Annotated in this window: 87 protein-coding genes and 2 pseudogenes (1 of these 89 only partly in view); 41 read left to right on the top strand and 48 right to left on the bottom strand. The window is 39.5% G+C overall.

Annotation, left to right across the window (positions count from 1 at the left end; genetic code table 11):
• Positions 1-246: 246 nt before the first annotated feature.
• Positions 247-1,533 carry an IS1380 family transposase gene (locus DYI03_RS03530; RefSeq protein WP_115367883.1) on the bottom strand — a complete coding sequence of 429 codons (1,287 nt, stop codon included), beginning with the start codon at positions 1,531-1,533 and terminating at the stop codon, positions 247-249.
• A 312-nt stretch (positions 1,534-1,845) separates the two neighbouring features.
• Here DYI03_RS03530 and DYI03_RS13930 point away from each other — a divergent pair, with 312 nt between their 5' ends.
• From DYI03_RS13930 to DYI03_RS03505, 5 genes are all read left to right on the top strand, one after another.
• A complete protein-coding gene (locus DYI03_RS13930; protein ID WP_394366016.1) occupies positions 1,846-2,835 on the top strand; it encodes an RHS repeat-associated core domain-containing protein in 990 nt (329 codons plus the stop codon).
• A 6-nt stretch (positions 2,836-2,841) separates the two neighbouring features.
• The gene (locus DYI03_RS03520; RefSeq protein WP_025064918.1) at positions 2,842-3,249 is read left to right on the top strand and encodes a hypothetical protein; all 408 of its coding nucleotides are present in this window, start codon (positions 2,842-2,844) and stop codon (positions 3,247-3,249) included.
• A 399-nt stretch (positions 3,250-3,648) separates the two neighbouring features.
• On the top strand, positions 3,649-5,178 hold the full coding sequence (locus DYI03_RS03515; RefSeq protein WP_115367858.1) for an IS5 family transposase: 1,530 nt from the start codon (positions 3,649-3,651) through the stop codon (positions 5,176-5,178).
• Positions 5,179-5,276: 98 nt separating this feature from the next.
• Complete coding sequence (locus DYI03_RS03510) at positions 5,277-5,690, top strand: hypothetical protein (protein ID WP_025064667.1); 414 nt, start codon at positions 5,277-5,279, stop codon at positions 5,688-5,690.
• Positions 5,691-5,705: 15 nt separating this feature from the next.
• Positions 5,706-6,122, top strand: a complete 417-nt coding sequence (locus tag DYI03_RS03505) for a hypothetical protein (RefSeq protein WP_021669450.1) — start codon at positions 5,706-5,708, stop codon at positions 6,120-6,122.
• 103 nt (positions 6,123-6,225) lie between these two features.
• On the opposite strand, the gene DYI03_RS03500 is transcribed toward DYI03_RS03505, so the two are convergent.
• Positions 6,226-6,411 carry a hypothetical protein gene (locus tag DYI03_RS03500; protein ID WP_021669451.1) on the bottom strand — a complete coding sequence of 62 codons (186 nt, stop codon included), beginning with the start codon at positions 6,409-6,411 and terminating at the stop codon, positions 6,226-6,228.
• A gap of 59 nt (positions 6,412-6,470) precedes the next feature.
• Positions 6,471-7,652: a phosphoribosylaminoimidazolecarboxamide formyltransferase gene (locus DYI03_RS03495; RefSeq protein WP_021669452.1), complete on the bottom strand. Its 1,182-nt coding sequence runs from the start codon at positions 7,650-7,652 to the stop codon at positions 6,471-6,473.
• Between the two features lie 200 nt (positions 7,653-7,852).
• Between DYI03_RS03495 and DYI03_RS03490 the strand changes: the two genes are divergently transcribed.
• Entirely contained in the window at positions 7,853-8,959 is a 1,107-nt protein-coding gene (locus DYI03_RS03490) for a type I restriction endonuclease subunit R, EcoR124 family (protein ID WP_021669454.1), read from the top strand.
• Positions 8,960-9,011: 52 nt separating this feature from the next.
• Positions 9,012-9,368 carry a hypothetical protein gene (locus DYI03_RS03485; protein WP_025064664.1) on the top strand — a complete coding sequence of 119 codons (357 nt, stop codon included), beginning with the start codon at positions 9,012-9,014 and terminating at the stop codon, positions 9,366-9,368.
• A gap of 200 nt (positions 9,369-9,568) precedes the next feature.
• Here the strand turns inward: DYI03_RS03485 and purN are convergent, their stop codons facing one another.
• From purN to DYI03_RS03465, 4 genes are read right to left on the bottom strand one after another with little or no spacing between them, the layout of a single operon-like run.
• Positions 9,569-10,150 carry a phosphoribosylglycinamide formyltransferase gene (purN, locus tag DYI03_RS03480; RefSeq protein ID WP_021669457.1) on the bottom strand — a complete coding sequence of 194 codons (582 nt, stop codon included), beginning with the start codon at positions 10,148-10,150 and terminating at the stop codon, positions 9,569-9,571.
• Positions 10,151-10,179: 29 nt separating this feature from the next.
• Entirely contained in the window at positions 10,180-10,596 is a 417-nt protein-coding gene (locus tag DYI03_RS03475) for an RNA-binding S4 domain-containing protein (protein ID WP_004358534.1), read from the bottom strand.
• Positions 10,596-11,168, bottom strand: coding sequence for an aminoacyl-tRNA hydrolase (gene pth, locus DYI03_RS03470; RefSeq protein ID WP_036870311.1), 573 nt, complete (start codon positions 11,166-11,168; stop codon positions 10,596-10,598). Before pth ends, DYI03_RS03475 begins: the two co-directional genes overlap by 1 nt.
• Before the next feature lie 12 nt (positions 11,169-11,180).
• Positions 11,181-11,783 (bottom strand): 50S ribosomal protein L25/general stress protein Ctc, encoded by a 603-nt coding sequence (locus DYI03_RS03465; RefSeq protein WP_021669459.1) that lies wholly within the window; start codon positions 11,781-11,783, stop codon positions 11,181-11,183.
• A 265-nt stretch (positions 11,784-12,048) separates the two neighbouring features.
• Between DYI03_RS03465 and nusB the strand changes: the two genes are divergently transcribed.
• Genes nusB through DYI03_RS03440 form a run of 5 tightly spaced genes read left to right on the top strand, consistent with a single transcriptional unit; the run spans position 12,049 to position 15,535 of the window.
• Positions 12,049-13,116 (top strand): transcription antitermination factor NusB, encoded by a 1,068-nt coding sequence (gene nusB, locus DYI03_RS03460; RefSeq protein WP_021669460.1) that lies wholly within the window; start codon positions 12,049-12,051, stop codon positions 13,114-13,116.
• A gap of 14 nt (positions 13,117-13,130) precedes the next feature.
• On the top strand, positions 13,131-13,463 hold the full coding sequence (gene yajC / locus DYI03_RS03455; RefSeq protein ID WP_004358494.1) for a preprotein translocase subunit YajC: 333 nt from the start codon (positions 13,131-13,133) through the stop codon (positions 13,461-13,463).
• A 31-nt stretch (positions 13,464-13,494) separates the two neighbouring features.
• A complete protein-coding gene (locus DYI03_RS03450; protein ID WP_021669461.1) occupies positions 13,495-14,502 on the top strand; it encodes a CdaR family protein in 1,008 nt (335 codons plus the stop codon).
• Positions 14,499-15,059, top strand: coding sequence for a dephospho-CoA kinase (gene coaE / locus DYI03_RS03445; RefSeq protein WP_021669462.1), 561 nt, complete (start codon positions 14,499-14,501; stop codon positions 15,057-15,059). Before DYI03_RS03450 ends, coaE begins: the two co-directional genes overlap by 4 nt.
• A 29-nt stretch (positions 15,060-15,088) precedes the next feature.
• Complete coding sequence (locus DYI03_RS03440; protein ID WP_004358536.1) at positions 15,089-15,535, top strand: DUF5606 family protein; 447 nt, start codon at positions 15,089-15,091, stop codon at positions 15,533-15,535.
• A 350-nt stretch (positions 15,536-15,885) separates the two neighbouring features.
• On the opposite strand, the gene DYI03_RS03435 is transcribed toward DYI03_RS03440, so the two are convergent.
• The 7 genes from DYI03_RS03435 to DYI03_RS03405 all read right to left on the bottom strand — a co-directional run bounded on the left by DYI03_RS03435 (position 15,886) and on the right by DYI03_RS03405 (position 28,215).
• On the bottom strand, positions 15,886-18,321 hold the full coding sequence (locus DYI03_RS03435) for a C10 family peptidase (RefSeq protein WP_051549782.1): 2,436 nt from the start codon (positions 18,319-18,321) through the stop codon (positions 15,886-15,888).
• Positions 18,322-18,966: 645 nt separating this feature from the next.
• Positions 18,967-19,959: a leucine-rich repeat domain-containing protein gene (locus DYI03_RS03430; protein WP_021670201.1), complete on the bottom strand. Its 993-nt coding sequence runs from the start codon at positions 19,957-19,959 to the stop codon at positions 18,967-18,969.
• A gap of 92 nt (positions 19,960-20,051) precedes the next feature.
• Positions 20,052-21,158, bottom strand: coding sequence for a DUF4876 domain-containing protein (locus tag DYI03_RS03425; RefSeq protein WP_021670202.1), 1,107 nt, complete (start codon positions 21,156-21,158; stop codon positions 20,052-20,054).
• A gap of 58 nt (positions 21,159-21,216) precedes the next feature.
• On the bottom strand, positions 21,217-22,605 hold the full coding sequence (locus tag DYI03_RS03420; protein WP_021670203.1) for a hypothetical protein: 1,389 nt from the start codon (positions 22,603-22,605) through the stop codon (positions 21,217-21,219).
• Between the two features lie 57 nt (positions 22,606-22,662).
• On the bottom strand, positions 22,663-24,120 hold the full coding sequence (locus tag DYI03_RS03415; protein WP_036870571.1) for a hypothetical protein: 1,458 nt from the start codon (positions 24,118-24,120) through the stop codon (positions 22,663-22,665).
• A 164-nt stretch (positions 24,121-24,284) separates the two neighbouring features.
• Complete coding sequence (locus DYI03_RS03410; protein ID WP_021670205.1) at positions 24,285-25,730, bottom strand: hypothetical protein; 1,446 nt, start codon at positions 25,728-25,730, stop codon at positions 24,285-24,287.
• A 64-nt stretch (positions 25,731-25,794) separates the two neighbouring features.
• A complete protein-coding gene (locus DYI03_RS03405) occupies positions 25,795-28,215 on the bottom strand; it encodes a TonB-dependent receptor (RefSeq protein ID WP_004358511.1) in 2,421 nt (806 codons plus the stop codon).
• A gap of 761 nt (positions 28,216-28,976) precedes the next feature.
• Between DYI03_RS03405 and DYI03_RS03400 the strand changes: the two genes are divergently transcribed.
• Positions 28,977-29,384 carry an Hsp20/alpha crystallin family protein gene (locus DYI03_RS03400; protein ID WP_004358506.1) on the top strand — a complete coding sequence of 136 codons (408 nt, stop codon included), beginning with the start codon at positions 28,977-28,979 and terminating at the stop codon, positions 29,382-29,384.
• 184 nt (positions 29,385-29,568) lie between these two features.
• On the opposite strand, the gene queF is transcribed toward DYI03_RS03400, so the two are convergent.
• Both queF and DYI03_RS03385 read right to left on the bottom strand, forming a co-directional pair.
• A complete protein-coding gene (queF, locus tag DYI03_RS03390) occupies positions 29,569-30,024 on the bottom strand; it encodes a preQ(1) synthase (RefSeq protein WP_004358533.1) in 456 nt (151 codons plus the stop codon).
• Positions 30,025-30,097: 73 nt separating this feature from the next.
• On the bottom strand, positions 30,098-30,790 hold the full coding sequence (locus DYI03_RS03385; RefSeq protein WP_004358529.1) for a queuosine precursor transporter: 693 nt from the start codon (positions 30,788-30,790) through the stop codon (positions 30,098-30,100).
• Positions 30,791-30,970: 180 nt separating this feature from the next.
• Between DYI03_RS03385 and DYI03_RS03380 the strand changes: the two genes are divergently transcribed.
• Positions 30,971-31,810, top strand: coding sequence for a TlpA family protein disulfide reductase (locus tag DYI03_RS03380; protein ID WP_004358498.1), 840 nt, complete (start codon positions 30,971-30,973; stop codon positions 31,808-31,810).
• 245 nt (positions 31,811-32,055) lie between these two features.
• Here the strand turns inward: DYI03_RS03380 and DYI03_RS03375 are convergent, their stop codons facing one another.
• The 5 genes from DYI03_RS03375 to lysS form a co-directional block, all read right to left on the bottom strand.
• Positions 32,056-32,505 carry a hypothetical protein gene (locus DYI03_RS03375; protein ID WP_021670209.1) on the bottom strand — a complete coding sequence of 150 codons (450 nt, stop codon included), beginning with the start codon at positions 32,503-32,505 and terminating at the stop codon, positions 32,056-32,058.
• 738 nt (positions 32,506-33,243) lie between these two features.
• Entirely contained in the window at positions 33,244-33,975 is a 732-nt protein-coding gene (locus tag DYI03_RS03370; RefSeq protein WP_021670211.1) for an HAD family hydrolase, read from the bottom strand.
• Positions 33,976-34,033: 58 nt separating this feature from the next.
• Positions 34,034-35,380 carry a glucose-6-phosphate isomerase gene (locus DYI03_RS03365; RefSeq protein WP_021670212.1) on the bottom strand — a complete coding sequence of 449 codons (1,347 nt, stop codon included), beginning with the start codon at positions 35,378-35,380 and terminating at the stop codon, positions 34,034-34,036.
• Positions 35,381-35,386: 6 nt separating this feature from the next.
• Positions 35,387-36,382: an NAD(P)H-dependent glycerol-3-phosphate dehydrogenase gene (locus DYI03_RS03360; protein ID WP_004358525.1), complete on the bottom strand. Its 996-nt coding sequence runs from the start codon at positions 36,380-36,382 to the stop codon at positions 35,387-35,389.
• A gap of 40 nt (positions 36,383-36,422) precedes the next feature.
• Complete coding sequence (gene lysS / locus DYI03_RS03355) at positions 36,423-38,153, bottom strand: lysine--tRNA ligase (protein WP_004358518.1); 1,731 nt, start codon at positions 38,151-38,153, stop codon at positions 36,423-36,425.
• A gap of 931 nt (positions 38,154-39,084) precedes the next feature.
• Here lysS and DYI03_RS03350 point away from each other — a divergent pair.
• The 8 genes from DYI03_RS03350 to DYI03_RS13640 all read left to right on the top strand — a co-directional run bounded on the left by DYI03_RS03350 (position 39,085) and on the right by DYI03_RS13640 (position 47,821).
• Entirely contained in the window at positions 39,085-40,824 is a 1,740-nt protein-coding gene (locus DYI03_RS03350) for a M6 family metalloprotease domain-containing protein (RefSeq protein ID WP_021670213.1), read from the top strand.
• Positions 40,825-41,030: 206 nt separating this feature from the next.
• Positions 41,031-41,450 (top strand): PaaI family thioesterase, encoded by a 420-nt coding sequence (locus DYI03_RS03345; RefSeq protein ID WP_021670214.1) that lies wholly within the window; start codon positions 41,031-41,033, stop codon positions 41,448-41,450.
• 18 nt (positions 41,451-41,468) lie between these two features.
• Complete coding sequence (locus DYI03_RS03340; protein WP_021670215.1) at positions 41,469-42,485, top strand: isochorismate synthase; 1,017 nt, start codon at positions 41,469-41,471, stop codon at positions 42,483-42,485.
• Positions 42,486-42,501: 16 nt separating this feature from the next.
• The gene (menD, locus tag DYI03_RS03335; RefSeq protein WP_025064520.1) at positions 42,502-44,175 is read left to right on the top strand and encodes a 2-succinyl-5-enolpyruvyl-6-hydroxy-3-cyclohexene-1-carboxylic-acid synthase; all 1,674 of its coding nucleotides are present in this window, start codon (positions 42,502-42,504) and stop codon (positions 44,173-44,175) included.
• Positions 44,176-44,186: 11 nt separating this feature from the next.
• On the top strand, positions 44,187-45,014 hold the full coding sequence (gene menB, locus DYI03_RS03330; protein ID WP_021670217.1) for a 1,4-dihydroxy-2-naphthoyl-CoA synthase: 828 nt from the start codon (positions 44,187-44,189) through the stop codon (positions 45,012-45,014).
• Positions 45,015-45,129: 115 nt separating this feature from the next.
• Positions 45,130-46,191 (top strand): o-succinylbenzoate synthase, encoded by a 1,062-nt coding sequence (locus DYI03_RS03325; RefSeq protein WP_025064521.1) that lies wholly within the window; start codon positions 45,130-45,132, stop codon positions 46,189-46,191.
• Between the two features lie 25 nt (positions 46,192-46,216).
• The gene (locus tag DYI03_RS03320; protein ID WP_021670219.1) at positions 46,217-47,224 is read left to right on the top strand and encodes an AMP-binding protein; all 1,008 of its coding nucleotides are present in this window, start codon (positions 46,217-46,219) and stop codon (positions 47,222-47,224) included.
• A 321-nt stretch (positions 47,225-47,545) separates the two neighbouring features.
• The gene (locus DYI03_RS13640; RefSeq protein WP_004357010.1) at positions 47,546-47,821 is read left to right on the top strand and encodes a hypothetical protein; all 276 of its coding nucleotides are present in this window, start codon (positions 47,546-47,548) and stop codon (positions 47,819-47,821) included.
• Positions 47,822-48,001: 180 nt separating this feature from the next.
• On the opposite strand, the gene aroB is transcribed toward DYI03_RS13640, so the two are convergent.
• Entirely contained in the window at positions 48,002-49,048 is a 1,047-nt protein-coding gene (gene aroB, locus DYI03_RS03310) for a 3-dehydroquinate synthase (protein ID WP_021670220.1), read from the bottom strand.
• A 135-nt stretch (positions 49,049-49,183) separates the two neighbouring features.
• Here aroB and DYI03_RS03305 point away from each other — a divergent pair, with 135 nt between their 5' ends.
• Positions 49,184-49,555 (top strand): DMT family protein, encoded by a 372-nt coding sequence (locus DYI03_RS03305; protein ID WP_021670221.1) that lies wholly within the window; start codon positions 49,184-49,186, stop codon positions 49,553-49,555.
• A 302-nt stretch (positions 49,556-49,857) separates the two neighbouring features.
• Here the strand turns inward: DYI03_RS03305 and DYI03_RS03300 are convergent, their stop codons facing one another.
• The 3 genes from DYI03_RS03300 to DYI03_RS03290 all read right to left on the bottom strand — a co-directional run bounded on the left by DYI03_RS03300 (position 49,858) and on the right by DYI03_RS03290 (position 52,838).
• Complete coding sequence (locus DYI03_RS03300; protein ID WP_004357020.1) at positions 49,858-51,021, bottom strand: M20 aminoacylase family protein; 1,164 nt, start codon at positions 51,019-51,021, stop codon at positions 49,858-49,860.
• 155 nt (positions 51,022-51,176) lie between these two features.
• Positions 51,177-52,013, bottom strand: a complete 837-nt coding sequence (locus DYI03_RS03295) for a bifunctional metallophosphatase/5'-nucleotidase (protein ID WP_021670222.1) — start codon at positions 52,011-52,013, stop codon at positions 51,177-51,179.
• Positions 52,014-52,034: 21 nt separating this feature from the next.
• Entirely contained in the window at positions 52,035-52,838 is an 804-nt protein-coding gene (locus DYI03_RS03290) for a 5'-nucleotidase C-terminal domain-containing protein (protein WP_004357024.1), read from the bottom strand.
• 392 nt (positions 52,839-53,230) lie between these two features.
• On the opposite strand from DYI03_RS03290, the gene rplS reads away from it, so the two are divergent.
• Positions 53,231-53,599 carry a 50S ribosomal protein L19 gene (gene rplS / locus DYI03_RS03285; protein ID WP_025064522.1) on the top strand — a complete coding sequence of 123 codons (369 nt, stop codon included), beginning with the start codon at positions 53,231-53,233 and terminating at the stop codon, positions 53,597-53,599.
• Between the two features lie 311 nt (positions 53,600-53,910).
• Here rplS and DYI03_RS03280 read toward each other — a convergent pair whose 3' ends face one another.
• Positions 53,911-54,204 carry a hypothetical protein gene (locus DYI03_RS03280; RefSeq protein WP_021670226.1) on the bottom strand — a complete coding sequence of 98 codons (294 nt, stop codon included), beginning with the start codon at positions 54,202-54,204 and terminating at the stop codon, positions 53,911-53,913.
• Positions 54,205-54,710: 506 nt separating this feature from the next.
• Between DYI03_RS03280 and DYI03_RS03270 the strand changes: the two genes are divergently transcribed.
• The 5 genes from DYI03_RS03270 (at position 54,711) to DYI03_RS03250 (ending at position 61,251) form a co-directional block, all read left to right on the top strand.
• Positions 54,711-56,438 (top strand): GH25 family lysozyme, encoded by a 1,728-nt coding sequence (locus DYI03_RS03270; RefSeq protein ID WP_021670229.1) that lies wholly within the window; start codon positions 54,711-54,713, stop codon positions 56,436-56,438.
• A gap of 13 nt (positions 56,439-56,451) precedes the next feature.
• Complete coding sequence (locus tag DYI03_RS03265; protein WP_021670230.1) at positions 56,452-57,561, top strand: peptidase associated/transthyretin-like domain-containing protein; 1,110 nt, start codon at positions 56,452-56,454, stop codon at positions 57,559-57,561.
• A 130-nt stretch (positions 57,562-57,691) separates the two neighbouring features.
• On the top strand, positions 57,692-58,618 hold the full coding sequence (locus DYI03_RS03260) for a YitT family protein (protein WP_021670231.1): 927 nt from the start codon (positions 57,692-57,694) through the stop codon (positions 58,616-58,618).
• Between the two features lie 9 nt (positions 58,619-58,627).
• Positions 58,628-59,758, top strand: coding sequence for a tRNA 2-thiouridine(34) synthase MnmA (gene mnmA / locus DYI03_RS03255; RefSeq protein WP_021670232.1), 1,131 nt, complete (start codon positions 58,628-58,630; stop codon positions 59,756-59,758).
• A gap of 320 nt (positions 59,759-60,078) precedes the next feature.
• Positions 60,079-61,251 carry a metallophosphoesterase gene (locus DYI03_RS03250; RefSeq protein WP_021670234.1) on the top strand — a complete coding sequence of 391 codons (1,173 nt, stop codon included), beginning with the start codon at positions 60,079-60,081 and terminating at the stop codon, positions 61,249-61,251.
• A 250-nt stretch (positions 61,252-61,501) separates the two neighbouring features.
• On the opposite strand, the gene DYI03_RS03245 is transcribed toward DYI03_RS03250, so the two are convergent.
• From DYI03_RS03245 to DYI03_RS03235, 3 genes are all read right to left on the bottom strand, one after another.
• On the bottom strand, positions 61,502-62,401 hold the full coding sequence (locus DYI03_RS03245) for a diaminopimelate dehydrogenase (protein ID WP_004357022.1): 900 nt from the start codon (positions 62,399-62,401) through the stop codon (positions 61,502-61,504).
• A gap of 267 nt (positions 62,402-62,668) precedes the next feature.
• Complete coding sequence (locus DYI03_RS03240; RefSeq protein WP_021670236.1) at positions 62,669-63,694, bottom strand: porin; 1,026 nt, start codon at positions 63,692-63,694, stop codon at positions 62,669-62,671.
• Between the two features lie 110 nt (positions 63,695-63,804).
• On the bottom strand, positions 63,805-64,785 hold the full coding sequence (locus DYI03_RS03235) for a YitT family protein (RefSeq protein ID WP_021670237.1): 981 nt from the start codon (positions 64,783-64,785) through the stop codon (positions 63,805-63,807).
• Between the two features lie 715 nt (positions 64,786-65,500).
• Between DYI03_RS03235 and DYI03_RS03230 the strand changes: the two genes are divergently transcribed.
• Together DYI03_RS03230 and DYI03_RS03225 are read left to right on the top strand one after the other, a co-directional pair.
• Complete coding sequence (locus DYI03_RS03230; RefSeq protein WP_021670239.1) at positions 65,501-66,367, top strand: aldose 1-epimerase family protein; 867 nt, start codon at positions 65,501-65,503, stop codon at positions 66,365-66,367.
• A 291-nt stretch (positions 66,368-66,658) separates the two neighbouring features.
• Positions 66,659-68,062 carry a C1 family peptidase gene (locus DYI03_RS03225; RefSeq protein ID WP_021670240.1) on the top strand — a complete coding sequence of 468 codons (1,404 nt, stop codon included), beginning with the start codon at positions 66,659-66,661 and terminating at the stop codon, positions 68,060-68,062.
• A gap of 155 nt (positions 68,063-68,217) precedes the next feature.
• Here DYI03_RS03225 and porT read toward each other — a convergent pair whose 3' ends face one another.
• Complete coding sequence (porT, locus tag DYI03_RS03220) at positions 68,218-68,964, bottom strand: type IX secretion/gliding motility protein PorT/SprT (RefSeq protein ID WP_025064524.1); 747 nt, start codon at positions 68,962-68,964, stop codon at positions 68,218-68,220.
• Between the two features lie 230 nt (positions 68,965-69,194).
• Between porT and DYI03_RS03215 the strand changes: the two genes are divergently transcribed.
• The gene (locus tag DYI03_RS03215; protein ID WP_004357052.1) at positions 69,195-69,362 is read left to right on the top strand and encodes a DUF362 domain-containing protein; all 168 of its coding nucleotides are present in this window, start codon (positions 69,195-69,197) and stop codon (positions 69,360-69,362) included.
• A gap of 473 nt (positions 69,363-69,835) precedes the next feature.
• Here DYI03_RS03215 and DYI03_RS03210 read toward each other — a convergent pair whose 3' ends face one another.
• Both DYI03_RS03210 and DYI03_RS03205 read right to left on the bottom strand, forming a co-directional pair.
• Positions 69,836-72,748: an outer membrane beta-barrel protein gene (locus DYI03_RS03210; protein ID WP_021669093.1), complete on the bottom strand. Its 2,913-nt coding sequence runs from the start codon at positions 72,746-72,748 to the stop codon at positions 69,836-69,838.
• 378 nt (positions 72,749-73,126) lie between these two features.
• Complete coding sequence (locus tag DYI03_RS03205) at positions 73,127-76,093, bottom strand: leucine-rich repeat domain-containing protein (protein ID WP_021669091.1); 2,967 nt, start codon at positions 76,091-76,093, stop codon at positions 73,127-73,129.
• Positions 76,094-76,401: 308 nt separating this feature from the next.
• On the opposite strand from DYI03_RS03205, the gene DYI03_RS03200 reads away from it, so the two are divergent.
• The gene (locus DYI03_RS03200; RefSeq protein WP_004358550.1) at positions 76,402-76,782 is read left to right on the top strand and encodes a lipocalin family protein; all 381 of its coding nucleotides are present in this window, start codon (positions 76,402-76,404) and stop codon (positions 76,780-76,782) included.
• Between the two features lie 65 nt (positions 76,783-76,847).
• On the opposite strand, the gene DYI03_RS03195 is transcribed toward DYI03_RS03200, so the two are convergent.
• The 9 genes from DYI03_RS03195 to ruvA all read right to left on the bottom strand — a co-directional run bounded on the left by DYI03_RS03195 (position 76,848) and on the right by ruvA (position 94,782).
• Entirely contained in the window at positions 76,848-78,014 is a 1,167-nt protein-coding gene (locus DYI03_RS03195) for a mechanosensitive ion channel family protein (protein ID WP_021669087.1), read from the bottom strand.
• Between the two features lie 28 nt (positions 78,015-78,042).
• The gene (gene dacB, locus DYI03_RS03190; RefSeq protein WP_021669086.1) at positions 78,043-79,356 is read right to left on the bottom strand and encodes a D-alanyl-D-alanine carboxypeptidase/D-alanyl-D-alanine endopeptidase; all 1,314 of its coding nucleotides are present in this window, start codon (positions 79,354-79,356) and stop codon (positions 78,043-78,045) included.
• The gene (locus DYI03_RS03185; protein ID WP_004358547.1) at positions 79,353-79,739 is read right to left on the bottom strand and encodes a PH domain-containing protein; all 387 of its coding nucleotides are present in this window, start codon (positions 79,737-79,739) and stop codon (positions 79,353-79,355) included. Before DYI03_RS03185 ends, dacB begins: the two co-directional genes overlap by 4 nt.
• Before the next feature lie 99 nt (positions 79,740-79,838).
• The gene (gene cls, locus DYI03_RS03180; protein ID WP_021669085.1) at positions 79,839-81,260 is read right to left on the bottom strand and encodes a cardiolipin synthase; all 1,422 of its coding nucleotides are present in this window, start codon (positions 81,258-81,260) and stop codon (positions 79,839-79,841) included.
• Positions 81,257-82,951, bottom strand: a complete 1,695-nt coding sequence (locus DYI03_RS03175) for a hypothetical protein (protein WP_021669084.1) — start codon at positions 82,949-82,951, stop codon at positions 81,257-81,259. Before DYI03_RS03175 ends, cls begins: the two co-directional genes overlap by 4 nt.
• Positions 82,948-84,879, bottom strand: a complete 1,932-nt coding sequence (gene dnaG / locus DYI03_RS03170; RefSeq protein ID WP_021669083.1) for a DNA primase — start codon at positions 84,877-84,879, stop codon at positions 82,948-82,950. Before dnaG ends, DYI03_RS03175 begins: the two co-directional genes overlap by 4 nt.
• A gap of 1,164 nt (positions 84,880-86,043) precedes the next feature.
• A complete protein-coding gene (locus tag DYI03_RS03165) occupies positions 86,044-86,427 on the bottom strand; it encodes a YccF domain-containing protein (protein WP_004358539.1) in 384 nt (127 codons plus the stop codon).
• Between the two features lie 63 nt (positions 86,428-86,490).
• Entirely contained in the window at positions 86,491-94,101 is a 7,611-nt protein-coding gene (sov, locus tag DYI03_RS03160) for a T9SS outer membrane translocon Sov/SprA (protein ID WP_021669687.1), read from the bottom strand.
• Positions 94,102-94,164: 63 nt separating this feature from the next.
• Positions 94,165-94,782: a Holliday junction branch migration protein RuvA gene (gene ruvA, locus DYI03_RS03155; RefSeq protein WP_021669686.1), complete on the bottom strand. Its 618-nt coding sequence runs from the start codon at positions 94,780-94,782 to the stop codon at positions 94,165-94,167.
• A gap of 858 nt (positions 94,783-95,640) precedes the next feature.
• On the opposite strand from ruvA, the gene DYI03_RS03140 reads away from it, so the two are divergent.
• The 7 genes from DYI03_RS03140 (at position 95,641) to DYI03_RS03105 (ending at position 105,251) form a co-directional block, all read left to right on the top strand.
• Positions 95,641-96,261 (top strand): DUF6621 family protein, encoded by a 621-nt coding sequence (locus tag DYI03_RS03140; RefSeq protein WP_021669683.1) that lies wholly within the window; start codon positions 95,641-95,643, stop codon positions 96,259-96,261.
• An 11-nt stretch (positions 96,262-96,272) separates the two neighbouring features.
• Positions 96,273-97,511 carry a saccharopine dehydrogenase family protein gene (locus DYI03_RS03135; protein ID WP_004358562.1) on the top strand — a complete coding sequence of 413 codons (1,239 nt, stop codon included), beginning with the start codon at positions 96,273-96,275 and terminating at the stop codon, positions 97,509-97,511.
• A gap of 34 nt (positions 97,512-97,545) precedes the next feature.
• A complete protein-coding gene (locus DYI03_RS03130; protein ID WP_021669682.1) occupies positions 97,546-97,875 on the top strand; it encodes a TfoX/Sxy family protein in 330 nt (109 codons plus the stop codon).
• A 224-nt stretch (positions 97,876-98,099) separates the two neighbouring features.
• On the top strand, positions 98,100-99,128 hold the full coding sequence (recA, locus tag DYI03_RS03120; protein ID WP_021669681.1) for a recombinase RecA: 1,029 nt from the start codon (positions 98,100-98,102) through the stop codon (positions 99,126-99,128).
• Between the two features lie 168 nt (positions 99,129-99,296).
• Positions 99,297-103,310 (top strand): DEAD/DEAH box helicase, encoded by a 4,014-nt coding sequence (locus DYI03_RS03115; RefSeq protein WP_021669680.1) that lies wholly within the window; start codon positions 99,297-99,299, stop codon positions 103,308-103,310.
• A 22-nt stretch (positions 103,311-103,332) separates the two neighbouring features.
• Entirely contained in the window at positions 103,333-103,878 is a 546-nt protein-coding gene (locus DYI03_RS03110; protein ID WP_021669679.1) for a hypothetical protein, read from the top strand.
• 20 nt (positions 103,879-103,898) lie between these two features.
• A complete protein-coding gene (locus tag DYI03_RS03105) occupies positions 103,899-105,251 on the top strand; it encodes a DUF2130 domain-containing protein (RefSeq protein ID WP_021669678.1) in 1,353 nt (450 codons plus the stop codon).
• Between the two features lie 94 nt (positions 105,252-105,345).
• On the opposite strand, the gene DYI03_RS03100 is transcribed toward DYI03_RS03105, so the two are convergent.
• The 5 genes and pseudogenes from DYI03_RS03100 to DYI03_RS03075 form a co-directional block, all read right to left on the bottom strand.
• Positions 105,346-106,050, bottom strand: a complete 705-nt coding sequence (locus DYI03_RS03100; protein WP_021669677.1) for a septal ring lytic transglycosylase RlpA family protein — start codon at positions 106,048-106,050, stop codon at positions 105,346-105,348.
• An 81-nt stretch (positions 106,051-106,131) separates the two neighbouring features.
• On the bottom strand, positions 106,132-107,475 hold the full coding sequence (gene gdhA / locus DYI03_RS03095) for an NADP-specific glutamate dehydrogenase (protein WP_004358195.1): 1,344 nt from the start codon (positions 107,473-107,475) through the stop codon (positions 106,132-106,134).
• Between the two features lie 922 nt (positions 107,476-108,397).
• Positions 108,398-109,210 (bottom strand): annotated as a pseudogene (locus tag DYI03_RS03085) (IS1380 family transposase); the annotation flags it as partial.
• Between the two features lie 22 nt (positions 109,211-109,232).
• A complete protein-coding gene (locus DYI03_RS03080) occupies positions 109,233-110,630 on the bottom strand; it encodes an IS5 family transposase (protein ID WP_025064898.1) in 1,398 nt (465 codons plus the stop codon).
• Positions 110,631-110,746: 116 nt separating this feature from the next.
• A pseudogene (locus tag DYI03_RS03075) lies at positions 110,747-111,223 on the bottom strand (IS1380 family transposase); the annotation flags it as partial.
• 167 nt (positions 111,224-111,390) lie between these two features.
• Between DYI03_RS03075 and DYI03_RS03070 the strand changes: the two are divergent.
• Positions 111,391-113,196 (top strand): MutS-related protein, encoded by a 1,806-nt coding sequence (locus tag DYI03_RS03070; protein WP_021669193.1) that lies wholly within the window; start codon positions 111,391-111,393, stop codon positions 113,194-113,196.
• Positions 113,197-113,492: 296 nt separating this feature from the next.
• Here the strand turns inward: DYI03_RS03070 and DYI03_RS03065 are convergent, their stop codons facing one another.
• Positions 113,493-115,217, bottom strand: coding sequence for an acyl-CoA dehydrogenase family protein (locus tag DYI03_RS03065; RefSeq protein ID WP_021669192.1), 1,725 nt, complete (start codon positions 115,215-115,217; stop codon positions 113,493-113,495).
• Between the two features lie 18 nt (positions 115,218-115,235).
• Positions 115,236-115,343: the final stretch of an electron transfer flavoprotein subunit alpha/FixB family protein gene (locus DYI03_RS03060; protein WP_004358203.1), read on the bottom strand. It continues 915 nt past the right edge of the window; 108 of the gene's 1,023 nt are visible here — the last part of the coding sequence; its start codon lies off the right edge, out of view; the stop codon is at positions 115,236-115,238.

Raw genomic sequence — 115,343 nt, 5'->3', positions numbered from 1 at the left:
TACTTATTGTTTTACAAAGTAAATAATCATCCACCTATCATTGAATTATTTTTAGTAATTACGATCCCATTTTATCCTCAAATCCGCAACTTAACTTTTCAACGTCCTTCTTGCGTGTACACATCCTCTCATTACTGAATTTGCAGATAATTAGAACTGAAATCCCCCACTTCAGCCTACAACATCCCCTTACCCCACAATGCGACTTGAGGCAATACGCAGTATCATACCCATAAATTGTAGGCGTTATCCAAAATCTGTCTGGAACACATCCGCGTAAGCATTGTTACAAGTATAGATATTCAGCACATACTGCCTTGATGTCCTGATCCACTTTGCTGGTACAGAGACAAACCTGAAGACAAGCGCTTTTATGCGGCTTGTTGTATTGAGTCCGAACCTCTTTACATCAAGTCTTTGGATAATGGCCTTGTAGAAGTTACGGATAAGTGCTGTAAGAAGAAGGAACACGGTGTTCTCTGCCATGAAGGATTTGGGCAATCGGTCCCATCCGAAACCATTGTTCATATCATCGAAGATACGTTCCTTTCCCCCTCGAAGGTTATAGAACTCGACAATCTCTCTTACGGAAGATACATAGTCGTTAGTCAGGATACAACGGTATGTGTATTCTCCTTCCCAGAGATCCAATACACCATCCAACCGTTTCTGTCTTTGAATCACAAGTCGGTATGCTTTACCCTTCCACTTTTCAATAAGGATAGAGTTCAATTCGAACTCAATGCCATTGATTTCCTCAGTTTTCCAACCTCTGAGAGCAAAGATTTCATTGTAGAGCGAACTGCAGCGGTTTGCGCGGATATAGAAGGATTTGCAGTGTTCCTCTACTTCTTCTACGATTTCCTCGGAACATGATCCACAGTCAGCTCTGAAACGATTGATAGTAAGGCCGTTCTGTTCAAATCTCTCAAAGAACCTCTTCAGCGTGTCCTTCTGATGAAAACGAACATTTGTGTTGCCATCGCTATTCTCAATGCCAACGATTAAGTCGCCAATAACCGCCACGCCAGGGCGATAACCAGGGAACTTCTTGTATGTAGGCTTTGCATCATACTTCTCTGTCTCTATGAACTGATGGTCGAAATCAACATCATACATCTCGTCCTCTTTCAGTTGGCCAGATGCAAACATACAATTGAGCAGTAAAGTATTGAGAGTGTCAGCCGTGTTGAAATCGTAGGTCTTGCCCATATCTGATGTGTATGAAATGTTTTCTTGCGTCAGCTCCTTTATCGCTCTGAGGATAGTATCAGAGCTACAAGTTCGAAGTGTCGGATGAAGCGAGAGATGGCTCATCAAATGAGTAGTGACATCCTCAACACATGAGCCACCACAGAAGTAGATACTCATGAGTGAACGGATGATTTCGCTGTACTGATAACCGAATGATCTACACCTTAGACCGAGGGTCGAGTCGATTACAGATGACAATGTGGAGTCAAATTGCTCCATGATTGAAAATATTCCTCCAAAAGGAGTGAGTTTATCGGATTTAATATGTATTTTTGCCATGCCATATCAGAGTTTTGCTTGCTTGTTTTGCAACACTAAGATAAGTGAATTCTTTGACATGGCAAAATCCTGGGCAACTTTTTGTTGCTCAGGTACTTAAAAAGTTTAAGTTATAATAGTGTTGCGGAATTAAGGTTTATTTATTAGTTTGGTTTTCTGTATTGCATAAGGATAAGTATCGTTTATATTTTAAAGATTTTAAGCAATTACCACCTGAAATAATAAAGAAATGGCAAAAGAATACACGTTTAATGCTGTTGGCAGCTTTTTTGCTTTTGGTGGTCAGCGTATTACTCTTGAATGCTTTGTAAAATGAAAAATGTTGTTCAAGTAATTAATTATAAGACCTTTGGTGGACTTATGGGCGAAAGTACGGGTGGCGACACGCAGACTTACAAATATAATGGTAAGGAACTCGACCGCATTAATGGTTTAGATTGGTACGACTATGGTGCTCGCAACTATGATGCAGCCTTGGGTAGGTGGCATGTGGTAGATCCTTTAGCGGAGAAGTATTATAATGTCAGTCCTTATGCGTATTGTGGAAATAATCCTATGAATCGGATAGACCCAAATGGTATGGAGATGGATTGGGTGCAAAGTGACACACAAATGAAGTATGATAGACGTATTATAGACGAAGAAACGGCACAACTATATTATGGCAAATCTGCTATTTACAGACCTTTGGGGTATTCGTACATTGCTACTACTGGTGAAAATATCACATTATATGATAATGCCAATTTTATGAGCAATGGTATTATGAAAACAGCCTTTGACTATACGCCAATTATGTCAAGTCAAAATCTATCTTCTTTTTTTGATTTCACAAATATTTTTAATACATGGGGACTTGGAACAATAGGAGGATTTGGTTCTAAAGTTTATCGAAGAGCAGTTGTTAGTGCTGCCTTTTCTGCACAAATTAAGCAAAATACGACCTTAGTAAATAGATTAGATAAATTGAGTGGAACTTACAAGTATGGAAGATATGCGACAAATTTAGGTTGTGGTCTTTCGGTTGGGGTCGCTGTATATAGGATTACGCAAGGTTATGAACAAGATGGAGGTCAAATTGGATATCATACAGCGAAGGCAGCATCAAGTAGTGGCTTTGGTTTAGGCTTTAGTATTTACGGTGCTACTCATGGTGCTACGATTGGGGCAGGTGTTGGCTCATGGTTTGGTGGTATTGGTGCAATACCAGGTTCCGTTATCGGTTCACTTTTAGGCGGATATTGCGGTGAAATTTTAGGAGAATCAGTGGGAGAAAATATTGTTGATGAGATTTATAAATAAATTATTATGTGGAAAAAAATAGAATATAATCTTAATATATTACATTATGTCATTTATCTTTTTTGTGTTAAATATGAGCGATTATTACCTGCTTACAGTCCAAGTTTGAATTCTGGAATTATTATGATGTGGCTTTCTCCAATTCTTGTGATGCAATTACTTATTATTCATAATTTAATTTATAAAATATTTCATATTTCTTATTCATCAGATTATGATTTTTACTCTACAATTTTTTTTGAATTATTAGTTTGGTTTTCTGTAATACACAAAGAGAAGTATCGTTTATACTTCAAAGAATTTAAGCAATTACCACCTGAAATAATAAAGAAATGGCAAAAGAATACACGTTTAATGCTGTTGGCAGCTTTTTTACTTTTGGTGGTCAGCGTATTACTCTTGAATGCTTTGTAAAATGAAAAATGTTGTTCAAGTAATTAACAATAGTTCGTTAAAATTTGAGTATATGGCTACGCAGCCTTAGGCTGCCAGCCATATACTCAAATTTTAACGAACTATTGATACAAAAACGATGTAGGTGTATGGAAAGCATATAAGAATGGAGAATATTATACGAAATATTCTGGTGATTTTAAGAGTAAGGGACAGCCAGGTTCTCGCGGTTTTAATTATTCTACACTATGGGATAGACTGAGCAATAATTGGGATAGTCTGATCAATAAGATAGGAACTTTATTTAAATAGTGTTTACTGAATAATTTATAACTCTCTGATATTTAAGTTTATATAACTTTATTTCTTTGTTTGTTTAACTAGAAAATCGTACCTTTATATAGTTAAATCCATAGCAAGATGAAGTTTTACGCTCCAAAATACAAGCAACTTGACCTCGGTTTGCTCCGCTCATCCCTTGATGAGTTGGACAAGACAAACCGATGGGTGGCTCTCGGTGACCTTCTTCCATGGACAGAACTTGAGAAGGAATACAACTCAAGGTTGGACAATCAGAAGAAAGGTGCAGGGAACAAGCCGGCACGCATGATTCTCGGCGCAATGATTATCAAGCACAAACTAAACCTGAGTGATGCCGAGACCATCGAGATTATCAGAGAGAGTCCCTACATGCAGTACTTTTGTGGATTGCATGAGTTCACCGACAAGCCTATATTCGACCCGAGCCTATTCGTCACGATACGCAAGCGAATCTCAGAGGAAGAACTCAACAAGATGACAGTCAAGCTTCTCGACAAGCAGAGGCGTCTTCTTGAAGAGAAACGCAAGCGTGAAGAAGAAGAGGCGAAGAGGAATGATGAGGACCCGCCGGCTCCGAAACCAGAGGATCCGAATGCCGCTTCCTTCACCGACTCAAAAGGTCGCGAGCACAAGGGAGTGCTGAAGATTGATGCTACCTGTGCCGATGCAGAGATGCGTTATCCTGTTGACGTTGATATAATACATGATGGTTGCCGCAAGGTTACCGACTATATTATAAAGGTGTGCGAGATGTTTGAGCTGCACAAGCCACGCACGAACTACAAGCATGCACGTCAGGCATACCTTCAGCTTGTCAAGAAAGCCAAGAAGAAAGGCAAGATGGTGCGTGATACTATCGGGGTGATGCTCAACTACTTGCGCAAGGACATCCGCATCTTAATGGACTTGCTTGCAAAGAACAAGACGTACTACGAGAGCCTATTCCTATATGAGAAACGCACCTTGACTGCAATCCTCACGATGTACCATCAGCAGGAGGAGATGTACAGGTCAAAGACTCATACTTGTGCAGACCGCATACTGAGCATCTTTCAGCCACACGTCCGTGCCATTGTCCGTGGAAAGGCTAAGGCAAGGACTGAGTTCGGGGCCAAGATAGGTGCAAGCATAGTCGAGGGCTATACGTTCATCGACCACCACAGCTGGGATGCCTACAACGAGAGCCAGGATCTCTTGCTACAGATTCAACTTTTCAAAGAACGCTTCGGCTATCTTCCGGCCACCATCCTTGCGGATAAGATTTACCTAAACAGGTCAAACCGAGATATACTTGAGGATTTTGAAATCCATTCATACTGCAAACCGTTAGGGCGACCACCGAAGGATCCTCCTTCAGATGAGATGAAATCCAGAATGGCCAAAGCCATCGGGGAGCGCAATGAAATCGAATGCTCATTCGGTACTGGCAAGAGAATCTATCGAGCCAATGACATAAGAGCCAAGCTTCCAGATACAGCACGATGCTGGACAGGAATGTGCTACTTCGTTAAAAACGTGATGAAGTTCCTCAGGGAACTTTGTCTTGCCCTGACCGAAATCTGGTGGTTTTTCATCATTATCGTCACTATGAGGGGCTACGTCTGCTACCCTCTGTCTGTGAAGAGATAATAATTCAGCAGACCCTAAATAATATGATTTGTAAAAAAAATATTCTACTTTCGTTATTATTCTTTTTCTTAGGAATATTCTGTAATGCTATGATAAGAATGTTTCACGAAGAATTTTATCAAGTGGTTGCTACGCCTTATCCTGAACAAGAAAAAATTGAAAAATGTAAGCAGCAATTTATTAAACATGGCGGATATAAAAATTATGAAACGATAAGGTTTTACTATGATGGTTTAGACGTTGCTCGTAACGAAGCACTTTATTTTGATATTATTGCAGCTAATCGGTATAATATTCTTTTAGGTTTTGGTTATACATATAGTTTTTTAGAAAATATATTACATAAACATGCAGTTATGGACGATAATACCCTCTTCTTTTTTAATGATATGCTTTTAGATTATGTGAAACGTGCGTCCCAGACTCACGATATGAAAGATCATCTATTTGGCATGCAAATGGACGGTAGAGATTTCTACGATGTGCAATTAGATAGTTTAGCTAACGATTAATTTTTTTTTAGTGTAATGAAGAAATATATTTTATTTGCCATAATGTTTTTATTTGGATTATTACTCCATTATGATAATTTAATAAGCTATCCGTATGTACGTTATACTGATGCTGCTAATTTATATAAGGAAAAGAAAAATGTAATAGAACGTGGAGATACAAATGCCTATAAAAGTATTTTAGAGAATTATCAAAGCTACTACCAACACGATCCTTCTAAAATATTCTACTATTCTTTTATTATGGCAACAAAATACCACTATGTTCCAGCTAATTACGATACTTATAAATCGTTAATAAGCAATTATGGGACATTAGATTCTTTGGATAAAGATACCAAGCATCTTGCTCTCTTTTTTCTAAGAAGAGGGATAAATAGGGGAGATATACTTTGTAAAATAGAATATCATCGCCTTCAAATAAAAAGATAAAAATTCAAAACCTATTGTTTTGGAATGCAAAACAATAGGTTTTGAGCAAAAAAACAGTCTGTTTTAGTCTGTTTGCGATGTGCATCTGCATGAAGTGTAATATTTACTTGTGGCGATTGGCTCTTTGTTGGCGATATTTAGCCTTCTGTTTGGCACTACCAGAGCCATGCGCCCCTGTAATATACTTCTTTTTCTTGGCTTTGGTCTTCACTTTGCCATCATCGACCTTGGGCTTTGGTGCACCACGGAAAACCATTCCGCCTTCTATGATTTCATCAATTTCGCTCATTTTTATTATTCTTTCTGTTTATATTATTGGACTTTGCGCGTATTGCCCAATCTATTTTATTAATGGTGGAACAGACGAACGCCTGTAAATGCCATTGCAATGCCGTACTTATCGCAAGTATCAATAACATGGTCGTCGCGAATGCTGCCGCCCGCTTGTGCTATGTATTCAACGCCACTCTTGTGCGCACGCTCAATATTGTCGCCAAAAGGGAAGAAAGCGTCCGAACCCAAAGCTACTTTTGTGTTCTTTGCTATCCATGCTTTGCGCTCTTCTATGGTCAATGTCTCTGGCTTTTCGGTGAAGAAAAGTTGCCATGTACCCTCTTGAAGCAAATCTTCGTATTCGTCCGAAATATAGATGTTGATAGAATTATCTCGGTCGGCACGGCGTATTCCCTCTTTAAACGGAAGGTTCATCACCTTAGGACATTGGCGCAACCACCATTCATCGGCTTTGCTTCCAGCCAAACGGGTGCAGTGAATGCGGCTCTGTTGTCCTGCTCCAATACCGATAGCTTGTCCGTCTTTCACATAGCAAACCGAATTACTCTGGGTGTATTTCAACGTGATAAGGGCAATCATAAGGTCGCGTTTTGCCTCTTCGGTGAACGTTTTATTTTGGGTTGGTATGTTTTCAAACAATGCTGGGTCGTTGAGTTTTACCTCGTTGCGTCCTTGTTCGAAAGTAATGCCAAACACTTGTTTGCGTTCTATGGGTTGAGGCGTATAATTTGCATCAATTTTGATGACATTATAGTTGCCCTTACGTTTCTTTTTGAAGATTTCGAGTGCCTCTGGCGTGTAGCCAGGCGCAATAACGCCATCGCTCACTTCGCGGTTAATCAATCGTGCTGTAGCCTCATCGCAAGTGTCGCTCAAGGCACAAAAGTCGCCATAGGAGCACATACGGTCGGCACCTCTTGCTCGTGCGTATGCCGAAGCCAATGGAGTGAGTTTAAAATCAACATCATCAACAAAGTAAATCTTCTTCAATGTATCGCTTAAAGGCAAACCAACGGCAGCCCCAGCAGGACTAACGTGTTTAAAGGAAGCAGCAGCAGGCAAGCCCGTAGCAGCTTTTAATTCTTTGACAAGTTGCCAACTATTCAGTGCATCAAGGAAGTTGATGTAACCAGGACGACCATTTAGCACTTCGATAGGCAATTCGCCTTCGTCCATAAAAATGCGTGATGGTTTTTGATTTGGATTACAACCGTATTTAAGTTCCAATTCTTTCATTTTGATTTTGGTATGTAATTGACTTTGATTATAGCTGCAAAGTTAGGCAAAACAACTTAATAATTAGCTAAAACCGCATGGAATAATTGTCTTTTTCCCTTAAAAGGGCTATTATTTTGCTTAATGTAAGCGTATTTTGCAATAAAGTTCTTACATTTGTAGTAGTCAATGAACAATTGTAATTAGACCAACCTTTGTTGGTGTTTACCGATACGTTGGAGGATAAATTAGAAAAGATAAACACAGCGTTTCGAGTAATAGACCAATTATTTACGACAGAAAGCATTGAGTATTATGCCACTTTGCCACAAGCCGAAGCAGCAAAAAGGAAGTTTGCAAAGGAGTTTTGCGAGATGACAAAACAATTGGAGGCTGCCAAAATGCAGGGTTTTGTTTGGGAAAATACGGAATATGAGTTTAAACACGCTAATGGTTATGTTACGTTGAAAATGGAGATAGACGAGCAAACCTACAAAGTGTTGTTGGCTCGCTATCGTGAACTCTTCCAAAAGAAACCAAATGACGGCGACGATGGCGACGATGATGTTTACCAATTGGACGCATACATTACCGAAACAGGCGCAGGAACTATCGATGCGGAGTATATCAATTCGAAGTTCATGAAGTTTGTAAAAGACCTTTATACAACAGGAGCCGACAGCGATTTGGTAAAAGCGGCTTTGTCGGAATTGCATACTGCTTTTGCAGGCTATTCGCAACAAGACCAGCGCACAGCACAACGCATTCTGCACGATATAGAAAGTGGCGACCTTATTGTAAGTCATGGGAAAACCATGCAAGACTATATTCTTGAATATCAGAAACAAGAATGCGATAAGTTGGTTTTCAGTTTGGCTGAGGCTTTGGGCGTAGAGCTTAATAGACTAAAAGACTTGATAGACAAGGTTGTCGAAGGGAATATCAATGAAGGCAGACTGAAAGAATTGATAAGCACAATAGACAAGGCAAAGGCAGCAGCGTTTTTGAAAACAATAAAAGGCGAAGAACAAAAGAAACGATTTGTTGTAACAAACCTATCAGACATATTGCGCCGCTTTATACTTGACCCTGCCGACAGAGCAAGAATAATTTATGCTTACCAAAACGAAGGAGTTTTCCTTGATAGGAATGTTCCTGAAGAATTGCCACAAGAGGAAGAAGCGCAGGAAACACCCGAAGAAAAAGAACAACGAAAAGAAGACAATAAACTATCATTCGATGAAATGAAAGAAAACATAAGAATAGTAGTAAAAAAAGACTTAAAGGAAATAAGTCCCATAGGCTTAAAGTTCCCTTTGTCTGACTAGTCCGACCTGTTTGGCCAGTCCGACTCGTCCAATAATCAAAAACAATAAAAATATGAACAATTTAAAATTAAGTTTAGTAGCAGCAAGCATCTTTTTAGCTTGCTCGTCAAGCGTTTCGGCGCAGTGTCCTATCATGGAACAAATACTCAATAGTGGCGATGAAGAAAGCACTGGAGCGCAGAAAAATCACACATTGATTATCAATTACGATGAGAAGAAAGGCGATAAAGCCTTGAAAAAAGCAATTGAAAAGAAAGATTGCGAAATTGTTTACGACCATAAAGAGTTTAATAGTTTGACGATTAAAACTCCAGAAGATTGGGATATAGAGAAGGCGATTACCTATTTCAATAAAATAAAAGGCGTAACAAATGTTAGGAAAGACGGAATTAGTAGGTTGCAAAGGTAAACTTAAAAACCTCTCCCCAACCCTCCCCGATGGGGGCAGGAGCGCAACTTTGCTTGTTAGTTGGGGTTATAAGTGTAATTTAATTTAAAATTTTGTTTTAATTCTCCATTGTCGGACTTGTCTGACCCGTCCGACTTGTCCTTTTTTTTATTTACACTCCCTCCCCCAACGGGGAGGGTTGGGGTGAGGCTTTTAGAGCATTACTTTATCAACCCTTCTTGCTTTAAAACACTTTCAATAACCTGTGGGAAATGTTCCATTTCCAAAACGTGTTCCTTGTCGGCAATATCGTTTGGCGTGTCATTCGGAGTTATTGGCGTGCGGAATTGGGCAATAATTTCGCCTCCATCGCAAACATTGCTAACCCAATGAACGGTCATACCTGTTTCGGTTTCGTTGGCTTTGCGCACAGCTTCATGGACATGATGACCATACATACCAATGCCACCAAACTTAGGAAGTAAGGCGGGGTGAAGGTTGAGCATACGTTTTGGGTAAGCATCAATGAGCCAATCGGGGATAATGAGAAGAAAACCAGCCAAAACTATAAAGTCAATTTTGTTTTCCTTCATAAGGTTTAAAACCTTTGTACGGTCGTTAAATTCGGCTTTTGGCAAAACAATGGAAGGCACATTCAGATTCTTTGCGCGTGTAAGAGCGTAAGCATCAGCCTTGTTACTAATCACCAATGCAATATTAACCTCATTGTTTTGTTGGAAATAACGAATAATATTTTCACAGTTACTTCCACTTCCTGACACAAAAATTGCGATGTTTACCATATTTTTTATAAGTGCGTTTTCGGTTAAAATTATTCGTCCTCGTCATCAAAATCGTCGAAACCAAACATGGCAGGCTCTACAAAAGCATCTATTTGACGACGGTCTTTCTTGGTAGGACGACCTGTTCCACGAGCACGGTCAATAAATCCACTAATCCGACTCATCTCCAACAATTCGTATTGCTTGGCATCGGTAACATTTTTGTAGACCTCTGGCACAAGTTTAGCACCTACACGGCTTTCAATGGGTTTTAATACTTCGAACGAATAAGTAATGGGTGGTTTCTTAACGCTAATTACATCGCCTACTTTTATGGTATGCGAAGGTTTAACGTTGATTCCTTTGATAGTTACACGTCCGTTTTTACACGCATCAGATGCTATGCTGCGTGTTTTAAAAATGCGTGCTGCCCACAACCATTTATCTATTCGTGCAACCTCATTCATTATTTCTTTCCTAATTTATTGAATTGGTTCATTGTAATGTTGATACCTGCAAGGGCGAAACTTTTAATGATTTCTACTGCTGTATCAATGCTGGGTTGAAGCGTTTTCATATCCTCTTCCGTGTATTTACCCAATACCCAATCAACCTGTCCGCCCTTCGGATAGTCGTTTCCGATACCCATACGGAGGCGAGCATAGTTTTGTCCTATGAGTTGTTGGATATGTCCCAAGCCATTATGTCCACCATTTGAACCGTTAGCTTTCAAACGAAAGGCACCTAAAGGAAGGGCTAATTCATCAGAAATAACCAACAAACGTTTCTCATCAATCTTTTCTTTTTCCAACCAATAGCGTACTGCGTTGCCAGAAAGATTCATAAAAGTAGTAGGTTTAAGCAGAATTATCTTGCGCCCTTTAAGCATTGTTTCGGCAATAAAGCCATAACGCTTGTCCTCAAAAACAATATTGGACGCCTTAGCAAAGGCGTCCAATACCATAAATCCTGTATTGTGGCGAGTTCCCTCGTACTCACGCCCAGGGTTCCCCAAGCCACATATTAGATATTTGTCCAATGTTGTTCAACTTTATTCTTCGTCTTCTTCTTCGCTTGCAGCAGAAGCAACAGAGTTACGAGTAGCCTTAATAGAGCATACTACAACTTCCTTTGGAGTTACGAGTTCAAGACCTTCGAAACTCAAATCGCCAACCTTGATACTCTTACCGATACGAAGATTAGTAACATCGATTTCGAGCGTTTCTGGAATGTGAGAGTAAGGAGCCTTAACGTTGATTTTACGGATAGACATGTTCATACGACCACCATCGCGAACACCTTGTGCAAGACCTGTATGCTTAACAGGAACACCCATTACAATAGGCTTAGTTTCGTTTACTTCGTAGAAGTCGATGTGAAGAACAGCATCTGTAGTTGGGTGGAATTGAATTTCCTTCATAACAGCCAAATGCTTTTCGCCGTCAATGGTCAACTCTACAACATAGATATGTGGAGTATAAACCAACTTGCGAAGCTCTGCCATAGGAGATGCAAACGCTAAAGCTACTGGTTTGCCATTTTCTTTTACTTCACCATAAAGGTTACATGGGATTAAACCTTCTTTGCGGAGTTCCTTAGAGGCTTTCTTGCCAATAATCTCACGCTTCTTACCTGAAATTTGAATTTGTTTCATTGTTTGTGTTACTCTAAATTAATGAATATTTAATTCGCCATCACACACTGATACTGCAAACAAAGGATTGTAAAAATCCCATAAATTGCTGTTCTCAATTTGCAAAAAGCGGTGCAAAGTTACTCCTTTTTCCGTAAATGCACAAATATTATGCCTATATAATGCCTAAAAATCAAGAAAAAAGGACATTCTCTTGCATGGAACACATATTTTTTTTACATTTGCAAAACAATAGATTATAACGAAACACAACTTTTATAGGGCAATGATAAATAGAGATTTAATAAGAATAAAGGTCGTACAGTTAACCTACGCTTACTACCAAAATGGGGATCGTAATATTGATAAAGCAGAAAAAGAGCTTCTTTTCAGTTTATCAAAGGCGTATGGCTTGTATAATTATCTTCTATCGCTCATTGTTTCAATAACGCAGGAGGAGCGCCGCCGCGTAGAGATTCTAACGAATAAGGCAAAACGAGAAGGCACTGAAACTCCTTCTGAACGCTTCGCTTTCAATAAGTTCGCTGTACAACTCGAAGAAAATAAACAGTTGAACGCATTTATGGAAGGACAGCAACATCATTGGAACGATGACATGGAAACTGTTCGTAAAATATGTGACCAAATTGAACAATCGGTTATCTACCAAGAATTCATGGAAAGCGAGGAAGATTCGTACGATATTGACAGAGAGTTATGGCGCAAATTATATAAAGCATTGATTCAAGACAATGAAGATTTAGACGCTATTCTTGAGGAAAAGAGTTTGTATTGGAACGATGATAAAGAAATTGTTGATACGTTTGTCGTAAAAACCATTAAGCGTTTTGACCCAGCCAACAAAGCAAATCAAGAATTATTGCCTGAATTTAAGGACGAAGAAGATAAAGATTTTGCAATCAAACTTTTCCGTTCAACCATCTTAAATGCAGATACTTATCAACGTTACATGAGCGAAACAAGTCGAAATTGGGACTTCTCGCGTTTGGCTTATATGGACATTGTTATCATGCAAATAGCCATTGCAGAAATGCTTAATTTCCCCAACATACCAGTTTCGGTATCAATTAACGAATACGTTGAGCTTGCCAAACTTTATAGTACCCCAAGAAGTGGAAGTTATATCAATGGTATGCTCGATGCTATTGCTCGCTATTTGTTTGACATTGGGGTTATATTCAAGCAGTTGCCAGAACGTAGACAACCGCAACGAATGCAAAATAACCAAGGATACAATCGTCCTCATCGCCAACGCTTCACTCCTCAAAAGAATCATTTTGAAGAGAATGGTTATCAAGATGAAATGAATGAAAATGAAAACAAAGAATTTTAATCAATAAATAAGAAATGAATACAGCTTTTTTACTTGCTGCACAAGCTGCAGGACAGTCAGGCGGCGCAATGCCAATGATAGTTATGATGATTCTAATCTTCGCTATCATGTGGTTTTTCATGATTCGCCCACAACAAAAGAAACAAAAACAAATTCGTGCTTTCCAAAATGCACTGAAAGAAGGTGATTCTGTCGTTACCGGAGGTGGTATCTTTGGCATTGTAAAGCGTGTTGATTTGACAGCCAATAAAATTGATGTTGAAATTGCACGTGGTGTTGTTATTTCAGTAGACAAAGGCTATGTTTTTGCCGATGCTGAAGCAATGCGCATGAATCAAGCTAAATAATTAGGTTTGCAAAATTGAAAATGGTTTGCAAATGGTGGGTAAAACACTACATACATTAGGCTTTTTCAGGAACTTCGTGTCGAGAATATTCAACAAGGAGTTTCTGATTTTTTTGTTCTTTCTCATGCTGAGCGGTTTGTTTTGGCTAACAAACGTGCTTGACGACTACTATGAGAGAGAATTTACCATAGATTTGCGCTTGGCGGGGATACCTAAAAATGTGGTATTAACGGGCGAAGTAGATTCTGTGGTAAAGGTCGTGGTGCGTGATAAAGGTTATGTCATAGGAAGTTACATGTTCCGAGGAGATTTCCGACCACTATTTTTCGATTTCGAAACATGCAATAAAGGCAGCAATAACGGCGAGATTTTGGTAAGTGAAATTCAACGATTGGTACAACAACAACTGTATTCCAGCTCAAAAATTGTAAGCGTAAAAGCTAACAATCTTACCTATTCTTACAATTATGGACAACATAAAAAGGTGCCAATCAGACTGCAAGGTATGGCAATTCCAGCCGAAGGCTACTATCTTTCAAGGGTGCAATTTACCCCAGACAGCGTAACGATATACGCAACAAAGAAGGTCTTAGATAGCATTCAGTACGTTTCTACAGAACGAGTTGAGGTGTTAAACTTCTCGGAAATGCAACAGCAAGAAGTCAAGATAGCCAAAATAAAGAATGCAAAGCCACTCCCCTATCGTGTAAAAATGCAACTTTATCCTGATATTTTGACGGAAGAATACGTTGAAGTTCCTATTCAAGCCATTAACGTTCCGACTGATAAGACGATGAGAATCTTCCCTGGAAAAATAAAAGTAAGGTTTGCTGTTGGTGCACAACGACTTCGCTCTATGCCTAAAAACATAGAGACACGCGAATTACAACCCATTGGCTTCAAAGTAATAGTAGACTACAATGAGATTTTAAAGACAAAAGCAGAGAAATGTCATGTCTATATTCAAGCCACACCAAACGGAGTTCGCAATGCACATCCTATGATAAATGTGGTCGATTACCTTATTGAGCAGAAATGAAAGTTGCAATAACAGGGGGAATTGGTAGTGGCAAATCGTATGTTTGCAACCAACTACGCAAGTATGGCATCAAGGTTTATGATTGCGATGCAGCAGCAAAAAAATTGATGCGCACATCAATTGAATTGCAAAATAGGCTATTTCAGCTTATAAAACAGCCTATTTTTATCAACAAAACCATACAAAAATCTGTCATTGCAAAATTCCTTCTTGAAAGCGAAAGCAATAAGCAAGCTATCAATAACATTGTTCACCCAGCCGTGGCAGCCGATTTCATGCAGTCGGGTGCCGATTGGTTAGAAAGTGCCATACTCTTTGAAAGCGATTTTATCAATCGTGTACCAATCGAGAAAGTAGTTTGCGTAACCGCTCCAGAACACATTCGTGTGGCACGCATTGTTCAACGCGACAATATTTCTCCAGAGAAAGCGTTAGAATGGATACACCGTCAGTTACCGCAAGAGGAAATTTTAAGACACAGCGACTATGAAATCGTGAATGACGGAAAAAGAAATTTAGACACACAAATCAAACAAATAATTGATGAAATAATTTAAACGAATCAATAATAAAAATAAAAACAAATATGTTACAAACAATTCTTTCAATAGCAGGCAAACCTGGACTTTATAAATTGGTAAGTCATGGTAAAATGAATCTTATCGTTGAAACACTCGATGAAAAGAAAAAACGTGTACCAACATTTGCTACCGACCGTGTTACAAGTCTTAGTGACATCTCTATGTTCACCGAAAACGAAGATGTTCCTTTGTACCAAGTGCTTGCAAATGTGCGTGACAAAGAGGAAGCAAAGCCTACTTCATTGAATTGGCGCAAGGCTTCAGCTAAACAATTGCAAGATTATTTTGCTGAAATCCTGCCTGACTTTGACCGCGACCGTGTACACAATAGCGATATAAAGAAGTTGTTGCAATGGTACGACATCTTGATTAACGCTGGTATTTCTAACTTTGAAGAAATATTAAAGGCTGACAACGACAATTCAGAAGAGGTGCAAGAAGAGGAAAAATAAACGCTCATCGTTCCAATATATAATGTATCAAAGCCCTATTTTGCTCTGATTTTATAGCATTCAAAATCTTTCAGCTATAAAGTCAGAGCAAAATTTTGTTCATACCTCGCCCTTTCCCATAGCTTTATTATTGGTTCAGCAGCAAAAGATGGAGTTTTTTTATTCTATCTTTTGATTATTAAGCCACTTTTGTTATCCTTATTGCTAAAGCTGTAAGCATCCAATATTAGCCTACTTTTTTAGAACTGCTGTTCATGCAAGGACATGCAAGAACCCATTCAACTCCGAAAAGGTCACGAGAAAGTTTCTGTGCCTTGTCGAAAAGATGAATGGGCTGATGAGGATGGTGGTTATCGCTTAACTAGTTTCTTGCCACCGATGATGTAGATGCCCTTTGGCAGTGACTCGAACTGTTGTTCGCCTTTGCCTACCACCACACCTTGCAGGTTGTATATGAGCATCGGCTCATTGCTGATGTGCGGAACAGTGATTGCTGCTGGTGCGGCTTTTGCCATGTAGAACGGTGTCTTGAGAATGCGCTCCCATTTAGGTACGTATTGCATCCCACCCTGGATGAAGTCTTCTTTTTTCTCGACCTTATAGCCATCTACGTAAATGGCATATTGTGCCCCAGCGACAACGTTGTCTATCGAGAACGGTATTTCCTTCGTGCTATTGGCGGGAATGATGTCTGCCAGCGAGATTTTGTTTTCAAGGTAAGCCTCGTTTGTATTGCCTTTCCTGCAACGCAGCTCAATGTCGAAACCGCCGCAATAGTCTGCATTCTCGCTGTTGGTGACAATGAGTTTCCCCCTCATAGCAGGAGCTTGGAAAGCGTTTTCTTCACTTTGTTCGATTTTCACCTTAACCGAAGGAAGGTTCTGCGACTTAGGTTCAGTAATGGTAATGTTTCCTTTAGAGCTGATAGTGGCGCCCGATTTACATTCGAAGGAATAGTCGAACTCTCCAACCTCCTTTGGATACAGCTCAAACATCACGTCCGTCGTCTGTCCTGCCGGCAGGAAGGTGGTGGCGGAAGCTACATAGTTATACTTGAAGAGCATGTCGAAGGTGTCGTACAGCTCGTCGCCTTTGTTCTCTATAGTGAGGGTGACGAACAGGGGACGTCCTGCCTCCTTGCTACCTTTCACGTCCACTTTCTTCACCTCTAAAACAGGCTTGGCAGTGGAGGTCTTCAGTTCCGTGTTGGTAATCTCTATCTCCTGCGCCATGTCTCCAATGCCACCACAGGCTTTCCATTCGCTTTCGCCTTGTATGCGGTAAACGGGTAGCACGGTGTACTTTCCGTTGGCGAGGGTGTGTGGTATGTTGAAGTTCGCTTCTTTCTTTTGTATCTTGCCGTCGCGCTTGAACTTTGAGCTGAACAGCTGTACGGCGTTTATCAATCTACCTCCCTGCCAAAAGCCTAAGCCGCAATCGGCATCAAAGGCTTCGCCGTAATTGTTCACGCATTTCATGGTGATGTCAAAATCCGTGAAGTCATCGCTGCTGTTCGAGCGACTTTGATCTTGTAGGGGAGTCATCTCCTTGACGTCAACGACTTTGGGAAATACATCAGCACCTTCGCTTGGTCTGAATCCGATGATAGCTCCTTGTTCGCGTGTGTAGATACTGGGCAGTTGCGTAAATCCATATTCGCGTGGCGAAAGAACCGATAGGCGATAGTAGCCGTTGAATTGACCTCCCCAGCCCCAGTTGATGTGAAAGTAGTCGCCTTCCTTGTAGCCATCGCAGACAAAGGCGTGACCATAGTTGTACACCACATCTTCGGCAAAGTAATATACGGGTCGTTTTGCTTTCAACTCATTGTATATCAGATTGTACCATTCCTCACTGGTGTAACGGTCTCTGAAAACACGGTGCATGTCCTTAGAGTATCCAAACAATCGGGTAAGGAACAATATCACGTTGTAGGAATCGGCGCCCGAATCATCAGCGGTATAATCCATATACACCGCCTGTCCCACATATCTCATCAGCTTAGCCACAGCGTCTTGCTGCTGCTGGGTGGTGGGAATGCGGTACGAAGGCAGTATGTCGTTCCACTCGAAGGTACTCTCGGCAAGCTCGGGAACTTGCAGATGAGCCGACGGAGCCGTGTAGGCAGGCATGGCGGGAGCCTTCTTAGGATACTGGTAGTAGCCCATAATTTGGGCTGCTGCCGTGGCAACACATCCCGTGACACAGTGCTTGTTTTTGTGCATGGGCGTTTGTTGGTTGTAGGGACCGTACTGGCTCCATGTGGTTTTCAGCAACGGTTCAATGGGTTGCAGCTTTCTGCTGGCGCGCGTGGTGGCAGGCTTTGTGGTGGTAGGTATGTTGTTCAGCATGCGCACCTCCTGTCGATATTGTGCCAAGAGCATCTTGAGCGATGCTGGACATTGCTGCTCGTCGTATGTTCCCTCTTCTGCATAACCTAACACGTCAGCCGTGCGGTCGTCAGCAGAGGCGATGACGAAGCCCTGTCCCTTGCCTACGTTGAAAATATAGTAGGCATTGGTACTTGCCACCTCGTTGAGCGAGGGTGCGGCTTGTGAAGCTCGTCTAACGACCCGGGAGTTAGTACTTGCATGGCTCTTGATAAAAGCCAATGCAGCTTGTCGGGCTTGTTGTCTGCCAACAGGGGCGGAAAAAGCCAAGGTTGTTGCGCATAGCAACACTAAAGATGTAAAAATTTTCCTCATATTTAATTTATTGGTATAAAGGGTGGTCCTATCAATTACCACCGTAAAGTTTTCTATGTCAATCTTTTTACGTTTTGTCATCTTGTGGACTCTTTTTGGTTCAATTTGCTTGTTCATTCAGTCGTATAGCTCGCTATACTCCTTCACTCACAAACAAATTGACCTCAAAAATAGTCTCACAATCTGTCAAAGCTAATTTATAGAACCGCCCTAAAAAGTGATTCTGGCAGTGTCCTTAAAAGTGTATAATTCATCTTTCATTTCTCTGTACTTCCACTGCTTTTTCCTGACTTTGTCTTCGTGTCACTCAGAAATATAAATCATTCAATACTTCTTGGCAAGAATATAAAAAATCAGGTTATTTCTCGTACAAGGGGAGTCGAGTTTGCTACTTTACTCGCCTTTTCGCACGTCACCCTAAGCAACAAAGATAAGTATTGATTATAAAGTACTTACAAATGTGTCTTGAAAAAGTGACGAAGTCAGAAGGGATCCAGTCCTAATTTTTAGGCTCAAAAAGTTTTAACGGACAACAATAGTCTTTTTTATCTTGTGTTTTTTTGTAACACGAGGTATAGCCTAAGGTAAATTTGATAAAATAAAAAATCCCCACCTCCAGTATGTATAGAATAACTTTTGTTTTATGGTGCACGGAATTTGTTGTCTCTATGCACGTTTTCTTAGGTACATCTTTAATACATTCTATGGGTGGGGGAATAATGTGCGTTACTTAACTAAAACCTTTTTTCCATTGATGATATAAATGCCACGTTGCAATGTGTTGAGTGTTTGTGCATCTGCATGATTCATATATCTCTTGCCGGTGATGTCGTACACGCCAACTTTTGCCTGGGCTGCCTTGACGCCGCGAATGCCAGTAGTAATGTTGTTGGCTACATTTTTCCAGCCGTTTGCGTTTCTGTATTTCTCCTCGCTTCCTGCTGGTACTTCCAAAACAAACTCGTCATCAAAGCCAGTGAAAATGTTTACATAATCAACAGGATCCATTTTGATGCCTCCGTTGATAAAGTCTTCACCTCCGTCAAGGGTTTGGGGTGGATTGACGGCAAGGCACACCGCTTTCTTTAGACTGCTGCAGTCACCAAAAGCACCCTCATCGGTACCAAAGAACGTTTTGAGTGTCTTTGGCAAGTACACCTCTGTGCATTTGGCATTATGGGCAAAAGCCCCCATGCCAATTGATTCTACTTGTGTTTGCGAAAGGTCTACCTTCTTAAGATTGCAGGTGTGGAATGCTTTTGCCTTTATCTCTTTTAGATTCTTCGGGAAAGTAACGGTTTCCAAAGCATTACATTCCTCAAAAGCACTCTCGTCAATCATGGAGATGTTGTCTGGTAATGTTATGGATTTGAGCGCAGTACAATGTTTGAAACATTCTTTTCCCAACTTGGTCAACGACTTAGGTAGCGTTACTTCTTGAAGGTTTGCAAAGTCCCAACATATATATTCAGCAAGAGACGTAACGCCTTCTTGTACTACAACCTTTTTGATGTCGTTGCGCTTTACTTGCGGATTTTCACCACCCCATGCATAAACAGAGTTACCTTCTGCGTGTTGCATCTCTCCTTTTCCGCTAATGGTAAGTGTGCCATCATCGGTAAACGACCATTTCAAATTTTCACCAATAGACCCATTGTTGTCTGCCAGTGCACCTATGCAAACCAACAGGCTCATTGTTAACATATAAATTTTTCTCATACTATAAAAACATTAAATTAAACATATTTAGGTAAAACCTATTTTATGAAGTTTAGTAAGAGAAGGCAGGCATTTATAATGCCTATGCCTTCTTATTTCGTAGGTACAACCACCTTCTTGACCTCAAAGTCAACCGATGAGTTGTTTGTATCGGAAAATCTTTTTCCATTAAAACGTCGAGTAATCATCTTGCCTGCACCAACGTCTATCTTATCATCAGCCTTTTCGTAAACGCCATTCCAACCTTTGTCCAGTGTACCCGATATCGGGAAACTTTTTTCAGTAGTAGCTCCTTTGAACCTTACATTTACGGCGTCAACAACCCATTGGTTCGGTAAGAACATAAAAATTTGTGAATGTGAGTGATGTCCACTTTCGTTCCACATGACATAGCGTCCATATTTTGCCATCGGATCTTCGATTTCTCTTAGCAACGCTTCATTTACTTTGGCATTGTTCATATTCTCTTTTATCTTCTCAATAGGTTCTGCCAAACGTATCAGCGCAATGGTGAAGTTACGCTCAAATCCGAAAGGTACATACTCATCGTCGTCTTCATCCCATACTCCGACTTTCGATTTGTCCTCTTTCATTCTTTTTTCCTGCTCTTTGTCGTTTTCCTTACAATAGAGGAACGTCATATGTGGAACTTTTTCGTTACCATTCTGTCCCCATTCAAAGTCGGCTTTGGAAAGGTCGATCAGTTTTTCGATACCTTTGTATTTAGCTGGATCTTCTCCATACTCTTTCAAATACTTCTTGTATCCTTCCGCATGATTGATGGCTCTCATGGCAATAACAATAGTTTTGCCTGCTTTTACGGTGTATGGCATGCCACTTTTATCTTTGGGAAAACCAATCATGTTGGAAACACCAAATGCTTTCTGCCTATAATCGCAATTAGGCTTTTCAAAGTTGACTTTGTCTACGGCGTTGTACTGACATAGTGCCAAAGCCATATTCTCAAGACTTATGTCATGGTCGGTAGGGTTGTAGACGGCAATAAACTTGTCATCCGTTTCTTCAGATTTATTGCCGTAAGGTGTCTCCACGAAGTCCCCAGCATAGTAAATGTCTTTTATAATCAGGTCCGTGCTTTCTGTCTCAGCGGTATGTTCCTTCTCTTCAGGTTGTCCGTCACGTGCACAGTTTGCGAAAAGCGCAATTGTTGCCAATGCGCATAACATCATCTTCTTCATTTGTTTGTCTTCTTTATATCAATGATTGTTGTTTAGTTATTCTTGTACGTCTCAACTCTTAATTCTTCTTGGTACGTGCATTGATGGAATTAACCTTCCAGTATGCAGTCATATCTAACGGTTTTCCCTTGCTGTCGCGTCTGCACAATGATGGTACACCTTTCGTGAAGTTCAGCGCAGAACTCATTTCGGCTACAAATCCTTTTCCATTGGTGCGACGAATCAGTGCGCCTTGTAATTGTGAGGGATCGAAAGAGGGATTAGAAAAGTCGTTAATTCCAAATATCCTATTGCAGACACTTGCTGTTCCTCTGTCGTACCACCATACTTTTTCTTTCTTTTCTTCTGATCCTTCCATTACGGGATGTCCTGTTGCATCATACACAGTTACAGAGCTTGGACCTGTCAGCAAGTCCATTTTCTTCTCTGTCGAAGGGCAAATGGTAAGGAAGTCGACAACCCAATTGTAATTCAACTCAATAGCATTGATGCCGCCCATACCAGTTGTGTTATATATCATGTGGTAGTATGCCGTTGGGTATTTTCTGTTCTTTTCCAGTTCTCTTTTCTTCAGCGGATCTGTCTCGTCATTAATTTGATCCTGCTCGGTTCCATACAAATCATATAGTCGATACCAATTGTAGCGAGAGCGTGGCGATTCGTCAGGATAAAATCCGTTTTCGTCTTTGGCATGAGGTTTGGTTGCATCGCCATCAGGAAGTTTCACTAAAGCCATACGCATACTCTGGCTTGGTCCCTTAAATGGTAGTTCAGTCCACAAAACAAGGTCACGCATATTTGGAATATCCTTGTTGTCAAATTTGTCGTTAGGGTCGCACATTCCATTTTTCGGTGAATGCTGGTTGCACAATTCAAAGGTCTTGTCCTTTGGAAGTTTGCTGTAGTCGGGCAGAGCCTCCCAGCCATAGTAATTTTTCTTTGCCTCTTCTTCTGTGGTCTCATTCTCGGCAAGGAATTTCTTCTGGTGATCGCACGCATAATTCACGATGATGACACTGTCACCTGGCTGTATGACATGTGGCTTTTTTGTCACAGGGTCGTTGGGGAAGTACGACATTCCTCCAATGCCATAGTATCGCTTTGTGAAATCTCCATTACCGTCTTTTTGGAATGAATATTGGATACTTGGGTCGACAACATGACAAGCAATTGCCATATTCTCAAGTGATATTGGTTTATTGGTAGGATTGCATATCACCAGATAGTTGGCATCCTCGTATCTGCTATATTGGCTTTTGACGCCGGGGAAGGAAGACAAATCCCTATAAGTGCAGTAACCAATGTAAAAAACTTCTTTGAAAATGAGGTGATCCACTGTTGAATTAGCATCAGTAATGTCTGGCATATCTCCATTTCTCTGGCATGCTGTGAATAGAGATGATAAAGCTATGAAGGCTAATATCAAGGTATAATTTATTTTTTTCATATCCTTGTTTTGTTTATTTGTTCTGATAATTTTTATTGTTTATAATAATTGTATGAATTAGAGGAACCAGTTACCAAATGCGCCAAAGCCATGCGTCTTAACATTTTGGCTTGCTTCGTATGCCTGTTTTCCTGTCAATCCAATCTCTCTACCTAAGTAGAAATAATATGGTTCTGCTGGTGATGCGTTTGTCGGATCGGAATCGAACCTATTGCAATACACCTTGATTGGTATATTAAAGCGTATAAGTTCTTTCCATTCAGGAACCTCAAGTGTCGTATTCTTCGATTGCCAGAAAGGGTTATAGAATGGTGCGCAGGCTTTTTCGCTCTTCATCCAATCCCAATATCCAGCATAGTCCAGCTCCTTGTTGGCAATGGTAGCCTTAGGAATATATGCCTTCTTTCCCTTTTGACATTTCATAACTCTTACGGAAAGATAGAAGTAGGGCAATATGTATGAAGGACGGCTGTATGCTACCGACTCACCAGAAAAACCTTTTACCATGAAAGGCCATGTATCTTTGTTCTCTCCAGTCCCATATCGTCCATCTATTTCAGGCCTAAAGTTAGAGGTAGGCTCGTTGGCCTCATAATAAAAGTTGATGTGTCCTTTTAGTCCTACACAGTCCTTGTCATAGGAAACGCATGAATTAGCATCGGTGGCATCAAGGGGTGGCAGCAACCTAATGTTGTAAAACTCGCGCATACCGTCAGCCATGGCATTCTGATGCCATGTGTCACGGTAGGCATATTCAAACAAATTCTTGGTTGCATTTTGTCTACGCATGAAGATATCGTGACCTAAATTTTCATCCTTATCTACTCCTTCGAAATAAGGTGATACGACAGGATGCTCATCTACTTTGCCATCTTTTCCATTTTTGTCAACTTCCCATGTACCTCTACAGTCTTCGATCTTGTATGGGTTACCCTTATCGTCAACGTCGCTGATGGTAAAGAATATTTGATACTCATCAGAGTGCTTGTATATCTCATCGTTAAGCAACTTTCCATCTTTATCCAAGAAGTACAAGCATACACCCCAAAGGTTTTTATCTCCACCTATAAGGCGAATGTAAGGTTGCTGGGGAGCAGGCTTGCCTAACTTCTTTTCAAAAACAGTTTGAATACTCTTTTCCCATTCCACCTTTACAGTAGGAAACTTTTGTGAATTGTTTTCTACTATGACAAATTCTTCTTGTCTCCATGGCGCTGCTGGGTAAACATAATTGCCATGAAATTTTTCATCTCCGTGTGAGTGTCCCTCTTTGAACATAACTAAGCAGCGAGCCCAGTTGTTGAATGCGCCATCTTGGTCGGGATTGCTCATGGCATCACCAAAGGGAGCTTTTTTCTTCAAGCTGTCAACCATGGCATCCGCACCGCTGTGTGGTACTTCTTTGTGTTCAAGTGGGTTTTCGTTGTAATCGATGTTCATGTTACCAAAGATGAAATCATCACATGATGTACATAGTATCAATATAAGAACGAAACAAAAACTATATTTTTTCATTTTATTATTTTATGTAAATGTCTTGATTAGATAGTCCAGTATAATTGGCACTTTGCTAAATACTCTTTCTCCTCTTAGCCGTGTATGTAAGTTTTCCTTAGTTAGGAGAACGTGCAGCCATATGAGGAATGATGATGCGCAAATGCCTTCCTTTTAGCTGAAGTCTACATGACGAATATATTCTTACGATTCCTTGACAGCAAATATTGAGGATTGAAGAAATAATTCTTGATTTCATTGGTATCCATGTGCGGATAGAACTTTTTGAAATCTTCCACGAACTTCTCGGCTTCATCGTTCATGTCTGCAATGACACGGAATGTTAAAGGAATGTCAATGTCGTGATTGCTCCATTCTGATTTTATCCCATTAAAATTATAAAGTCCTCTACTTCCTCCAAATCCGAGTGTAGGAATTTCAGAACAAGTCTTTGAGTCATCATCTGGATCATCATTTCCATATTTGGGCCAAATAGCATTCTTTGATTTATCCATTTGTGATACGATGTTGCATAGGCTTATTTGCATAGCAAATTCGGTGTTGGCTTGGGTAAACTGTAGAACTCCCTTGAATCCCATTCTGTCCAAATTGTTTGGACCTGTACCTATTTTCCTGCATTGGTGCAGCAATTCCACGAAATCGCCTTGTCTTTGTCTCAGTGCGTTTGTACCATCTGTTACAACACCACCGTCACCGCTACCTTCTTGATACTCATATCCCAATTGTTTCTCAAATGGGTCGGTATCTCGGTATTGGTATTTAAACAACTTGCTAGCAAATTTTGCCGCATGTGGCATGGTGAGTGTTTGAAAGAATTTAAAGCCATTTTCTGTCCATGTGGCTTGATTTTTTTTCAGCGTAGGGAATATATTTATCGCTTTGTCTATCAGCGCGCTGTCAAACGGCATACTATCTGATTTGTTCCCACTTTCAGGTGCAAGCAGTGCGCTGGTCGTGGTAATGTCACAAGGCTTTAGCTTGTCGCCCTCCATCTCAAAGGTAAGCTCTGGGTAGTATGTTGGATTCTTGCCCAGCGTGTGTGGATAAAAACCCTGCTTACTGTTCTTGGATATGGTTTTACCATCTATAGTGTAGCTGTGTTCCAATACTTCGTTGCCAATGGTAAAGAAGTGTTGGTGCTGTACCAATGTAGAATTGTCGAGGTCTGGGTCGCCGTTCTTCTTGTAATAGAACTGTATGAACTCACCGTTTATTTGTTGGTGGTTGGCTCCATAATATGTAAGCTCAAGTCCATAATAAACCTTATCTGACGCAACTACATCAAAATGGTCGCGCTGGCTGGTAATTTGCATTTGTCCATTGTCGCCCTTACTTATTTCAATTTGTTGCATGAGCGGATAGTCTGTCGGTTTATCCGTGTTCACGCTTATCATGTTGTACGAGTCTTGTTTGTATGTGTTGTCTATACTGTTGTCGGCACCAAAGTTTCCAACTTTTATGTCACCACCTTTGAACCCCATTCTAAGTACGGCACTTACTGCGTATATCTGTGAGTGTCCCTTGCCATTGTACTCAATAGAAGCAGGAGGAGCTTTTACTACTTTCTTCAAGAAATCATCAACATTATCGGTAGAACATGCGGCAAGCATGCAGCAGCAGCCTACAGCTAAAATAGTTGAACGTATTATTGTCTTATATTGTAACTTCATTTTCTTAAAATTTAATGATTGTGCGCAAAGAGTAGTTCATACCACGTTCGTGCGCATAATATCTAAATCGATCTGTATATTCCTTATATAATGTGTTGAGAATGTTATCGCCTGTCAACATTACCTTTATTTCCCTGTTGTTGGGCAGTTTGAAGGCAACATCTGCTGTGGTGCCAAGCAGGAAGTAGGGGTCGGGCGATACTGCCACTAAATCCTTGTTGGGGTCGAAACGCTCTTGTTTTGTGACATAGTTGCCAGAGAGAGAGAACGATGCCTTTATCTTTTTCTCTGCACCGAAGAAATGTTCGTAGCTAGCTGACAGTCCATACTTGTCTGATGGCATAAAAGGCAACCAGTCGTTTCGTGTTATGTTGCGTGCAAATATCCATTCGCCTTTTGCTACGATACTGAGTCCTTTAATGGGAATTACTGTAGCTTCTATATCGCCACCATACAGTCTCACATCGTCCTGATCATACATAAACTTGGCATATTTTCCGCTTGGGCTGTTATGAAAACGATTAGCACCATAGCCGATATGGTCGTATATATAACTGTTAATGTGTTGGTAGAACATGCTTGGCTCTACAGATACCCATGTATTGCGATACCTTGCGCCTAAGATGGACTTCCAACCACGCTCACTCTTTAGGTTTCTATTGCCCACTACCCAATAAGAACCTTCTTGAAGTCCGATGGCATAAAGCTCATTGATGTCTGGTGGACGCCACGACCAACCGATGTTCGCACGTATGTCCCAGTTGTCGTTAAACTGATAGTGAGTAGCAAAGCTCGAGGTGAAGTTGCTGTAAACCTTGAAGTCATCGTAATAGTCGTACTTGTTCAGCGTGGTGTAACCGCTCACGCTCATTACTCTAAAGTCGTAACGCAAGCCCAATTCGCATTGCAATTTTTCAAAGAAAGTAGCCTTTTGCAACAGGAAACCACCCATGGTGAGAGCGGCAAAGTTTGGTACAAAGGCAGGATTCTTGGTGCCTGGGAAGTTGTAGTTTATTTGGTATGTGTTTGCTATACCTGCAAAGGTGGACATTTTGTAAGGTTTCCATGAAGCACGATATGACAAGTCGCCCTTGTATGTTTTCAATATAAGGTCTTGCATCGGGATGACGCTCCACTCCTTTTTCATACGGTTCTCATACTCCTGTCGCAAATTTTCTTGGAACGACAAAGTCAGATCCAGCGATTGCTTTGGGTTAATACGATATTTCACCTCGCCCTTCAGCGTGAAGTGTTGTGATTGCTGGAAGGGTATGCCAATTTCATAACTGAATGGTTGCAATGACGACTCTGTTGGACGACCAATGCGGAATCGTTCTTGTAGTTGTGCCAAGTCGGATATTTGGCTGCCAAAATAGATACCAGAACGTTGGTAGAACAAACTTGTAAGCACGGTTGCCGTGATGCGCTTGTTCTCAAAACCACCCATGGCAGACATGCTGATGTTATTGTAGCCCGTGTTGTTCATGATGTATTCGGGCGTATGGTAATCACCACCACGAGTATAGTTGCCGTGCAGGCGCATACCGAAATTCTTCCAACCTGCTTCAATGCTTCCCGAACCGCTTATTCCCCGGGCATTGGTATCATAGCCGATGTTGGTAACTCCTTTCACGATAGGCTTGTTATGCCCATAGGGTAGGGGCGCATCGTTGAGCAACACCACACCACCCATGGCACCAAAACCGTAACGAATACATTCGGCACCCTTTACAACCTCTACCATGCTGGCACCTGTATAGTCAATTTCTGGCGCATGGTCGTTACCCCAACTCTGGCTCTCCAGTTTCACTCCATTGTTCATCAATAGAATACGGCTGCTGTGCATACCTTGAATAACAGGTTTAGCCACCGTACTACCGGCACTGATAGAGCTCACGCCAGGAATGGTCTCTAACATTTTTGCCAACGAGGTGGCACCACCTTTTTCAAGTATACTTTGATCCAAAGTCTTGGCTTGCTGCATGATGTTAGTGTGTCTCTTTTTAGCTGTCACCGTTACTCCACTTAATAGCTGTGCGTCTTCCTTTAACTTGATGTTCAGTGTGCGTGTTTGAGTTGATACATAAGAAATGTAACTCTTGTAACCTACGTATGTGACAGTGATTTTCACATTCTTGCCGCTGTTGCCTAACTTTATAGCGCAGGTACCCGACTCGTTGGTGACGTATGTCTTACCGTTGCTATCTTTTACAACGGCTCCTAATATGGGTTCGCCCGTTAGTGCATCTGTAACTTGAAGAGTCACGCTATCTTCCTCGGCTTTATCTGTGCTTGCGTTCGTGCCGTTGTGTGCCTTTGTGGCAGAGATGCTTAGAAACAGCATCGTCAGCATTAGCAAGCATCCCTTGAAAAGGGAGTCTCGAGCCGATAGAATCTTTTGCGTTCGTTGTTCTTTTTTCGACATTTTACTATTTTAATAATTGTTATAATACTAAAAATCTTTCGAGTGCAAAAGTATTTCAATTTTTCGATACGGAAAAAAAATGTACATACCCAAAGATAGGTATTTTCTTGTTGCTTCTTTTTACGGACATAACTACTTTTAGCGAAAGCAGATGGTGCCGACGAGATTGTTGGCTAAGTCGTGTTCCTCTTGTTTGGAATGTGGTCTGAGTGCTTTTGAAGAACTATTAATAGGAGTTTTCTTCTTACTATTTGAGGCTGGTTCTATAAATTACCACCGCATATTATCATTAAATTTTATGAAATACGTTTTGTTATCTTTTGGCTTCTTTTTATATAAAACAGGCTGCGCCTCAACAATTCAAACAAGTTTGATTGTATTCGGCTTGCTCTGTTTTTCGTTCAAAATGTAACAAAGCTAATTTATAGAACCAGCCTTTATGGAATTTAGAACAATTGGTATTTTCCTCCATTTTAAAAGCTATTGTTTTAACGCTCAAAAGCGTATGTTTTGAGCTCCAAAACCTATTGTTTTGAGTTGCGAAACAATGGGTTTCAAAAAGACATTCATAAGTCTTTGATTTTCAGAAGAATACAAATTGGTTGAAATTTCCGTATTATTTAGGTGCTTTTTAATACAACTGTGTCATTTTGTCGCTTATTTTGCCAATATGGCAGGGTTTATTACGTTGGTACAAACCTTGCAATATGGTTAGTGAAAACAAAAAACAAATAATTAAACAATAATAGGAGGTAAAAATTATGTACAGAAATTCATGGTTACCAGAAGTCTTTAACGATTTCTTTTACAACAATAATATGCCAAAAGCCAACGCTACTGCACCAGCTATCAACGTGTTGGAAGACGAAAACGCTTACACAGTCGAATTAGCTGCCCCAGGTTTGTGCAAAGAAGACTTCGATATTAGTTTGAATAACGAGGGCGATTTGGTGATAAAAATGGAGAAAAAGAATGCTGAAACTGAGCAAAAAGCACATTATTTACGTCGCGAATTTGCTTACAGCAAGTATGAACAAACCCTTATTTTGCCTGATGATGTAGACAAAGATAAGATAGGAGCAAAGATGGCAGATGGCATTTTGAACATTAGTTTGCCAAAGATTCAACAAAGTGTTCAAAAGGTTGCTCGCCAAATTGAAGTAGGATAAAGTTTTAGTAGTTAGATAATTGAGTTTAGGTTAAAAAGAAAAATCCCCAATAGCGACTTTAGCTTTGGGGATTTTTTTCTGTCTTATTTTATAATTTTCTTTGTCGTTCCGTCTTTCATTTTTACGATGTTTAAATTTTTCGTGCAAGGGACTTTTGCAGAGGTCTCTGAATATAATTATTGTTTTATTGATGATTAGCAAACCTTGTTTCTGCCATTTTTTCATATTTAGTTCCAGGCTTTCCGTAGTTTGCAAAAGGGAAAATGCTTATGCCACCACGAGGAGTAAACAAGCCAATCACCTCAATATACTTCGGTTCCATGAGTTTTATCAAATCTTTCATGATGATATTCACACAATCTTCGTGGAAATCACCATGATTTCGGAAGCTGAAAAGGTATAATTTCAAACTTTTACTTTCCACCATACGCACATCAGGAACGTATGAAATACGTATTTCAGCAAAGTCAGGTTGCCCCGTTATTGGACAAAGACTTGTAAATTCAGGACAGTTAAAGCGAACCCAATAGTCATTTTCTTGATGTTTGTTTTCAAAAGTTTCTAATACTTCAGGTGCATAATCCATGCTGTATTGTGTCTTTGCACCCAATTGGGTCAATCCCTCGTTACTTCTTTCCATTGTTTTACGTTTGAAAGTTAAAAAACACCTAATTAATTAGGTAAGAATATGGCTCAATGATGAAGCCTAACAATTAGCTTAAATTAAAGATTTTCCAAATACTATAATTCACACCCGTATCGTAAACATCTTCTCCTTCGTGTTCTTTGAGTTTCTTCACGATTCGAATGGTCATAGGAAGAGCAATAACTTCATAAATAGTTTTCAGCAAAACTTGCCATAACATGAGTTTTGGCAATTCATTTGCAGGCACAACGCCTCCTAAAGCCAATGGGAAAAAGATGATAGAGTCGCAAGTTTCGCCAGCAACAGTACTGAGTATAGCACGCAATGAAAAGCGTTTCCCACCATCATGAATCTTCATTTTGCTCATCACATAAGCATTTGCAAAAGAGCCAATGATGAAAGCCACAAACGAAGCTGCCGCAACACGTGGTGCTAAACCAAAAATGGCATGAAAACCCTCCTGATTATTCCAATAAGGAGCACCAGGAATCCAATCACACAAAGCACCCACTGACACGAAAAAGAAATTCATTGCGAAGCCTGTCCATATCAATAAACGAGCTTTTTTGAATCCCCATACTTCGCAGACACAGTCGTTGATGATGTAAGAAACAGGAAAAACGATTAAACCACCAGTAAGGCTAATCCCTAAAACCGAAATTTGCTTTGTTTCGAGAATGTTTGCCGCTATGAGGCAAACGCAAAAAAGTATGCTGAAAAGCATGAACAGCACACTCACTTGTTGTTTTGTCTTATTCATTATCTTGTTTTGTTAAAGAGGGTTTATCAAGTACCCCTATCCATAAAGTAGGTGCAAAGGTACAAAAAAATCTTAAAGAAGCATGGTTTTATCAATACAATTCTTTATTTTTGCATCTAATTAAAGAAATTACGACCCACACAAGGCGTTCGGATTGTAAATAATTAATAAAGAAATAATATGAAAAAAATCTTTTTGGCAGCCCTCTTAGCTGCACAGACATTCACAGGATTTGCCCAATCGCAAGACTTTAAGCCTTACGAAGAGAAAATGAACAAACTCTACGCTGAGTTTGAAGTAATAGGAAAAGAATTTGCAGGAATTCGTCAAAAAGGCGATGCAATTACAGAAGCCGATAAAAAGCGCGCTGAAGAGTTGTTAGCAAAAGACGATTCACTTACCAGTATCTTTACAACTACTACACTTGAAATTGCAAAGAAATTCAAAGCAACCAAATTTCCTGCAAAATATGTAGGTGATGTCTATGGAAACCTTACTTACGACCAACTCAAAGAGGTTCTCGACCCTACAAGTGGTTATTACAATGAAGAAAGTTTGAAGAATGCAAAGGACTTCCTTGCATCATTAGAACTCCGTCGTCCAGGTCTTATGTACACCGATTTGGTAATGAAAGATATGAACGGTAAGGAAATCAAGTTGAGCCAATTCGCTGGCAAGGGTAACTATGTATTCGTTGATTTCTGGGCAAGTTGGTGTGGTCCATGCCGTCAAGAAATGCCTAATGTAGTTGAGGCTTACAAGCGTTTCCACGACAAAGGTTTAGAAATTGTTGGTGTCAGCTTCGACCAAAAGAAGGAAGCATGGACAGCAATGGTTAAGAAACTCGGTATGACTTGGCCACAAATGTCTGACCTTAAAGGCTGGCAATGTGCAGCAGGCAAGATTTATGGCATTCGCTCTATCCCTTCAAACATCTTGCTTGACCCAGAAGGTAAGATTGTAGATAGCGATTTGCGTGGCGAAGACTTGTTGAACAAATTGGCTGAAATCTACAAATAAGATATTTAAACCTATAAGAAACGACCCATTTAGTTCATGCTAAGTGGGTCGTTTTTTGTTTCAATTGCTTTAAGACAGATGAAAAGACTGAAATATTATCGTTTGAAACTTGTTCTAATCCTTTTGTAAAAGGCTGAAATCGGAATAGTTGTTGAAGAAATATCAGTTCAAAAAATAAAAAATCCCCCGCTCTTATAGAAAAAGAACGGGGAAAATATAAATCAATGTCTATCGTTTTTATGAATCTATTTCTTTCTATAAACTACTTCGTCAGAAGAGTTTGCGTTGCTAACAGGCAAAATAGTCTTTGCTTTTTCGTCAACAATATATTTTAAAGTTTTCGCTGGCTGACCATCTTCAGCATTAAGTGTAATCGTCAGATTAGGTGCTTTGTATTCATAAATACCATGTAGCGAAGTTTCATTGCGGTTATAAGCGCCATGATAATTTCCAAAATTGTCTTGTTCGCCTTGATATTCATAACCAGCAGTTACAACAACATCTTTATTGGTTTGAAATTGGAGCGAACCCCAACGCTTTAAATTACCTTGCAGGTTAAAGTTTGATTTCTCATAGCTCCAAGTTGTATGTACCAAAGCGTTTGTTTCTACTATTTCATCGTTATCCTTATTACATGATGTAAAACTCAATACCATAGCTATTAATGCTAATCCAAAAATAATTTTCTTTTTCATAATTCTGTGGCTTTATATTTATCTTATTCGTTCGCAAAATTAAATAACAAAGAAATATACCTCAAGTGTTTTACATTTTTTGTGAACCAAAGAGCGAATGTTTTTGTCTTAAATCAAGTACATTTGCAAATATTACCCTCAAGTTGTTCTATATTCATATCAAACGAATCACTCTTCCGTAGAAATTCATCTATCTTACTTTGAAGGAAATCACCATAATATATAATAAACATGTGATTTTAGCTTAATTTGCATTAGATTTGGTTATAACATGTTATTTTCTTTTTGCTTTGATTTATATCAAACACATTGACAAAAGTCAAAACAAACGGCTCAAAACAACATTTTTCACCTTAATTTGATTTCTTTTTGTCAGAATGTATGTAATTTTGCATCGTATAATTCAAAGTAATGCTTCGAATTATTAATCTTCAATAGAGAAAAGAGAGGTTAAAGGATATCCTCGTGAATTAGTAATTTAAATGTAAAGGGATTGATTATGAAAATGATGAAAAAATTAGCAAGCAATAAAATTATACCTTATTTTGTAAAGGCATTAGAAATGTATAACATAGGACGCATAAATTGTCCTTCATAAATTAGAGATTTAAGAAACGATAAGTATTAATATGAAAGGCGAGTATGTCGAAATTTCGATATACTCGCCTTTTCTTTGTGTTGTTCTCTCGCATCTTTTACAAAGTAAAGTAACCTTTTTAAATCAAGAGAGTGTATGTTCTAAGCTTTCGTAACTTTCAAAAGTTCGTCCCAACCATTAGCAACGTCCTTAATAGTATGGAAAAGAATGTTTGCGCCCTCGTTTATTAATGTTTCATCGGACAGCGGACCACTATTTACAGCGATTGTAAAACATTTTGCAGCCACACCAGCACGGACGCCAAGGGGGGCATTTTCTACAACAATACCCTCCCACGGAGCAAAATTGCCCGCCTTTTTAAGTCCTGCAAGATAAGGGTCAGGATTGGGTTTTCCACGCTTTACATCGAAGGCTGTGGTTACTTGACTTTCGTCTATAAAATCTTTAAAGTCAGATAGCAAACGTTCTATCAGCAATCGTTGCCCACTTCCTGTTACAATACCTATTTTTAGCCCACTTGATTTAATTTTCTTCATCAAGTCTATCACACCATCAAATATATGTGTCTTTGGCATTTCTTGAAAAATATGCGCTTTCAGTTGGTACATTTTTTCGGCTTCCGATTCAGAAATTTCTTTTCCCCATTGTTCTTTGGCATATTTCCGAACCGTATCAACTCCTCGTGCCCCTTCCGTCGCGTAAGCATCTTCAGCCGTAAAAGTGATGCCACACTCCTTCATAGCCTTTTGCCATGCCTTTGCATGAGTAGGCATGGAGTCGTAAAGAACCCCGTCCATATCGAAAAGAACCACCTTTGGAGCAAAAAATTGTTGCGTTTTTTCGTTGTATTGTGCAATTGCTTCTTGAAACATTTTTACCTTATTGCAACTAAAAAGCCCACTCCTTAATATGAGGAATGGGCTTTATTTTTTATAATCTTTTTCTGATTGCTTTGCTTTCTTCCTCATATCCAGGTTTGTTCAGCAATGCAAACATATTCTTTTTGTAAGCCTCAACACCAGGTTGGTTAAATGGATTTACTTCCTGAACCAATCCACTAATACCGCAAGCCTTCTCAAAGAAGTAAATAAGCTGACCAATATAATATTCGTTCAACTTTGGAATACTGATGCGAATATTTGGAACGCCACCATCAACGTGTGCCAATCGTGTGCCAAGTTCTGCCATTTTGTTCACCTCGTCAATGCGCTTTCCTTCTAAGAAGTTAAGACCATCAAGGTTTTCATCATCGTGTGGGAAAAGCAAAGTTTTGTTGGTTTCTTCCACAGAGAGTACAGTTTCAAAGATAGAACGCTCGCCATCTTGAATCCATTGTCCCATAGAGTGCAAATCAGTTGTAAAATCACAAGCCGCAGGGAAAATACCTTTTTGTTCCTTTCCTTCACTTTCGCCGTAAAGTTGTTTCCACCATTCAGCCATAAAGTGTAGCTTTGGTTGGAAATTAGCCATGATTTCTATCTTCTTTCCTGCCTGTGAATAAAGTGCTTGGCGTATCGCAGCGTAACGAGCAGCAATGTTTTGAGCAAATGGAGCATTGGCAGATGTAGCCTCTTCCATATCTTGTGCGCCCTTAATCAGTTGCTGAATATCAAATCCTGCTACTGCAATAGGCAACAATCCGACAGGTGTAAGCACAGAGAAACGACCACCAACATTGTCAGGAATAACAAAAGTTTTGTATCCTTCACGTGTTGCAGCAGTGCGAGCAGCACCTTTTTCAGCGTCTGTAATGGCTACAATAACACCTTTTGCTTCATTCTTTCCACGTTGATTTTCACATTGTTTCTTCAACAAACGGAAAGCGAGCGCAGTTTCGGTTGTTGTTCCTGACTTAGAAATATTAATGACACCAAATCGTTTATCTTTCAAAAAGTCAGTAAGTTCATAAAGATAATCTTCGCTAATGTTGTTGCCAGCATAAAGAATTGTAGGATTTTTCTTTTCCTTCAACAACCATGCGAAGCTATTATCTAAGGCTTCGATAATGGCACGAGCACCCAAATAAGAACCTCCAATACCTGCAACTACCACATAATCACACTTTTCGCGCAATGTGTTAGCTACGCCCACTACTTCATTGATGAACTCCTCCGTAACACTTGAAGGCAAATGCAACCAACCTAAAAAGTCGTTTCCTGCGCATGTTCCTTTCTCCAAAGCCTCTTGTGCAGCAGCTACTTGTGGTGCATACGCTTCTACCGTACCAGGATTTAATACCTGTGCGGCTTTTGAAATGTCTAATTTAATCATTTCCATGTTATTTTACCTGAATGAATCTGTTAATAATTTTATTTCCACTTGCGGGCTTATTCGCTCGTATAATATATTGTAAACGGCATCAAGGATAGGCATATTAACATGCAAGTGTCGGTTTATTTCCTTCATACACTTTGTACCGAAATAACCTTCTGCAATCATTTCCATTTCCATTTGTGCCGATTTCACGCTGTATCCTTTACCAATCATCATGCCGAAAGTGCGGTTTCGGCTAAAATTGCTGTATCCTGTAACCAATTGGTCGCCCAAATAAACACTATCCACCATGCTACGTTGCATTGGATTGATGCTACTTAACAAGCGTTCCATTTCTTGCATTGCGTTCGAAATGATGACTGCTTGAAAGTTATCGCCATATTGTAATCCAGAGCAAATACCCGAGGCAATGGCATAAACATTCTTTAAAACCGAAGCATATTCAATGCCAAGCACATCGCGTGAAACCTTTGTTTTCACATAATTGGACACTAACTTATCGGTCAAAGCGTGTGCTTTTTCTTGGTCGGTACACCCTACTGTTAGATAAGTGAGACGTTCCATAGCCACTTCCTCGGCATGTGAGGGACCACCAATAACTGCCAAATTCTCCTCTGGCACATGACACACCTTATTAAAGTATTCCGAACATACTAAATTTTCGTCTGGCACAATGCCTTTAATGGCTGCTACGATAAATTTATCATGCAATTTATGCTTTACCTTTTTCAATATACCTTTAAGGTAAGGCGATGGTGTTACGAAAATTAACGTATCATAATCTTGCACTAAACGATTGATGTCTGACGATAATCTAATCTCGTTGATATCGAAATGAGCACTCGTCAAATAGGTGGGATTGTGTCCTAACCGCTTAAATTGCTCTATCGATTCGTCGCGTCGAAAGTACCAACCTATGTGGTGGGTATGTTCCACCACAATCTTGGCGATAGCTGTTGCCCAACTTCCGCTTCCGATGATTGCTATATTTCCTACGTCATACATGTTTTTAGGATAAGGAAGAGCTTAGCCCCTCCTTGTTTTATTATTGTGCTTTATCAATCCACTGTTGAATTTCATCAACCGATGGTTTTTCATAACCAAGCTTATATTTCTTATTGATTTCGCCAATTTTTTGTTGCAAACCTTGTGCTTTTTCATCTTTGATATTCTGAATCAAATTGAAACCGCACTTGCGCAAAACGTAAGCCCATTCTTCTGGCACACCTATTTCAGCCCATTCTTTGATGCTGCTTTGTGGTATTTTTGCCTCTGGCTTCATTTGTGGGAAGAGCAATACTTCTTGAATGTATTCCTGACCTGTCATCAACATGACCAAACGGTCAATACCAATACCGATACCCGATGTTGGTGGCATACCATATTGCAAAGCACGAAGGAAGTCTTGGTCGATTATCATTGCTTCATCATCGCCATTATCAGCCAAACGCATTTGCTCTTTGAAACGTTCTTCTTGGTCGATAGGGTCGTTCAATTCCGAGTAAGCGTTGGCCAATTCCTTACCATTTACCATAAGTTCGAAACGTTCTGTAAGTCCTGGCTTAGAACGGTGCATCTTTGTCAATGGCGACATTTCAACTGGATAGTCTATGATGAACGTTGGCTGAATGTAAGAACCTTCACAAAACTCTCCAAAGATTTCGTCAATGAGTTTACCCTTACCAAAACTTGCATCAATACCTTCCAATTTTAATTCGTTTACAGCTATGTTGCGAATTTCTTCTTCGGTCTTATCGTTCAAGTCGAAGCCTGTTTTTTCTTTGATAGCATCGAGGATAGGAAGGCGACGGAATGGTGCTTTAAAGCTAATGAGTTTGTCGCCCACTTGTATTTCAGGTTTTCCATTTACCGCTGTGCAAATCTTTTCTATCAAACGTTCTGTGAAACTCATCATCCAGTTGTAATCCTTGTATTGCACATAGAGTTCCATGCAAGTAAACTCTGGATTGTGGAAACGGTCCATACCTTCGTTACGGAAGTTTTTTCCGATTTCGTATACGCCTTCAAAGCCACCTACGATTAATCGCTTCAGATAAAGTTCGGTAGCAATACGCATATACATTTCAGTGTTCAACGCATTGAAATGGGTAATAAATGGACGCGCACTTGCTCCACCTGCTATGGTCTGCAAAGTTGGTGTTTCCACTTCTGTGTAACCTGCTTCGTCAAAGAAGTTACGCATGGTTCTCAAAACGGTAGCACGCTTTTGGAAAGTCTCCTTTACGCCTTCGTTTACCACTAAATCGACATAGCGTTGGCGATAGCGGAGTTCTGGGTCGTCAAATTTATCGTAAGCAACACCGTCCTTGTATTTCACAATAGGAAGCGGTTTTAAGCTCTTTGAAAGCAAAGTAAGCTCTTGGGCATGGACAGAAATCTCGCCCATCTGTGTTTTAAAGACATAGCCTTTAATGCCTACGAAATCGCCAATATCAAGCAATTTCTTGAATAACACATTGTAAATATCCTTGTTTTCACCTGGGCAAAGGTCGTCGCGAGTAATGTAAACTTGAATTCTACCCTTGCTATCTTGTATTTCTGCAAATGAAGCTTTACCCATTACACGGCGACCCATAAGGCGACCTGCAATGACAACTTCACGCTTTTCGTCTTCTTTAAATTCCGATTTTATATCCGTTGAAAAAGCATTGGTTGGAAACTCTGCTGCTGGATATGGGTCAATGCCCATGTTGCGCAATTCCTGCAAGCTCTGACGGCGTACAATCTCTTGTTCTGATAATTCTAAAACGTTCATTTTATTTTAATCGAAGTATAATCTTATAATTTGCAAAAGTACGAAATTATTTGCAAATAATTGGTGTTTTAGCCTTTTTTAGTGTCAAGAACTTATGCAAGACCTTCCGAAAGCGTGCAATATATTGAAATTAACAAATAAATTCGCTTATCCTAATTACGTTAATTTCTGTTTACCACACAAGCTATTTGTTAATTTAAATCCAACATATAACTATCATACGTCCCGTATTCAAAAATAAAAAATATTTTTCTATGAATTTAGTCTCTATTCGTGTGCAATGATAAAACATTACATATCAACACCTTGCTTCAAAGAAATTATTTTTGTGCAATAATCATACAGTATTTATATTACCTATGGAACAAAACATAATACCAAAAGAACTATTTTTCAAATAAATCAGCCACATGTTTCTATCTAAAAATCACCTTTTCTCCCTTCAAAACCTATGCTTTTGCAGTTCAAAACCTATGCTTTTGCATTTCAAAATAGCCATCTACACAATTTACTACACATTTTAGGAATTATTAGAGCCAAAATTTTAGCAACTTTAAAATTAACATTTAATCTAAAATAAAACTATTTTTAACTATAAAACGTATTGGAAAATTTCTCTCGAAATATATTTTTCAATTACAAAGAAATAAAACTTATGCCCTCCAAGGTCACCGCGTAACCAACCCACTCACCGTATTTATATCCACAACGGAAAGAAAATTGTTATAAAATAATTGTACAAATAGGTTACAATAAAATAGAGATAAAGGTGGCATTCCCCCAAGGAGTGTTACCTTTATTTCTGTAGATAAAATGTAAAAAACATAACTAATTGTGATTTGTTTCTTCAAACATAAGGATTTTTTAAAAATAATGGTTACATTTGTAACATTATTCATTTTTTAAAAAGTAACATCTACAAAACAATTTTATGAAAAGAATATTACTTTCAGCACTTTTCGCAGCTGCAACAATACTTCCAACATTCGCAATTGGTCCTTCGCCACGAATTTGGACTACAAAGCAAAGTGATGGCACATTATTGAAATTCCGCCAACACGGAGTAGAACGAGTAGAATATTTCACCACATTGGACGGGAAATTCATGGTAAAAAATGCCAATGGTGATTTAGCTTACGCTATGATACAAGATGGAAAATTGGTTGCTTCACAATACATTGCGCACGAAGCTGGTAATCGTTCTAACGAAGAAAAAGCATTTTTGAACAATAATGATGTAGCCAATAAATTGAGTATATTACATACCACTCACCGACATGCCCGCCATGCACCTCTCAAAGCCATTCATGCCTCAACAGATGACGGATTAGGTAAATTCAATACAACAGGAGCGGGAGGTGTTAATAGCATTGGCACCCCAACTATTCCTGTAATCATGGTCGAATTTACCGATGCAAAATTTGATGCGAAAACAACAAAAGAAAAGTTGGAACGCTTTTATAACGAAGTGGGATACAAGGACGAATTACTATGCAAGGGGTCGGTAAAAGATTACTTTACTTCGCAAAGTCGTGGAAAATTTGTACCTACTTTTGAAGTTTTAGGTCCTGTAAACGTTAATAAAAGCTATAAAACATACGGCAAAAGAACGATTTATGATGAAGATTCTGATATTGACGGATTGGTAAGAGATGCCGTAAATGCGGCAACAGCCAAAGGATATAAATTTGACAACTTTAAGGATAAAGATGGAAAAGTGCAATTGGTGTGCATTCTTTATGCTGGAAAAGGACAAGCTACAGAAAGCAATGCAGACCCTAATACAGCAGACTTAATCTGGCCATGTCAAAACGATATCAACGAAACCATTGGCAATACGCACTTTAATTCCTTCTTCGTTGGTAACGAATTAGACCATGAAAACAAATTAATGGGTATGGGTATATTCTGCCATGAGTTTGGACATGCTTTAGGTTTACCCGACTTCTATAAAACAGACTATTACACAGATGGCGATGACCCATTCGGTTTTTGGTCTATCATGGACGGTGGTGCTTATGTAAACGATGCACGTGCACCTATCGGCTATACTGCATACGAACGTTCTTACTTAGGTTGGTTGGATATTAAAGAGTTGAAAAAAACAGAAGAAGTAGTTCTCGACCCTGTAAGCAATCCAAATGGAACATTAGCAGCATTGGTTCGCAACCCAGAAAATAACAAAGAATACTTCATTATGGAAAATCGCCATACAGATACATGGTATCCAGCATCATATACCTACGGCGATATTTGCACTTTTGGTAATGGTTTGCTGCTCACCCACTTCTCATACGATAAATATACTTGGGATAAAAACGTAGTAAACAACGATTACAATTTTAAACACGCATACGTTGTTACAGCTAATAACGAGAAGTTAAGTTTTAATGCTCGCCGTGAACATTTATTTGGAGTGAACAAAAAGCAGATAGATATCTTTGATTTTTGGACAGGAAAGTCTATTGGACAGCCTGTAAACAACATTGTTGTTAATCCTGATGGAACGATTAAATTCACTTATTCAATACTTGACCCAGCTGGAATAGAGAACGTAACAACCACGCAACAACAAGGTGATGGATACTATTACGACCTCCAAGGACGCCGTGTAACCCACCCTACTCACGGTATTTATATCCATAATGGAAAGAAAATTGTTGTAAAATAATATTCCAAATAGATAACAACGGAAAAGAAATAAAGGTAGCTATCCGCCAAGGGTTGCTACCTTATTTTAATTTATAGGAAACAAAAACAGTATTTCCTTTACGAATGCGCAATTTATTTATTATCTTTGCATAAGGCATAATTTCACTCGTACACGAAAATGGTTGCCAATAACAAGGATTTCATATTTTATAATATAGAAAAATAATGGATATAGAAAAACATCGCATAGCTTTGGAAAACGAAGACGGATTAAGTCGTACGTTAGGAATGCGCTTCCTATCTACACCCGAACCTGATACGCTCATGGCAAAAATGGCGGTAGACGATAGAAATAAACAGATTTTTGGCTTTCTTTCAGGTGGTGCTACGTTAGCATTGGCTGAAAATGTCGCTGGCGTAGGGTCGTTAGCACTCTGCCCTGGCAAGGTTGCTTTAGGTATAAACGTTAGCGGCAGCCATGTAAAAGCCATGCCCTACGGTGGCACTGTTACTGCTTTTGGCAAACTTGTACATAAAGGTAAAACGCTCCATGTGTGGCAAGTAGACGTGAAAAACGATGAGGGAGAAATCATTTCAACTGTGAGTGTAACCAATTATGTCATCAATCCGAAACAAAAAAAATAAGGTAAAAAGAAATTATCTATGAGGTCTTTTGCCATATATCGATTGCCTTACGCCAAAGAATGTACAAAAATGGTGCAACAAACTGCACCACTCGAGGTTGCATCGTTACAGGATTTGAATGGTAAAACAGGTTTTGTCATTGTGCCTTTTATGCCTTCTGCTCAATGCCCTATTCTTCTTTTGCAACCAGAAGAAGTCGTTACCTTGGCAGTAAAGCAACCCGAAACCATATTAAAAAAGGAGGTTAAGCCAACCGAAAGGAAGGAATATAGGGACGATTATCACAAGGATTTTGCAGTTTTTCATGAACAAATATGCAATGGAAGATTCTCTAAAATTGTTCTATCACGTTGCGTTGAAGAAGAAAAATCAAGCAACTTGCAAGCAGAAGAAATATTTTGGCGTGCTTGCCAACGCTATCCACGTCAATTTGTAGCCTTGTTTTCAACTCCTCAAACGGGTACATGGCTCATGGCAACACCCGAAATATTGCTCGATGGCAACAGTTCGAATTGGAAAACAATGGCATTAGCAGGTACAATGCCCTATCAATCGGACGAAATAATATGGTCGGAAAAGAACAAAGCCGAGCAACAATACGTGGCAAAATACATTCGCCAGTGTTTGGAACAGCACGCCACCGACATTGAAGAGCAAGGAGTTTACACCGCACAAGCAGCTAATTTGGCACACCTACGCACCGATTTTAAATTCCAATTGAAAGATAACACGCAAATAGGGACACTCTTAAACACATTACACCCTACCCCTGCGGTTTGTGGAATAGAAAAGGAAATAGCACGAAAGTTTATACTTGACAACGAAACAACCCCACGTCGCTATTATAGTGGCTTTGCTGGAGCGTTAAATTTAAACGGAAACACGCATCTTTACGTATCATTACGTTGCATGGAAATCATGGAAACAAAATGCCGATTATATGCTGGTGGCGGATTATTGACCGATAGTACAGAGGAAAGCGAATGGCAAGAAACCGAAGCAAAGTTGGCTACTATGCGCCAATTGCTTGAATAAAAAAAGAAAAGGAATTATGTTCAGTAACAAAGATAACGTTAATATTCTTACCGCATTGCTCATACAACACAACATTACCGATATTGTGGTCTGCCCTGGCTCGCGCAATTCGGCTTTGGTTCACAACTTTTGCGAGGCGGAAGACATGGTTTGTTACCCTGTTACCGATGAACGTTCGGCAGCATTCTTTGCCGTAGGCGTTAGCTTAGCCAAACATAAACCTGTTGTGGTATGCGTTACTTCGGGGTCTGCCCTATTAGATGTTGCACCAGCAGTGGCAGAGGCTTACTATCAGAACGTTCCTTTAATCGTTATTTCTGCCGACCGACCTGCGCAATGGATAGAACAAGGCGACGGACAAACCATGCCACAAGCCAATGTTTTAAGTCCGTTTGTGCGCAAAAGTGTAAACCTGCCTGAGCCAAAAGACGAGGAGGAACATTGGTTTTGCAATCGTTTGGTAAACGAAGCCTTGATAGAATGCAGCCGTATGGAGTATGGCCCCGTGCATATCAACGTGCCTATTAGCGAACCATTGTTCAACTATGATGTGGAAAAACTACCCCTTGAACGAAAAATAACGTGTTCGCAACAAATAAACGATAGCAATGCAGCACGCAAAATCGTTGAAAACATCGGCAAATGCGACCGTCCTCTCATCGTCATAGGGCAAGAAGCACGAAATAGAATGGAGGCGGTGAAGCATGAAATCAATGCGTTACGCAAACGATTTGTCATTGTTCAAGACAAACTTTCCGACGCTACTGAAGCCGAGCCACAAGCCATTGATGCGCTTTTGGCATCGACCGATAACATAGAAGCCTTGCGACCAGACCTTATTATATATATGGGCGGAACGATTGTAAGCAAACTTTTGAAGCGTTTTTTAAGGAATAGCAATCCCGAACACTCTATTTTAATTGACCCACGAGGCGAAATTCGTGATACGTTTATGAATCTTACCGATGCTGTTCAATGCTCTACTATCGATTTTATCAAACTTTTGGCAACTGAAACAAAGGCGATAAAATCTTCTAATTATTATAATTTGTGGCAAAAGGAGGGACAACGCGTTGGCAATATCGCCAAAAACTATGTCCCAACCTATTCGCAAATGCTTGCCACAAAGCTATTTCACGAAAAATTAAACCAATATAAAGTCGAACGACAAGTGGTTTATGGCAACAGTTCAGCAGTTCGTTTGGGCAATTTCTATTCCTCTGACTACATTTTTGTTAATCGTGGCGTAAACGGAATAGATGGTTCTTTGTCTACGGCAGTGGGCTTAGCAGCTGCCAATCCTACCGTAAAAACATTCTGTATCATAGGCGATTTGAGTTTTTTCTACGACCAAAATGCACTATGGAACAACAATTTACATAAAAACCTTGCTATCCTCTTGCTCAACAATAGCGGTGGCGGAATTTTCCTGCAACTTCCAGGATTGGAAAAGTCGGCACATCGTGCCACAATTATGGGCAGTGGGCTACCTGTAACCGCACAGGGCGCATGCCAAACCCATGGCATTCACTATCTTTCGGCTACTAATTCAAAGGAATTGAAGACAGGATTGGAACAATTTTTCAATCAAAAAGATAGTCCAATCCTATTGGAAATATTTACCGATACTGCCACCGATGCAGCAGCGTGGCAAACTTTCAATGAAGAAATAAAAAAGAACAATAAATAAAACATACAGATATGGCAAATAGAGAATGGAAAAGCATTGAAGGTTTCGACTTCAAAGAAATACTTTTCGAGGAATATAATCACATCGCAAAGATTACTATCAACCGTGAACGTTATCGTAATGCGTTCACACCGCTAACCGTTTGGGAAATTTCGCAAGCCTTTTCGTATTGCCGAGAAGCACTCGACATTCGTGTTGTGATACTTACTGGAGCTGGCGACAAGGCTTTTTGCGCTGGCGGAGATATGAATGTAAAGGGAAAAGGCGGCTATGTTGGGGGCGACGGTGTACCTCGTTTGAATGTTTTAGATGTGCAAATGCAAATTCGCCGTTTGCCTAAACCAGTCATTGCTATGGTCAATGGTTTTGCAATAGGTGGCGGACACGTGTTGCATGTAATGTGCGATTTGTCCATAGCGTCAGACAATGCTATTTTCGGACAGACAGGTCCAAAGGTGGGTTCGTTTGATGCTGGCTTCGGAGCCTCTTATTTGGCACGCATCGTTGGACAGAAAAAAGCACGCGAAATATGGTTTATGTGTCGCCAATACTCTGCCGTTGAAGCTGAAAGAATGGGATTGGTAAACAAAGTTGTACCATTCGATCGCCTCGAAGACGAGTGTGTAGCGTGGGCAGAGACCATGATGGAGCGTTCTCCATTGGCTTTACGCATGATAAAGGCAGGACTCAATGCTGAATTAGACGGTCAAGCGGGTATCCAAGAGTTGGCTGGCGATGCCACAATGCTCTACTATACGATGGACGAAGCGCAAGAAGGAGGGCGTGCTTTCTTAGAAAAACGTAAACCAGACTTCGACAAATATCCTCAATTCCCATAAGTAATTATGCTTACAAAAACTTGTTTGCGTAAAAAATCACGCCCCTACATCTTACCGACAACATTACAACCGATTAAGAGAAAATAATATTACTTCTCTAAAAACAACCATAATGATGCGCAAAATAACGATAATTTCTAAAATATTACACTTTCTGCAACCTGCGGAAACATCGCGTGGTGTCTATAAGACACGCCAAAGTTTCTACATTTCGCTCACTTCCGACGAAGAACCAGGGGTGGTTGGCATTGGCGAATGTGTTACTTTGCCCGACCTTTCGTGCGATGCTATGCCCGAAAAGGAGTATGAAAACAAACTAAGAGCCTTTTGTAACGATTACGAAAGGACAGGAATTATCGATTATGAAGCCATGCGCAATTATCCTTCTATGCTCTTTGGACTCGAAACAGCAGTTGCTCAACTCGGTTCAAAGGGCAGTTTAAACTTCTTCGATACTCCTTTTGGGCGTGGCAAAGAAGGTATTCCAATCAACGGATTGGTATGGATGGGAACTTTTGACGAAATGTTTCAACGTTTAGAAACAAAGTTAAAACAAGGTTTTCATTGCGTAAAACTAAAAATTGGAGCAATCAATTTCGAGCGAGAATTGGACTTAATACGCCACATTCGTCAGTCGTTTAGTGCCAAAGATGTGGAATTAAGAGTTGATGCCAATGGTGGTTTTTCGCCCAAAGAGGCTCTCTCACGATTGGAAGCCTTAGCCAAATATGATATTCATTCCATAGAACAACCCATCAAACAGCACCAATGGGCAGAAATGGCGCAGCTTTGTGCCAATACTCCCCTCCCTATTGCGCTTGACGAAGAACTCATTGGGGTAAACGAACATGACGAAAAAGTGGAATTATTAGAAACCATTCGCCCACAATACATTATCCTTAAACCTTCATTACATGGCGGAATGGCAGGTACAAAAGAGTGGATTGAATTGGCTAACGAGCGAAATATGGGTTCGTGGATTACTTCTGCTCTCGAAAGTAACGTGGGGTTAAACGCAATAGCCCAACTCACTGCAAAGATTTATGGCAGTGGAATTACTCACGCACAAGGCTTAGGAACGGGACAATTGTTTGCTGACAACATCGCAATGCCACTCGAAATTCGTGGCGACCAACTATGGATTTCCCAGAAAGAAGCCCACATACATATCGTATAATCAATTATTTGCTGGCAAAAACAAGATGACTTTACAAGAATTTCTCGCTGAATGGCACAACGTTTCCCCTACCCTAACCGTACATACGAGTGGGTCTACGGGGAAACCGAAACCTATTTGTGTGGAAAAAGCACGCATGCTCAACTCTGCACGCATCACTTGCAATTTTTTAGGTTTAGAAAAAGGCGACACTGCCCTACTCTGTATGCCTTTAGACTATATTGCTGGCAAAATGATGGTGGTAAGAAGTATTGAGCGAAACCTTAAATTATTGAGTGTGAAACCTTCGGGAAATCCTCTTTCAAACGACTCGTTAGCCGATTTAAACAACCCTGATGAAAGCATAACCTTTGCCGCAATGGTGCCTTTGCAAGTCTTCAACACGCTGAAAAACAAAGAAGAATGCGAACGACTGAAAGCCATAAAACATTTGATTATAGGTGGTGGAAGTATTGACACCGACCTATCTAACCAATTAAAAGACTTCCCAAATGCGGTGTGGAGTACCTACGGTATGACCGAAACCTTATCGCACATCGCTTTAAGACGCCTTAATGGCGAAGAAAAAAGCGAGTGGTACACACCTTTCAATGGTGTAAAAGTGTCGCTCAATAACGATGGTTGCCTAACAATAGCAGCCCCTATGGTGAGCCAACTTCCCCTTTTAGAAACCAACGACATAGCTGAATTGCAGCAAACAGCATCAGGCAAAACTAAATTTCGCATCTTAGGTCGCAAAGATAACACCATTAATTCTGGTGGAATAAAAATTCAAATGGAAGAAATTGAACGTGCTTTGCGCCCTTATCTAATTGCGCCATTTGCAATAACCAAACGTCCTAACAAAAAATTTGGTGAGGAAATAGTCCTCATAACCGAATCAAACTCGCTCGATTCTGTCCGTTCTATTTGTCAAGATAAGCTTCCACGCTATTGGCAACCAGCATTTTACAAAACCGTACAAAGCTTACCAACTACTGAAACTGGCAAAATTGCACGGGCAAAAGTTTTAGAAATTGCATGTAACAGCTAATCTACGGCTGACGAAAAATTACACAAATCACAATTATTAGGTATTGCCCATTCAAAAAGGTCTATGTATTTTTGCATCACAAATATATTTTAATAAATGAAAAAGCAACTTTTACTCTTAATTTGTATGTTCGTTGGATTATCTATCCAAGCACAAAACACTTTTCCACAGACTACAATTTCGCACAATGATGACCCTCATGGGTGACTATTTGCAGGAGGTGCCTTAACATTTTGGAACAATCCAGATGACAAAAGTCTTACTTTTGACTTTAGTCCAGAAGTTGGTTATCTTTTTAATAATACTTGGGGCGCAGGGATTATGCTTGCTTACGAATATGAAAAAGAAACAGAAGACGGAATAAAAACAACTTCTAATGCTTTCAAAATAGCTCCTTTCGTGCGTTGGTATTATGTTCACAATGGACCGTTCAACTTATTTTTAGATAGCGGTTTAGGTTTTGATTTTGGTAAAACAAAGACTAATGGAGTGAAAAACGACCGCCACGGCTTTGAAATAGGCATTCGTCCAGGTGCTTGTGTAGACCTAACCGAAGGACTTTGCCTTTGTCTGCGTATGGGTTTCATGGGCTATTGAAACGACTATCATGGTGGCGAAGAGCCTAAAATAGGCACAACTGGTTTTGGTTTGCGCTTTGCTCCCGAAGAATTAATGATAGGGTTAGAATTAGAATTTTAATAAAAATACGATTCTAAATCATATTTTTTAAACATATATCGCCTACTTTTCATGATGAAAAATAGGCGATATATGTTTTTATCCTTCCCTCAAAAAGTCTAATGCCTCTCTTATCATTTCTTCGCTTGCGGTTTGATTGATAGCAATTTTACCAACATCTTGCAGAAGCGTGAAGTTAATGGTGCCACCGTGATTCTTTTTATCGTGCTGCATGAGCGAAATTAACTCCAAATAATCATCGCACGAAATTGGAAGCACACCATAATGGGCTTTAATAAAGTTTACGACGTGGCGCATTACTTCCGTTGGAAAACCTTGCAACACCACTGAAAGATACAATTCGCAAACGATTCCGTAAGCCACAGCATAACCATGCAAGATTTGATTTCGGCGCATTGCCCACGATTCAAAGGCATGACCAAATGTATGACCATAGTTCAATGCCTTGCGAATGTTCTGTTCGTGTGGGTCTTTTTCTACTATTTTTTTCTTTACTTCAACACTTTTTTCCAGAAGAGCGAACAACTTTTTCAAGTCAATATCGTCTATATCGAAGGTTAAAAGTTCTGTCAAATGACTTCGTTCTGATAACAATCCGTGTTTCAACATCTCTGCATAACCACTCAAAATGTTTTCCTTATCCAACGTTTTGAGCCATTTCGTGTCAATCAACACGGCTTCGGCATCGCAAAAAGCCCCAATTTCATTTTTCAGACCACCGAAATTTATTCCTGTTTTCCCGCCAACACTTGCATCAACCATCGCTAAAACAGTCGTGGGAAGATTGATAAAACGCATTCCACGTTTGAAAGTTGCAGCCGCAAAGCCTCCCAAATCGGTTATCATTCCGCCACCAAGATTTATCAGCAGTGAGTGGCGTGTTGCTTTTTCCTTTTGCAAATAGTTCCAAACCTGTGTCAATGACCCTAAAGTTTTATTGTTATCGCTGCTCGGAATGGTGATGCAGACGGAATTTTTAAGACAATAGAAATGCTGAACTATTGGATAACAAGCCTCAATGGTTACGTCGTCGGTAAGAATAAACACCTTGTCGGGCTTGCATTCATCTATGAATTGCGACAACGTACATTCCAATTCAGCGGTAAAAATAATAGGGTGTTTCATTGCTTCGTGGGTCTATTGTTTGCCACAAAAATACATTTTTTCTTCCTAATAGCAGTATGTTAAAGTGGGAATTGTGCCATAATCTATGCTTTTTTACTTACTTTTGCGGTCGAAAAACAAAAATAACAAATTAAAATGAACGGATTTTATACAATAGGCCTATTGATTGTAGCAAATATTTTCATGACTTTTGCATGGTATGGGCATCTTAAATTGCAACAAATCAAGGTTATATCCGACAATACGCCCCTTTATTTTGTCATTCTCATGAGTTGGGGATTGGCTTTAGCCGAATATTGTTGCCAAGTGCCAGCCAATCGTATAGGCTACGTTGGCAATGACGGAACTTTTTCACTCATGCAACTAAAAGTCATTCAAGAAGTCATTTCTTTGGTCGTATTCACCATTTTTACAGTTGTTTTTTTCAATGGCGAGAGCCTTCATTGGAACCATTTCGCAGCCTTCGCCTGCCTCATCTTAGCCGTTTTCCTTGCCTTCATGAAATAAGCCAAGTCGTTTCTTTATAAAAAAATAATAAAAAAGGCTTTATTTATACAGCTTATTCAGTCAGTTAATACATACTATTTTATGAAAGCTATTTGTTTGTTAGTCGAAACAGCCTATTTTGTCGTCCAAAACAGCCTGTTTTGAAGTGTAAAATAGGCTGTTTTGGAGTACAAAATAGTAACTTTTATCAAAAAAGATATTATAGGCTGGTTCTATAAATTACCACCGCATATAGTCATTAAATTTTTATGAAATACGTTTAAAGCTAATTTATAGAACCAGCCTATAAATAAAATAAAAAACTATTTCTTTAAGTATTCTTGCACTAATGCAACCCAATAGGTTGCACCTCTCGAAAGCATTTGTTGATTGAAAACATAATGAGGATGGTGAACCATCTGAGTATCGCCATTGCCCATCACACAATAATTTCCTGGTTTTTTTTGTAGCATGAAAGCAAAGTCTTCGCTACTCATATAGGGGTGCATATCCTCGCTAACTTGGTCGTTTCCAAAGGTATCTCGAGCCACTTGAGCCGCCCAGCGAGTGTTTTCGGGTGTATTGATTAAGACTGTTCCTGCTACACCTTCGTGAATTTTGTATTCACAATTATAGCTTTCAGCTTGAGCTTTGGTAATGAAACGAATACGGTCAAGCACGAATTGACGTACTTTCGAATCCATATTGCGGATACTAAGTTGAAGGGTTGCCGTCTGAGGTACTGAATTACCAGCCACGCCAGCATTAAATGCGCCCACATTTACAACCGTATTGCTCCATGGTGAAATATTTCTACTCACAATAGTTTGCAATGCCATGACTAACGAAGCACCACATACCAATGGGTCAATGCTGAGTTCAGGCATCGAGCCATGCGAAGCCTTACCAATGAGTTCTATTTCCCAATTGTCTACCGCTGACATGGTTTCATTTTCATGAAAATAAAACTTTCCAAGTTCCAATCCAGGCATATTATGCATACCATATACAGCATCTACGGGGAAACGTTCAAAGAGTCCATCGGCAATCATTGATGTTCCTCCTTGCATGGTTTCTTCTCCTGGTTGGAAGATGAAACGAACAGTTCCGTTAAAATCATTATGTTCGGATAAATATTTAGCCGCTCCCAACAACATGGTAGAGTGTGAATCGTGTCCACAAAGATGGGCTATGCCTTCGTTTTGGCTTTTATAAGGTAAATTGTTGTCTTCAGCAATAGGCACTGCATCAAAGTCTGCTCTTAATCCGATAGACTTTGTTCCATTGCCAACAGTCATGGAAGCCACAATGCCTGTTCCACCAACCCCTTTTGCCACATCGTAGCCCCATTCTTCAAGTTTTGATGCAATATATTGGGAAGTCCAATGCTCTTCCATTGACAATTCTGGGTGTTGATGAAGGGCACTCATCCATTCTTTCATTTCGGATTGTAATACCGAAAGAGAGTTGATTAATTCTTGATTCATATTTTTTTTAATTCTTAGAAGTAAAAAAATGAAGTTAGTATTTTACTCACTTATTCTTTCACTTATATCCTGATACTATTATTGTGCAACTCTCTGGTTATAAACAGAATGAAGCAATTATTAGATTTTACATTATCGTGCTTTTTACCGCTCAATTATTTCTTTTTCAAATCTAAAATCATTTTGCCTACAAAGATTGCCGATTTGCCATTTTGGTCGATTCCGATTTCTTTTCCGTCAAGATTTTTCACATAAAGGAGTTCTTGAAGGAAGGTGTGAGAGTGTCCGCCCAATACTAAGTCAATGCCGCGAGTTCCTGCCACGAGTTCTTCATCGCTAATGCCCTCAATGTTTACCCCCAAATGGGAAATACATATAATAAGGTCGCATTTTTGTTTCTTCAATTCATTGACACATTTTTGCGCACATGGAATTGGATTCATATACTTTAAAGGACCATAATTGGCTTCTAAAACTAAACCTTTTAGTTCGGGAGAAACACCGAAAACACCAATTTTAAGTCCTTTTTTATTTAATATAATGTAGGGTTTCACTATTTTTGCTAATTCGGTATCGGCAAAATCGTAGTTGGCACATACAATTGGAAAGTTCAAAGCCTTGAACATTCGCGTCATATTGTCGAGTCCAAAGTCGAACTCATGGTTGCCTATCGTACCCGCATCGTAGTGCATTTGGTTCATTAACCCTACTTCAACATCGCCTTTAAACATAGTAAAATAAGGCGAACCTTGACAGAAATCACCACTATCAAATAGCAACAAATCGGGGTCTTTGATTCTTTCTTCCTTCAACATGGAGATACGGCGTTCAAATCCAGCACGTCCAGCACGCATTGTATCGGCAAGCGTTGTATTAAAAGGCATAATTTGGCTGTGCGTATCGTTGGTATGCAAAATGGTAAGTTGCTTTTTTTGTGCGAAACCCACCATACTGAACATACAAAGGGCTACTAATAATATTTTCTTTTCCATTGTTTCAAGTCGTTTTATAGATTATTTTAAAATTATAACTGGAGGGATTTTATCTTCATTAGCAAAATAAGCGATGCGCCCCTCGGTCTTACTATTAATCTTTTTCCCTTGTGCGGTCATTGCTTTGAAATAGTTCAAAATGATAAAGCGTGTATTATTCGATGCGTCTTGTGGCGAATTGAATTCTGTTTTCATCTTGAACGCCTCCATTTTGTCGTTTCCTTGCGCTAAATAATCAATGGTTGCAATGCGATATTTGGCAGTAGGGACAATCTCTTTATTGTGCAAACGTGCGAATTGCAGTAGATTATCTTGCGACAATCCGATTTGTACTCCCTCGCTAACTCCCTCGCCACCAACGTGGGCTATTTGTCTAAAAAGTTCCAAAACCTTGTCGCCCGTGAGCGTAAGAAAACATATTTTGTTTTCAAACGGAGCAATATCGTTCACATCGCCCACAGTAACATCGCCTTTAGGCAATGCCGCACGAATGCCACCAATATTATAAACAGCAAAATCAACCTGCTCATTGTAGTCTTTTGCTGCCCAAACTAAGATGTCGGCAAGCAAATTTGAAAGGTCGCTTTCAGGTCGTTGCACCTTCATATAATGGTCAGACTGTGCCACAATCGGACTCATTATGCTGTCTACCTGATGCTTATAAGGAGCAAGAAAAGCTGCTGCTTGCGCATCTTTGTTGTTGTCAAAACGTGCGTCAATAGTTATTCTTGAACGCTGAACATTCTCTAATTTGTAGTGAGAGGCACACGATGCAAATGATAATGCTACGGCAATGCCACCCAATAAATTCATCTTTTTAGTCATATCTATATTTTTTCTTATCAAAGATATTGCAAACGAGCGCAATGCAAACTTGTTTTTCTTTGTAGGGGCGTGATTTATCACGTTCCTAACACCTACGAAAAATCTCTTTTACTTATTTAGGAACGTGATAAATCACGCCCTTACGCATTGCTGAGTGCAGCTATATCTTATGCAAAGATACTAAAAACTGAGAAAAACTCCCTATTCATTTCATTTGTTTTTGCGCTTAATGTACAAAATATAGTTAAAGAACATTTATAATAATATAAGATTTGATAGATTATCAAATTATTTGTCGTAACTTTGCAGCGCTTTTCGGTATAACCGCTGGACACGGAAGAGTCGTGTTCCATGTTGTATTGGAACGACAAACAATATTAATTAATAGAAAAATGGATTTAATTAAAATTGCTGAAGAAGCATTTGCAACCGGCAAGAAGCACCCAGAATTCAGAGCTGGAGACACTGTAACTGTCGCTTACAAAATCGTCGAAGGTAACAAGCAACGTATTCAGCTTTACCGTGGTGTTGTAATCAAGATTAATGGTGAAGGTGAAAAGAAGCGTTTCACTGTTCGCAAGATGTCAGGTACTGTTGGTGTAGAACGTATTTTCCCAATGGAATCTCCAAACATTGACTCTATCGAAGTGAACAAGCATGGTAAAGTACGTCGCGCTAAGCTCTACTACTTACGTAACCTTACTGGTAAGGCTGCTCGTATCAAGGAAAGAAGAGTTATTACAGCTAAGAACGACAAGTAATTCCCTTGCAAATCCAAAAATAAAAAAGGTTCGGAACAATTTTGTTCTGAACCTTTTTTAATTAAAAACAGTTTTATATCTCCCCTACTTCCTTATTATCAGCAAGTTACAAGCAAAAAGTATCCTTCGTAGGGGCGTGATTTATCACGTTCCTCTAAGCAAAATTTAGGGTGTTAGGAACGTGAATCGAGTTGTTGAGCAAAGCGAAAAAATCACGCCCCTACGGCTAACGCCCTTGTTCATTAATGATGTTTTAGATACCATTTTAAAGATGCAAAAATATTTTTTAAACACTCAATTGGAAATAAAAATCAATCTTCATTATCCTCATAATTAATCTGCCCATCGGTTTCTCCGTGCAGTGCTTCTTGCAAATCGTGCCAATTTTGAAAACCAGCAAAGAGTGCTAAGCGGTCTAACGTCTTCTTTGATGGTTTGTCTTTGGTAAGAACGTAGCCCCAAAGTTTACGCAATGATTTTGATTGCAAGTGTATATTGCGCTTACGCAATATAGCTGAAACTCTTTCATAATCAACCGAGAGATGAGCGTATTGCGGTATTTTGCGTTCAAACTCCACAATAAATTTTTTCAAAGCCTTTCCCATTTTCTATAACTCAACTTTTCGACTGCAAAATTACGAAAAGATTGGAATATAGAACCATTTATGAAAAGAATTTTAGGCGGGGCTAAAAATTAGTTTTGTCTATTCTGAGTTTCTTATTAAATCGTTTCTCTTTTTTATTCACATGATAGATTTTACTTTCATATAAGCAAAAAGACACCATAACGAGAATTTAACTCGTAGATAGCCACGTGTCAAATGCAGTTTTGAAATAATTTGGTTTTGAGCAATATTCCCCCAAATAAGGGTCGTCAGCATAACTTGCATTACCTGAATAACCATTCTTTTGATCCACAATAGTTTCCCAAGTAAAGAAATAATAGTACTCTCATGAGAGGATTACAATACTCTCCTGGGAGGACTACAGTACTTTCACGAGAGTACTGACCATGGAATAAGTCACATTTAGCTATAGAAAAAGGAAATGCTATCGTCATAAATTCTGCAAATATTGTTACCTTTGCAACCAATAGAAAAATAACATCTAAATGTTTCATTTTCAAAAATTCAAACGATATTATTTCATTGGCGGGGGAATGCTTCTGCTACCTTCATTAGTATTTATAATTGGCAGATTATTACCTCCTTCACAAGCCGACATAGAGGATTGCACAACAATAGTGGAACAGCAATCTTACTACCAATTGGAGATAAACAGCAAGCCAATTCTATTCTTTGCCGATTACAAGGATAAAGAATTCAGCGGAGGAGTTACCAATGCAGATTCCATTGTTACCCGAAAAGTACGCACAACAGCTTATTGGGTAAATCGTTATCAGCTCCTGCCGAGTTGTTTTGGGCGTCTTGTTACCAAACGAGGAAACATTCCGTCAGCAATTATCAATTTAAGTAGTAGTAAGTTGCAAGCACTTATCAAGAAAGAAATACAGGTAGCCGATGATGAATTGGCTGGCTTTCAAACTCAACTCAACGAACTGTCCTATTACATGCGCATACATAACGTGAGCGATTTCGGATACAATCGTGTTGCCGATTACCATAAAATAGTGGAAGAGCGCATGGATTCGCTGCAAAAAGTTATAGATATTTTAGAAAAAATCTCCACGTCAGCACATTTAAAAGTGAAGCAAATCAATCGTTATTTTGTAAAGCAAAAAGGCACATTAGCTTCTATTCCATGCCATCGTGTTGAAATTTTCGATACGGGAAATATGTTGTTACAGACTGACAACGAGCGCACTCCACTGCGTGTTACAACTGCTATCAGAGCGAGCCGAGCGCAAGAAGAATTAGCAAAACTCCCCCCTCGTGCCGATGTAATGCTCAATAAGCCGTTACAACGTGGCATTCCCGACTCGTTAGGCTATTATATTGGTGAAACAAAACACGGAATACCAAATGGTTACGGAGAACATTTTGGACATAATGGCAGTTTTTTTAGTGGGCATTTTGCAGAAGGATTGCCGAACGGATTTGGATTTTACATTGCTCCACACAAGTATTTACAAGTAGGAGAATGGAAAGATGGTGTCTTCAAAGGCGAAAAATTAAGCTACAATGGTGAGCGAATTTATGGTATAGACATTTCAAAACATCAACACGAAAAGAATAAAAAACGCTACACAATAGATTGGGATAAACTTAGAATAACCGACTTGGGCGTGATTAGTTCGAAGAAAATAGAAGGAAAGGTGGACTACCCCATCTCCTTTATGTACATAAAATCGACTGAGGGGTGTACGGTTTTGAATAATTATTACCGTTCCGACTATGCGCAAGCACGCCAACATAACATAAAAGTGGGGGCTTATCATTTCTTTTCTACTACTTCATCGGGAGCAGCACAAGCCAATTATTTTTTAAAAAACACGCTCATTAAGAAAGGCGACCTTCCTCCTGTACTCGATGTAGAGCCTACCGACTTACAAATTCAAAAGATGGGCGGTGCAGAAGTAATGTTTAAACATGTACGCGCATGGCTTTCAACAGTTTATAAGCATATAGGAGTGTGTCCAATACTCTATATCAGTCAGATGTTTACCAAGAAATATTTACCCTTAGCCATTGACATTCAAGGCGATTATTTCGTATGGATAGCACGTTATGGCGAGTATAAACCCGAAATAAAGCTAACCTATTGGCAGTTAAGTCCTGACGGAAAAGTGCGTGGCATACATGGCGACGTGGATATAAATGTATTCAATGGGTATAAAAATCAATACGAATTGTTCTTGAAGAAATATTGTATCAAATAAAATCAAATAAATAATGAAAGACCTAAAAACTAACAAAATTGTAAAAAATAGGCGATTTTTTGCCTTGTTTTTAATTTTTTTATGTTGCGTGTCAATCCATGCGCAATATAAAGTCGTTGGAGAAGATGATGGGGCAGCTGTCGCTTATGCTACTATCCATGCAGAAAACGGAACGCCATTAGGCCTAACCAATGAAAAAGGCATTGTTCCCCAAACTATAAAAGAAGCAAATGGAACAATAACCATTCGTCAGATTGGTTATCAAACAACTACCATAGATTTGAAGAATGTAACTGATGGCATCATAAAAATGAGACCAGCAGTTCACAATATGAACGAAATTGTAGTCAGCTCACAAGGAAAAGAATACATACGCATACGTGGATATTATCGAAATTTTATGGAAGAGAATGGAAAATTGTGTTATTTTCAACAAGGAGTTGAAGACTGCTATTTTAAATTAAATGGGAAATTATCAAAATCAACGCGTTTACAAAGTAGTATTCATTATTCGCCTGATATAAAATTAAAGGACAATGGTAAATTACCAAATGTTGGAAAATTGTTTAGTTCCTTATCTATTTCCACTAATGGGCGTCCTAAGATTAATATTTACAACACTTCCGAATTGTTAGCAAGAACAGATAGTATGCTAACCGACTCTATTTCGCATACACGGAAAGCACGTTTTCATATTGATGGACAAAACAAAACTATTTCAATGAGTATCGATACGAAAGATTTTTATGGTAACAAATCGTTCAATTTAAGTTTGTTAGGGAAGCTAATCGGACTGAAACAATTTCATATAGAAGGGTATAAAAAGAACCAAATATACAAACGAGTTGAAGGAAAAGGATTTTATACCGTGCGCGATTTATTAAGTGAGTCAGAACATCTCCAATTGCTTGTAAAAGAAAAAAAAGACATAAAATCACGTAATATCACTTGGTTTGGTGAAAAGTACATCATTGATTACGAATTGTTAAGCAAAGATGAAATGAAAGAAAAATATAAAAACACAGCAACATCACTTAAATTGAAAACACCCGATGATATTCCGACACTCCCAACCGCTTATGTTGAAGCATTAAAAACAATGAAAGTGTACGAAGATAAATAATCTTTCACAAATTCTGTAATGCCATTTTTCTATTGTATCTTTGCATCCACAAAGATTATAGATTATTTTCAAATTACAGATAGAGATTATAAAGTACTAATTATTAATATTTTAAGGACAAATAAGTTATATGAGCGAAGTTAAAAAGAAAATTATTTATCAAGAATTTAAAAATCTTATCGCCATTACTTTTGCTATTGGCATTGGTAGTTTTGGTTGGTGTGCATTTATTCTTCCACATAAAATACCAATCGGAGGTATTGCGGGTATTTCGTCAGTCCTTTTTTGGGGCACTGGAATCCCTGTCCAATACACTTATTTTATATTAAACATAGGATCATTATTGATTGCACTCAAAATTTTAGGCTGGAAATTTTGCGTACGCACTATTGTTTCCGTTTCTATTTTTAGTATCTTCACCTCCATTTTCCAACATTTATTAGAGGGGCATACTCTCTTTCTCAATGAACCTTTCTTAGCTTGTGTCGTGGGCGGCTCTCTCTTGGGTTTGGGTATAGGTATTGCGCTCCAATACAATGCAAGTACAGGTGGTTCAGATATTATCGCAGCCATGATAAATAAGTATCATGACGTGTCTTTAGGCAAAGTTATTTTAGCTTGCGACCTTATCATTATCACCTCTGGTTATTTAGTTTTAAAGAATTGGGAAAACATTATCTACGGTTATATTGCTTTGATTATCATGTCGGGCATGGTCGATTACGTCATCAATGGTATGCGTGGCTCAGTTCAATTTTTCGTTGTTTCCGACAAATGGAAAGAGATTGGCAACGCCATTAATAACGATGTTCAACGTGGTTGCACCTTGATTGACGCTCGTGGTTTCTATACGGGCAAAGAATTGGGTATGCTTTTCATTCTTGCACGCCGTGCCGAAACTCATAGCATATTCCGTGTTATTGACGAAATAGACCCAGAAGCCTTTGTTTCTCAAAGTGCTGTCAATGGAGTTTATGGCATAGGTTTCGACAAATTGAAGGTTGGTAAGCGCAAAAAGATAGCCAACGATAGCCTAAAAGTTAATGAAAATCAGTAACTTTGCGGTATGAATTATGATGAAATCAAAGATAAACGTATTGCAGTGCTGCTCTCTGGCGGTGTCGATAGTTCTGTTGTAGTCTACGAATTTGCACGGCTCGGACTTACGCCCGATTGCTTTTATATCCGTATTGGCCCTGAAGAAAAGGAAGAATGGGATTGTAATTCGGAAGAAGATGTTGAGATGGCGACAGCAGTTGCACGCCGTTTCGGTTGCACGCTGAAAATCATTGATTGTCATAAGGAGTATTGGGGTCAAGTAACAAAGTACACTATGGACAAGGTGCGGGCTGGTTTTACTCCAAATCCTGACGTGATGTGCAACCGAATGATTAAGTTTGGTGCTTTCCATGAGAAGTGTGGAAAGGATTACGACCTTATTGCGACGGGGCATTATGCGCAAACAAAATGGATAGAGGGTAAGAAATGGCTTTGCACAAGCCATGACCCTGTGAAAGACCAAACCGACTTTTTAGCGCAAATCTATGATTGGCAACTCAAAAAAGCGATATTCCCAATTGGTCATTACGAGAAAAACGAGGTGCGAGAGATTGCCGAACGTGAGCATCTTATCAATGCAAAACGAAAGGATTCGCAAGGAATTTGCTTCCTTGGCAATATTGATTACAACGAATATGTGCGCCGTTATCTTGGCGAACAGGTTGGCGATGTTATCGAATTGGAAACGGGGAAAAAGATAGGACAACACAAGGGTCTTTGGTTTCACACGATTGGACAACGCAAGGGCTTAGGCTTCGGTGGAGGTCCTTGGTTTGTAGTGAAAAAAGATGTTGCCAACAATGTGCTTTTGGTTAGTCATGGCTACGACCCACAGACGGCTTACAAGCAAGAATTTAAGGTACACGACTTGCATTGGCTAACAGAATCGCCAAAGAATGAAGTTGTTGAAAACAGCGAAAAGCCTAATCATTGGATTCCAATTCGCTTCAAAATTCGCCACACACCTGAATTTCATAAAGGCTATTTAGAAATGATTTCAGCCGAAGAAGATGGCAAGGAAACAGAAGCCATGGTGCATTCAGAGGAGAAAATACATGGTGTTGCGCCTGGGCAGTTCTGCGTCATCTACGACAAAGAGCATAACCGCTGCTTCGGGTCTGCCGAAATCACAATTTAAGATAGATTTTTAGCAAATATGAAAGAGCCTGTTTTGATATTCAAAACAGGCTCTTTTGATGTTCAAAACAGGCTCTTTTGATGTTCAAAACAGGCTCTTTTGATGTTCAAAACAGGCTCTTTTGATGTTCAAAACAGGCTCTTTTGTTGTTCAAAACAGTCGGTTTCATTTTTCAAAGCAATCTTCTATCAGTGCATCTCCCCCCCTACTCCACATTTATTTCGTACGTTTTATGACTAATTGAGCTAAAAAAATGGTAGAAAAGAATAGGACAATCCCATAAAATTCATATATTTGTAACATAATAAAAAAGATTGCTTATGATTCTACCCATAATATTATTCCTAATCTTGCTCATTGCACCCGATGTTTATCTATGGTTACACCTCATAGAACCCATGAAAACATGGTGGATTAGCACAATATGGTTTGTGCCAACAGCCCTGTCTTTGTTGTCGTTTTTCATGGCTCGTGCAGGCTTTTACCATAATACCTTCATGCGTATTATGTTTGCGTTCATCTTAATATTTGCCCTTCCAAAAATTATTTTTATCCTCCTCGACTTCTTTGTGATGTGGCAAATAGCCTTAGGGGCTGCTCTCATGGTTGATTTGATTTTCCTTTACGGATTTTTCTTCGGCTGGCGACGCATTATCGTGCGCGAAACTGTATGTGAATCCGACCTCTTGCCCGATAGTTTCAATGGCTATCGCATCTTGCAATTTAGCGATTTGCACGTGGGGACATACATTCAAAATCCTAAATTTATCAAGAAGTTGGTGAGAATAATGAATGAACAGCAAGCCGACCTTGTCGTCTTCACAGGCGATTTGGTAAACATTCACGCTGAAGAAGTACTGCCCTTTATGAGCGATTTACGCACAATAAAGGCAAAAGATGGGGTATTTAGCATCATGGGAAATCATGATTATTGCGAATACGGCATGGACGCTGCGCACGAGAAAAAGCAGAAAGAAACAGAACCCATAAAAGAATCAACTGCACACCGCCATCAACGCATTTTAGAATATTTGGAAGAACGCATGGGTTGGAAAATGTTGATGAACGAACACGTTACCATTGTGCGAAAAAATAATGCAAAAGAAGAAAATAAAGAAGAAAAAATCGACTTGATAGGAGTAGAAAACATAGGAAAACCACCCTTCAAAAGCATGGGAAATCTGCCGAAAGCAATGAAAGGATTGGAGGAAGGAACATTCAAAATATTGCTCAGCCACGACCCAACCCATTGGCGACAAGGCGTTTTACACAAGACGGATATTGCATTAACCCTCTCGGGACACACCCACGCAGGACAACTGCGCATAGGAAAGTTCTCGCCTGCAAAATGGGCATACAACGAATGGGGCGGAAAATACATGGAAGACGGCAGCATGCTGCACATCTCACCAGGCATTGGCGGCACCGTTCCATTCCGTATTGGAGCTTGGCCTGAAATAAATGTGATAACGCTGAGAAAGAAAAAAGAATAAGGGTAGGATTGCAGTGTATACTGTTCAAAATTATTTCTTCATCTTTTATTAAACGATGTCTAAAAATAATTCATCAACGAACAAGGGCGTATACCGTAGGGGCGTGATTCATCACGTTCCTAACACCCTAAATTTTGTTATGAGGGGCGTGATTCATCACGTTCCAACACCCTAAATTTTGTTATGAGGAACGTGATAAATCACGCCCCTACGGCATACGCCCAACTATGTTTTAATTATATAAATGCTTTTAAACCAATGTGTTAATCACTTCTTCGCGTGTTGCAGGAAGGTAATCTATCACTGGAATTTCAGGCATGGTATAGCAACCTGGAGCCAAACGCATCGTAGCACGAGCGCAATTTACAAGTACTTGGGCAGTGAGTGCAGGGTTGTTAATACTCATATTGAACTCAAAATGTTGGTTTTGAGTCTTACCACTCACACCTTTGCGTATCAAATGAACGCCATGACCCATATCACGCACATCATCAACGCTTGCTACAGCAAATACATGGGTTTCATCGTGAGAGAAATAAGGGTCGGCTTTTATCGCTTTTGTTACTTCCTCGAGCTTTGCACCTTCTTCCAATTCAACGTAAACCATACGGCGGTGTATGCCTTCGCCCAATGGAATTGTAACAGAAAGGGCATTTTTCACACCTTCTTTTCCACGAACACAAACCGAATGACCCATTGACATACCAGGTCCGAAGTTAGTATATGAGAGTCCTTTTGGTGCAAGACTTTCCATCAAGATGCGCACAACAGAATCAGAACCTGGGTCCCAACCAGCTGCAATGACACTAACTTTTTCCGCCTTCTTACAATTTTCCATTTGCTTTGTGCGGTATTCCAAAATGCTTGTATGTATATCAAACGAATCGACTGTGTTGATGCCCATTGCGACTATCTTCTCTGCATAGTCAGGACAGCTGCGTGTTGGTGCTGCAAGAATAGCCACATCAACATCTTTTAGCTTTGAAATATCGTCTACAACCTCGTAAGGAGTAAGTTCTAATGGTTTGTCTTTATCACCCTGACGGCGTACAATGCCTGCAATTTCGAAATCTTTAGCAACTTCAAGTGCCTCAATAGCGTAGTGTCCAATGTTGCCGTAGCCCACTACTGCCGCTCTTATTTTCTTCATATTCTTTACCTTAATTTTTGTTTTACCTATTTATACAATTGCAAAAGTACAGCAAAAATGTGGTTTAGTAGTATTTTAGTTTGATTTTTTAACTAAAACTATTCGATTTTAATTTTGCTTACTTCTAACAATGCCACAAGATTGAACATCACTTTCAGCAAGATAAAAATTAGTTCACACGAAAATGATAAAAAAAGACCCTCTCAAAAGTCGGGAACACCAACTTTTGAGAGGGCATTATGCTATTAAAGTCTTAAAAAAGATATTTTACAAGACTTTACCACGCCATGTTACACCAATGTTGAGTTGCGACATTTTGTCTTGAACAACACCGGCAGGGTTACTATTCTTACCCCATGCGTAGCTGTAAAAGCCGTGTAAACGAACGTTTTTATTTTTCAATGGATAGTATTCTACACCTGCTCCAACACGAGTAAGCTCTGTTCCGTTTTGAACGGCTACATCGGCATCTGTTTCAGTATGGTTTACTTCGTAACTTGCCTTAGCAAATACATTTACACGCTCTGATGGTTGGTAAGAAATTTGACCAATTACTGAGCAGTCTTCACCAAAGAAAGCTTGTCCGTGAGCGGCACGATTCCAATAATCAAGTTCCAATTGAACGTTGTCAGAGAAGTGGAATTTGTTGCCCAAAGAAATGTAATTGATGTACTTATGAGGCTCACGTTCCATCATATTTACCGACCAATAGGTTTCAAGGAAGCCATGACGACCATTCCACATCATGTTGTAAGCATACATTTCTGCGCTTTTGCCACTCCTATCGGTATATCCCTTTTGATAAGGGCTTTGACAAATTTGTGCAGAGAAAGTGTCGTTTCCGCTATTTGTTGTATATTCACCAGCCAATCCCCATTGGTAGCATGGGAAATTATAGCAAAATTCAGATAAGAAATAGCAATCAATTGGAGCTGGAAGCAGTTCCCAACCAGCAACCATAACGATGTATTTACCAGCGATAACCGATACGTTCTTGGTTGGTTTATACTTTAAATACAACCAGTCGGTAGAGTTAAAGAAGTTGTAATCCTTATTTATACCATTCATACGATTGCGGAATCCGTATGAAAACTTAGGAGAGATGTCGCCTTTCAAAATGATATTAACGATATTTCCTTTAAAACCGCTTTGGTCTTTTACATTTTTACCATCAATACTCGTGCGTTGATAATCACCTCTTGCCTCGAATTGTAAACTTACAGGTTTGCGCTCTTGCGCCATTACAGCAACAGAGCCAAACATTAATAATGCGATAATGCTTTTAAATTTCATAGTAAAATGACTGAAAACTTAGTTTTTATATAGTTTTTTCTATAACCAATAGAGGCGACATATCCCTATACCGTCTCTATTTTTATTAAATTCAATGCTTATGAAAGCTTTTATTTTTGTATTTTCTTTGGCTTCTTGCCTTTATTCCACAAGCCACGAACTTCGCTAACGGTGTCGCAAGTACAGAAAGAATCGATTTCTTCATTACGGAGGAATGCCATAAGACTTGACATTTCTTCGTTGGTCAATACGATTTCAAGCTGCATGCTCTTTTGATTGCTATAACCACCAATAATTTCGTGCAAGGTTACACCACGGCAAAGCGAGTTGAGAACATAGTCTTGAATGCGCTCATAGTCTTTAGAAATAATGAATACACGATTCTTAACGTTCAAACCCATCATGAAATAGTTCAAGATAAGACCGTTCAACCATGTACCGATAAGACCGATAAGAACCAAATATGGAGGGTTAATAGCAAAAGCAGTACAGCAAATAGCACCACCTGCAAATGTTACAGAGGCACCAAGGCTAATACCAGTGTACTTATTAATAATCTTAGCCAAAATATCCAAACCACCAGTTGAGGCGTTAATGCTGAACAAAATACTCTGTGAAGCACTTAAAATAAGCACAAAACAGAGCAAATCGAACCAAGGATTAGCAATAGCTTGACTGCCTACATAAATTGTAAACATTGAGTCTGACATTGGGAAAATCTTGCCAATAAAGTCAATCATAGGACCAAGAATAAGCGCAGTATAGACTGTCTTTGCACCAAACTCATTACCGATAAGTATAAAAGATAATACCAACAGCACAGCATTGATAATGAAAATCACAATACCCACAGAAACAAAAGGTAAAAGTTTAGCAAGTACCAATGAAAGTCCAGTAATTGAGCCAACGATGAGTTTACTTGGGATAAGGAAAAAATAAACACCCAGGGCTGCAACGAACATACCCACTGTCATAATAACCAATTCTACCCAGAACTTTCTTGACTTTAGCAATGCAACCACTTGCAACAAAGCGCGCATAATGATGCCTTGTCCTTCTACAACATTGCTATTCTTAGAATCTTGATTCATAATTAATTTCGATTTAAGTTAGATTGTTTTATATTTTTTATTTATTTCTCAACTTGGAACCTTGCCTTTCTGGTTATATTTGCATTTATAAAAAGAAAGTATTGTTTAGGTGCTGCAAAATTACATCATTTATATGAAATAACAAATATTTAATAGTCAAAATAATAATTTACCCTTGAATTTTACCAAAAGAACAAGTTTTAAGCCTTTTTTACGCCTTATTTTTGTTCAAAACTTTATTTTTGAGAAGTTAATACGAATTTATAAGCAGATTTTTTATGCGAATTTAAAGACTATTATTGCATATTTTCGCAAGTTATTTAGAGACCTTTTTACAGCTAAAAAAATACACTTACAGGCATTTTTCACCTTTATATAATATAGAAAGGGACTGAAAAGGATAATGAGAAATAGAATTTCAAGGCATGAAAAATAGCAAACACAAAAGGCAGCAAATGCTTTTATATTGAAAGAAATTCTGTTTTTTAGTTTGAAATTATAAGTTTACGATAAACAACACTATCAAAAATGAAAAAAATAGCATTTTTTAGACACAATACCCGAACAAACAGATAGGAAGTCTACTTTTCTCTAATCATTTGTAAGAGAGTTCTTCGCTTAAAATTTTAATATTTGCCTCATAAAATAAAGAGTATGGAGCATTATTTTTAAGCTTTTTATATGTACATTTGCAGAAAATAAAGAAAAAAATCAAATGGAACAATTAGCAAACGACTACCTTACTTTACAACTTTCTGCTCATGGTGCAGAACTAAAAAGCATTAAAGACGATAACGGAAAAGAATATTTATGGCAAGGTGATGCACAGTATTGGGCACGCCAATCGCCTATTTTGTTTCCTCATGTAGGCAGTGTTTGGAACAATTCGTATAAGATTGAAAACAAAGAATATTCGTCTTCGCGTCATGGTTTTGCTCGTGATATGGACTTTAAAGTAACCCAAAAATCTACCGACCGCATTCTTTTTTCTTTGCACGATACGCCTGAAACTTACGAACGCTATCCTTATCATTTTATTTTGGGTGTAAGTTATCGTTTGAAAGGCAACCGAATTCATGTTATTTGGCACGTACAGAACATTGATAACAAGGAAATTCATTTCCAAATAGGTGGACACCCTGCTTTCAATCTCCCCGATATGAAGGCAGGAGAACCCATAAAAGGTTATTTGAAATTGGACAATGAAACTTTACAAAGGAACAATTTCACGCATGAAGGTTATCTTCTTGAGGGTTACAAAACCTTTGAAACTGATGAAGGAATATTAGAATTGACACCAGAAACATTTGCCAACGATGCCTTAATTTTCGACCAATGCCAATTGCATCATGTACAAATCCTCAATAAGAAAGGGGCTGCTGAAGTCAGCGTACAGTTTAATACACCAGCAGTTGGAATATGGTCGCCAGCAGGAAAGAATGCTCCTTTTGTGTGCATTGAGCCTTGGTACGGCATAGCAGACAAGGAAAACTACAACGGAGAATTTTGTAATCGTTACCTAATGAACCACCTTCAACCCGGAGCAAGTTTCATGAGCGAGTACATTATCACCATTCGATAAAGGCTGGTTCTATAAATTACCACCGCATAGTCATTAAATTTTTATGAAATACGCTTTGTTATCTTTTGGCTTCTTTTTAGTTCAAAAATAAGTTCAAAATCTAACAAAGCTAATTTATAGAACCAGCCTAAACGAAAAGGATAAAAGTTGCAAGTTTAAAGATATTTGCTTATCTTTGCAACATCGTCCTTTTAATGAGCATTTTATACGATTTCAGAGTGCAAATAAGAGGATAAAACAGAAGAAAACTATTAAATAAACAATAATCTATAAAGTTACAAACAAAATTTTATGAACAAAAAAACTTTAATGGTCTGTGGACTGATTGGTCTTTCACTTTCATTGCAAGCACAGACTAAAAATGGCGGTATCGATAAACAAATGATGCAGAAGATTGTCGCAGGTCATTCATCGGCTTCAAATCGTGCTCTTTCAAATGCCATAGCGACTAACTCTATCGACAATCTTGCTCGCAATTTCCGCAAAGCAGGTGGTTTGGATACACATTTCAGCGTTGAAACAACCAAACAAAACATTCACGACCAAAAAAGTTCTGGTCGTTGTTGGCTCTTTTCGGGCATGAACGTGTTACGTTCTAACTTTGCTCGTATGCACAAGGACACACTTCATGTTGAATTTTCACATGTTTATTTGAGTTTCCACGACCAATTAGAAAAGTCAAACCTTATGTTGCAAGGCGTAATTGACAACGCTAAGAAGCCTATGAACGACCCTATCGTGCAGTTCTTCTTCAAGAATCCTATTAACGATGGTGGTACTTTCTGCGGTGTTGCCGACCTTGTTGACAAGTATGGCTTGGTGCCTATGGAAGCAATGCCTGAGAGTTATTCAGCTGAGAACACTTCTCGTATGGCATCAATTATTTCGTCTAAATTGCGCGAATATGGTTTAGAACTTCGCAAAATGGTAGCTAATAAGAAGTCAGTAGCAGCAATCAAGGCTCGCAAAACAGAAATGTTGGGCGATATTTACAACATTCTCGTTCTTTCATTGGGTGAGCCTGTGAAGACTTTCCAATATGCTTTCAAGGATAAGAATGGTAACAACGTGGGCAAACCACAGACTTACACTCCTGAAACCTTCCGTGATGCTGTGCTCGGAAAGAAACTTAATGGTTCATTTATTATGGCTATGAACGACCCACGCCGTGAATATTACAAGACTTACGAAGTGGAATACGACCGCCATACCTACGATGGACACAACTGGAAGTACATCAATCTCCCAATGGAAGACATTGCAAAAATGGCAATTGCTTCTTTGAAAGACGATACAAAGATGTATTCAAGCTACGATGTGGGTAAGCAATTAGACCGCAAACGTGGTTATCTTGACCTTGACAACTTCGATTATGCAACGCTCTTTGGCACTAAATTCCCTATGAATAAAGCAGAGCGCATCTCTACTTTCGATAGTGGTTCAACCCACGCAATGACTTTGTCAGCAGTCGATTTAGACGAAAATGGCAATCCAAAGAAGTGGAAAGTAGAAAACAGTTGGGGTCCTTCAAATGGTCATAATGGTTGCCTCATCATGACCAACGATTGGTTCAACGAATACAGCTTCCGTTTGGTTGTTGATAAGAAATATGTTCCTGAAAACATTTTAAAGGCTGAACAAACAAAACCTGTTATGGTTATGCCTGACGACCCGTTGTTCCAAGAAGACAAATAAGTCGTTTAAAAATTAAAACAATAGCAAATCCGCTTCAAATAGATAGTATCAGACTATAAAAAGGAGGATTTTGCAAAGAATAAGCCCCAGAAGTTTTCCAAGACTTCTGGGGCTACTCATATTCTTTCATCTTTCATCTACCAATATCCTACGAACTACTCAAAATAGAAGGTCAATGCAATCATTTTTGAATGGGCTTCTTTTGCAGCATTGGTAAACATCAGCATGCGTTTATCACGCAAATTTTGCGCATGCTTGGTATCAAGACAATTCGATAGACCATACATAAACTTCAATTCTGGGCGTAACTTGAAGAAAGGAAGATAAAAATCGCACCCTACTCCAACCTCTAAATAAGCATCGCTACGCTTCAATCGAAGAAACTCGTTGTCTTTTCCTGAAAGATTTAACATCGGATTGATACCCAACATCAGGTAAGGACGATGATTATTAAAGCGAGGCGCAGCAGCTATCAAGTTGAAAGCACACGATATATAAGCTGTTTTCAAATCTTGAACCTCCGTTATCTCTTTTGATTCCTTCGCACTTGCAAGCTGATTTCTGAAAGTTAAATGGCGTGTACCAAAGTACATAGCAGGCGCAATGCGCAATTGGAACGTTGTATTTAAACGCAATTCGCCTAACACACCTACCGTAAAACCAGCGTCCCAGCGGTCTTGGTCTACTGAAATGAGTCGTTCTTGCGACCCATTTCCGTCATCAATATCCACCATTTGCGGTCCAGCATTCAACAATTCAAGGTCTTGCAAATGCGTACCTACCATAACGCCAAAGTGAAAAGGACGCAAATCTGTATAGGGACGATTCTGTACTGTCCTTTCTTGCGCTAAACTTACTTGTGCAGTAAGTAGCAAAAATGCGATGTAAAAAAGTTTTTTCATATCTTCTTTTATAACGTTTCCCTCTGTCAATTATTGTAAAACAAAGAATTCAAGTTCACTTTTTGCATGCTAAAATCTATTCGTTTATTTTGATATAGTCTAAATATTTAAAATTTCTATCATCATTTGTAGGTATTACAAAAATATTATTTACCTTTGCACCATACAAAAATAGGTATTGGAAACAATCCTATACAAAAACATTATTAATAAAATTAAGATTTATAATTATGGCTTATGTAATTAGCAATGACTGTATTGCTTGCGGTACATGTATTGACGAATGCCCAGTAGGCGCAATTTCTGAAGGCGATATCTACAATATCGACGCTGATGCTTGTACAGAATGTGGTACATGCGCAAGCGTTTGTCCAAGCGAAGCTATCAGCTTAGGATAATCGCATTAATTGTTACTGATTAAATTTTACGGACTCTTCGGAGTCCGTTTTTTGTTTTTATAGAATGAGTACTTCAAAACTTGTTTCCTAAATATTACGGTAAATTAAGGACATTCATTTCCGATTTTTCAGACACAAATAACCGTAATGAAACGTAATAATAAGTGTAAACGTAGCGGATTGACTTTTTAAAGTGTACCCCCATCAACGAACAAGGGCGTTAGCCGTAGGGGCGTGATTTTTTCGCTTTGCTCAACAACTCGATTCACGTTCCATTCAGCAAGTTTTAGGGTGCTAGGAACGTGATAAATCACGCCCCTACGGCTAACGCCCTTGCGCGCTAATAATTTATTAGACACCATTTTAAAGATGTAAAAAACGTTTTTAATGTCCTACGCTTACTACAACAATATCAAAACAATAAGCGGTGTACCGAAAATGGCACACCGCTTATTGTTTATAGGGTTTCAATTTTATTTTTTCGCCTTAGGATTTAAGTTCAATTTATAGATTAAATGGAACATAACATAGCGTGGAATAACGTTGGTAAAGGTTTCGCTAATGCCTTGTGCATTGATGGTTCGGGTTACGTTATTGAGTTGTCCGAGAATGTCAAAGCCGTCGCAAATGAAAGTGAGCTTTTCGTTTAGGAACGAACGAGAGAGGCGTGCGTTCCAAAGAAGGTCGTCTGCGTTCATTGCTTTGTCTACAAATCCACGGCGAGAGTAGAGCGTTAGGTCGGTAGAAAGTTTGAATTTACATGGCAAAGCTATCTGTGCTGTCAAACCATTGCTAAGGTTTGACACGTTGAAAGGTTGGAAATCTTCGCGTGTACCACGTATTTTATTCCACGAAGCTGTGGCTTTGTAGCCAACAAGGTGTTTCCCGAGTTTATAATCAATCGAAAAATCGCCCACAAGTGCCGAGTTTGTAACTATGCTGCGCTGTGTTCCTGCTGTCAAATCAACGCCTATCATATCGACACTGCGGCTGCAATTCCACCCAATACTGGTCTTGAAATTCAAGTTTCGTGCCTTGTCTATCGCACCGCCACCACCGATTGAAACACTACCAGTCCAGTTTCCATTCACATTTTCTGGTTGGAAAACACGCTTTCCCGTTGCTTTGTCGTAGGTATATCCCATAGAAATGGCGTTGAAAGTAGGGTTAAATCTGCCTTCAATGTTCCACATCAAGGCTTTATTAGGATAGTTGCGAGAGAAATCGAACCAGAAAATATGTGCAAACGATGGCTTCAACGATGAGTTACTCAATTGTGTATTGAGTGGGTTGGTCGTGTCGTTAATATCAATAAAGTAGGTTAAATCGGGGGTAGTCGGCATTAATTGGTATTGAGTATAGATGCTGTATTTTTCATCTTCGGTTGACCAATAGAGCGATGTTAGCATTGATTGAGGCAAAAGGAAACGTTTGGTGAGCGAAGTGTTCAGATTACCACGCTTGTAATCTAAGTGCTGAATGCTAAGAGGGAGCATAAAGGAAACCATACCACTCATTGACGATTTCTTGAAAGGTACATCATATTCTAAGAACATTCCCAAACCATGTTGGTCAATGCGTGTTGTGCGGCTATAACTATTACCAGCGTCCATCACGTTGCGATATAATTCTACTGACGGAAGTGTTCCCAATCGGTTTTGAGCGTTTGCTCCCCACCCTTCCAATTTGTCTAAACGATAGAGTGAAGAACCTCTGCGGTCGTACTTTCGTATATAATTATATCCCACAGAAAGGCTTGTTACATCAGAAAAGGCAAAGCGATAAGCTGTTTCTATATTAAAATAGTATGATTTTGATGGGCTATTGTCAAAGTAACGATTGCGGAAATCAGTGTTTGTAAGCGTTCCCTTATTATAAAATTCCACCAAATTGTGGTCGTACATTTGGTTAGAACCATTGCTGTAATCTCCTAATATACTGAACATTATATTATCGGACGTATTTTTAAGTTTTATAATTGACTTGAGGAGGAAACTCGTATTAAAGTTGTATCCGTGGTTATAACTGCTCTGCAAATAGCGATTAAGAGCAAATTGGCGTGCATGGCTATTCAACACTGGCAGATACAAACTATCAACTTGCGCTTTTGTGAAGCTACCCATATCGGCAAGCGAAGTGATTGATGACGAACTTGCATCTTTATCAAAGCGATGATATTCAAGATAGTGCGTAATACCCAAGTTGAAAGCCTCAAATTTTTGATACAAGGAGTTTCTTGTGCGCAGGCTAAAATTATTATCGTGCGTTGTGTTCAACACTCTATCGTATGTATTTCCACCAGCAAGGAAGTTGGTACGATTGATATTTTCGTTCAAATCGTAAATGCTTCGAGTAACACTAAGTTCACTTTTCAAATCTAATTTACCACTACGAGGCGAAAGATTGAACTCCATTCCACCCATGAGTTGCTTTTTCGTCCCCCCCACAATATCGCCAGGCGACCACGTTGAGTTCTTTCCTGGTTGATTTTCATCATTCAAATTGTTCACATTACCGAAGACCGACAGGCGTGAATGGTCGGTAAAACGCATGGCAAACAAACGTGCCATATAGCGGTCGTGCGTACCACCACCTGCTTGAGCGTTTACATTCCACCCCGTATTGTATTGTTTCTTCAGATTGATGTCCATAACAAATTGCTTGTCGCGCTGTAGTTTTTTGCCCAAGAACTCTGAATCTTTGCCATATTTCTCGTAAACTTTCACTTGGTCTACCATGTAAGTAGGCAAATTGTCTAACATTACTTGATTATCGCCCTTAAAGAAATCTTTGCCGTTGAGCAACAACGATTCTACAAACTTTCCGTTTACCGTGATGCGACCATTCGCTTCCAATTTCGCACCAGGCAATTGCCTAATGAGCGCATCGAGCATTGAGCCTTCTTCCAATTGGAAAGCATCGGCATTATAGACTAAGGTGTCCCCTTTATGGTAGAATTTCAGCTTTGTAGCGGTTACGGTTACTTCGTCCATGTTTACAACCTTTGCACGGCGTAGCAAAGCATCTTTTATTTCAAAGGTGTTTTGTCGTTTGCCAAGCGATTGCACAGGAAAGTAAATATAAGCCGTTTCGTAACCAGGTTTAGAGAAACGCAACATATAGTTGCCCTCTTTTCGAGGAATGCTGACATAATATTTAGCGTCCGTATGCTCATAATCGCCATACGCCCAATGACGTCCCGCACGCACCGAATCAATTAAAACTGTGTCTTCAGCATTTAAAACTTCGACCAAACTGCCCAATAATGGTGTGCGAGTAGCAAAGTCTAATACTTGTCCTTCAAAGGTCATTTTATCTTTTTGTGCCATAGTAGGCAATGCAAACCAGCTCAACAGCATGGCGAGCGCAAAATAGATTGTTCTCATAGGGTTGTAAGTAATGTGTTAAATCATTAGATGATAGACTACAAAGGTATCAAAAAAAACAGACAATCTTATTTCTTGTCATTTTTTTTGGTTTAATTTTCAAAACAGCCTATTTTGAGGTTCAAAACAATAGGTTTTGTGGTTCAAAATAGGCTCTTTTTATTTTTAAACGTTATCTTTATGACTTGCCACTACGACACAACAGCATCGGCAATAGTTTCCCTGTGAGAGAACTCCAGTACTCCTGCGAGAGTACTGGCAAGAAACAACGCTAAAAAAAGGTTGATGACAATAAGAAAGGGAGGCAAATACAATGTGTACTTGCCTCCCAAATATACTAAACTTATTATCGCAACTTATCGTTGCTTACATTCTTCATTACTTCACTGCAACAGCCTTAGCTACGCCACGAGTCTTTACAATGTAAACACCTGAAGGAACGCCAATAGATTGTGTACCTGTAATGGTGTCAGCGAAGACTAATTTTCCGTTTGGAGCATAAACACGAATTTCGGTAGGCTCTGAAGTAGAGAATGTTAGTTCACGATTGCCACCTTGAACAACAGTCTTGTTTTGGTTTACCCCTTCAATGCCTGCGTCAACAGTGAATTTAACAACTACGGTTGTTGCACTTGTTACAACAAATTTATTATCCTTGATGTCTGTTCCATTTGCTTTTGCAGATTCAATTGCATAGCCTTTGGCAGGTGTAGAAACTACTTTTAATTCAGAATTTTTCTTTACCTTAGTGCCACTCATCACTTCTTTATCGGTTGTTGTGTAAACCTTTACAGTACCATTTTCAGGAGTTTCGATAGTGATGTATGCCATATCGCAACCTGAACCATTACCTTCATAGTTTATAACCCAACCCTTGTTGGTTGCTAATTTAGATTCTGCCTTTTCAGCATCGTTATATTTCTCTTTATTATCACCTCTTGAGAAGAGTTTGTAACCAGCAGGAGCGCCCTCTATGGCTTTGTATTGTGAAAGTGTATAATAAACATCGTTCAAAGTACAAGCGTCCCATTTGTTGTCGCCAATATTAAGATATGACAAATTATCAAGCCCTGTAAGGTCGAGTCCTTCAAGTTTGTTGCCATTAACCATTAAACGGCTCAACGCTTTGTTTTTGCTTACATTAAGTTTTGTCAATGTGTTTTCTGCAACATCTAACTCTGTGAGCTTTGTATTCTTGTCAAGATTTAATGTGCCAATTACGTTCTTAGAAATTCTTAATACTTCCAAATTTGCCATTGCAGCTACATCAATAGAGGTAAGACTATTGCTTCCTGCAATAATTTTTACCAACTTAGAGTTCTTACTCAAATCAAGTTCGTCTAAATTATTGTTGTTGATTTCGAGGTATTGCAGGTTTTCAGCATTCTTTAAATCAATGTTTTCAAGCGCATTACCATTGGCACGCAAACAAACAAGTTTCTTGTTTTTAGCTATATCAAGTTTTGCAAGGTCGCTGTATGCGCAATCCAATGTATCCAAATTAGCCAAATTGCTTACGTCTAACGTACCGATATTGTTCATATAAGTAGAGAGGTAATGAATGTTAGCGTTGTGGCTTACATCAACTGCTGAAATCTTATTGTCAGCGTTAATATGTGGATAACTTGAAAAATCAGCACCTACTATCGCACCATAGATTTTTACATTTGTTCCCTTTGTTGTTCCTTCGATATGAGTTAGGGTTTCCTTTACTTTAACAGGGACTTTCTCTCCATTACCCCAGTCAATAGAAATTTCTTTATCAGGACCACTTGCTGTGAGGTAATATGATTGTACTTGACCAGCAGGAACAGTCAAACCAATATAATCATTAGTTTCTAAAACTTTGTAAACAGGTTTTATTGTTGCTGTGCTTGATACAACGAAGATATAATCATCATAAAATTCCCCATTAATTTCAACACCTACGAGTTCTTTATTGTCTATCGTAGTTGGTGTAACCTTAATAGGGAAACCCGGAATAGCCTTATTTGTAATTGGATTCCAAGTTGCATAAGCGTTGTCGTCTGCAACTTGAGACAAAGAATAAGTAATGCCTTCTATTGGAGTCATTACAATATTAATAGGGTCCATAGATGCTGTACCATTACCTTTTACATCTGATTGATAGAAATTATCACTATCGTATTTCAACAAATCTGTATTAGCGGTTTCTCCGTTAGACCCTGCAATAAGCACATTTGGTCCCCAAGAACTTCCTGTATGTGGAGGCATTGCCTTAAACGTGAAGTTTAACGATTGTGGAGTCATCTTTTTACAATCGCGCATATCCAACTTGTTCAAGCGGTTAGTGCCGATAGCAGCGTGCATATCAAGGAATTGTATACCCGTTCCCTTTATGTTTACATCACGAATAAAACGACTATTAGAAAGGTCAATACGTTTTATTAGTGTATTTTCAATATTAAGTGTTTGCAAATTTGCAAGGTGGCTTAAATCTAATTTAGCAATCTTAGTATCGGCAAGCAATAAGGTTGTTATTTTTGTATTCTTGCTTATATCCAATTTTGGAATGTTTGTTTTAGTAGCATCTAAAGAAATAAACTCTGGATTGTTCACAAGATTAAGCTCAACAATAGCTGTACCAGCGATGTTTAGTTTGTTAAGCTTTGTGAGTTTCGTTACGTCAATACTTGCAAGATAAGTACTATTAGAAACATTGAGTGTTGTCAAGTTAGGGTAATTCTCGCCCAATTCGAGTTCATTAAGACTGCCATTGCCTAAATCAAGATTGCTAAGGTTAGGCAAACTAATAGGATAGAAATGGGTAATATCACAATCTGCCATGTAAATACCTCTAAGTGCTGTACTACCTTCGGCAAATATTACAGTTGAAAGGTCTGGATTCTTATTAGCTGTAAATTGCTCTAACTTTAACAAATTATCAACTTTAAGACGCTTGATTTTATTTTCTGAAACATCAAGATTTTCCAAATTAGGTACACCTGTAAGGTCTATTCCCTCAAATGTGAGTTCATTCTTTTTAGCTGAAATTTGAGTAAGTTTGTCTTGATTCTTGAAAGCCAACACATTTACATGTTGATTTTCCACATCAAGTGTTGCTAAATCACCATAAACAATAATGGTATCATTCTTTAATACGCCCTCTGTATTTTTAATAGACGACCAGCCTGAGAGTTTGGCTTCTACTTTGTTGCCATCGCCCCAGTCTACATAAACTTTAGAATTTGCATCAACTAAGGTTAAATAGAACTTGAAATTTTGACCAATTGGCGTTGATGTGCCAATAATAATTTCTCCTTGTGCGAACGCTCCTATAAAGGTGGACATAAGAAGAAGACATAGTAGTAATTTTCTTTTCATAAGTATAAATTAATAATTTAAATAAAACTTGGTCTGCAAATGTAATAACAATTTAAATTTTATCATAAAAATAATAGAATAAATTTTATTTTTAAACGAATTTTATTGAGTTATTGAATATTTATTGCAAAAAAATATAATTTTACATCAAACCACTTCTAACACACTAAATCATCGCTATTTACAATCTTTTTCTAAAAATATTTTTTACAATTATAAGGTTTTTAGACTTTTTAAAATAGAAGGTTGGGAAATATCACCAATATTGCTTAATTTTGTTTTTAAATTTAAATAGCAAAAAACTTGATATGAAAAAGCTCATTTTTTCTTGTTTTTCAATCTTTTGTAGCTCACTTTTTGTAATAGGTTGTGGCAACAAATCGGCGAAAATCAGCAATAAAGAAGCTGATACACTTTCGCTTATAGGTAAATGGACAACCCAAAATCCGAACGATTCGAGTGCGGTTTTAGGTGTAGAATTAAAAGCTAATGGAACGGCAACATCTATCAACATGCCCACTTTGCCATACGACCATTGGAAGAAATTGAATGATAGCACAATTACAATTCATGGCATCAGTATTTTTGATGGCGAAAAGACGGAGCTGGTCGATACGTTTTTGCTCAATACAGAGAAGCAAACACTGAATCAGCAGCATACGGATATTGTCTATCAATTGGCAAAATAGAGCAAAGAAAATCATAAAGGTAGTAGCAAAAAGTTTGTCGCTAACTTTTTGCTACTACTTTTCACTTATTGTTTTGGAAACATTTGGTACAACTGCAATCCAAATTCGTTGGCAGAAGCGTAAACATGTTCTAAAACATCAGAAACTATTTGCTCGTAATTGAGCCATTCTGTGGTATTTATAAAGAAGTAAAGTTCAATAGGAATACCACTTTGTGTAGCTTCCAATTGGCGCACCATAATCATCATATTAGAATTAATGTCTTTTCTTTTTCGCAAATAATCTTCCATATAATGGCGGAAAAGTCCTATATTTACGTCTTCATCTTTGATTTGTTCTTCGGTTACGATGTTGCGTACGATTAAATCCTCACGCATTTTGTCATCAATGAGTTTGAAACTTCGTGCATCAAAGTAGATTTTCTTGGCTACTTGGCGCATTCCACTCTCTTGCATTCCTTTCCAATTCTTAAAGGAACCATTCACAAGAGTAAGCGGCGAAACCGTAGTATAAGTATTATCAAACTGCCTTACCTTAACAGTGGTAAGCGTAATATCAACAACATTTCCATCAACAGGCGTGTTAGGTACTGTAATCCAGTCGCCAACATGTACCATTTCGTTGCTCGTAAGGCGAATACCTGCCACCAATCCTTCAATAGTATCTTTGAAAACCAACATAAGAACAGCCGAAGTTGCACCCAAACCTGCCAACAATGTCATTGGATTTTTGTCGAAAAGAATACTTACAACAATAATTACTGTAATGAAAAGGACGATAATTTTCAGTATCCCAAGAAAGGATTTAAAGTATTGACTCGTAGAACTACCCGTGCGTTTATCCAAGAAACGTAAGCGGTCTACTAACTGCAAAACTAATCGAGTAGTATTGATGCAAATATAAACGGCTGTCAATCGTGTCAAAGTTTCTTCTACAAAGGGATAAAGAAAGAACACTTTTGGTAATAATTCCCACATGACAATAGCAGGAACAATGTTGGCTGCCGTGCGTAAAACCTGTCGGTCGAACATCACAGAGTCCCACTCTGTATTTGTTTTTGAAGTAAGTTTTATTACCAACGGAACAATGATTCTTCGGCAAAACACACCCGATAGCCATGCCAAAAGGAAGGCTACAATGACCATTGAAGTATGACGGACAATGGCAATGGTAGAACCTTCAAGTCCTAAAGTTTGGAGAATTTGGTCGATAAAAGAGATAATAATTTCCATTTTCGTTTTGTTTATGATTTTATTGATGTTACTGACTCAATGCAACGCATATCTTATTTTGCAAATTGCGCATAGGCGACTGACTCATTCCGCCATTAACGATGATAGCAAAGCATAGGCGATGACCATTAGAAGCGGTAAGATAGCCAGCCAAAGAACTAACGCCCATAACTGTACCTGTCTTTGCTCTGACGTTATTTGCAGCAGGTGTATGGCGCATTCGCTTTCTTAATGTACCATCAACGCCTGCAATTGGGAGCGTATTATACAAGGTATTGAAAATGTCGGTCTTGCTAAACGCATAGCGCAGCAATTGTAATTCTAATTCGGCACTGACGTAATTGTAGAGCGAAAGTCCTGAACCATCGGCAATATTATAATTGGAAGGCGACAAACCTATCTTTCTTATTAAACTATTTACCTCGTTGCGAGCTTGCTTTGCACCGTTCCATTTTCCATTATTGGCTGCTGCAAATTGATAAAACATTGATTCTGCATAAAAATTATCGCTTTTTTTCATCATTCTTCGCATCACTTCGCCAATGGAATGGGTGCGTGTCGTAATGAGCGTAGCATTGTTCGGAACTATCTTTTCACTCATAACCCCATTATGTTCCACCCCTATTTTTCTCAATTCTGTGCGCAAAACACCCATGAAACAATCTTTTCGTCCCATAGAAAGTGGGATTAGTCTTGGATTTTTATCGTCCCAGCACCAACCTTTTCCAAAGTCATCGCGGTCTTTAAACGACAAATCGGCATACAGATTACCATTGATACGCTCTACGCCTAAGCCCTTTATAGCGTGAGCGATAGCCGATAAATCGCTATTGGAGAGCATTGGGTCCATTCCTCCAACACAATAAATATCGCCATTAAGCACTTGCGTACTATCAATCGTACCCGTATAGAAAATACGCGTCTGGTAATTGTAATTACAACCCAAGCGGTCTAAAGCCGTAATAGCCGTAACACACTTCATGGTTGAGGCTGGTCGCAAATGCTTTCGTTCGTTAAAAGCATAAACTTGCTTATTGTCTGTCAAGTCCCAAACCATGAGTCCCACTTGTGTTGTTTCTACTATATCACTTTTTAAAATCCCATTCAGGCGGGCAGTGATATTCTCTTGCCACGATTTGGTATTGTCATTATCGAACGGAGCAACGAAAACATCAGAATCTTCATCGGAATCGCTATCCTCTTCCTTATCTACAATGATTGCTTTGGGGTCTTCTTTATGTAGAATATGAGCAATTTCGGCACTATCCAAGTAGACTTGCGCCTTGACAGGCAGTGCCAATAAGGTAATAAGAAGAGGCGTTTGTAGGTATTTTAATTTCATAATTGTTTTTGGATTGTAGCGATAAATACCTCTTTATTATCGGGTTGCACACTTTCAACCTTTCCATTTTTAAGTTCCAACAAAATGTAACTCCCAATACGAAAGGCTAAAGGCAACTCACGAATGCTAATAATTTCGGCAATGTTGATACACTTTTCTTTTGTCAAGCGACCACGTTTAATATGTAATTTTTCATCGGAAACAATATAGGAAGTGTGCAAAGCACGGTCTAAAGCCATTGTAGTCAGCACAAGAAACATTGCGCCCAAAATGACTAAAGCTACATTTTCACGATTCCAAAAACCGTACAATGTGCCGAAGATAAATAAGAGAATAGCACACCATTCGAGTGCCATTACACGATGATTAAATGTTCTATTCATTATCGCTTATTTGCTTTAAGACCACAAATGTACAAAAAAAAACAGTCTTATTGGCATAAACGCAGCTTTAATGGACAAAAGTTAATAATAATCAACGGTTTATAACAATGGGCTAAGCAGTCGAACAATGGATTCCCAAAGGCGATAAATGAAAGAATTATGATTGATTTCCTTGATGTTTTGTAAAGGAATGCAGTGAGATTCGTCAGTAAAAAAGATATTTTTAACCCGCTCTGCCATTGTTTTATCATAGAAAAAAGCATTGGCTTCGAAGTTATTTTCAAAGCTGCGGAAATCAATATTGGCCGACCCAATGGTGGCAACATTGTCATCGGACACTAAGAGTTTGGAATGATTGAAACCGTTTTTATAGCATAACACTTTCACTCCCGAAGCAATTATCTGATTCAAATAAGATTGAGAAGCCAATTGCACAAGTTTGGAATCCATTTTAAAAGGAACCATTAAGCGCACATCAACTCCAGAGAGAGCTGCTGTTCGTAAGGCAAAAAGAATAGGTTCGGTCGGCAAAAAGTAGGGAGTTTCCATATAAACGTATCGCTTAGCACTCAGCAAAACTTTTATATAGCCTTGTTCTAACTCTGCCCACACGTTGGTTGGACTACTTGTTACGATTTGTATCAAATTATTATTGGCTTTTATCGCCGTATCGGGATAATATTTTCGGTTGGTAATAAGGGTTCGGTCGGCATAAAACCAGTCCACTAAGAAGGCTCTTTGCAGTCCATACACGGCAGCTCCCGTAATTTTCACATGGGTATCACGCCATTTTTCACCCTTTTCGCCTTTCACATAGCGCAAGGCTAAGTTCATACCTCCTACGAAACCAATTTTGCCATCAATCACTATTATCTTTCGGTGGTTACGGTAATTCACTTTACTCGTAAAGGCTGGGAAACGCACAGGCATAAAAGGGTGAACTTCAATGCCCTCTTCTCTCATTAATTCGAAGAAGTTTTCTTTCGTTTTCCACGACCCTACATCGTCATAAAGGAAACGAATTTCAATTCCTTGGCGTGCTTTTTCTATGAGCGCATCGCGTATAAGTCGCCCCAAAGGGTCGTCTTCTATGATATAAGATGTAATGTGTATGTGGTCTTTTGCCTTTGAAATTTCGTGTAAAAGTGCTGGGAAAAATTCGTAACCAGAGGTGTAAATGTCAGTTTCATTGTTTTTAAACGGCAAAGCCCAATTCTGATTGACAAAAAGTTGTATGAGTTCTTTATGTTGTTCGGGCAATTCTAAGTTCTTTTGCTCTACAAATTCTATCATAGAACGCTTGGTAAGTTGGTCTAAACTCTTTTGCCAAATGTATCTATCTTTGCGTATTCGCTGTCCAAAAAAGAAGAAAAGTATGATTCCCACTAAGGGCATAAAGGATAGTATCAACACCCATGCAATGGTTTTTGCAGGCTGTCGATGTTCCATGAGTACCGTTATCATGGCAATGATTGCCACAACGTAGTAGGCGACAAGGACTATCCAGTGAATATAAATCATTTATTCTGCAGTTTTATTTCTTCTTTTTTATCTTGTTTGTCCATTATTTTTTGCAAATAGTTGAGTTCTTCTTGAGCAAATTCGCTGCATAAAGGAATCTCAATCAAAGACTCTAACATATTTTTTGCCTCCTTATATTGTTCTTGGTCTATCAGTGCGTAAGCCTTTCTGCGGTAAAGGAAGAGCATAAAGTCGTTGATATGGGGTGGCATTTCTTCGGCTTCTTCATCGCTGTTATTGGTTTGGTAATTATTGATGAGTTCTTCCAAAAGAGCATCAATATAGTTGAAGACTCTGAAATCCTTTGAATGTGTCAAACAATTGACGTATTCTTTGGTGTAAGTGATATTGTTCAAGCCCATCGTGAAATTCAAATAATAGAACGCACGTTGGTATAATTGCAAGTCATCGTAGCAAAATCCGAGCATGAAACATATTTCATAAAAGTTTTCTTTGTCTTCTTTGTTGAGTTTAAGGTAGTTTAGAAAAAGATAATGAAAACCATTTTCCAACCACATAATAGCCTCGTATTTGCGGTTTGCATTGAACAATTGGCGACCACGGTAGAGGTATTCTGCCGCATCTTGGAAAGTTATGCTGGCAACAAAACGTTGTTCGTCGGTTAGTTTATCTTTTTCTCCTTTCGAAATCTTGTCTATTGCATCTTGCCACATGTACTTAAATTCTGCTACTTGCTTATCATTGTTCCTCAAATCATGGGCAACAATGGCGGTAGAAAGTTGTGGCATAAGATTTCTTACAAAGATACTTTCCTTTGTTTCAGCGTTTAATGGCAATAAAGTAGCAGTGATGCGATAGTAAAGTGCTTCCTCTATTTGGTCTACTTTTTGCAGAATGAAGGTGGCATAACGGCGTCTATCAGGTTCAGCCATTAGGAAAAAAGTGAGCTGAAGGGTTGCAAAATTTCTTGCAAAGTTGCCGTTTTCGATAATGCTTGTAGAGAGATTGAAGTTTGAAAGGACTTCTCTGTCTTTTAGGACTTCTATTTTCTCGGTTATCACCATAAGTTCTGACGGCACAATGCCTTGCAATTGGAATGCTGTTTCTAACCATTGTGTCATGGTAATCCCATTGATTGGAGACTCACGGGGCTTTTCCAACGTTTTATTATGGCTCATTTCATGCTCACGAATCATGAATTGTTTTTGCGAAACACTCAATGCTTTGTATTCTACATCTTTCTCCTTTTCTTGCTTTTGTGTCTCTACCAACGCTTCAAAACGCTGAATGAATAGGTTGCGCCACCCGAAAATATCAGCCATAGCCTTTGCAAGAATATCTTTGGCGCGGTCGTCGTCGAGCAGAACATTATAGATAAGGTGTACATTGATGTTGCCTTTCTTTTCATTGCTGGAGTAAACGAAGCAAGGTCCATCGGTATAGGTGTTTAAATTGTTGCATAAATAACGCACACTTTGCAGATAATCGACTCCCGTTTCTGCTAAATAATAGAAGGATAGCAGCACATTGAACACCGTAGGTTGTAGCGTTATTTCAAAAAATCCACCTTGATATTGGTAAGTAACCACCTCATTTTTTCCATTTTTCTTCCACTTACAATCACAATTCAGTTCGGCAAGTGCTTTCGTTACTTGTCGTTTGTTGGCAGCCAAAGTTTGGTCGGCTAATTCAATTTTCTTTCCTATGAGTCCTTTTATCTTTTTTATCATACTACAATATCGGTTCCAAGTTTGCGTGCAAGTATATTTCTCATGTCTTGCAACTCCTTGATTTCTTTCATCATATTCATTGTTTTCTCCAAATCTTTTTCCTGCAATAGATTGGTTTGGAGTTCCTTTAGATGGTGTTCAACGTAGTCCATTCGGTAGTCAAGTATCAAGTGCATGATGCGGTCGCGCAGGTCTTCTTCGCTTTCTTTTACTTGCATACTCTGCGAAAGGTGGAAGTTTTCAACACTAAGGTTAATAGCAAGGGTTGAAATTTGTATGTCGCTGTGCTTTGTGAAATATTCTTCTGCCTTAAATCCTTCATCATTGCTATGTTCAACTGCCTCTGTTAGGATTTGGATAGACATCGGATTGGCAAACGAAAGGTTGTCTAACCCAAGGTCGTAGGCAATATATTGCGCAACATTCAGACTTATTTTTTCGCCTGTTTCTTCGTTTTCTATATCGCGTAAAATGATTTTTTCGCCATCACGAACGATAGCTTGCACAAGCATGGTTTCCACTTTCGAGGCTTGTTGCATAGGCGTTGCTGGCCGCAAAGGTTGTGCGTCTTGTTGCGTTTGCTCTGCTTCACGTACTTTTTCCTTGCGCTCTTGCTCTTTATCATTGTAGATAAAGCGATTCATTTGTCTAATGAGCGTGCTTTCTTTCATGCTAGTTCTGTGGGCGCATTCTCGCAAATAAGTGTCTCGGAGTATTGGGTCTTTGATAACTGCAATACTTTGAACAATGGAATTAATAGCTTCTGAACGTTTTACGGGGTCGGTTACGCCTTGCAATAGCACATTGATTTTAAAGACAATGAAGTCGGTTTGGTTGTCGTCAATATATTTTCTGAATTGTTCTGCAGTGAGCGTTCGTGCCAATTCGTCAGGGTCTTTGCCATCGGGAATGAGCAAAACTTTCACGTTCATACCTTCTGAGAGCAACATATCGGTACCTCTCAAAGCAGCATGCTGCCCAGCTTCGTCGCCATCATATAGCAAAACGATGTTGGAGGTAAAGCGTCTTAGAATTTTTATCTGGTAGGTTGAAAGCGCAGTACCACTATTGGCGACCACGTTTTCTATTCCGCATTGGTGCATAGAAACCACATCGGTGTAGCCTTCCACCATATAGACAAGGTCGAACTTGCCGATAGCTTTCTTTGCCTGGTATATTCCATAGAGTGCATGGTCCTTCTGATAGATTTCGCTTCCTGGAGAATTGACATATTTTTGACTAATTCCTTTGGTTCGAGAGTCTAACAAGCGTCCACCAAAGGCAATAACTTTGCCGCTGACACTTACCCAAGGGAAGATGACTCTGCCGTTAAATCTATCTAATATATCTCCATTTTCACGCTCAAAGCACAAGCCTGTCTTTACTAAAAACTCTTTTTTATAGCCCGCTTTCAAGGCTGCATTTGCAAAATCTTGGCGACCATTGAGGCAAAAGCCCAATTGAAACTTCTCTATAATATCATCTCTAAAACCACGACTTCTGAAATATTGCATTCCAATGGCTTGTCCATCGGGATTGTTTCGCAAGGTTTCGTGGAAATAATTGGCTGCCCATTCATTTACGAGAAACATGGATTCACGTTCGTTTTCCAATTGTTTCTCTTCCGAAGTCAGTTCTCTTTCCTTAATTTCGATACCATATTTTTTTGCCAACACACGCAAAGCCTCAGGATAAGTGAGTTGGTCGTGTTGCATTAAGAACTTTACCACCGAACCAGCTTCGCCACATGCAAAGCATTTATAGACACCCTTGGCAGGATTTACCGAGAACGAAGGCGTTGTATCATCGTGAAAAGGACACAAACCTTTATAGCTTACGCCCGCTTTACGCAGTGTAACGTATTCTGAAATGACGTCTACAATGTCTGCAGCCTCCAGTATTCTGTCAACGGTTGGTCTATCTATCATATAAAATTAATTATCGAAATGTTTTTTCCTTGTAGGGGCGTGATTTTTTCGCAAGCTCAACAACTCGTATCACGTTCCTATCAGCCAAGTATTCCTTTTTTCTATTAGGAACGGAATAAATTCCGCCCCTACACGTTGCTGAGTGCAGCTATATCTTATGCAAAGATATTGCAAACGAGTGCAATGCAAACTTGTTTTTCCGTGTAGGGGCGTGATTTATCACGTTCCTAACAACCTGCGTATGGTTTGCTTATTAGGAACGGAATAAATTCCGCCCCTACATATTGCTGAGTGCAGCTATATCTTATGCAAAGATATTGCAAACGAGTGCAATGCAAACTTGTTTTTCCTTGTAGGGGCGTGATTTTTTCGCAAGCTCAACAACTCGTATCACGTTCCTATCAGCCAAGTATTCCTTTTTTCTATTAGGAACGGAATAAATTCCGCCCCTACACGTTGCTGAGTGCAGCTATATCTTATGCAAAGATATTGCAAACGAGTGCAATGCAAACTTGTTTTTCCGTGTAGGGGCGTGATTTATCACGTTCCTAACAACCTGCGTATGGTTTGCTTATTAGGAACGGAATAAATTCCGCCCCTACATATTGCTGAGTGCAGCTATATCTTATGCAAAGATATTGCAAACGAGTGCAATGCAAACTTGTTTTTCCTTGTAGGGGCGTGATTTATCACGTTCCTATCAGCAAACAAATTATCTTTATTATTAGGAACGTGATAAATCACGCCCCTACACGTTGCCGAGTGCAGCTATATCTTATGCAAAGATATTACAAACGAGTGCAATGCAAAATTGTTTGCACATTGCCGAGTGCAGCTATATCTTATGCAAAGATAGTAAATCAAAATTCCTTTACCAAACTATTTGGTAAAAAAGTAAGATTGTACATGTTTGTACAATTCATTGTACACGCTTGTACAAAGGATTATACACGTTTGTACAAAGCGATACATATTATACCTTCGGATAAGAAGGTGTAAGGGAACAATGAATGCCGAATAATTATAAATTACCATAGGGCATGTTGTCCCAGTATAGGCACAATAAAAAGCGAGCAAATGGGTTAGAAACGCAAAAGAGCCTATTTTGGCGTGCAAAATAGGCTCTTTTGAGCATCAAAACAAGGGGTTTTGTTTTTGGGAGAATTAGAAAGGCGAATCCATTACCACACGACGACCGAAAGGATGGAGCGCAAGTCCTGCTAATTCGAATTGTTTACGAGCAAAGGGTATGCCGATAATGGTAACCAATAGGAGTAATCCGAACACAATATGGGTCAGCCAAATCCAAATGCCTCCTAAGAAAAACCACAGAATGTTCATGAACGTGTGCAAACACCCATGTGCTTGGCTATCATAGACCACATGCTGACCAAAAGGCCACAACACATAAATACCTATCTTGAAGGTTTGAAGGGCAAAAGGTATGCCCACAATGGTAAACATCAAGGCTAAACTCGCTGCGAAATATTCTAATGCTGCAGCGAAACCGCCAAAGAAGAGCCATAACAGATTGCCAAATATTTTCATTTTTAATTGTTTTTAATTGTTTTAAAAGAGTTTTGCACCTTACGCCCTCTCTCTCCTCGCCGACTATCGGGTAAGGCTCAGTTTAAGACTGACACCAAAATCATGCGTGGTAGTAGGATAGCTACTTGACGAAAGCAATGGTGTGTTGATTTGAAGGTCATAGTAAACGCTGGCAGTAATGAGTCGGCTCAACGTGTAATCGCCTGTAAACGATACTTTGAATGCCGTATTACCGCTTGAAGCTGCCGATGTTAGCGTAGCAATATCGCGCGTAATGGCTGCTTGCTGACGATAGCTTAGGTCAAAACGGAGGTTCAAATCACGGTTAATTCCACTCTTATCTTTAAAATTCAACCCCTGAGACATGCCGTCATCTTGCTGATTAGCTTTGCCTGCTTGCTTCTTCTTGTTCTTCTTCACCGCACGAGAGTTGCGTCCACCAAAGAGATTGAAGTTGTTAATGCGATAACCCAAACCAAAAACCCAATCTTTTGAAATGGCTTCATTGATTTGTACACTCGTCATAGAGAGCGAAAGCACACGAGTTTGGCGGTATTCCAAACGAGCGGTAAGGTTGTTTTGCATCGTAACATCAATACCCAAAAGTGGCGAGAATGCTTCGTTAATGGATACTTGCGATATGTTATACATCGAACTTGGTATTGGTGCGCCCGTCGTAGCATCAGTGATAAAGCCTAATCCGTTCATGTATTCTTGCCATGTACTGAAACTTTGATAAGAACCAACGGCGAAAATGCTCTTATAAGCGTGGTTGATATTGACACTCTTGAAGATGTTTTGGAACATTGGAAGACGTGATAAACCACTGTAACGAACGTTCCAGTTAGGCAATAAACTCTTGAGTGTAGGGAAGATAGATAGCCCATTATTGCTCATACTCGTGTAAGCATTGAGGAAAGCAGGTATCATTACATCGGCACTATACTGGTTGATAGTTCCTCGTTTCGGGTTAAACGCTCCGCCACCCATTGATGAAGGATAACGTGCGTCCATGTATTGGGTCTCAACACGACCACGATAGCTGTCGAGCGAATGGACAAACTTTTCGAAAGTTGCACTCTTATAACCGTTATTAGCATCGCCTTGACTTTCAAAAGCTGTACCAATCGAAATGGTTGTCATGGTCAATGTTCCACTTTGTGTGGTTGGATTGCCCTTATACATGTATTGAATGCTCTTTGAAACTGTTTCCATACGACTTGCAGTGAGGTCTATCTTAAAGTCGCGGAACGGCTCTAACGTAGCACGAAGTTGCAAGTCTTCGGTTTTATTCGTAGTGGCTGGTGTTGCAATACTGTCCGACATGAGCAACCAACGGTTCTCTCTTGCTTTTTCAATATAGCTGTCGCTGATGACACCAAAGGCAAAATCTAATCCAGGAGACATTGCCCCATGACCACGAGATTGCCCAAACGCATCGCCAATGGTAGGCATAAAGCCTGGTAAGGACATGGAATATTGGTTGCGATACGAGATACTTGCGTTGCGAACCATCATTAAAGCACGCGCAATACACTGCGCTGTCTTGTACCAACCCTTGTTCTCTAATGGTTCTTTTGGTGTAACAGTAAGTTTCAAACGGAGCAAAGAGTCGGTCTTATTGTAGAGTTTCACTCTGTTTTCGTCCATCTTTTTCCACTTCAACTTCACCGAATGACCTTTAGAATCCTTTAAAGAAAGGTTGAAACGCTTGGTCTTTTTCGAGTGCGAAACGATGATAGCTGTATCGGCAGGAAGGGTTATTTCTTGCTCAAAGCTCTTCGCATTTTTTGGCAACGCTCTCTTCTTGTCATCGTCCTCGTCCTTTATTTTCAACTTCTTATCGTTTTCTAATTTATTACCAAATTTCTTCGCAATATTTTCACCACGTGAAGACAAACTAAGATTCTTGGAGAATGAGTTAGAAAGCGATTTGCTAAACCGTTCATTGGTCTTTTTCAAGAACGGAATGTGATTGTATAAACGTTCGAAATTGATAGAACTATTGATATTCAAAGTCCTATTGCTGGTAATGGTATGCCCTAACGACTTACCATTCTCCAATTCTGTCCCACGCACCCAATTATAAGTTGCATTGTAATTGGCGTCTGCATTCAACCAATCAAAGGCAGGAAGCATATTTAACGGCAACTGATAAGAAAGATTGAAGTTCTGTTGGTAGTCCAAAGGCGTACCAAAATTCTTTATACTCGTCCAAACAGAGTCTTTCCATGCTTGATATTCATCGGCATAGAGGGCTTTATTTATCGGCGTATAAGGCTCTTCTATCTCGGCATGAGTAGCACTTTGGAAACTAACATGAAGGTTTCGAGTCAAATCCCAACGTATTGAGAAGTCGCGATTCCACAAGAATTGCTCATTAAAGGTAAGCGGCAACATGTTGTTCTCGGTCGACTCCATGTCGCGTTCTTGCAATTCGTAATAATTTCGAGTAATTTCTGTATTGAATGTTACATTCTGTGGCAACCAATTTAACTCGAAACGCTTGATAATATCAAACCATCTTGAATTGCTTTTTATCATCTTTCGGAACGGCTTAAATGGCTTATAAATTGGTGTCCAACTATAATTCATCGCACCACGCCAATTGTCTTCATTTTCAAAAACAGTGGTTTCGCCCGTTGTATGGGTGTGCGAATGACTATAAGAGAATGAGAAGTTGGCTGGGTCGTATGGCATTGGGTGGCGCTTATTCTGTATGCCTACACGCACATTCGATAGAGAAAAGTTCGTCGTTGTACGCTTTGTTACCGCAATGGATTCTATTGAGTCGCGCTCAATGTTATTTGCAGCACCATCAAGAGCAGCATTTAACTCCATATCGGTGTCCAAAGGATTGTATTTTGGACGGCGTTCGCTCTTGGTAACACTATAATATAAAGGTGCAGTAACCTTGGCTTTGTCGGGGAAGAACTTACCTAATTCGAAACTTGTGGTAACAGAAACATCTGTATTGGTTTCTTGTTGACGCTCGCTAACACCTTGTTCCAAACCACCAAAGCCGTCAGTACTATGACTGGCATTGACATCAATAGAACCAAAATCGGATAGTTGAATGTTCAATTGTCCATGTGCTGCCCAACCACCTTCATTGTTAAAGTCGAGCAAACGCAATTCATTCACCCATACTTCACCACTTTTCTCGCTATTAGAAAGGTTTCTTACACCTACAATCATGGTCTTTATCTCGCCCAAAGTAGGATTACCCATGACCGTAACTCTATTGGCTGGACGATTTTCATCATAGATAGAGAACTCTTTATTATAGCTTGCAGTACCATTTCCACGCCCTTGATTGCGCTTTTTCTTTACGTCTGTGAAAACAGAAATAGGCACATTCAACATATTTTCCTCAGGCCAAACCGCCTCACAACCCTGTCGTGAATAGGTGTCATACTGCCCTTCTGGAGTAAGTTTCAATGGAATTTCGTATTCGTAATAATTGTTCTTATAATCTGAACCCAAACGTATGAATACAGCCAACTGATTGTCTGTAAGATTGGTAACGTTCTGTTTCAACGCATTAGCGTGTACAAACATTTGTAAACGCTTATATTGGCGAATATCAAGGGTAGTATTTTTGTACACCGCCTTAGATTCTTTGTTGCCCAAATTGTTCACCGTAATCGCCAAAGCTTGCTCATTACTTTGCACAAGTTGAGGTTGTGTTGGGTCTTGTTCGCGTGAAATTCCAGGTGGAAGCACATAGTTTACAGGCGTTTTTGTATTGTTTTCTTCAATACTAACGGCACTTACTGACATCGAACCAGATGTTGAAGCAGAATTAGTAAGGTTTTGCTGATACTGACGCCACTCTCCACGAACCAAATCGAATGTACCAAATCGCAAAACAATAGGCTTTTCAAAGTTGGTAAGGAACATTCTCATGAAGCGAATGCTCGTGAAATCATTGATAGAACCTACTCTTTTTTGATATTCACGCACAGGTATGCGGAACTGATACCATGTAACTTCTTCCGATTTTCCATTGCGCAGCTTTGGCGAAGTTACACGTTTGTCCACAATATAGTTTTGTCCAACAACCAAATCCTCTGGTCGAATGCTCACCTTATATTGGTAATACTTTTCGTATTCATTGAGCGTGTAATCTTGATTAATATCTTCCACGTCTGGAGCAGTCTTATAAGACGTGTCATAACGTTCATTTCTATTGTCTGTATCGGGCGAGTTCCCTTGCGGATTGTTAATATGCTTGTAACGCTGAAGGATTGAAGCCTGCACTCTATCCCAATCAGAGCCACGATAATAGTGGTAGTCATCGTTGGCAGGGTCAGCCCAAATAGAGTCGAAAACAGCTTGATTGGTATGACTACGAGCATAAGTTAAGAAGTCTTGATAGGAAGCAAACTTTTGTTCTTCCTCATTGTTTAAACCGTTATAACCTAAGTCTTGCAAAGCACGGCTACCCTTTGTTGTTGCGAAAGCATAAGTTACAGTGGTTTGTGTTGGTATTTTACCCCATTGAGTAGTCGTCCATGATTGAGTTCCGTCCACAGGTAATCCACTTTCATAGAACTTTTTACCATCGCGAAGAATGTCTTCTGAAACTTCTCCGAGGTTAATATAGAAGTCGCCTCCATAGAGATTGCCGTCAGGTTGCTTACTTGAATAAATAAATGGGTCGAGTAACCAGAACTCAATGTACTCAATATTGGCTGTTTCGAAATCGTTTGTATCCAATTTACGCATCATTCCGCCCCATTTTTGTCGTGGGTTTGGCAGACGACCATTAAGGTCTAACGTTGGACTAAAGTTATATGGACCACGCTCTTGTGGGTAATAAGCGAGGTTAAGGATAGGCAAAGTTGAGGTAGACCCATTATAACTGCTTTGGTCACGGTTTGGGAAAAGTTCATGAACATAGACTTCACGAACATAATGGTTTGACAATTGTTCCAAATCGCTCTTGATATGACCAGGCGTTAGCGAGCTGCTACGGCGTGTAAACAATGGGTCTATGTTGTACCATGCCAACAAACTGCGGTTGAAACCACTTGAAAGAGTTGTTTTATCAGACGATTCCGAGAAATCGGTTGGTACACTTGATATAATCCAACTTGTTGGTTGGCTCACGTCAATCGTATTTTTTGTATTTTCAAAGTCGTCCAAATACGATGCTCTATCTTGTGTTCCCTTGCTTTGACCAGCAATTAATTGTGCAAATTCTGCTGTAAAAGAGATATGAGAAGGTTGCGTTAGATGCAAGAAAGGCAACTTATCGAGCATATTCGTGAGCCACTGACTTTCCTTTTTCCAACTCATATTGAGTCCCCAAATGGTATTGTTCAATGGTTCAGCACCCATATTTACCTTCGTTGTCAATGGCTGTTCAGACAAGTGCATGAACGTACCACCAAGCATAAAGTTCTTAGAAAAATCGTATTGCCAATTCAGTCCGAACATCGTTTTGCGCTCTTGCCCATAGTCAGACTGACTTTCCAACGACACATTTACGGAAGTTCCAGCGTCTATAATGCTTTGATTCAAAATGGTAACTTCGCCCGAATTATAATCAACACTATAATCTGAACCTTCTTGCAAAGTTACTCCACCTGCCGTTACTCTCACCGAACCTTGCGGAACATTGTATGCACCGAGTGAAATAACGTTAGCACTCGAACCACGAAACTGACCAATCAGCATGAATTTATCCTTCTCCGCTATTTGTTTTGCTATCGTTTTTGTAGAATCATATAGTTCTGTAAACGCATATTTTTGGGCGATATTAGCAGGAACACCCTTTGCAATCAAATAGTCTTGCATATACTTTCCGAAAGGTTCAGCTGCTGGAAAGAAGACACGTCCATCGGTTACGGTGTATCCAGGTACAAAGTCGAAGTAGCCATTTGGGTGTGGATTGTTGTTATTATCCAATCTATCAGCCCCCAAAACCTTAATCAAAGTTTGGTTTTTCACCTGTGGTTCAGGTATGTAAGAGAGATAAACGCCCGTTGTATCACTTTGATATTTAACATCTAAACGGAACTTATCCTTTTCGACTGTCGATGCTAAATAGTAGACATTCTTCATCATCAAGTCCCAGTTTGCCTGCTTTGGATTGTTGCTGGTGTTCTTCAACGACTTCACAAACAAAGCTTCTGCAACATTGGTTCGGTCGCTTGCAAACTCGCCAACTTGATAAGTTACGCCTCCCGATGTATATTCGTAAGCAATGGCAAGCACTTGGTCGGTTTGTAATCCTGTGCGCAATGAAACGTAACCGAGGGCTTGATTGACCGTATATTCAGAGCTATTAAGCAGTCGAGCATTCGATAATTTTTCGTAATCGACACCACCTACTAATCCCAATCCGTCCAAAACTGTTGCCGATTTATCAATGTCGCGTGCTTCAGGGTGGTTCTGTGCAATGGTGTTATACTCGCTATTGGCAGCATTTGACGGCACTGAACCGCTACCACTTCCCCACAAATCGGTTCTACTCACCTTTGTATTTTCACCTAAATCACTCAAAGCGACAATATTACGAGTATTGTTTGTCGTTCCCGTTTTGTTCGTAACCCATATTTCAACACGATTGATAGTGATACCAGTCGTAAGATTTGGCAACGTTTTCATGGCTCCGTCATATTGCGAACGGAAGGCTTGAGCGAGGAAGAAGTGGCGGTTTTCTTCGTAATCGGCAGCGTCTAATTCGAATGGAGTCAATTGTTTTCCACCCTTCGAACTTACGCTTTTATTAGAAGACTTCTTCTGTGAAATAACCGTTTGCAGTTTAAGTTTACCAAATTGCATATCGGTTCTGATACCAAAGAGCGACGATGCACCTTGTACCAACGAGTTATTAGACGGAAAAGTAACGTTACCGCCTTCCACCAACTTAATAATTTCGTCTTCTTTTCCTTCGTATTTCAGTTTAAAGTTTTGAGCATCAAAGTCGAAAGTAGCATCTGTGTTGTAATTAAGGTTCATGTTTACCTTATCGCCCACCTTACCATTGACGTTCAAATTTATCTTTTCATCAAAATTCATCGTTGTCATTTTTCGGTTACGAATAGGCAACGAAGGGTTATCAATATTCTTTAACGTTGCGCCAAACTTTAATTCAGCGGTTCCTTGTGTCTTTACACGCACACCACCTGGTCCAAAAATCTTTTCGGCAGGTCCTAAAGCAAAGTGTATATCGGTAAAATCGAACTTCTCTTTCCCTTTCTTTTCTAATATTTCTTTGTTCTTTTGGCGATAATAATCGGCAAAACTTTTCTTTTCGCTCCATGCTTTATACTCCTCTGGAGTCATCATAATTGGCGTTGTAATGTAGGTGTCGCCAATTTTATTTCCGATGATATACATACCCAAAGTGTCATTATATTCCACACTTTGCTTTAAGTTTTCAGGGCGTTTTAAGTCGTACGAACCTTGTTCAAGGTCGCTATAAGTAACAGGAGTAGTGCGTTGTACCTTCCAACGAGGGTGCAACAATGAGTCGGGTATATCTTCATTCTCAAGTTCAACATCGGGCATTTTAACTTTTTTCGTGGTGTCGAGAGGCGCAATCTTGTTGTGCAATGTACTGAAAAATGGCAGTACATTAGCCCAAGAGTTTCCCCACGCTATCAAGCTAATGCCTGTAAGCAATAGAAAAATGAAGAATATATGTTTACCTTGTTTCATGTATGAGAGCGTCGTCGTCCATCTTTTTCAGCCTTTTTGTCATCGTTAGGCTTACAACTTATGTTATTTTATTTGCTTCAACGCCAATTTTACCACTTGCTCTACTGGTAAATCTGGTTGTTCGGTCAAAATATCTACCACTACTTTAGCCGATGGCGCTGGCGAGAAACCCAACATCGTGAGCGCACCCACGGCTTCGTCCTTCACAGCATTATTAACATTGGCGGCATTTGGCTGACTACTAACGTGTAATTCCTCGGCAATTCCACTTTGAACAATCTTATCTTTAAGGTCAACGATGATGCGTTGTGCCGTTTTAAGACCTATTCCCTTCACTGCTTTCAACATTTTTTCATCACCATTAGCTATCACATTACACAATTCAGCTGGCGTTAAGGAAGAAAGTATCATGCGTGCCGTGTTTGCTCCCACACCCGAAACGGTAATGAGCAATCGGTAAAGTCCACGTTCTTGCTTATTGGCAAATCCGTAAAGCGTATAACTATCATCACGCCCACCCATACTAATCGCCTCATGAACAAAGAGTTTTACACTCTTCTTACCTTGTATAACTCCGTATGTATTAAGCGAAATATTAAGCCCATAGCCCACACCATTTGCTTCGACAACTGCCAATGCAGGGGTCAATTCTGCCAATTCGCCCTTAATATATTCTATCATAAAAGAATTTTCTGTTATAAAAACCTGCGAGCAGGTATTTTGTATATACCTTATTTATAACGACCATGTCGCTGCTTTATTGCATCATCGCAGAAAAAATGTGGATTTAAGCCTCAACAAACGATTTCGTTTTCAACAAACAAACGCAACGAAATTGATGAAAAAAGAAATTAGAAAAATAGAACAATCTTTCGTTTTGTTTTACAATACAAAACCCACCATTTTACAAAACCTATTGTTTTTAATAAAAAAACAGCCTATTTTGAGCCTCAAAACAGCCTGTTTTTTTATCACAAATAGCAAAGATTGAAGATATAAAAATATAAAATAACACAACTAATTGATTATAAATCACTTACAAAACACCATCTTCACTATTCAAAATTATAGCGTTTTATTACACGATTTTAGAACAATATTACATCAAAACAACTCCCATCAAATCAAAACATTTGGTGGAAGACGGCAAAACAAAGAAATAAATTTGGTGGAAAACGGCATTTTAGCATAAAACATTTGGTGGAAAAGAAAAAAACTGTAACTTCGCAAGGATTAAAACGGAGAATAAAAGATGGAAAAAAATAATTTTTCGCAGAAAACTATACGACCAAATGTTGAAATGGAAAGAACAAGACTCATGCGTCATTAGATGCGTTTTGCGAAAAATATTCTGAAAGAATCAAGAACAGATACCTTATATATACAAAGGATTTCGAAGCCAATCAAAACGTAATGCAGCTGCCTGTCTATATGACAATGTTTTTGTAACGGCATTTTTCATCAAGCTTTGAATTTATAGAGTGCCAAAAAGTAGTTAAATATTTTGCATTTCAGCCCTTTTATTGTAACTTTGTAGCAATGAATATACAAGATTCTAAGAACATACGAATGAGCGAAAACATTATTATTGTCGACGGAGATTACGTGGACAAAGTGGCGTTTAACCTCATTGTGAACTTCGAGCGAATGCTCAACAGACAGATTCCAGTGGCAGACTTTAGCCAATGGGTAGTTGCTATTGCGCTTGATGGCAGATTAAAGCCAGGCAATCACGAAACGCAAGTGGTGGTATTGCACGATAAAAATAATTCTAAATTTGAAAATTTCATGCCTGCCAATTTCGAAAGCGAACTAAATAAAAAGGCTTTCAAAGACGAACAATTGGGCGAATTTATCATTAACACCATTGCAACAGGTAGCCAAATGACCGATAAAGATGCGGTGCTACTTGATGTACTTAAAATAGCATTGAACCACAACGATGTGCATCGCATCATGATTGTGCCAAATGCCGAAGACAGCAACGTGTATGATGTCATCAGAAACACAGTGAAAGACGCTGACGACGAAGAGAAACACATTACGATGTTTGCCATGATGCCTATGGAAGGAGGCAACTTTAAACAACAAATATTGGGCTATCCGCTCATGAATGCAATGGGCATAAGAGCAGAAGAAATTAAAAGAAAAATAAAATAAAAAGATATAATATGGGAAGAGTACTTATGATTGGCGCAGGTGGCGTTGCTACGGTTGCCGCATTTAAGATTGTCCAAAATCAGGACGTGTTTACTGAGTTTATGATTGCAAGCCGTCGCAAGGAAAAATGCGACGAATTGGTCAAGGCTATCCACGATAAAGGCTACAAGGCTGACATAAAAACAGCGCAAGTAGATGCTGACGATGTGGAACAATTGAAGGATTTGTTCAATTCGTTTCAACCTGAATTGGTGGTAAACCTCGCTTTGCCTTATCAAGATTTAACCATTATGGAGGCTTGTTTGGCTTGCGGTTGCAACTATTTGGACACCGCAAATTATGAACCAAAGGACGAAGCTCACTTTGAATATAGTTGGCAATGGGCTTACAAAGATAAGTTTGAAAAGGCTGGATTGACCGCTATCCTCGGTTGTGGATTCGACCCTGGTGTATCACAAGTATTCACTGCTTACGCAGCAAAGCATTATTTCGATGAAATTCATTACCTCGATATTGTAGATTGCAACGCTGGTAACCACCACAAAGCATTTGCAACCAACTTTAATCCTGAAATAAATATCCGTGAAATCACCCAAAAAGGACTTTATTACGAGAATGGAGAATGGATAGAAACTGAACCTTTGAAGGTCCATCAAGACTTGACTTATCCAAATATTGGTCCTCGTGATTCTTATTTAATGCACCACGAAGAGTTGGAATCGTTGGTAAAGAACTATCCAACCATTAAGCGCGCTCGCTTTTGGATGACTTTCGGACAGCAATACCTCACTTATTTGGATTGCATACAAAACCTTGGCATGAGTCGTATTGACGAAATTGAATACGAAGCACCATTGGCTGACAACTCTGGAAAGACTGCAAAGGTTAAAATTGTGCCATTACAATTCCTTAAAGCCGTATTGCCTAACCCACAAGACTTAGGCGAAAACTATGACGGAGAAACCTCTATCGGTTGCCGCATTCGTGGTATTAAGGACGGAAAGGAACAAACTTACTATGTTTACAACAACTGCAAGCATCAAGAAGCCTACGAAGAAACGGGTATGCAAGGCGTAAGTTACACCACAGGTGTGCCTGCAATGATTGGCGCAATGATGTTCTTCAAAGGCATTTGGCGCAAACCAGGCGTTTGGAATTTGGAAGATTTCGACCCAGACCCATTCATGGAACAACTCAACAAACAAGGTTTGCCTTGGCATGAAGTGTTCGGGGGCGACTTAGAGTTGTAAGCTGTAAGAACAAAGAAACGCTTTCAATCATAATATGGCATGTTCTTTAGACTTCATTGAATTTGTTTGCGAGCAAATAGCCCCTGTTGGCGACATCAGATACAGAAAAATGTTTGGCGAATATATGATATATGCCAACGAAAAACCTGTCATCATCGCTTGCGATAATATTGCTTTTGTGAAGCAACACAAAGCGATAGAAACGTTAATGGTAGGAGCTGAAAAAGGATTTCCCTATGATGGAGCTAAAGAACATTACATATTAGACGTTTCAAAAGCTGACAACGCTGTCCGAGTAGTTACTATCTTAGCAGAAGTTTTGCCGTATCCTAAAAAAAGAAATAAGCAAAAGAATGCGCTATAACCAATGAATATATACAAACTATTAAAGGTTTACCAAAAAATAAAAAGCCCAAAAGTAAAACTCTTGGGCATTTTGGCGTTGCACATAACCAAGCGGCGTTATTTGAGTTTGAATATAGATCCAGCATTAGCTTGTAACTTTCGCTGTCGAATGTGCTATTTCAGCGACAACGAAGCGGCAAGAAAAAACAAAAAGTTTAAATTACAACGTAAAATAAATACAAAATGGCAAAAGAAAATAAAGAAGAATTATCTGCTAGCGAAGGCAAATTGAAAGCCTTGCAAGCAGCGATGTCGAAAATAGAAAAGGACTTTGGTAAAGGCTCTATCATGAGAATGGGCGACGAGCAAATAGAAAACGTGGAAGTAATCCCAACAGGTAGCATCGGACTTGATGTTGCTTTAGGCGTTGGTGGCTATCCTCGTGGACGCATTATAGAGATATATGGTCCTGAAAGTTCGGGTAAAACAACGCTTGCCATACATGCTATTGCAGAAGCACAGAAGGCGGGTGGTATCGCAGCTTTTATTGATGCAGAACACGCTTTCGACCGCTTTTATGCTCAAAAGTTAGGAGTTGATGTTGATAATCTTTGGATTTCACAGCCTGATAATGGTGAGCAAGCATTGGAAATAGCCGACCAATTGATTCGTTCATCGGCAATTGATATTCTCGTGGTGGACTCTGTGGCTGCGCTTACGCCTAAAAAAGAAATCGAAGGCGACATGGGCGACTCTAATGTGGGCTTACAAGCACGTTTAATGAGTCAGGCTTTGCGCAAACTTACCTCTACCATTAGCAAAACAAACACCTGCTGTATCTTCATCAACCAGTTGCGTGAGAAGATTGGAGTGATGTTTGGCAATCCTGAAACAACAACGGGTGGTAACGCATTAAAGTTTTATAGTTCTGTAAGATTGGATATTCGTCGTGTTACTTCGGTGAAAGATGGCGACAATATCATTGGTAATCAAGTTCGTGTGAAGGTTGTAAAGAACAAAGTAGCCCCTCCTTTCCGCAAAGTAGAGTTTGAAATTCTCTTTGGCGAAGGCATTTCTAAGGTAGGCGAAATCCTCGATTTGGGTGTGGAATACAACATCATTCAAAAGAGTGGAAGTTGGTTTAGCTACAATGGAACTAAGTTAGCACAAGGCAGAGATGCTACAAAAACTATGTTGAAAGACAATCCTGAACTCGTTGAAGAGGTTAGCCAATTGATAAACGAAGCCATTGCTGCTAAACAAAACGCATAAAAACTTATAAGAAAAAAGACGAAAGAAAGAGTCATATCCCCCTTCTTCCGTCTTTTTTATGTATTTTGAAAAGGAAGAGAATAGATTTTACCTTATAATAGAATTGTTTTTTAATTTAAATCATATATTAATTTAAACTATTTATTAATACATAACGCAATAAAGAATATGTTTGACAAATTAAACGCATACGAAAAAGCAATTGTAATGTTCTTTGCTATCAATTATGGCAATGAAATTACAAAGAAAATTTACACAAAATACGCAGCAAAAATAATCCCTCAACCTTTTTGTTACGAGGTTTTAGAATCGTTGATGCAGCAACAATTTGTCAGCAAAGTAGTTAGTTATTATTCTGCAAAGAGCATTTATCAGCTTAAAAAAGAATATGTTTTAAAGGCACTTTACGAGCTAAAAAAGAAAGAAAATATTAAACTTTATAGGTCGTTTACAACTATAACAGAGCATATTAGCGTGCTTTCTTACAGTTCAAAAAAGATAATTAAAGATTTATTGGAATTACTTTCAAATCCAAAATCTTTAAAGAACCTCATCTATTTTCAATTTTCCGTAGACGAAAGAGTACCCTTTATAACGCCCATTATTGGTCTTCCTGAATTTGATTTCTTAATATCAGAACTCAGAGAAGACACATTAATCACTATACTCACCCCAAAATGCAACGAAATTATTGACAATGACGTGGCATTTCCATGGGAAAGAATCCTCCAATTAATAGAAAATCGCAAAAAAGACAGTTCGTATCATGAACTCATCAATTGTTTTGCGTTCTTCTATTACATAGCAACAGGAAAAATTTGCATTGACCTTGCAACTACAATTGCCGATAAATACACCTTGCAAATAGCCGCCATTCAACAGCTATACAAGAAGAATTATGAGGCAGCAGGTAAGCTCTATATCAAAGCGATGCAATCTTTCAATAATTTAAATCATTCAAAAAATATATTTTCAGATACTATCAGCAACTATTTTTATGCCCTTGCCATGTTGCTTACCAATAGCAAATCGAGCATAAAGAAGTTGGAATTATTGTCGAAAAAGGAAGTATCAAATTCTAACATCTTTCTTTTTACCTTTGTAAAAATCATTTACAATTATTTTATTTTACATAAAGACCTTCCCAACTCTACGAGTACCGAAGTAGGGTTCTCAACCAATGAAAATGTTACTTACCTTTATTTTATTTGGACACTCCTTAAACGCCTTGAAAAAGAGTCGGAAAAAAAATACAGAATAGACCTTACCCGACATCAACCCACCGCTGCTTTTTTGCGCAACGAAATGAAACCAATGGGCATTGTCCCCGAATCGGATAATGTAGAAGACCTTTTTGGCGGCTCATCTATCATAAACGAGATAAGAATTACCCCACTATGGCAAGCTAAATTAGAGGCTATTATCAATGAAGCCAATCAAAAAAAGGAAGAAAAAGCGTTAAATGCACAACAGAAAAAAATAGTTTTCCATTTAGATTATGGCTACATTACTCCAATTGAAAAGAAACTTCTCAATAGTGGGAAATGGTCTGTTGGCACAAAAATGACAATGAATAAGTTTATGCAATTGGATGAATCCTACTTAGATGATAGCGACCGCAAGATTCAAAAGGGCGTACAGGCGTGGTCGTCATTGTTAAGTTTTTATGATAATATCCACCTTTTCATCGGCTGCAACCATATCTATGCTCAGCTTAACAACGAAAGAAAGCTCGTCAATGTACACTTAGACAAGCCATTTCTAATTATCAATAAGAAAAAAAATGGAAGTTTTGAAGTTTCAAGCAACATCTCTGAAGCCGAACCTGTTAAAAATAGATTCTATTATATTAAAAATTCAACTTTCGATTATTCCGTTTTCCAACCTACGGAGTACGAACTCAACATTTACAACCAACTATTAAAAACTGAAATTTTTCCTGCTGAAGCCGAGCCATTGATTACAAAGTTGATTAAATCGATAGGTGGAAAAACCGAAATTCACTCGAATATGGTTAGCGAACTAAACGATATTCAGCAAGAGAAAGCCCCTTCTTTTGTTACTGTTCGCATTGTTCCAGCTCAATACGACACCTTTAATCTTTCTTTTTTCATAGAATATTCCGACCTACTTTCGTTTATTCCTGGCGAGGGTAATGTGGCTACAATCATTGAAAAAGACGGAAAACGTGTCAATATTTTGCGTGATTTGGAAGCCGAAAAAGCCAATTTACAACTTATTATCAACTCATTAGAAGGTTTTGAACCACTATCCGACTACACGTTCGACGATACCTTGTATTCTAAAGTAGCATTTTCCCTTTCTACTTTCCAACTCTTAAAATTTATGGATTGGGCTAAAAAGCACGAAGACATCTGTCAATTGGAATGGCCAGAAGATGCTGCCTTGAAGTTTCATCAGTCTGTTCAAAGCAATAAACTCAACCTTTCTTTCAAGCAAAAGAATGGTTGGTTTGAGGTGGAAGGCGATGTTCAGATTGCTGAAAATGAAATAATTTCCTTGCAACAGTTATTGGAAATGATGCGCGATAGTTCTCAAAAAGGGTTTATTCGTATAGGCGATAAGGAGTATATTACCCTCAGCAAACAGTTGGAGCGCATCTTAAAACAATTGGATACCGCAACTTCCGACAATAGAAACCACCTTCAAATAGCACCAGCAGGTGTGGGCTTGCTCAACGATATTCTCTCCGACGAAACCTTAAATATTAAAGGACAAGAAAACATGGAGAGCCTTCGCCAACGCATTGCCGAAAGTTCTAAATTGCAACCTCGTGTACCTAAAACTTTAAAAGCCGATTTACGCAAATATCAAGAGGAGGGTTTTGAGTGGTTATCACGTGTAACATCGTGGGGCGCAGGTGTGTGTTTGGCTGACGATATGGGTCTTGGTAAGACATTACAAACCATTTCTTTACTTTTGGAACAGAAGAAAGAAGGGGCATCATTGGTCGTTGCACCAGCCTCAGTTGTACCCAATTGGCGCAACGAAATTCGCAAATTTGCCCCATCACTCAATGTTTTAATCCTCAATTCAGCCGATGACCGTGCGGCAATGATTAAGAAAGCTAAACAGGGCGATATAGTTTTGGCAACCTACGCCATGATCAACATAAATGAGGCAGAACTCATTGAGCAAGAATGGAATGTGATTTGTTTAGACGAAGCACACACTATCAAAAACCCAACCACTAAAATGTCGAAATCGGCGATGAAGTTGCGTGCCAAAAGAAAGGTTATTCTTACGGGTACACCTATCCAAAACCACTTGTCAGAGCTATGGAATTTGTTCCAATTCATTAACCCTGGCTTGTTGGGGAGTGCCGATGCGTTTAAGAAAAAGTACATTCTACCAATCGAAGGCGACCGCAATAAAAGTCGTCAAATACAACTCCGCAAACTCATTTCGCCTTTCCTTCTTCGCCGAACAAAGGGAGAGGTTATTGAGGAACTGCCCGAAAAGAACGAAGTTGTGCGCCCTGTCGAACTATCAGACACAGAAATGGCACGGTATGAACTACAACGAGCGCAGGCAGAGGCTATGGTTGAGGTAGAAAAGAATGTTAGTGTCAGCACGTTAGCCGAAATAACTCGCTTGCGACAATTGGCTTGTAGCACAGCTTTAGTAGATAAGAAATGGGAAGGAGTAAGTTCTAAAACATTGGCATTCATTGATTTGGCTGAAAGTTTAAACGATAGCGGCAACCGTGCTTTGGTGTTTTCTCAATTTACAAGCTATTTTGCTGAAATCAAAAAGATGATGGATAAAACCCATTTGCCTTACCTTTATTTAGACGGTAGCACACCAATGAAAAAGCGTGAACAATTGGTACGTGAGTTTCAAGAGGGCGATTGCCCATTTTTCCTCATCAGTTTGAAAGCTGGTGGCTTAGGTTTGAACCTTACGGGGGCTAATTATGTCATTCATTTAGACCCATGGTGGAATCCTGCCATTGAGCAACAAGCCACCGACCGTGCCTATCGCATTGGGCAAGAACAAGATGTTACGGTTTACAGGCTTATTGCTCAACATACCATAGAGGAGAAAATTCTCCGCTTACACAAAACAAAACGCGACCTTGCCGACTCATTATTAGAGGGAACGGATATGGCACACGCTATGACACAAGCTGAATTGTTAGAACTTTTGCGCAATAAATAATTTTTAAAGAACTACTTATAAAATGGAAAAGAATATCATCAACGAATTTGAACAGACCATAAAAGATGATTTATACCAATATTTATTGTTGCACAAGGAAGTAGATGAGCGTCTGCCAGAGGCTCCCGACCTTGACGAACTTTGGGTAAAGATAGTCGAAGCTTATATGCCTGATGCCATTCGTGAGTTTCCTGCCTATCCAACAGTTGCCCTCGGCTGGATAATGTATGTGGGTATGGCTCTTGCAAAATATTGGGACGAAGATTGGGCTTTATATAGTAAGGTGGAAAACCTGTATGCCTATCTTCGCGACCAAACCGATTTCGACCATACGGACGACTATATCCGTGAAAAAGTGCTATTGCTTTCTGCTGACGAGGCGCAAAGTTTGGAGCAACTCGTAGGCGAATGTGCTGCACGAACTTACAATAAATTGCGCCGCTTAAATGTGGAACCTGGCACAAAAGAGGCTTTCAAAGCCTTTGTAGCTGCCCTTCATCAACTCTATAATTTTGGTGTTGCAATGGAACTCAAACGTTTAGGCTATAAAATGACCGCCATACAATAACCCTTTTAAAAACTACTAACATGGAAGAACTAAAATGCCCGAAATGTGGAAGTGTATTTACAGTGAACGAAGCCGACTATGCTTCGATTGTAAGTCAAGTAAAAACCGATGAATTTCATCGTGAAATAGAACGTCGATTAAGTGAGTTGAACGAGAAACATGCTGCCGAAACCGAACTCGAAAAGTCGAAAGTGGAACAGAAATTCCAATCAGAGCTCAACAAACGAGAACAAGAATTGGCGCGTAAAGATGCTGAAATAGACCATGTAAGAACTGAACAAATGGCTGAAATAGCACGCCTTAAAGCTGAAATAGCCAACATGAATAGCCTTAAAAAGAGTGAGGTCGCTTTAGCAAAAGTGGACAAAGACAAGGAAATTTCCGACTTAAAAGCCCAATTAAAGGAGTATGAGGCTGCAAAGCAAATTGCGATTATGCAAGAAAAAGAGCGGGCTTCGGCTGTCCTTCAAGAGAAGGAACGCAAGATAGAACAACTTCAATCGGAGGCAAAACTCCATTCGCAAGAGGCTCAACTCAACGAAGTGGCACTCAAAAAGAAGCATTCTGACGATATGCAACGTATGCAAGAAATGGTCGATTACTACAAGGATATGAAGGCAAAGCTGTCTACTAAAATGGTAGGGGAAACGCTTGAACAACACTGTGCTACCCAGTTCGGACAATTTTTGCGTCCTATTATGCCTACAGCTTACTTTGAAAAGGATAACGATGCAAGCGATGGCACAAAAGGAGACTTCATTTTCCGTGATTTAGAGGATGGTCTTGAATATGTTTCCATTATGTTTGAAATGAAAAACGAAATGGACGAAACCGCCACAAAGCATAAAAACGAAGATTTTTTAAAGAAACTCGACGACGATAGGCGCAAGAAGAATTGCGAATACGCAGTATTGGTCAGTTTATTAGAGCCTGATAGCGAACTTTATAATGGTGGAATTGTTGATATGTCGCACCGCTTTGAGAAGATGTATGTCATTCGTCCGCAGTTCTTTATCCCTCTGATTACGCTCCTGGTGCAAACTTCAAAAAAGAGTTTAGACTATAAACGACAACTCATTGCAGCACAAAGTAAGGAGGTAGATGTTACCAATTTTGAAAATAAGATTGAAGATTTTCGTTCGAAATTCATGCGCCATTACGAGCTACATTCTAAGAAATTTACAAGTGCTATTGAGAGTATTGATGCTACAATCAAGAAACTCCAAAAGGTGAAAGAGGAACTTCAGAGTTCTGAAAACAATCTCCGCTTGGCCAATCAGGACACGGAAGACCTTACAATTCGTAGACTCACTTATAAAAATCCAACGATGAAAGCCAAGTTTGATGAGGCTCGTGAACTGTCAAAAGGGTAAATCCATTCAAAAATCTAAACGTAATAGAAGTTTGGGAGGCTAACATCATAAAGCAAAAGCAATAAGGGCGTGTTTGATTACACGCCTTTTCTTTTTAATCAAAAAGACTTATAACACCCTTTTTTATGTTTTTAAAGAAGTCTGTCCAACTATTTGACTTCTCTTTTTGCGGTGTTGCTGACTTTGTAACAGGTTTGTTGGTAGGCATTGTTGCAGACTTTTGCCCCACTTTTTGGTTTCTTTTTTGCGTTGTTGCCGTTCTCGTTTTCTTTGGGTGCAACGTTGTTTTAACCTTCCTTTGTATTGTTTTTGGTTTATCGTCTTTCCCTTCTGCTTCCCATTCAGGTATAAATTCGTAGCAAACACCCGCTAAACCATATTCCACTTCAGGTACTTGCAAAACATTTTGTTCAGAAGTATATGGAATTTCTACATCTTTTGGCATTACTTCCACCTTTATATAAGCCACGCCTGCCGATAGCATTCCTAATTCTCGTGCTGCTGCATAAGATAAATCTACAATTCTTCCCTTTATAAATGGTCCACGGTCGGTAACTCGCACAATACATGAGTTACCATTTTTTGTATTTGTAACCCTTAGTTGTGTTCCAAAAGGCAATGTTCTATGGGCGCATGTGAAATCGTTACGGTCGTAACGTTCGCCATTGCTCATCTTTCTTCCGTGCAAACTATTACCATAATAAGAGGCTTTACCGCTTGATTGTGCATAGAGCGCAGTCGAAGCCGTAAAGCCTATTATAGTTGTTGTTACTACGAGGAGATTTCTAAATTTATCCATAAGCGATTTTTATCAGTCCCCCCTTAGTAATGTATTTTTTAATCCCTCCCACTTTGTTGTGGGAGAGATTGGAGAACCTTATTAGATTACACCTTGTTCAAGCATAGCCTGAGCTACCTTCATGAAACCAGCGATGTTAGCACCCTTAACGTAGTCAATTGTACCATCTTTTTGTTCACCGAACTTAACGCATTGTTCGTGGATACTTTCCATAATCCATTGCAACTTGTCGTTTACTTCAGCAGGAGCCCAGTTCAAGTGAGCAGCGTTTTGTGTCATTTCAAGACCAGAAGTAGCTACACCACCAGCGTTTACAGCCTTACCAGGTGCGAAGAGGATACCGTTCTTTTGGAAGTAGTGGATAGCACCTGGTTGGCAACCCATGTTTGAAACTTCGCAGCAGCACCAGCAGCCGTTCTTAACCAATTCTTTAGCGTCGTCTTCGCTAAGTTCGTTTTGGAATGCACATGGAAGAGCGATGTCAACAGGAATGCTCCAAGCCTTCTTACCAGCTGTGAACTTAGCTTGACCTGGGAACTTAGTAGCCATATCTTCTACCTTGTTGCGGTTAGAGCTACGCATTTCGAGCATGTAGTCAATCATTTCCTTTGTGATACCTTCTGGGATTTCGCAAACACCATCAGGACCAGAGATTGCAACAACCTTACCACCGAGCTCTGTAGCTTTTTCTGCAGCACCCCATGCTACGTTACCGAAGCCAGAGAGAGCAATCTTCTTACCCTTAATATCTTTGCCAGCCTTCTTGAGGAGGTGCATTGTGAAATAAAGAGCGCCGTAGCCTGTAGCTTCTGGACGGAAGAAAGAACCACCCCATGTCAAACCTTTACCTGTGAGCACACCTGTGTGGTATTGACGAGTAAGTTTTTGGTACATACCGTTCATGAAACCAATTTCGCGACCACCAACACCTACGTCACCAGCAGGAATATCTTGGTCTGGACCGATATTGTGGCGGAGTTCAAGCATGAATGCTTGGCAGAAACGCATGATTTCAGCGTCTGACTTACCAACTGGGTCGAAGTCTGAACCACCTTTACCACCACCCATAGGCAATGTTGTAAGTGCGTTCTTGAATGTTTGTTCGAAACCGAGGAACTTCAACATAGAAGGTGTAACTGCCTTGTGGAAACGGAGACCGCCTTTGTATGGGCCAATTGCGCTATTGAATTGTACGCGATAACCAAGGTTAGTTTGAACTTTACCGCTATCGTCAATCCATGTTACACGGAAAGTGAAGATACGTTCTGGTTCAACCATTCTTTCAATAATCTGAGCCTTTTCGAACTCAGGGTGTTGGTTGTAAACTTCCTCGATAGATTCGAGAACTTCTTGTACTGCTTGCAAGTACTCAGATTCACCTGGATGTTTTTGTTCCAGGGTCTGCATGATTTTTTTGACTTCCATAGTAATTTTGAAAATGTTTATGTTAGTGTTTGTCTTTCTAAACTATACCGCAAATTTATTCAAATTAAATCAGAATGCCAAATAAAACCCCATATTTTTGGATACTTCCTAACAATTTTTAAAGTCTCGTTGCTTTTATTTTTTATTATCAGTTTGCAAAATAACAAATTAATAATCAGTTTTGCAACTATAAGCAAAGTTATTGCCTCATATTTTGAAATTTTTGTTTTATTTTAAGTTTTACCAATGAACAATTGGTCATTTCTTAGTTGTTAATCTTTTTAACGTTATAAATTGCGGTTCGCTTGACTTTCTTTGCGGATAGAAGGAACACTTACTACACCTTTCTGATTTGAAAAGTGGAATGATTTTCGTCCTGAAAAATTAAAGAATTATTGGTCAAAATGGTTGTAAATTGTTCTATTATCGGGTTGAAAAGAGAAATGATTAAGGCGAAAATATCACCTTTGTAAACAGTTGATTATGAATTGGTTGCAAAGACCCACCGCTTTTCGATTTAAAAACCTATTGTTTTGCACTTCAAAACAGCCTATTTTGAAGCGCAAAATAGGCACTATTCGTTTTCATAACGAGGAGTTGTTTGTTCTTTTTCCGCATAAGTTAAGGAATAGAGCGTAAAAACGAACGAGAAACATGGCTTTTTTTTCAATTATAGTGGATAAGAGCCGAGAGATAGCCTCATTGGACAATCTACTATATTATATTAAGGTGGAAAAGAAAAATTTTATTTCCTCAAATCCGCAACTTAACTTTTCAACGTCCTTCTTGCGTGTACACATCCTCTCATTACTGAATTTGCAGATAATTAGAACTGAAATCCCCCACTTCAGCCTACAACATCCCCTTACCCCACAATGCGACTTGAGGCAATACGCAGTATCATACCCATAAATTGTAGGCGTTATCCAAAATCTGTCTGGAACACATCCGCGTAAGCATTGTTACAAGTATAGATATTCAGCACATACTGCCTTGATGTCCTGATCCACTTTGCTGGTACAGAGACAAACCTGAAGACAAGCGCTTTTATGCGGCTTGTTGTATTGAGTCCGAACCTCTTTACATCAAGTCTTTGGATAATGGCCTTGTAGAAGTTACGGATAAGTGCTGTAAGAAGAAGGAACACGGTGTTCTCTGCCATGAAGGATTTGGGCAATCGGTCCCATCCGAAACCATTGTTCATATCATCGAAGATACGTTCCTTTCCCCCTCGAAGGTTATAGAACTCGACAATCTCTCTTACGGAAGATACATAGTCGTTAGTCAGGATACAACGGTATGTGTATTCTCCTTCCCAGAGAACCAATACACCATCCAACCGTTTCTGTCTTTGAATCACAAGTCGGTATGCTTTACCCTTCCACTTTTCAATAAGGATAGAGTTCAATTCGAACTCAATGCCATTGATTTCCTCAGTTTTCCAACCTCTGAGAGCAAAGATTTCATTGTAGAGCGAACTGCAGCGGTTTGCGCGGATATAGAAGGATTTGCAGTGTTCCTCTACTTCTTCTACGATTTCCTCGGAACATGATCCACAGTCAGCTCTGAAACGATTGATAGTAAGGCCGTTCTGTTCAAATCTCTCAAAGAACCTCTTCAGCGTGTCCTTCTGATGAAAACGAACATTTGTGTTGCCATCGCTATTCTCAATGCCAACGATTAAGTCGCCAATAACCGCCACGCCAGGGCGATAACCAGGGAACTTCTTGTATGTAGTCGTCCCTCAAGAACTCGACTTACAACCCGCAAAAGGTATTGGATAACACCTTTGTTTCATTAAAGTTGGAATCCACTCCTTGGATACTCCATTTTATCATGGTTCGAATAAGGCACAAAAGAAACCGCATGGCTCTTTTGAAGTTGAATGCAGCCGCAGCGAGCATCACGTTGATGGCATCACCCAAGAGACCCTTATAGAAGTTTCTCCCCAATCGATGATCTGCTTTGCAGTGCCCTATGACAGGCTCTATTCCTGCTCTCTTGCGGAAGAACCTTTGTTTTTTCTTTTTCGTGTGTGGCGAGTCGCTTGCCTTGGGAACGCCGGGTATCATGATGTTCGTCTCTCCGCACGTTTCCTGCCCGCGATACCCTCTATCCCCCGCGAGTCTTTTGATTTTCCTGCCATAGACCCTGCCGACCTGCTCCATTGCCTTGTCTATCGTATGACCGTCGTATTCATTGCGGAAAGATAATGCACCGACAATGAGACCATTCCACAGTCTGACAAGGGAGACTTTATTGCCGAACTCGTATTTCTTGTGGTCCTTCCCCTTGCTGATGCACAACACGTCCGGCTCATGAAGGGAGTAGATCTTATGACCGTCCCTTCTCTCGCCGTTAACGAACTTCATGCAGACCTCAATACGTTCTTGGTAAGAGTTCTCAGGGGGCAAATTCCGAACCAGCTCGCGCAACAGCCTTCCGGCGATGGTGCGCATCCGACGATCGGCCTTCCTTACCTTGGCTGAACTGTTCTTCCTGCCACGGAAACGCTGCACAAGCTTAAGTCTCTTGATTTCCCTGGCATAGCTTTGGCGCACCTTGAGGTGCTCTGCATGAGCCACGTCGCGGCAGAAACCGATGATTTTATTGAGGAGTTTCGAATCCGTGGGGAACGTGACGTTCTTCTCCTGCACGGTAGAGTCGATAAAGGCTGTCTGCTCGGTGTCGGACTTGCGTCCACGACCGTCCTTGCCGTCATTTCTGTTTTCATTCTCTTTCCGCTTGTCGTCAAGCAGCAGATTTACCCGGATGCTCTCCTTGAGAATCAACTCCATACCCGCTTCGCCAATGCGATGGCGGAACTCCACGAGTTCCGTCGGTACGCAAGGTTTGGCGATGGTGAAGGATTCCATTCCGCAAAAATACTGGTAGTAGGCGTTCTCCGAGAACTGTTCCACGACGCTCTCGTCCGAGACGTTGCGAATATGCTTCAGCACTATAAGACCGACCATCAGGCGGATAGGCTTGGCCATGCGTCCGTTGTCCTTACAGTACAAGGGGGCAAAGGAACGCTCAAAGGTTTCCCAATTTATCAGATTGGCAAGTTTGTACATTGGATGGGTGGGATTGAGCATGGATGCCAAGTCCCAAAACATTGATACCTGATGGGTGTTGGATGGAGATTTATACATTGTTGATTTGCAAGATTTTACCATGCAAAGATACAAAAACTTGTAGATATATACAAATAATAGAAAGGCTATTTTATTGATAATCAATAGGTTATTTACTTTTCAAGGGACGACTATGTAGGCTTTGCATCATACTTCTCTGTCTCTATGAACTGATGGTCGAAATCAACATCATACATCTCGTCCTCTTTCAGTTGGCCAGATGCAAACATACAATTGAGCAGTAAAGTATTGAGAGTGTCAGCCGTGTTGAAATCGTAGTTCTTACCCGTATCTGACGTGTATGAGATGTTTTCTTGCGTCAGCTCCTTTATCGCTCTGAGGATAGTATCAGAGCTACAAGTTCGAAGTGTCGGATGAAGCGAGAGATGGCTCATCAAATGAGTAGTGACATCCTCAACACATGAGCCACCACAGAAGTAGATACTCATGAGTGAACGGATGATTTCGCTGTACTGATAACCGAATGATCTACACCTTAGACCGAGGGTCGAGGCGATTACAGATGACAATGTGGAGTCAAATTGCTCCATGATTGAAAATATTCCTCCAAAAGGAGTGAGTTTATCGGATTTAATATGTATTTTTGCCATGCCATATCAGAGTTTTGCTTGCTTGTTTTGCAACACTAAGATAAGTGAATTCTTTGACATGGCAAAATCCTGGGCAACTTTTTGTTGCTCAGGTACTTAAAAAGTTTAAGTTATAATAGTGTTGCGGAATTAAGGTATTTTTGAAAAATCTTTATTATCTTTGCAATATGAATCATGATTTAAACAAATTATATAGCAGTCGCATCACTGAATTAAGCAACACGATAGGAAGTTTGCGCACTAAAAGTCGTGGATTTATTGTTTCCGAAATTGTTTCTTTTGGTGTTGCCATCGGTTTCGTAGTGCTTTTTACAATCCTTGAAAATGCTTCGTGGACACTTGGGGCAGCTTTGTGCGCCTTGTTTTCCTATTTTTATATCCGCAATTTAGATACCAAGAACGATAAGAAAATAGCCGAAGCAGAGGCATTGAAGATGGTTTATGAAAAGGAAGTGGCTTACGGAGAAGGCGATTATTCGTGCTTTCCATCGGGAGACCAATACGTTCAACCTACCCATGCGTTCACTTACGACCTTGATGTATTTGGTAATGGTTCATTATTCCAGCGCATGAATCGCACGATTTCGTTGGGTGGAAGCGATTGTTTAGCCGAATCACTGTCGGGAGCGTGGGAGGAAATGCCTGTTACGGAACTAAAAAAACATATCAATGCACGCATTGAAAGCATTAAAGAGTTATCGGAAAACGAACCTTTTTTGGCACAATTTAAAGCACAAGGGGTTGAAAGACAAATCGACACAACTGCTATTCGTAAAGCTTTTAGTAGCATTCATACGCTGAAAATATCGAATTTATTTGCCAATAGAGCCTTTCGCATTTTCCTTTATGCCGACCTTGTAGGCTTTTATCTTAGCATTTTCCTTTCAATAGGCAACTTTTTGCCTGCTTTTATGCCGTTGTGGTGGGCTATATTCAACTTCTTTCTTGCCACTTTTTGTGCTAATCCATACATTAAACTCATCAATGAAGTTATTTCAAAGCTCAAAAATCAAGTGCGTGGCTATGTAAATATGGCAGCCCTCATAGAGCAACAAAAGTTTGAAACACCCTATTTGTGCGAATTAAAAAGCAACTTATCGGGTGCAATAGAATCGTTTAGTCAGCTGGAACGCATACTGCAAAAGATTGATAACCGTAGCAACGAAATTGGTATTGTACTGTTCAATTGCTTCGGACTACTTGATATTACCATTGTTCGACACTTTTTGCGTTGGCAACGCACCTACAAACCCATTACCGACCAATGGATTAAGACCGCCAGCCTCTTCGATGCGCTCGTATCAATGGCTACTTTCCGTTTGAATGAAAATATAGCTAACACGGCAATAATCGTAGATGATGGCGGTGTAGCCTACTCGGCACGCTCCATTTACCACCCGTTTTTGGGCAAAAAAGCCGTGCGCAACAACTTCGATATAAAGGATAAAGAGTTTTATATCATTACAGGTGCAAACATGGCAGGAAAGAGTACTTTCCTTAGAACGTTGGGTGTGAACTATATTCTTGCTATGAACGGGTTGCCAGTGTTTGCTGATGAAATGCGCATCTCCCTCTTTCATTTGTTCACTAATATGCGAACCACCGATGACCTTACGCATGGCATCTCCTATTTCAATGCTGAATTGCTCCGCTTAGAACAGTTAATAAGTAATTTAAAGCCTGATACTCCAAGTTTAATCATACTTGATGAAATTTTGAAAGGTACTAATTCGTTGGACAAACTCAATGGTTCACGCCTCTTTTTGGAGTATATTTCAAAGCGAAATGTTACAGGTGTTATTGCTACACACGACTTAGAACTATCCAAATTAGAGGAAGAAAATCCACAACGCTTCCATAATTATAGTTTCGAAATAGAACTTGGAACCGATGTAACCTATACTTATAAAATAGGGAAAGGAGTGGCACGCAACCAAAATGCGACGTTCTTATTAAAGCGTATCCTACATTAGAAACCGTGCAACGAAGATTACAAAGAAAATAATTTGGCGTGTTATTGAGCCAACTTTGTCTGAAGCATAACAAAAATGATTTGAAACACAGATTAGAAAGTAGGAGTGAAAGTTTCAATCCTACTTTTTTTGTAAAAGAAACAGGAAGTTCTCCCCCACTAACCTTTCTATTTGTAGCTGCAAACTGCCACAAACAAAACATAAAGAGGACAATTATCTTTATTGTTTAGAAAGAAAAAACCAACCAAGCGGGCTGCTTGATTGGCTTTTTATTATTTATAAATGGTAGGAAACGCTTATTCGGCAGTTTCTTCCATAGTCTTAAAGTATTCAAGTTCCTTGCAATCGAATGCTTTAATGTAGGCTGTGCAACCTGCAACCTCTTCTTCTGTCATACGAACAAATACGTTTGCCGATTTTTTAAACAACTCTGGTGCTTTGCTTGTATCTTGAATCAAAAGCAAACACTCCACAATGCCAGCTGTCATGTTATACAAACGGCGTGCAAGGAAGTCGATAGTATCTTGGCATTCGCTTGCTTTTACCTTTTCCAAAGCCTCTTCGTAAAGCGCAATCATACGTTCTACACGAGTTTTTAAGTCCTTCATGCAGTCGCAAACGTTCTCTTCCAACATTTCTTTCATGATGTTCAAGTACGTTCCGTTGATAATGTAGCGCACAGCAGCCACTACTTGCAACTGGGTTGTCCCCTCATAGATAGAGAAAATGCGTGCATCACGATACAAACGTTGGCACTTATACTCCATGATGAAGCCCGAACCGCCATGAATAGAAATAGAGTCGTAAGCGTTTTGGTTGGCATATTCAGAGTTAATACCCTTTGCCAACGGTGTGAAAGCGTCAGCCAATCGCTTGTATTTCTTCATCTCTTGACGTTCCTCAGCGGTGAGTTTTTGGTCGCGAGCAATATCTTCCAATGCTTTATAAATATCAACATAGCGAGCCGTTTGGTAGAGAAGTGAACGACCAGCATCGAGTTTTGCCTTCATACGCGATAGCATATCGTAGACAGCAGGGAAGGTCATGATTTTCTTTCCAAACTGTGCACGCTCTTTAGCATAGTTCAATCCCTCTTTGTAAGCCTCGCTTGCAACACCTACACTCTGCGCTGCAATGCCCAAACGAGCACCATTCATGAGTGCCATAACGTATTTAATGAGTCCCATTTTGGTATCTCCGCAGAGTTCAGCCTTAGCATTTTTGTAAACCAACTCGCAAGTTGGTGAACCGTGAATACCGAGTTTATGCTCAATATGGCGAACATCTACACCGCCATTGCGCTTATCGTAAATGAACATAGATAAGCCACGACCATCGTGAGTTCCCTCTTCCGAACGTGCAAGCACGAGGTGTATATCAGAATCGCCGTTGGTAATGAATCGTTTTACACCATTCAATCGCCAGCAATTCTCCTTTTCGTCGAATGTAGCTTTGAGCATTACACGTTGCAAATCAGACCCTGCGTCAGGTTCAGTCAAGTCCATTGACATGGTTTCGCCGTTGCAAATGCGTGGAATATACTTTGCTCTTTGTTCGTCATTTCCAAACTCGTAGAGCGTATCAATACATGATTGCAACGACCAAATGTTTTGAAAACCGCCATCAGCAGCAGAAATCATTTCTGAAAGCATAGAGAATACCACATTAGGGAGGTTCAATCCACCATATTGGCGTGGCATGCTAACACCCCAAAGACCTGCTTGACGTGTGGCTTTAAGGTTTTCGTAGGTTTTACTTGCATATTGCATACGATTATCAACCAAATGTGGTCCTTCCAAATCAACAGATTCAGAATTTGGTTCAATCACGTTTGCAGCTACATCGCCCGTAATATCGAGTATGCGTTTATAGTTTTCGATAGCGTCCTCATAGTTTACAGGCGCATCTTCATATTTATCTTTGTCAGCAAAGTTGCGCTCTTTCAGCTCAACAATACGCTTCATCAGAGGGTGATTCAAGTGGAATTCAATCTCTGGTTGGTCAGTATAATAATTTGCCATTTTAGTTTTCCTCCTTTGTTACTTACTGTTTTGCTTGTAATACTTTAACATTTTTGGCAACACTTCGCCCACATCGCCGTTGATAACATAGTCGGCAATTTGGTTGATAGGTGCTTCAGGGTCGTT

Source organism: Prevotella disiens (assembly GCF_900454955.1).
GTDB lineage: Bacteria > Bacteroidota > Bacteroidia > Bacteroidales > Bacteroidaceae > Prevotella > Prevotella disiens.
This window is presented reverse-complemented; position numbering and strand designations above follow the sequence as displayed.

Coding starts and splice junctions, on each gene's coding strand:
- DYI03_RS03260 (WP_021670231.1), top strand. CDS start 57,692: ATGAGCGAAGTTAAAAAGAAAATTATTTATCAAGAATTTAAAAATCTT.
- DYI03_RS03080 (WP_025064898.1), bottom strand. CDS start 110,630: ATGTATAAATCTCCATCCAACACCCATCAGGTATCAATGTTTTGGGAC.
- DYI03_RS03485 (WP_025064664.1), top strand. CDS start 9,012: ATGAACAATTTAAAATTAAGTTTAGTAGCAGCAAGCATCTTTTTAGCT.
- queF (WP_004358533.1), bottom strand. CDS start 30,024: ATGGAAAGAAGTAACGAGGGATTGACCCAATTGGGTGCAAAGACACAA.
- DYI03_RS03400 (WP_004358506.1), top strand. CDS start 28,977: ATGTACAGAAATTCATGGTTACCAGAAGTCTTTAACGATTTCTTTTAC.
- rplS (WP_025064522.1), top strand. CDS start 53,231: ATGGATTTAATTAAAATTGCTGAAGAAGCATTTGCAACCGGCAAGAAG.
- DYI03_RS03295 (WP_021670222.1), bottom strand. CDS start 52,013: ATGGAAAAGAAAATATTATTAGTAGCCCTTTGTATGTTCAGTATGGTG.
- DYI03_RS03420 (WP_021670203.1), bottom strand. CDS start 22,605: ATGAAAAAAATAAATTATACCTTGATATTAGCCTTCATAGCTTTATCA.
- DYI03_RS03350 (WP_021670213.1), top strand. CDS start 39,085: ATGAAAAGAATATTACTTTCAGCACTTTTCGCAGCTGCAACAATACTT.
- DYI03_RS03510 (WP_025064667.1), top strand. CDS start 5,277: ATGTTTCACGAAGAATTTTATCAAGTGGTTGCTACGCCTTATCCTGAA.
- DYI03_RS03500 (WP_021669451.1), bottom strand. CDS start 6,411: ATGAGCGAAATTGATGAAATCATAGAAGGCGGAATGGTTTTCCGTGGT.
- DYI03_RS03415 (WP_036870571.1), bottom strand. CDS start 24,120: ATGAAAAAATATAGTTTTTGTTTCGTTCTTATATTGATACTATGTACA.
- DYI03_RS03100 (WP_021669677.1), bottom strand. CDS start 106,050: ATGGATAAATTTAGAAATCTCCTCGTAGTAACAACAACTATAATAGGC.
- DYI03_RS03070 (WP_021669193.1), top strand. CDS start 111,391: ATGAATCATGATTTAAACAAATTATATAGCAGTCGCATCACTGAATTA.
- DYI03_RS03200 (WP_004358550.1), top strand. CDS start 76,402: ATGAAAAAGCTCATTTTTTCTTGTTTTTCAATCTTTTGTAGCTCACTT.
- DYI03_RS03530 (WP_115367883.1), bottom strand. CDS start 1,533: ATGGCAAAAATACATATTAAATCCGATAAACTCACTCCTTTTGGAGGA.
- lysS (WP_004358518.1), bottom strand. CDS start 38,153: ATGAACGTTTTAGAATTATCAGAACAAGAGATTGTACGCCGTCAGAGC.
- DYI03_RS03130 (WP_021669682.1), top strand. CDS start 97,546: ATGGCATGTTCTTTAGACTTCATTGAATTTGTTTGCGAGCAAATAGCC.
- DYI03_RS03345 (WP_021670214.1), top strand. CDS start 41,031: ATGGATATAGAAAAACATCGCATAGCTTTGGAAAACGAAGACGGATTA.
- menD (WP_025064520.1), top strand. CDS start 42,502: ATGTTCAGTAACAAAGATAACGTTAATATTCTTACCGCATTGCTCATA.
- DYI03_RS03195 (WP_021669087.1), bottom strand. CDS start 78,014: ATGGAAATTATTATCTCTTTTATCGACCAAATTCTCCAAACTTTAGGA.
- nusB (WP_021669460.1), top strand. CDS start 12,049: ATGATAAATAGAGATTTAATAAGAATAAAGGTCGTACAGTTAACCTAC.
- DYI03_RS13930 (WP_394366016.1), top strand. CDS start 1,846: ATGAAAAATGTTGTTCAAGTAATTAATTATAAGACCTTTGGTGGACTT.
- DYI03_RS03105 (WP_021669678.1), top strand. CDS start 103,899: ATGGAAGAACTAAAATGCCCGAAATGTGGAAGTGTATTTACAGTGAAC.
- menB (WP_021670217.1), top strand. CDS start 44,187: ATGGCAAATAGAGAATGGAAAAGCATTGAAGGTTTCGACTTCAAAGAA.
- DYI03_RS03370 (WP_021670211.1), bottom strand. CDS start 33,975: ATGTTTCAAGAAGCAATTGCACAATACAACGAAAAAACGCAACAATTT.
- dacB (WP_021669086.1), bottom strand. CDS start 79,356: ATGAAATTAAAATACCTACAAACGCCTCTTCTTATTACCTTATTGGCA.
- DYI03_RS03165 (WP_004358539.1), bottom strand. CDS start 86,427: ATGAAAATATTTGGCAATCTGTTATGGCTCTTCTTTGGCGGTTTCGCT.
- DYI03_RS13640 (WP_004357010.1), top strand. CDS start 47,546: ATGCTTGCTTACGAATATGAAAAAGAAACAGAAGACGGAATAAAAACA.
- DYI03_RS03250 (WP_021670234.1), top strand. CDS start 60,079: ATGATTCTACCCATAATATTATTCCTAATCTTGCTCATTGCACCCGAT.
- recA (WP_021669681.1), top strand. CDS start 98,100: ATGGCAAAAGAAAATAAAGAAGAATTATCTGCTAGCGAAGGCAAATTG.
- sov (WP_021669687.1), bottom strand. CDS start 94,101: ATGAAACAAGGTAAACATATATTCTTCATTTTTCTATTGCTTACAGGC.
- DYI03_RS03215 (WP_004357052.1), top strand. CDS start 69,195: ATGGCTTATGTAATTAGCAATGACTGTATTGCTTGCGGTACATGTATT.
- cls (WP_021669085.1), bottom strand. CDS start 81,260: ATGATTTATATTCACTGGATAGTCCTTGTCGCCTACTACGTTGTGGCA.
- porT (WP_025064524.1), bottom strand. CDS start 68,964: ATGAAAAAACTTTTTTACATCGCATTTTTGCTACTTACTGCACAAGTA.
- DYI03_RS03365 (WP_021670212.1), bottom strand. CDS start 35,380: ATGGAAATGATTAAATTAGACATTTCAAAAGCCGCACAGGTATTAAAT.
- DYI03_RS03265 (WP_021670230.1), top strand. CDS start 56,452: ATGAAAGACCTAAAAACTAACAAAATTGTAAAAAATAGGCGATTTTTT.
- DYI03_RS03305 (WP_021670221.1), top strand. CDS start 49,184: ATGAACGGATTTTATACAATAGGCCTATTGATTGTAGCAAATATTTTC.
- DYI03_RS03300 (WP_004357020.1), bottom strand. CDS start 51,021: ATGAATCAAGAATTAATCAACTCTCTTTCGGTATTACAATCCGAAATG.
- DYI03_RS03425 (WP_021670202.1), bottom strand. CDS start 21,158: ATGAAGAAGATGATGTTATGCGCATTGGCAACAATTGCGCTTTTCGCA.
- DYI03_RS03210 (WP_021669093.1), bottom strand. CDS start 72,748: ATGAGAACAATCTATTTTGCGCTCGCCATGCTGTTGAGCTGGTTTGCA.
- DYI03_RS03385 (WP_004358529.1), bottom strand. CDS start 30,790: ATGAATAAGACAAAACAACAAGTGAGTGTGCTGTTCATGCTTTTCAGC.
- DYI03_RS03325 (WP_025064521.1), top strand. CDS start 45,130: ATGCGCAAAATAACGATAATTTCTAAAATATTACACTTTCTGCAACCT.
- DYI03_RS03270 (WP_021670229.1), top strand. CDS start 54,711: ATGTTTCATTTTCAAAAATTCAAACGATATTATTTCATTGGCGGGGGA.
- DYI03_RS03360 (WP_004358525.1), bottom strand. CDS start 36,382: ATGTATGACGTAGGAAATATAGCAATCATCGGAAGCGGAAGTTGGGCA.
- DYI03_RS03405 (WP_004358511.1), bottom strand. CDS start 28,215: ATGTCGAAAAAAGAACAACGAACGCAAAAGATTCTATCGGCTCGAGAC.
- DYI03_RS03280 (WP_021670226.1), bottom strand. CDS start 54,204: ATGGGAAAGGCTTTGAAAAAATTTATTGTGGAGTTTGAACGCAAAATA.
- DYI03_RS03110 (WP_021669679.1), top strand. CDS start 103,333: ATGGAAAAGAATATCATCAACGAATTTGAACAGACCATAAAAGATGAT.
- DYI03_RS03185 (WP_004358547.1), bottom strand. CDS start 79,739: ATGAATAGAACATTTAATCATCGTGTAATGGCACTCGAATGGTGTGCT.
- DYI03_RS03375 (WP_021670209.1), bottom strand. CDS start 32,505: ATGAAAAAGAAAATTATTTTTGGATTAGCATTAATAGCTATGGTATTG.
- ruvA (WP_021669686.1), bottom strand. CDS start 94,782: ATGATAGAATATATTAAGGGCGAATTGGCAGAATTGACCCCTGCATTG.
- DYI03_RS03515 (WP_115367858.1), top strand. CDS start 3,649: ATGAAGTTTTACGCTCCAAAATACAAGCAACTTGACCTCGGTTTGCTC.
- DYI03_RS03245 (WP_004357022.1), bottom strand. CDS start 62,401: ATGAAGAAAATAAGAGCGGCAGTAGTGGGCTACGGCAACATTGGACAC.
- DYI03_RS03240 (WP_021670236.1), bottom strand. CDS start 63,694: ATGAAATTTAAAAGCATTATCGCATTATTAATGTTTGGCTCTGTTGCT.
- DYI03_RS03440 (WP_004358536.1), top strand. CDS start 15,089: ATGTTACAAACAATTCTTTCAATAGCAGGCAAACCTGGACTTTATAAA.
- DYI03_RS03230 (WP_021670239.1), top strand. CDS start 65,501: ATGGAACAATTAGCAAACGACTACCTTACTTTACAACTTTCTGCTCAT.
- DYI03_RS03450 (WP_021669461.1), top strand. CDS start 13,495: ATGGTGGGTAAAACACTACATACATTAGGCTTTTTCAGGAACTTCGTG.
- DYI03_RS03465 (WP_021669459.1), bottom strand. CDS start 11,783: ATGAAACAAATTCAAATTTCAGGTAAGAAGCGTGAGATTATTGGCAAG.
- DYI03_RS03135 (WP_004358562.1), top strand. CDS start 96,273: ATGGGAAGAGTACTTATGATTGGCGCAGGTGGCGTTGCTACGGTTGCC.
- DYI03_RS03495 (WP_021669452.1), bottom strand. CDS start 7,652: ATGAAAGAATTGGAACTTAAATACGGTTGTAATCCAAATCAAAAACCA.
- DYI03_RS03410 (WP_021670205.1), bottom strand. CDS start 25,730: ATGCTTGCCGCATGTTCTACCGATAATGTTGATGATTTCTTGAAGAAA.
- DYI03_RS03435 (WP_051549782.1), bottom strand. CDS start 18,321: ATGACAAAACGTAAAAAGATTGACATAGAAAACTTTACGGTGGTAATT.
- DYI03_RS03115 (WP_021669680.1), top strand. CDS start 99,297: ATGTTTGACAAATTAAACGCATACGAAAAAGCAATTGTAATGTTCTTT.
- DYI03_RS03205 (WP_021669091.1), bottom strand. CDS start 76,093: ATGAAAAGAAAATTACTACTATGTCTTCTTCTTATGTCCACCTTTATA.
- DYI03_RS03505 (WP_021669450.1), top strand. CDS start 5,706: ATGAAGAAATATATTTTATTTGCCATAATGTTTTTATTTGGATTATTA.
- DYI03_RS03340 (WP_021670215.1), top strand. CDS start 41,469: ATGAGGTCTTTTGCCATATATCGATTGCCTTACGCCAAAGAATGTACA.
- DYI03_RS03290 (WP_004357024.1), bottom strand. CDS start 52,838: ATGACTAAAAAGATGAATTTATTGGGTGGCATTGCCGTAGCATTATCA.
- gdhA (WP_004358195.1), bottom strand. CDS start 107,475: ATGGAAGTCAAAAAAATCATGCAGACCCTGGAACAAAAACATCCAGGT.
- purN (WP_021669457.1), bottom strand. CDS start 10,150: ATGGTAAACATCGCAATTTTTGTGTCAGGAAGTGGAAGTAACTGTGAA.
- DYI03_RS03475 (WP_004358534.1), bottom strand. CDS start 10,596: ATGAATGAGGTTGCACGAATAGATAAATGGTTGTGGGCAGCACGCATT.
- DYI03_RS03430 (WP_021670201.1), bottom strand. CDS start 19,959: ATGAGAAAAATTTATATGTTAACAATGAGCCTGTTGGTTTGCATAGGT.
- DYI03_RS03320 (WP_021670219.1), top strand. CDS start 46,217: ATGACTTTACAAGAATTTCTCGCTGAATGGCACAACGTTTCCCCTACC.
- DYI03_RS03380 (WP_004358498.1), top strand. CDS start 30,971: ATGAAAAAAATCTTTTTGGCAGCCCTCTTAGCTGCACAGACATTCACA.
- DYI03_RS03520 (WP_025064918.1), top strand. CDS start 2,842: ATGTGGAAAAAAATAGAATATAATCTTAATATATTACATTATGTCATT.
- DYI03_RS03225 (WP_021670240.1), top strand. CDS start 66,659: ATGAACAAAAAAACTTTAATGGTCTGTGGACTGATTGGTCTTTCACTT.
- DYI03_RS03235 (WP_021670237.1), bottom strand. CDS start 64,785: ATGAATCAAGATTCTAAGAATAGCAATGTTGTAGAAGGACAAGGCATC.
- DYI03_RS03140 (WP_021669683.1), top strand. CDS start 95,641: ATGAATATACAAGATTCTAAGAACATACGAATGAGCGAAAACATTATT.
- dnaG (WP_021669083.1), bottom strand. CDS start 84,879: ATGATAGATAGACCAACCGTTGACAGAATACTGGAGGCTGCAGACATT.
- mnmA (WP_021670232.1), top strand. CDS start 58,628: ATGAATTATGATGAAATCAAAGATAAACGTATTGCAGTGCTGCTCTCT.
- DYI03_RS03175 (WP_021669084.1), bottom strand. CDS start 82,951: ATGATAAAAAAGATAAAAGGACTCATAGGAAAGAAAATTGAATTAGCC.
- yajC (WP_004358494.1), top strand. CDS start 13,131: ATGAATACAGCTTTTTTACTTGCTGCACAAGCTGCAGGACAGTCAGGC.
- coaE (WP_021669462.1), top strand. CDS start 14,499: ATGAAAGTTGCAATAACAGGGGGAATTGGTAGTGGCAAATCGTATGTT.
- DYI03_RS03065 (WP_021669192.1), bottom strand. CDS start 115,217: ATGGCAAATTATTATACTGACCAACCAGAGATTGAATTCCACTTGAAT.
- aroB (WP_021670220.1), bottom strand. CDS start 49,048: ATGAAACACCCTATTATTTTTACCGCTGAATTGGAATGTACGTTGTCG.